The organism is Sinorhizobium sp. (assembly GCF_059070375.1).
The window spans coordinates 1,772,994-1,883,930 of sequence record NZ_JCACWC010000003.1 but is presented as its reverse complement, the minus strand read 5'-3'; the positions used below and the strand labels follow the sequence as shown (position 1 = coordinate 1,883,930).

106 protein-coding genes, 7 tRNA genes and 3 pseudogenes (2 of these 116 running past the window's edge) are annotated in these 110,937 nt (G+C 62.1%); 61 read left to right on the top strand and 55 right to left on the bottom strand.

Features of this window, described 5'->3' with window-relative positions; translation table 11 throughout:
* From AC5J09_RS21210 to AC5J09_RS21180, 7 genes and pseudogenes are all read right to left on the bottom strand, one after another.
* Positions 1-176, bottom strand: partial view of a 4-oxalomesaconate tautomerase gene (locus AC5J09_RS21210; RefSeq protein ID WP_494298430.1) — the 5' end (the start) only. 883 nt of this gene lie to the left of the window's left edge; 176 of the gene's 1,059 nt are visible here — the first part of the coding sequence; it begins with the start codon at positions 174-176; its stop codon lies off the left edge, out of view.
* Positions 177-199: 23 nt separating this feature from the next.
* The gene (locus tag AC5J09_RS21205; protein ID WP_127710039.1) at positions 200-706 is read right to left on the bottom strand and encodes a tripartite tricarboxylate transporter TctB family protein; all 507 of its coding nucleotides are present in this window, start codon (positions 704-706) and stop codon (positions 200-202) included.
* The gene (locus AC5J09_RS21200) at positions 703-1,692 is read right to left on the bottom strand and encodes a tripartite tricarboxylate transporter substrate binding protein (protein ID WP_494298429.1); all 990 of its coding nucleotides are present in this window, start codon (positions 1,690-1,692) and stop codon (positions 703-705) included. Before AC5J09_RS21200 ends, AC5J09_RS21205 begins: the two co-directional genes overlap by 4 nt.
* Before the next feature lie 24 nt (positions 1,693-1,716).
* Positions 1,717-3,235: pseudogene (locus AC5J09_RS21195) on the bottom strand (tripartite tricarboxylate transporter permease).
* A gap of 1 nt (position 3,236) precedes the next feature.
* The gene (locus AC5J09_RS21190) at positions 3,237-4,121 is read right to left on the bottom strand and encodes an NAD(P)-dependent oxidoreductase (RefSeq protein ID WP_494298428.1); all 885 of its coding nucleotides are present in this window, start codon (positions 4,119-4,121) and stop codon (positions 3,237-3,239) included.
* 41 nt (positions 4,122-4,162) lie between these two features.
* Complete coding sequence (locus AC5J09_RS21185; RefSeq protein ID WP_494298427.1) at positions 4,163-4,837, bottom strand: 4-carboxy-4-hydroxy-2-oxoadipate aldolase/oxaloacetate decarboxylase; 675 nt, start codon at positions 4,835-4,837, stop codon at positions 4,163-4,165.
* Positions 4,834-5,568: a PIG-L deacetylase family protein gene (locus tag AC5J09_RS21180; protein WP_494298426.1), complete on the bottom strand. Its 735-nt coding sequence runs from the start codon at positions 5,566-5,568 to the stop codon at positions 4,834-4,836. The genes AC5J09_RS21185 and AC5J09_RS21180 overlap by 4 nt, the downstream gene beginning before the upstream one ends.
* Positions 5,569-5,680: 112 nt before the next feature.
* On the opposite strand from AC5J09_RS21180, the gene AC5J09_RS21175 reads away from it, so the two are divergent.
* Positions 5,681-6,919 (top strand): LysR substrate-binding domain-containing protein, encoded by a 1,239-nt coding sequence (locus AC5J09_RS21175; RefSeq protein WP_494298425.1) that lies wholly within the window; start codon positions 5,681-5,683, stop codon positions 6,917-6,919.
* Positions 6,920-6,944: 25 nt separating this feature from the next.
* Here AC5J09_RS21175 and AC5J09_RS21170 read toward each other — a convergent pair whose 3' ends face one another.
* Positions 6,945-7,499, bottom strand: a complete 555-nt coding sequence (locus AC5J09_RS21170; protein WP_100673153.1) for an RBBP9/YdeN family alpha/beta hydrolase — start codon at positions 7,497-7,499, stop codon at positions 6,945-6,947.
* A 164-nt stretch (positions 7,500-7,663) separates the two neighbouring features.
* Between AC5J09_RS21170 and AC5J09_RS21165 the strand changes: the two genes are divergently transcribed.
* Positions 7,664-8,476, top strand: a complete 813-nt coding sequence (locus AC5J09_RS21165) for a DUF2189 domain-containing protein (RefSeq protein WP_018095069.1) — start codon at positions 7,664-7,666, stop codon at positions 8,474-8,476.
* A 63-nt stretch (positions 8,477-8,539) separates the two neighbouring features.
* Here AC5J09_RS21165 and AC5J09_RS21160 read toward each other — a convergent pair whose 3' ends face one another.
* The 7 genes from AC5J09_RS21160 to AC5J09_RS21130 all read right to left on the bottom strand — a co-directional run bounded on the left by AC5J09_RS21160 (position 8,540) and on the right by AC5J09_RS21130 (position 14,485).
* On the bottom strand, positions 8,540-8,845 hold the full coding sequence (locus AC5J09_RS21160; RefSeq protein ID WP_018095068.1) for a PilZ domain-containing protein: 306 nt from the start codon (positions 8,843-8,845) through the stop codon (positions 8,540-8,542).
* Between the two features lie 142 nt (positions 8,846-8,987).
* Positions 8,988-10,295, bottom strand: coding sequence for an adenylosuccinate lyase (gene purB, locus AC5J09_RS21155; RefSeq protein ID WP_494298424.1), 1,308 nt, complete (start codon positions 10,293-10,295; stop codon positions 8,988-8,990).
* A 63-nt stretch (positions 10,296-10,358) separates the two neighbouring features.
* Positions 10,359-10,916, bottom strand: a complete 558-nt coding sequence (locus AC5J09_RS21150) for a hypothetical protein (RefSeq protein WP_494298423.1) — start codon at positions 10,914-10,916, stop codon at positions 10,359-10,361.
* The gene (locus AC5J09_RS21145; RefSeq protein WP_324761815.1) at positions 10,916-11,653 is read right to left on the bottom strand and encodes a DUF2259 domain-containing protein; all 738 of its coding nucleotides are present in this window, start codon (positions 11,651-11,653) and stop codon (positions 10,916-10,918) included. The genes AC5J09_RS21150 and AC5J09_RS21145 overlap by 1 nt, the downstream gene beginning before the upstream one ends.
* Complete coding sequence (gene rpe, locus AC5J09_RS21140; RefSeq protein ID WP_324761814.1) at positions 11,650-12,330, bottom strand: ribulose-phosphate 3-epimerase; 681 nt, start codon at positions 12,328-12,330, stop codon at positions 11,650-11,652. The genes AC5J09_RS21145 and rpe overlap by 4 nt, the downstream gene beginning before the upstream one ends.
* 62 nt (positions 12,331-12,392) lie before the next feature.
* Positions 12,393-13,400 carry a P1 family peptidase gene (locus tag AC5J09_RS21135; protein ID WP_494298422.1) on the bottom strand — a complete coding sequence of 336 codons (1,008 nt, stop codon included), beginning with the start codon at positions 13,398-13,400 and terminating at the stop codon, positions 12,393-12,395.
* The gene (locus AC5J09_RS21130; protein WP_494298421.1) at positions 13,397-14,485 is read right to left on the bottom strand and encodes a branched-chain amino acid ABC transporter substrate-binding protein; all 1,089 of its coding nucleotides are present in this window, start codon (positions 14,483-14,485) and stop codon (positions 13,397-13,399) included. The genes AC5J09_RS21135 and AC5J09_RS21130 overlap by 4 nt, the downstream gene beginning before the upstream one ends.
* A 159-nt stretch (positions 14,486-14,644) precedes the next feature.
* Between AC5J09_RS21130 and AC5J09_RS21125 the strand changes: the two genes are divergently transcribed.
* The 7 genes from AC5J09_RS21125 to AC5J09_RS21095 are packed head-to-tail and all read left to right on the top strand — an operon-like array spanning position 14,645 to position 20,427.
* Positions 14,645-15,172 (top strand): flavin reductase family protein, encoded by a 528-nt coding sequence (locus AC5J09_RS21125; protein ID WP_324761811.1) that lies wholly within the window; start codon positions 14,645-14,647, stop codon positions 15,170-15,172.
* A gap of 24 nt (positions 15,173-15,196) precedes the next feature.
* Positions 15,197-16,126 (top strand): AAA family ATPase, encoded by a 930-nt coding sequence (locus AC5J09_RS21120; RefSeq protein WP_494298420.1) that lies wholly within the window; start codon positions 15,197-15,199, stop codon positions 16,124-16,126.
* Between the two features lie 5 nt (positions 16,127-16,131).
* A complete protein-coding gene (locus tag AC5J09_RS21115) occupies positions 16,132-17,394 on the top strand; it encodes a vWA domain-containing protein (protein ID WP_494298419.1) in 1,263 nt (420 codons plus the stop codon).
* A gap of 55 nt (positions 17,395-17,449) precedes the next feature.
* On the top strand, positions 17,450-17,782 hold the full coding sequence (locus AC5J09_RS21110; RefSeq protein ID WP_494298418.1) for an XdhC family protein: 333 nt from the start codon (positions 17,450-17,452) through the stop codon (positions 17,780-17,782).
* A 3-nt stretch (positions 17,783-17,785) separates the two neighbouring features.
* Entirely contained in the window at positions 17,786-18,493 is a 708-nt protein-coding gene (locus AC5J09_RS21105; RefSeq protein ID WP_494298417.1) for an XdhC family protein, read from the top strand.
* The gene (locus tag AC5J09_RS21100) at positions 18,490-20,106 is read left to right on the top strand and encodes an NTP transferase domain-containing protein (protein WP_494298416.1); all 1,617 of its coding nucleotides are present in this window, start codon (positions 18,490-18,492) and stop codon (positions 20,104-20,106) included. Before AC5J09_RS21105 ends, AC5J09_RS21100 begins: the two co-directional genes overlap by 4 nt.
* A gap of 3 nt (positions 20,107-20,109) precedes the next feature.
* Positions 20,110-20,427 (top strand): TfoX/Sxy family protein, encoded by a 318-nt coding sequence (locus tag AC5J09_RS21095; protein ID WP_100673164.1) that lies wholly within the window; start codon positions 20,110-20,112, stop codon positions 20,425-20,427.
* Positions 20,428-20,442: 15 nt separating this feature from the next.
* Here the strand turns inward: AC5J09_RS21095 and AC5J09_RS21090 are convergent, their stop codons facing one another.
* The 5 genes from AC5J09_RS21090 to AC5J09_RS21070 all read right to left on the bottom strand — a co-directional run bounded on the left by AC5J09_RS21090 (position 20,443) and on the right by AC5J09_RS21070 (position 25,321).
* Positions 20,443-20,850, bottom strand: a complete 408-nt coding sequence (locus AC5J09_RS21090; RefSeq protein WP_494298415.1) for an NUDIX hydrolase — start codon at positions 20,848-20,850, stop codon at positions 20,443-20,445.
* A gap of 10 nt (positions 20,851-20,860) precedes the next feature.
* Positions 20,861-22,360, bottom strand: a complete 1,500-nt coding sequence (locus AC5J09_RS21085; RefSeq protein WP_494298414.1) for a DEAD/DEAH box helicase — start codon at positions 22,358-22,360, stop codon at positions 20,861-20,863.
* Between the two features lie 199 nt (positions 22,361-22,559).
* Positions 22,560-23,963, bottom strand: coding sequence for a M23 family metallopeptidase (locus AC5J09_RS21080; RefSeq protein WP_494298413.1), 1,404 nt, complete (start codon positions 23,961-23,963; stop codon positions 22,560-22,562).
* Positions 23,964-24,008: 45 nt separating this feature from the next.
* Positions 24,009-24,836 carry a ferritin-like domain-containing protein gene (locus AC5J09_RS21075; RefSeq protein WP_494298412.1) on the bottom strand — a complete coding sequence of 276 codons (828 nt, stop codon included), beginning with the start codon at positions 24,834-24,836 and terminating at the stop codon, positions 24,009-24,011.
* Positions 24,837-24,853: 17 nt separating this feature from the next.
* Positions 24,854-25,321, bottom strand: a complete 468-nt coding sequence (locus tag AC5J09_RS21070; protein WP_379941209.1) for a peroxiredoxin — start codon at positions 25,319-25,321, stop codon at positions 24,854-24,856.
* Between the two features lie 385 nt (positions 25,322-25,706).
* Between AC5J09_RS21070 and AC5J09_RS21065 the strand changes: the two genes are divergently transcribed.
* On the top strand, positions 25,707-29,123 hold the full coding sequence (locus AC5J09_RS21065) for a YhdP family protein (protein WP_494298411.1): 3,417 nt from the start codon (positions 25,707-25,709) through the stop codon (positions 29,121-29,123).
* A gap of 50 nt (positions 29,124-29,173) precedes the next feature.
* On the opposite strand, the gene tyrS is transcribed toward AC5J09_RS21065, so the two are convergent.
* A complete protein-coding gene (gene tyrS / locus AC5J09_RS21060; protein WP_275597870.1) occupies positions 29,174-30,427 on the bottom strand; it encodes a tyrosine--tRNA ligase in 1,254 nt (417 codons plus the stop codon).
* A 144-nt stretch (positions 30,428-30,571) separates the two neighbouring features.
* Here tyrS and AC5J09_RS21055 point away from each other — a divergent pair, with 144 nt between their 5' ends.
* Both AC5J09_RS21055 and AC5J09_RS21050 read left to right on the top strand, forming a co-directional pair.
* Entirely contained in the window at positions 30,572-31,720 is a 1,149-nt protein-coding gene (locus AC5J09_RS21055) for an anhydro-N-acetylmuramic acid kinase (protein WP_494298410.1), read from the top strand.
* A gap of 87 nt (positions 31,721-31,807) precedes the next feature.
* Positions 31,808-33,005: pseudogene (locus AC5J09_RS21050) on the top strand (GGDEF domain-containing protein).
* Between the two features lie 778 nt (positions 33,006-33,783).
* Here the strand turns inward: AC5J09_RS21050 and AC5J09_RS21045 are convergent.
* Entirely contained in the window at positions 33,784-34,461 is a 678-nt protein-coding gene (locus AC5J09_RS21045; RefSeq protein WP_018095045.1) for an alpha/beta hydrolase, read from the bottom strand.
* Between the two features lie 218 nt (positions 34,462-34,679).
* Between AC5J09_RS21045 and AC5J09_RS21040 the strand changes: the two genes are divergently transcribed.
* The 7 genes from AC5J09_RS21040 (at position 34,680) to sufA (ending at position 41,738) form a co-directional block, all read left to right on the top strand.
* Positions 34,680-35,846 carry a cysteine desulfurase family protein gene (locus tag AC5J09_RS21040; RefSeq protein ID WP_494298409.1) on the top strand — a complete coding sequence of 389 codons (1,167 nt, stop codon included), beginning with the start codon at positions 34,680-34,682 and terminating at the stop codon, positions 35,844-35,846.
* Between the two features lie 154 nt (positions 35,847-36,000).
* Positions 36,001-37,470, top strand: coding sequence for a Fe-S cluster assembly protein SufB (sufB, locus tag AC5J09_RS21035; protein ID WP_003531481.1), 1,470 nt, complete (start codon positions 36,001-36,003; stop codon positions 37,468-37,470).
* A 77-nt stretch (positions 37,471-37,547) separates the two neighbouring features.
* A complete protein-coding gene (gene sufC, locus AC5J09_RS21030) occupies positions 37,548-38,303 on the top strand; it encodes a Fe-S cluster assembly ATPase SufC (protein WP_003531483.1) in 756 nt (251 codons plus the stop codon).
* 22 nt (positions 38,304-38,325) lie between these two features.
* Positions 38,326-39,603: a Fe-S cluster assembly protein SufD gene (sufD, locus tag AC5J09_RS21025; RefSeq protein ID WP_494298408.1), complete on the top strand. Its 1,278-nt coding sequence runs from the start codon at positions 38,326-38,328 to the stop codon at positions 39,601-39,603.
* Positions 39,604-39,615: 12 nt separating this feature from the next.
* Entirely contained in the window at positions 39,616-40,860 is a 1,245-nt protein-coding gene (locus AC5J09_RS21020; protein ID WP_494298407.1) for a cysteine desulfurase, read from the top strand.
* 10 nt (positions 40,861-40,870) lie between these two features.
* Positions 40,871-41,251 carry an SUF system Fe-S cluster assembly protein gene (locus tag AC5J09_RS21015; protein WP_018095041.1) on the top strand — a complete coding sequence of 127 codons (381 nt, stop codon included), beginning with the start codon at positions 40,871-40,873 and terminating at the stop codon, positions 41,249-41,251.
* A gap of 94 nt (positions 41,252-41,345) precedes the next feature.
* Positions 41,346-41,738 (top strand): Fe-S cluster assembly scaffold SufA, encoded by a 393-nt coding sequence (sufA, locus tag AC5J09_RS21010; protein WP_018095040.1) that lies wholly within the window; start codon positions 41,346-41,348, stop codon positions 41,736-41,738.
* Positions 41,739-41,819: 81 nt separating this feature from the next.
* Here sufA and sthA read toward each other — a convergent pair whose 3' ends face one another.
* The 5 genes from sthA to phaC form a co-directional block, all read right to left on the bottom strand.
* Positions 41,820-43,223 carry a Si-specific NAD(P)(+) transhydrogenase gene (sthA, locus tag AC5J09_RS21005; protein ID WP_494298406.1) on the bottom strand — a complete coding sequence of 468 codons (1,404 nt, stop codon included), beginning with the start codon at positions 43,221-43,223 and terminating at the stop codon, positions 41,820-41,822.
* A 141-nt stretch (positions 43,224-43,364) separates the two neighbouring features.
* Positions 43,365-44,147: a RadC family protein gene (gene radC / locus AC5J09_RS21000; RefSeq protein ID WP_494298405.1), complete on the bottom strand. Its 783-nt coding sequence runs from the start codon at positions 44,145-44,147 to the stop codon at positions 43,365-43,367.
* On the bottom strand, positions 44,144-44,983 hold the full coding sequence (gene map / locus AC5J09_RS20995) for a type I methionyl aminopeptidase (RefSeq protein ID WP_003537051.1): 840 nt from the start codon (positions 44,981-44,983) through the stop codon (positions 44,144-44,146). Before map ends, radC begins: the two co-directional genes overlap by 4 nt.
* Positions 44,984-45,011: 28 nt before the next feature.
* Positions 45,012-45,731, bottom strand: a complete 720-nt coding sequence (gene sfsA, locus AC5J09_RS20990; protein ID WP_494298404.1) for a DNA/RNA nuclease SfsA — start codon at positions 45,729-45,731, stop codon at positions 45,012-45,014.
* Between the two features lie 20 nt (positions 45,732-45,751).
* Complete coding sequence (gene phaC / locus AC5J09_RS20985; protein WP_494298403.1) at positions 45,752-47,587, bottom strand: poly(3-hydroxyalkanoate) polymerase subunit PhaC; 1,836 nt, start codon at positions 47,585-47,587, stop codon at positions 45,752-45,754.
* Between the two features lie 211 nt (positions 47,588-47,798).
* Between phaC and AC5J09_RS20980 the strand changes: the two genes are divergently transcribed.
* The 4 genes from AC5J09_RS20980 to recJ all read left to right on the top strand — a co-directional run bounded on the left by AC5J09_RS20980 (position 47,799) and on the right by recJ (position 52,780).
* Complete coding sequence (locus AC5J09_RS20980; RefSeq protein ID WP_018095035.1) at positions 47,799-48,104, top strand: hypothetical protein; 306 nt, start codon at positions 47,799-47,801, stop codon at positions 48,102-48,104.
* Between the two features lie 123 nt (positions 48,105-48,227).
* Complete coding sequence (locus AC5J09_RS20975; RefSeq protein WP_010969423.1) at positions 48,228-49,445, top strand: LL-diaminopimelate aminotransferase; 1,218 nt, start codon at positions 48,228-48,230, stop codon at positions 49,443-49,445.
* 80 nt (positions 49,446-49,525) lie between these two features.
* Positions 49,526-50,848: a homoserine dehydrogenase gene (locus AC5J09_RS20970; protein WP_494298402.1), complete on the top strand. Its 1,323-nt coding sequence runs from the start codon at positions 49,526-49,528 to the stop codon at positions 50,846-50,848.
* 129 nt (positions 50,849-50,977) lie between these two features.
* The gene (recJ, locus tag AC5J09_RS20965) at positions 50,978-52,780 is read left to right on the top strand and encodes a single-stranded-DNA-specific exonuclease RecJ (RefSeq protein ID WP_494298401.1); all 1,803 of its coding nucleotides are present in this window, start codon (positions 50,978-50,980) and stop codon (positions 52,778-52,780) included.
* A 73-nt stretch (positions 52,781-52,853) separates the two neighbouring features.
* On the opposite strand, the gene AC5J09_RS20960 is transcribed toward recJ, so the two are convergent.
* From AC5J09_RS20960 to AC5J09_RS20935, 6 genes are all read right to left on the bottom strand, one after another.
* Positions 52,854-52,929, bottom strand: a tRNA-Glu gene (locus AC5J09_RS20960).
* A 183-nt stretch (positions 52,930-53,112) separates the two neighbouring features.
* Positions 53,113-53,187 (bottom strand) — tRNA-Glu (locus AC5J09_RS20955).
* Positions 53,188-53,244: 57 nt separating this feature from the next.
* A tRNA-Glu gene (locus AC5J09_RS20950) sits at positions 53,245-53,320 on the bottom strand.
* 216 nt (positions 53,321-53,536) lie between these two features.
* Positions 53,537-53,612, bottom strand: a tRNA-Glu gene (locus AC5J09_RS20945).
* Positions 53,613-53,772: 160 nt separating this feature from the next.
* Positions 53,773-55,086, bottom strand: coding sequence for a D-Ala-D-Ala carboxypeptidase family metallohydrolase (locus AC5J09_RS20940; RefSeq protein WP_494298400.1), 1,314 nt, complete (start codon positions 55,084-55,086; stop codon positions 53,773-53,775).
* A gap of 392 nt (positions 55,087-55,478) precedes the next feature.
* On the bottom strand, positions 55,479-55,919 hold the full coding sequence (locus tag AC5J09_RS20935; protein WP_494298399.1) for a VOC family protein: 441 nt from the start codon (positions 55,917-55,919) through the stop codon (positions 55,479-55,481).
* 196 nt (positions 55,920-56,115) lie between these two features.
* Between AC5J09_RS20935 and AC5J09_RS20930 the strand changes: the two genes are divergently transcribed.
* From AC5J09_RS20930 to AC5J09_RS20905, 6 genes are all read left to right on the top strand, one after another.
* Positions 56,116-56,694 (top strand): cold-shock protein, encoded by a 579-nt coding sequence (locus tag AC5J09_RS20930; protein ID WP_003530922.1) that lies wholly within the window; start codon positions 56,116-56,118, stop codon positions 56,692-56,694.
* Positions 56,694-57,185: a DUF192 domain-containing protein gene (locus AC5J09_RS20925; RefSeq protein WP_494298398.1), complete on the top strand. Its 492-nt coding sequence runs from the start codon at positions 56,694-56,696 to the stop codon at positions 57,183-57,185. The genes AC5J09_RS20930 and AC5J09_RS20925 overlap by 1 nt, the downstream gene beginning before the upstream one ends.
* Before the next feature lie 80 nt (positions 57,186-57,265).
* Positions 57,266-57,342 (top strand) — tRNA-Pro (locus tag AC5J09_RS20920).
* A gap of 52 nt (positions 57,343-57,394) precedes the next feature.
* Entirely contained in the window at positions 57,395-57,700 is a 306-nt protein-coding gene (locus tag AC5J09_RS20915; protein ID WP_003530925.1) for an ETC complex I subunit, read from the top strand.
* 17 nt (positions 57,701-57,717) lie between these two features.
* Positions 57,718-57,794: transfer RNA gene (locus AC5J09_RS20910), tRNA-Arg, on the top strand.
* A gap of 363 nt (positions 57,795-58,157) precedes the next feature.
* Positions 58,158-59,402 carry a calcium-binding protein gene (locus tag AC5J09_RS20905; protein ID WP_494298397.1) on the top strand — a complete coding sequence of 415 codons (1,245 nt, stop codon included), beginning with the start codon at positions 58,158-58,160 and terminating at the stop codon, positions 59,400-59,402.
* A 171-nt stretch (positions 59,403-59,573) separates the two neighbouring features.
* Here the strand turns inward: AC5J09_RS20905 and AC5J09_RS20900 are convergent, their stop codons facing one another.
* A complete protein-coding gene (locus AC5J09_RS20900) occupies positions 59,574-60,368 on the bottom strand; it encodes a class I SAM-dependent methyltransferase (RefSeq protein ID WP_494298930.1) in 795 nt (264 codons plus the stop codon).
* A 95-nt stretch (positions 60,369-60,463) separates the two neighbouring features.
* Here AC5J09_RS20900 and AC5J09_RS20895 point away from each other — a divergent pair, with 95 nt between their 5' ends.
* Both AC5J09_RS20895 and AC5J09_RS20890 read left to right on the top strand, forming a co-directional pair.
* Positions 60,464-60,628 (top strand): hypothetical protein, encoded by a 165-nt coding sequence (locus AC5J09_RS20895; RefSeq protein WP_018095026.1) that lies wholly within the window; start codon positions 60,464-60,466, stop codon positions 60,626-60,628.
* Between the two features lie 187 nt (positions 60,629-60,815).
* Positions 60,816-61,256, top strand: coding sequence for a YybH family protein (locus AC5J09_RS20890; protein ID WP_018095025.1), 441 nt, complete (start codon positions 60,816-60,818; stop codon positions 61,254-61,256).
* Positions 61,257-61,802: 546 nt separating this feature from the next.
* Here the strand turns inward: AC5J09_RS20890 and AC5J09_RS20885 are convergent.
* Positions 61,803-62,969, bottom strand: a complete 1,167-nt coding sequence (locus AC5J09_RS20885; protein ID WP_018095024.1) for a choline transporter — start codon at positions 62,967-62,969, stop codon at positions 61,803-61,805.
* Positions 62,970-63,150: 181 nt separating this feature from the next.
* Positions 63,151-63,633, bottom strand: a complete 483-nt coding sequence (locus AC5J09_RS20880) for an Lrp/AsnC family transcriptional regulator (protein ID WP_018095023.1) — start codon at positions 63,631-63,633, stop codon at positions 63,151-63,153.
* Between the two features lie 99 nt (positions 63,634-63,732).
* Between AC5J09_RS20880 and AC5J09_RS20875 the strand changes: the two genes are divergently transcribed.
* The 10 genes from AC5J09_RS20875 (at position 63,733) to AC5J09_RS20830 (ending at position 75,633) form a co-directional block, all read left to right on the top strand.
* Complete coding sequence (locus AC5J09_RS20875) at positions 63,733-65,232, top strand: aminotransferase class V-fold PLP-dependent enzyme (RefSeq protein WP_494298929.1); 1,500 nt, start codon at positions 63,733-63,735, stop codon at positions 65,230-65,232.
* Positions 65,219-66,094: an MBL fold metallo-hydrolase gene (locus AC5J09_RS20870; protein WP_494298396.1), complete on the top strand. Its 876-nt coding sequence runs from the start codon at positions 65,219-65,221 to the stop codon at positions 66,092-66,094. Before AC5J09_RS20875 ends, AC5J09_RS20870 begins: the two co-directional genes overlap by 14 nt.
* 423 nt (positions 66,095-66,517) lie before the next feature.
* Entirely contained in the window at positions 66,518-68,386 is a 1,869-nt protein-coding gene (locus AC5J09_RS20865) for a TRAP transporter large permease (protein WP_018095020.1), read from the top strand.
* Positions 68,387-68,434: 48 nt separating this feature from the next.
* Positions 68,435-69,445 (top strand): TRAP transporter substrate-binding protein, encoded by a 1,011-nt coding sequence (locus AC5J09_RS20860; RefSeq protein WP_127709972.1) that lies wholly within the window; start codon positions 68,435-68,437, stop codon positions 69,443-69,445.
* Between the two features lie 108 nt (positions 69,446-69,553).
* Positions 69,554-70,357 carry an SDR family NAD(P)-dependent oxidoreductase gene (locus AC5J09_RS20855; protein WP_275597888.1) on the top strand — a complete coding sequence of 268 codons (804 nt, stop codon included), beginning with the start codon at positions 69,554-69,556 and terminating at the stop codon, positions 70,355-70,357.
* A gap of 3 nt (positions 70,358-70,360) precedes the next feature.
* Positions 70,361-71,209, top strand: coding sequence for an IclR family transcriptional regulator (locus AC5J09_RS20850; protein ID WP_275597889.1), 849 nt, complete (start codon positions 70,361-70,363; stop codon positions 71,207-71,209).
* Positions 71,206-72,375, top strand: coding sequence for an acetyl-CoA acetyltransferase (locus tag AC5J09_RS20845; RefSeq protein WP_494298395.1), 1,170 nt, complete (start codon positions 71,206-71,208; stop codon positions 72,373-72,375). Before AC5J09_RS20850 ends, AC5J09_RS20845 begins: the two co-directional genes overlap by 4 nt.
* Positions 72,372-74,021, top strand: coding sequence for an acyl-CoA synthetase (locus tag AC5J09_RS20840; RefSeq protein ID WP_494298394.1), 1,650 nt, complete (start codon positions 72,372-72,374; stop codon positions 74,019-74,021). The genes AC5J09_RS20845 and AC5J09_RS20840 overlap by 4 nt, the downstream gene beginning before the upstream one ends.
* A complete protein-coding gene (locus AC5J09_RS20835) occupies positions 74,018-74,779 on the top strand; it encodes an SDR family NAD(P)-dependent oxidoreductase (protein WP_494298393.1) in 762 nt (253 codons plus the stop codon). Before AC5J09_RS20840 ends, AC5J09_RS20835 begins: the two co-directional genes overlap by 4 nt.
* Positions 74,776-75,633: a PCC domain-containing protein gene (locus tag AC5J09_RS20830; protein WP_494298392.1), complete on the top strand. Its 858-nt coding sequence runs from the start codon at positions 74,776-74,778 to the stop codon at positions 75,631-75,633. The genes AC5J09_RS20835 and AC5J09_RS20830 overlap by 4 nt, the downstream gene beginning before the upstream one ends.
* A 16-nt stretch (positions 75,634-75,649) precedes the next feature.
* Here AC5J09_RS20830 and AC5J09_RS20825 read toward each other — a convergent pair whose 3' ends face one another.
* On the bottom strand, positions 75,650-75,913 hold the full coding sequence (locus AC5J09_RS20825) for a hypothetical protein (RefSeq protein WP_018095012.1): 264 nt from the start codon (positions 75,911-75,913) through the stop codon (positions 75,650-75,652).
* Positions 75,914-76,067: 154 nt separating this feature from the next.
* Positions 76,068-76,715, bottom strand: coding sequence for an outer membrane protein (locus AC5J09_RS20820; protein WP_494298391.1), 648 nt, complete (start codon positions 76,713-76,715; stop codon positions 76,068-76,070).
* A 268-nt stretch (positions 76,716-76,983) separates the two neighbouring features.
* Between AC5J09_RS20820 and AC5J09_RS20815 the strand changes: the two genes are divergently transcribed.
* Entirely contained in the window at positions 76,984-77,979 is a 996-nt protein-coding gene (locus AC5J09_RS20815; protein WP_494298390.1) for a GlxA family transcriptional regulator, read from the top strand.
* Positions 77,980-78,193: 214 nt separating this feature from the next.
* Here AC5J09_RS20815 and AC5J09_RS20810 read toward each other — a convergent pair whose 3' ends face one another.
* The 3 genes from AC5J09_RS20810 to AC5J09_RS20800 form a co-directional block, all read right to left on the bottom strand.
* A complete protein-coding gene (locus AC5J09_RS20810) occupies positions 78,194-78,505 on the bottom strand; it encodes a hypothetical protein (RefSeq protein WP_018095009.1) in 312 nt (103 codons plus the stop codon).
* Positions 78,506-78,831: 326 nt separating this feature from the next.
* Positions 78,832-79,239, bottom strand: coding sequence for a DUF1236 domain-containing protein (locus tag AC5J09_RS20805; RefSeq protein ID WP_003530981.1), 408 nt, complete (start codon positions 79,237-79,239; stop codon positions 78,832-78,834).
* 904 nt (positions 79,240-80,143) lie between these two features.
* Positions 80,144-80,545 carry a DUF1236 domain-containing protein gene (locus AC5J09_RS20800; protein WP_100673203.1) on the bottom strand — a complete coding sequence of 134 codons (402 nt, stop codon included), beginning with the start codon at positions 80,543-80,545 and terminating at the stop codon, positions 80,144-80,146.
* A gap of 217 nt (positions 80,546-80,762) precedes the next feature.
* On the opposite strand from AC5J09_RS20800, the pseudogene AC5J09_RS20795 reads away from it, so the two are divergent.
* Positions 80,763-81,063: pseudogene (locus AC5J09_RS20795) on the top strand (hypothetical protein).
* Positions 81,064-81,136: 73 nt separating this feature from the next.
* Here AC5J09_RS20795 and AC5J09_RS20790 read toward each other — a convergent pair.
* The 5 genes from AC5J09_RS20790 to AC5J09_RS20770 all read right to left on the bottom strand — a co-directional run bounded on the left by AC5J09_RS20790 (position 81,137) and on the right by AC5J09_RS20770 (position 82,959).
* Positions 81,137-81,376: a hypothetical protein gene (locus AC5J09_RS20790; protein ID WP_018095003.1), complete on the bottom strand. Its 240-nt coding sequence runs from the start codon at positions 81,374-81,376 to the stop codon at positions 81,137-81,139.
* A gap of 452 nt (positions 81,377-81,828) precedes the next feature.
* Complete coding sequence (locus AC5J09_RS20785) at positions 81,829-82,092, bottom strand: hypothetical protein (protein WP_018095002.1); 264 nt, start codon at positions 82,090-82,092, stop codon at positions 81,829-81,831.
* Between the two features lie 39 nt (positions 82,093-82,131).
* A complete protein-coding gene (locus AC5J09_RS20780; RefSeq protein WP_164866908.1) occupies positions 82,132-82,275 on the bottom strand; it encodes a hypothetical protein in 144 nt (47 codons plus the stop codon).
* 179 nt (positions 82,276-82,454) lie between these two features.
* Positions 82,455-82,634: a hypothetical protein gene (locus AC5J09_RS20775; protein ID WP_494298389.1), complete on the bottom strand. Its 180-nt coding sequence runs from the start codon at positions 82,632-82,634 to the stop codon at positions 82,455-82,457.
* A 19-nt stretch (positions 82,635-82,653) separates the two neighbouring features.
* Positions 82,654-82,959, bottom strand: a complete 306-nt coding sequence (locus AC5J09_RS20770) for a hypothetical protein (RefSeq protein WP_494298388.1) — start codon at positions 82,957-82,959, stop codon at positions 82,654-82,656.
* A 156-nt stretch (positions 82,960-83,115) separates the two neighbouring features.
* Here AC5J09_RS20770 and AC5J09_RS20765 point away from each other — a divergent pair, with 156 nt between their 5' ends.
* Positions 83,116-83,262 carry a hypothetical protein gene (locus tag AC5J09_RS20765; protein ID WP_494298387.1) on the top strand — a complete coding sequence of 49 codons (147 nt, stop codon included), beginning with the start codon at positions 83,116-83,118 and terminating at the stop codon, positions 83,260-83,262.
* A gap of 76 nt (positions 83,263-83,338) precedes the next feature.
* On the opposite strand, the gene AC5J09_RS20760 is transcribed toward AC5J09_RS20765, so the two are convergent.
* Positions 83,339-83,584: a membrane protein gene (locus AC5J09_RS20760; RefSeq protein WP_018094998.1), complete on the bottom strand. Its 246-nt coding sequence runs from the start codon at positions 83,582-83,584 to the stop codon at positions 83,339-83,341.
* Between the two features lie 180 nt (positions 83,585-83,764).
* Here AC5J09_RS20760 and AC5J09_RS20755 point away from each other — a divergent pair, with 180 nt between their 5' ends.
* Positions 83,765-84,061, top strand: a complete 297-nt coding sequence (locus tag AC5J09_RS20755; protein WP_100673208.1) for a hypothetical protein — start codon at positions 83,765-83,767, stop codon at positions 84,059-84,061.
* Between the two features lie 122 nt (positions 84,062-84,183).
* On the opposite strand, the gene AC5J09_RS20750 is transcribed toward AC5J09_RS20755, so the two are convergent.
* Positions 84,184-84,259: transfer RNA gene (locus AC5J09_RS20750), tRNA-Lys, on the bottom strand.
* A 240-nt stretch (positions 84,260-84,499) separates the two neighbouring features.
* On the opposite strand from AC5J09_RS20750, the gene AC5J09_RS20745 reads away from it, so the two are divergent.
* Positions 84,500-85,243, top strand: a complete 744-nt coding sequence (locus tag AC5J09_RS20745) for a cytochrome c biogenesis CcdA family protein (RefSeq protein ID WP_026168597.1) — start codon at positions 84,500-84,502, stop codon at positions 85,241-85,243.
* 198 nt (positions 85,244-85,441) lie between these two features.
* Positions 85,442-86,404, top strand: coding sequence for an AEC family transporter (locus AC5J09_RS20740; protein WP_494298386.1), 963 nt, complete (start codon positions 85,442-85,444; stop codon positions 86,402-86,404).
* On the opposite strand, the gene AC5J09_RS20735 is transcribed toward AC5J09_RS20740, so the two are convergent.
* A complete protein-coding gene (locus tag AC5J09_RS20735) occupies positions 86,372-87,583 on the bottom strand; it encodes a UbiH/UbiF family hydroxylase (RefSeq protein ID WP_494298385.1) in 1,212 nt (403 codons plus the stop codon). The genes AC5J09_RS20740 and AC5J09_RS20735 overlap by 33 nt on opposite strands.
* 344 nt (positions 87,584-87,927) lie before the next feature.
* On the opposite strand from AC5J09_RS20735, the gene pcsA reads away from it, so the two are divergent.
* The 9 genes from pcsA (at position 87,928) to AC5J09_RS20690 (ending at position 98,088) form a co-directional block, all read left to right on the top strand.
* Entirely contained in the window at positions 87,928-88,653 is a 726-nt protein-coding gene (pcsA, locus tag AC5J09_RS20730) for a phosphatidylcholine synthase (protein WP_100673211.1), read from the top strand.
* 53 nt (positions 88,654-88,706) lie between these two features.
* The gene (locus tag AC5J09_RS20725) at positions 88,707-89,684 is read left to right on the top strand and encodes a quinone oxidoreductase family protein (protein ID WP_100673212.1); all 978 of its coding nucleotides are present in this window, start codon (positions 88,707-88,709) and stop codon (positions 89,682-89,684) included.
* Positions 89,685-89,828: 144 nt separating this feature from the next.
* Entirely contained in the window at positions 89,829-91,415 is a 1,587-nt protein-coding gene (locus AC5J09_RS20720; protein ID WP_494298384.1) for an ABC transporter ATP-binding protein, read from the top strand.
* Positions 91,405-92,499, top strand: a complete 1,095-nt coding sequence (locus tag AC5J09_RS20715; protein ID WP_494298383.1) for an ABC transporter permease — start codon at positions 91,405-91,407, stop codon at positions 92,497-92,499. Before AC5J09_RS20720 ends, AC5J09_RS20715 begins: the two co-directional genes overlap by 11 nt.
* Positions 92,499-93,419, top strand: coding sequence for an ABC transporter permease (locus AC5J09_RS20710; protein ID WP_018094990.1), 921 nt, complete (start codon positions 92,499-92,501; stop codon positions 93,417-93,419). Before AC5J09_RS20715 ends, AC5J09_RS20710 begins: the two co-directional genes overlap by 1 nt.
* Positions 93,420-93,465: 46 nt before the next feature.
* Positions 93,466-94,536 (top strand): BMP family ABC transporter substrate-binding protein, encoded by a 1,071-nt coding sequence (locus AC5J09_RS20705; RefSeq protein WP_494298382.1) that lies wholly within the window; start codon positions 93,466-93,468, stop codon positions 94,534-94,536.
* 176 nt (positions 94,537-94,712) lie between these two features.
* On the top strand, positions 94,713-95,462 hold the full coding sequence (locus AC5J09_RS20700) for a FadR/GntR family transcriptional regulator (RefSeq protein WP_018094988.1): 750 nt from the start codon (positions 94,713-94,715) through the stop codon (positions 95,460-95,462).
* Positions 95,463-96,079: 617 nt separating this feature from the next.
* Positions 96,080-97,372 carry a hemolysin family protein gene (locus AC5J09_RS20695; RefSeq protein WP_100673217.1) on the top strand — a complete coding sequence of 431 codons (1,293 nt, stop codon included), beginning with the start codon at positions 96,080-96,082 and terminating at the stop codon, positions 97,370-97,372.
* 125 nt (positions 97,373-97,497) lie between these two features.
* On the top strand, positions 97,498-98,088 hold the full coding sequence (locus tag AC5J09_RS20690) for a hypothetical protein (RefSeq protein ID WP_324763420.1): 591 nt from the start codon (positions 97,498-97,500) through the stop codon (positions 98,086-98,088).
* A gap of 59 nt (positions 98,089-98,147) precedes the next feature.
* Here the strand turns inward: AC5J09_RS20690 and AC5J09_RS20685 are convergent, their stop codons facing one another.
* Genes AC5J09_RS20685 through AC5J09_RS20665 form a run of 5 tightly spaced genes read right to left on the bottom strand, consistent with a single transcriptional unit; the run spans position 98,148 to position 103,611 of the window.
* Positions 98,148-99,368, bottom strand: coding sequence for a molybdopterin molybdotransferase MoeA (locus AC5J09_RS20685; protein ID WP_494298381.1), 1,221 nt, complete (start codon positions 99,366-99,368; stop codon positions 98,148-98,150).
* The gene (gene moaC, locus AC5J09_RS20680; RefSeq protein ID WP_494298380.1) at positions 99,368-99,862 is read right to left on the bottom strand and encodes a cyclic pyranopterin monophosphate synthase MoaC; all 495 of its coding nucleotides are present in this window, start codon (positions 99,860-99,862) and stop codon (positions 99,368-99,370) included. Before moaC ends, AC5J09_RS20685 begins: the two co-directional genes overlap by 1 nt.
* Positions 99,862-100,677 carry an indole-3-glycerol phosphate synthase TrpC gene (gene trpC / locus AC5J09_RS20675; protein ID WP_324763417.1) on the bottom strand — a complete coding sequence of 272 codons (816 nt, stop codon included), beginning with the start codon at positions 100,675-100,677 and terminating at the stop codon, positions 99,862-99,864. Before trpC ends, moaC begins: the two co-directional genes overlap by 1 nt.
* Positions 100,678-100,686: 9 nt before the next feature.
* Entirely contained in the window at positions 100,687-101,700 is a 1,014-nt protein-coding gene (gene trpD, locus AC5J09_RS20670; protein WP_324763416.1) for an anthranilate phosphoribosyltransferase, read from the bottom strand.
* Between the two features lie 18 nt (positions 101,701-101,718).
* Complete coding sequence (locus AC5J09_RS20665) at positions 101,719-103,611, bottom strand: peptidylprolyl isomerase (RefSeq protein ID WP_494298379.1); 1,893 nt, start codon at positions 103,609-103,611, stop codon at positions 101,719-101,721.
* Between the two features lie 351 nt (positions 103,612-103,962).
* Here AC5J09_RS20665 and AC5J09_RS20660 point away from each other — a divergent pair, with 351 nt between their 5' ends.
* The 5 genes from AC5J09_RS20660 to AC5J09_RS20640 all read left to right on the top strand — a co-directional run bounded on the left by AC5J09_RS20660 (position 103,963) and on the right by AC5J09_RS20640 (position 110,405).
* Positions 103,963-105,609: a Na/Pi cotransporter family protein gene (locus AC5J09_RS20660; protein WP_100673224.1), complete on the top strand. Its 1,647-nt coding sequence runs from the start codon at positions 103,963-103,965 to the stop codon at positions 105,607-105,609.
* Positions 105,610-105,760: 151 nt separating this feature from the next.
* The gene (glmU, locus tag AC5J09_RS20655) at positions 105,761-107,131 is read left to right on the top strand and encodes a bifunctional UDP-N-acetylglucosamine diphosphorylase/glucosamine-1-phosphate N-acetyltransferase GlmU (RefSeq protein WP_018094979.1); all 1,371 of its coding nucleotides are present in this window, start codon (positions 105,761-105,763) and stop codon (positions 107,129-107,131) included.
* Positions 107,132-107,373: 242 nt separating this feature from the next.
* On the top strand, positions 107,374-109,200 hold the full coding sequence (glmS, locus tag AC5J09_RS20650; protein WP_494298378.1) for a glutamine--fructose-6-phosphate transaminase (isomerizing): 1,827 nt from the start codon (positions 107,374-107,376) through the stop codon (positions 109,198-109,200).
* Positions 109,197-109,694 (top strand): GNAT family N-acetyltransferase, encoded by a 498-nt coding sequence (locus tag AC5J09_RS20645; protein ID WP_100673227.1) that lies wholly within the window; start codon positions 109,197-109,199, stop codon positions 109,692-109,694. Before glmS ends, AC5J09_RS20645 begins: the two co-directional genes overlap by 4 nt.
* A gap of 18 nt (positions 109,695-109,712) precedes the next feature.
* Positions 109,713-110,405: a DUF502 domain-containing protein gene (locus AC5J09_RS20640; protein WP_003537698.1), complete on the top strand. Its 693-nt coding sequence runs from the start codon at positions 109,713-109,715 to the stop codon at positions 110,403-110,405.
* A gap of 15 nt (positions 110,406-110,420) precedes the next feature.
* Here AC5J09_RS20640 and recG read toward each other — a convergent pair whose 3' ends face one another.
* Positions 110,421-110,937 carry the 3' end of an ATP-dependent DNA helicase RecG gene (recG, locus tag AC5J09_RS20635; protein ID WP_494298377.1) on the bottom strand. Its footprint extends 1,589 nt past the window's final position, so only the last 517 of its 2,106 coding nucleotides appear in the window; the start codon falls outside the window, past its right edge — the gene reads right to left on this strand; its stop codon occupies positions 110,421-110,423.

The window sequence follows — 110,937 nt, the reverse complement described above, 5'->3', positions numbered from 1 at the left end:
GTCAGCGGATCGGCCCCTCCTATGCCGTCGATCTGACGCTGGTCGGGCGACCCCATGATGCGCAGCAGGAGCCGGTTGCGCTCCCCAGCGTCGGTCGGAAGATCGTCCGCGAGAAAATAGGCGCCTTTCGACGTGCCGCCTCTCATCATCATGCACGCAATACCGTCTGGCGTCATGTGTTCACTCCTGTCAGGCCGTTTCAAGGAAGAGGAAGCGCGAGCAGCTTGCCGAATACCAGATAGGCGATCGCCCAGAAGCCGGCCCCGGTTGCTGCGGCTCGGACGAGCGGCTTCTCGCCCGGAAAGAGCAGCGTCGCCACGCCCGCGCCGATTCCGAGGCAAAGGGCCAGCCCGATCCAGTTCGCGCCGAGACACACGGCGACGAAGAGGGCCATCAGGCCGCTGACGCGCGCAATGTCGACCCTGCCGTGCGTTCCGCCGAGATCGACGCCCCTCAGGACCTGAACGAGATAGACAGCCGACACCGCCGTACCGAAGACAGCAACCTGAATGGGCAGCGAACCCGGCCCGACATCGCCTCGTGAATGTCCAGCCGGCAGCCCGAGGCTCAACAGCAGGAAGCCCGCATTCCAGCCGATGCACACAAGAGCCGCGACGAGGTTTTGCCAATAGTGCCCGTGAGGTGCCTCCCCGCCGTGCCCGGCGGAGAGGTCATGTTCCGGAGCACCCGATGCGTGACCGCTCATTCGACGTATCCGTTGGCCTTGAGGAATTCGAGCTGGTTGGCGAGATCGCTCTGCGCCCGTTTGGTGAAATCCTCTTCCTTCCAGTCGGGGCTATCCTGGAACTGCTCGGTCTGGAACTTCTTCCAGTCCTCGGATGCAGTCACTTTGTCCACTGCAGCCTGGATGGCGCCGACGGCGTCGTCGGGTGTTCCCGCCTTTACCGCGATACCGCGCCAGACCGCCCCCTCGATGTCGTAACCCTGCTCTTTGAACGTCGGTACGTCGGGCAGGAATGCGCTACGCTCGTCGGTCGAAACGCCAAGCAGCTTAATTTCGCCGCTTTTGACCTGCGCAAGGCCGGTCGATGGCGTCATCATGGCAGCATCGAGGTGCTTGCCGAGGAGGCCGAGCGTCACCTTGCCCGACGCGTCATGCGGGATCCAGCCGCTTTCGAAGCCGCCCTTCTTCATGAGCTGGTACAGCATGTACTGATGAAAGCCTCCGGGCGCATGGCCGCCGACTTTCAGGCCGTTCGGATTGTCCTTCATGTATCCGATGAAATCGTCGACGGTCTTGAATTGGCTGTCGGAAAGCACTGCAAGCGAAGACGGCTCCGACTGCATGGCCCGAAGCAGGCGGAAATCCTCGAGTTCGAAGGGAATGAGGCCTTGGGCGATGCCGAAGGTCAGTGTCCCGGTGAGGACGAGGATGTTGTAGCCGTCGGCCGGCTGCGTCATGATCTGCGAGACGCCGACGGCGCCGCTGCCGCCCGGCCTGTTGTCCACTTTCACCGTCCACCCTGCCTCCTTTTCCAGGAGCTCGGCGAGCTTGCGGCCGTAAGTGTCGAGCGCTCCCCCGGCACCCGCCCAAACCACCAGCGTCACCGGCTTTTCCGGAAATTCCGCGGCGAGGGAGTTCGCCGGTGCTGCAAATCCCGACAGGACGAGGGCCAGCCCCACAGCCGCGCCTGCCATGCGCGCGCCGAACGTTCTTCTTGTAATACTCATGTCTTCTCCTCCAGTTGGATGCTTTCAACGGACAGTGCAGTCCGCCGTTTCTTCGGTCCGCGCACTGGCGCGGCGCGCCTGGATCCGTCGCCAAAGCGGCGTCAGCAGGCTGACGAGGCTCAGGATGAGGAAGATCAGGCTGATCGGATCGGTGACGAAGATCGTGTAGTCGCCTTGCGAGGACACGAGCGCGGTACGATAGTTCGACTCCACCAGATAGCCGAGTACCATAGCCAGAATGACGGGGGCGACCGGGAAGCGGAGCTTCTTCATGAGATAGCCGACGACTCCGAAGCCGAGCATCAGGTAGACGTCGAACATCAGGTTGCGGATGGCGAAGGCGCCGAGAACGGCAAAGGCCATGATGCCGACGGCGATCACCGCGTCGGGCAACCGCATCACCCGGGCCATGAGCGGCAGGAAAAGAGAGCCCGCGGCATATTGCACCAGCGACGCGATGATTGTCCCGAAAAGGATCGCATAGACCAGCGACGGCGCCTCGTTGAAGAGCTGCGGACCGGGATGCAGGCCGTGCATGATGAGTGCGCCGACCATGATCGCGGTCGTCGGGGAACCGGGGACACCGAGCGCAAGGAGGGGCACGAGTGCGCCGCCGACCGTGGCGTTGTTGGCGGCTTCAGGTGCCGCGATGCCGTTTGCGGAGCCATTGCCGAACTCTTCGGGATGACGGTCGCGGGCGCGGGCATAATCGCGGGCGACCCAGCAGGCGATGTTGCCGCCGACACCGGGAAGAATTCCGAGCAGGGTGCCTATGACCGAACCGGAGAGCATGGAGCGCCAGGTTTCCTTCCACAGGGCCGCTGACATGAACACGTGGCCGACCTTGTCCTTGATGGACGGCGCAGACACCAAGCGGCTCTCGACCATCGCGAGCGCTTCCGACACGGCGAAGAGGCCGATGAGTGCCGCCAAAAACGGTACGCCCTCATAGAGCTGGAAAAGTCCGAAGGTGAAGCGCGGCGTGCCGGCGATCGGATCTATGCCCACCGTCGCCAGCGCAAGACCGAAGGCGGCACAGGCAAGACCCTTGACCAGCGAACCACCGGACAGTGCCGCGACCGAGCTCAGGCCGAACACGCCCACGGCGAAGTACCCGGCCGGTCCGAACTTCAACGCCAGCGAGGCGAGCGGCATGGCCAGCAACAGCAACGCAAGCCCGCCGAGAACCCCGCCGACGGTGGAGGCAGTCAGCGAAATCGGAGATCGCCTCGTTCGCCTTGCCCTGTCGAGCCATGGAATAGCCGTCGATCGCGGTCGCCGCAGCGGCGGCCGTGCCCGGGGTCGACAGGAGGATCGCGCTGATAGAGCCGCCATATTCGGCTGAGGTATAGAGCGAGATCATCAGCAGCATGCTGAGCTCGGGGCCGAGATTGTAGGTGAACGGGATGAGCAGGCTCAATCCGATCGATGGACCAAGTCCGGGCAGGGCGCCGATGACGATCCCGAGCAGAGCCCCGGTGACGAGTACGGCAACGCCGGAAAGGCTGAAGATGACGCCGAGCGACTGTAAGATACCGTCCATCTCAACTGTCCTTCGCCAGGCGGCGTGCGAGCACCGGTACGAAACCGCGATAGCCGTCATTTACGGAGAGCCCCTGATCCTTCATCGCCGCATGAGCGGCGGCGATCGTCTCACAGGCAGCCCGCGACATGGGGGCGTTCAGTCCGAACGATTCGATCGTCTCGGCCGCTTCGGTCATCTCTGTCACGCGACGGGCGCCGTGCTCGAAGGTTCGGGACAGGTAATAGTCGGCCACATTCCGCCAGTCGAGGCCGGGAAATGTCTCCTGGACCGAATCAAGAATGCGCTCGGTAACGCCGGCCCGCTCCGCCGAGGACAGAGCTTCGATCAGCAGGGCCTCGACACCTTTGATCATCACCGAACGGATCATCTTCAGCGACGAAGCCTGGCCCGGAGTATCGCCGACCGCTTCGAGGTTCATGCCGAGCGCGTTCAGGCGCCCCGCCACCTCGACGGCACGCTTGCCCGCGACGAGGATCGGAACCTTCTCGGCATAGGGTGGCACGCGCGCCATGACGGCGCCTTCCACGAAGCTGCCCTTCCCGGTAGCGATCGCGCCGGCTGCGAGGGCCTTGGTGTCCGGCCCGACGGAGTTGAGGTCGATAAAGACCGCCTCGCCGGAAAGATGCGGCGCCGCCGAGGCGGCGACGGCCTTCGTCGCGGCACCGACGACGAGCGACAGCACGACATCCGCGGAAGCAATGCCGGCCACGTCGTCGAGCGGTTCGACACCGAGTTCGGCCGCTCTTGCCCGCAGGGCGTCGGAAGCAGCCGGGTCGTTGAAGCGCAAATCGTAAGCGGCGAGCCGTGCGGCGTTCCGGCCGCCAAGCCCACCGGCGATGGACTGCGCAGCCTCGCCGAAGCCGATGAATGCAATCGTGGTCATTCGTCCTCCCTGCGGAAATGGCTCCTGCGCCATCTCCCGCTTCAATCGATGTATTTCAATCCTTTGGCTGCGAGTGCGCCGCGCATGTCGTAGATGTCCAGTCCCAGTTCGCCGGCAGCCAGCCGCTCACGCGTCTTGCGCTCCTTCTCAAGCCTCGCGCGCGAGGCCGCGACGGCTTGTTCTGCCTGCGCTTTCGGCACGACCATGACCCCGTCGTCGTCGGCGATGACGACATCGCCGGGGGCCACGGTGGCGCCTGCACAGACGATCGGCACGTTGACCGAACCAAGCGTCGCCTTCACCGTTCCCTGTGCCGAGACGAACCGTGACCAGACGGGAAAGCCGATTTCCTCCAATTCACTGACATCCCGTACCCCGGCCTCGATGATCAGACCGCGCACGCCACGCACCATAAGTGAGGTTGCAAGCAATTCGCCGAAATAGCCGGCGTCGCACAGCGAGGTCGGTGCGACCACGAGAATGTCGCCTTCGCGGCACTGCTCGACCGCCACATGGATCATCCAGTTGTCGGCAGGCGGTATCGAGACCGTCACCGCCGTACCCGCCACGCGCGCCCCGCGCCAGATGGGGCGCATATAGGACTGCATCAGGCCGGTGCGGCCCATCGCCTCGTGGACCGTCGCAACGCCGCACTCCGCCAGGGCGTCGACAAGGCTCTGACCGGTCCGCTCGATATTCCGGTGAACGACGCTCATGCCAGCGCTCCATGTCCGAGTGTACCGGTGACATGCGGAAACACGGCCTCGTAGGCCTCTCCATAGGTGATCTTGTAGTCGGAATTGCGCGAGGCCTGGACGCCTCGCTGGAGGGCGACACGGGTATAATATTCCCAGAGATGCTCTTGTCCCTCCATGCACTTGATCGCCGCCAGTTTCTTCTCCCAGACATCGGTGATGTCGAGCAGGAAGTTCGGCTTCCAATTGCATTGTTCCGGCTGGTGCGGCTCGAAGAGATAGACAGGCGGGGCGCCGAGTACGGGCGTGCCGGGCTTGTGCCCATGCGCCTGGGCTATGACACGCGCATGCTGCGCGAACTCGGTCGCCATCGGGTGATCGAAGTTATAAGGGTCCTGCCGCGAGTGCGTCAGCATGAACTCCGGGCGTATTTCGCGGTAGAGGTCCACCAGCCGATCGAAGGCTTCCGGCGTCACCTGCATGGGGTAGTCGCCGAGATCGTAGAACAGGATATCGCGAACGCCGAGCGCCTTCGCGGCGTTTTCCGCCTCGCGCCGACGGTCCGCCTTCACGGCCTCGAGGGTCATTCCCGACTTTTTCCAGAGCTTCGCCGACTCGCCGCGCTCGCCGAAGGACAGGCAAACGACTGTGACTGCATAACCCTGTCTTGCGTGGGCGGCGATCGCGCCGCCAGCCCTCCAGACGAAGTCGGCCGAATGCGCGCTGACGACGAGTCCGGTCTTTTGATGCATATCCATGCTCCTTCATTCTTCGGAGTGGACACTGGCATCCGACAGGGCCCGGGTGCTAATACGAAAGCCGAGCCGAGCTATAGTTTTTTTCGAATCTGCCTCTGGAGCACAGATGATCGCAATGGATATCAACATCCGGCATCTGCGGGTCTTCATGCAGGTCTGCGAGACGGGCAGCCTCAACCGGGCGGCCGCCGAGCTGCACATTTCACAACCCGCCGTCTCGGTGGCGCTCGCGGGGATCGAGCGCCGCTTCGGCGCGAATCTCCTGTCGCGCTATGCTGCCGGCAGTCAGCCGACGGCGGCCGGCGAGGTTCTCTTGACGCGGATACGCCGCATGGAGAACCAGATCGCATTGGCGCTGGCCGAGCTCTTCGGCATGAGTTCGCAGCGCGATCCGACGCTGGTCGCCAAATGTATCGCGCGAATAACCTTTCGGCAGATAGAGGCGCTGATCGCCCTTGCCGGCAACGGTTCCATCACCGAGGCGGCGCGCGGCGGCGGCGGCTCGCCGGCGGCGCTGCACCGGGCATTGCATGACCTGCAGACCAATATCGGCAGGGCCATCCTCATGCGCAGCCCGGCCGGCGTGGCGCCGAATACACTAGGCCGCCGCCTCGCGATGCGCTGGCAGGTGGCCCTCACCGAACTGGAGCAGGCGCTGGATGAAATCCGCGAAATCGAAGGGCGCATGGAAGGGCGGATCAAGATTGCAAGTCTTCCGCTTGCGCGCACCCTGTTGATTGCGCGCGCCGTCAACCCCCTTATGGCGGAGCACCCGAATGCCCGGGTGGAAGTCGTGGATGGCTCCTACGAGGCTCTGTCGCAGCAGTTGCGCACCGGCGCGAGCGACATTCTGATCGGAGCGCTGCGTTCGGGCAGCGACCTCGAGGGGCTGCGGGCGGAGCCCCTTTTCGAGGACCCCTACGCGGTGGTCGGACGATCCGGGCACCCGCTTCTCAACAGCAGCGGAAAGGGGGCATCACTTGACCAGCTCGCCGCCCAGCAATGGGTCGCCCAGCGTCCCGGCACGCCTATCCGGGCCGCATTCGATGCGCTTTTTGCTGGTTGCGGGGACGCGCCAAGGGCGAGTATCGAGACGAGCTCGCTCGTTCTCACGCGTGCCATCATTCTGGAAAGCGACCGGCTGTCGATGCTCTCTCGCCGCCAGATCGCCATCGAGGAAAGAGAAAATCTCCTTGGTTGCATTCCGGTCGCCGATGAGGTGCGCAGCCGGCTCCGGACGCGGACGATCGGTGTCACCGTTCGGGAGAACTGGCTGCCGAGCAGGCTTCAGAAAACTTTTCTCGAATACCTGCGGGTGGCGGCAGCGGGTCTCGGCCAGGCGTGAGTTGCGGTGCCAACACTGACGTGCCTTACGCCCGCAGGCGGCTCAGGAACTGGGCGAAGACCATCGAACCTTCCGGCCAGGGGCCGTGGCCGGATTCCGTGTTGATGTGGCCGGCGTCGCCGGCATCGACGAGCAGCGATCCCCAGGCGTTGGCGATATCGCCGGCGTGCTCGTAGGAGCCGAAGGAATCGTTGCGGCTGGCCACCATGATCGACGGGAAGGGCAGGGGATCGCGCGGATAGGGGCCGAAGGTCATCAGGTGCTTCGGCCGGATATTCGGGTTGGCGACGTCCGGCGGGGCAACCAGGAATGCGCCGGCAATCTGCCGCGTGCAGTGAGGCAGTGCGTGGATCGCCGTGGCAACGCCGAGCGAATGCGCGACGATGACGACCGGCTTCTCTGCGGCATTGACCTCCTCGATCATGCGCGCCACCCAATCCTCCCGCACCGGCTTCGACCATTCTGCCTGCTCGACGCGGCGCGCGGTCGACAGTTTACGCTCCCATCGGGTCTGCCAATGGTTCGGGCCCGAGTTGGTGTAGCCGGGAACGATGAGGATATGTGTTTCGGAAACCTTCATGATCGTCGCGATTTGAAGTCGAAAAGGGCCGAAGTCAAGGCGGAGGCGACAGAGGCGGCATTTTCTGTATAATCACACTCACAGTCGCGGTTCGACAGCGGCCCATCTTTTAACACCACTGTCGCGGGTCCGTGGCTGCTCTGGTTCGTTGAGGAGTGTGAGCCATGACAACCTTCCATGTTCTGTCGGGGGCAGATCCGACCGTCGCGCATCCCGGCATACGAAAGATTGGCATTGCGGATGTGTTCGACGCGTTGCGTCTCGGGCTGGATGACTTCCGGGAAAAGCCGTCGCATTATGTTTTTCTGTGCCTCATATATCCAATCGCCGGCGTCGTGCTGATGACGTGGAGTGCGGGAGCGAACATGTTGCCGCTGCTCTATCCGCTCGCTTCCGGCTTTGCCCTCATCGGGCCTGTGGCTGCCATCGCCCTCTACGAGGTCAGCAGGCGTCGCGAACTCGGCATGGACGCGCGGTGGCCGCACGCAATGCGGCTGCATCGCCATCCGGCAATCCCGTCGATCCTCGCGGTTGCCGCTGTCCTCTTCGTCATCTTCGTCGTCTGGCTGCTGGTCGCCCAGGGTCTTTATCTAACCATCTTCGGTTCGACGCCTCCGGCTTCGATCTCGGAGTTCTGGACCAGTGTGACCACCACCGAGCAGGGGTGGAACCTGATCCTGGTCGGCAATCTTGTCGGCTTCGTCTTTGCCGTCGTCGTGCTGTCGATAAGCGTCGTCACCTTCCCGCTGCTCCTCGATCGCGACGTCGGTGCGCTGACGGCGATGGAAACATCGGTCAGAGCGACGCTCGCCAATCCGGTGCCGGTGGCCCTGTGGGGCTTGATCATCGCAGCCGGACTGGTGATCGGCTCCATCCCGGTCTTCGTCGGTCTTGCCGTCATCATGCCGATCTTCGGCCACGCGACGTGGCATCTCTACCGCAAGCTGGTGGAACAACCGGCCGGTCCGGCGCGATAGGTCTCCCGCTCGAGCGGGGAGTTGGGAGCGACCGCCTCAACATCCCGCTCGGATCGCCACTGATCAGCGAAAGAACTTGTAATAGGATGAGATCTGGGCTGCCGTGTTCGAGGACAGGTTCAGCTTGATGCCGATCCTGTCGCCGCGGACCCAGCGCACCATGCCGGAGAGAAAGCCGAGCTCCTCGCTCCTGATCGTCACTTCCTGACCGGTCCGCGCGCCGATATCGAAGAGCAGCCTGAAGCAGATGCCTTCGTCGGAAAGATCGACCACAATCCCGTTGGTCGAACCCGTCTTGCAGGTGACGGTCCCGGTTATCTTCGTCTTTTCGCGCGAAGAGGCGCGCTGAAGGCTGTCCTTGTAAACCATGGTTTTCTCGAAACCTGATTGCGACAGCTGCAAGCTTCACATGGAGCACCTAAAGGACCGCTAAAGACTTCGCCCGCATTTGAACGAAGGACGTCAAATGCGGGCATGGAAAAACGTGCGCCATTCCGGGCGGTTTCCGTTCCTAGACGGAACCGAAAACCCGCCGGAAGATCGTGTCGACGTGCTTGGTATGATAGCCGAGGTCGAATTTCTCCCGGATGTCCTCTTCGGAAAGCGCTGCACGGACTTCCGTGTCAGCGAGCAGTTCTTCGAGGAAGTCCTTGCCCTGTTCCCAGACCTTCATGGCATTGCGCTGTACGAGCCGGTAGGCATCCTCGCGCGAAACACCGGCCTGGGTGAGGGCGAGAAGAACACGCTGCGAGTGAACAAGTCCGCGGAACTTGTTCATATTCTTCAACATATTGTCCGGGTAGACGAGAAGCTTGTCGATGACGCCGGTCAGCCGGGCCAGCGCGAAATCGAGCGTGACCGTCGCATCCGGACCGATCATGCGCTCGACCGACGAATGCGAGATATCGCGTTCGTGCCACAGGGCGACGTTTTCCATGGCCGGAACGACGAAGGCGCGGACCATGCGGGAGAGTCCCGTCAGGTTCTCCGTCAGCACCGGATTGCGCTTGTGAGGCATGGCGGAAGAGCCCTTCTGGCCCGGAGAGAAATATTCCTCCGCCTCCAGGACCTCGGTGCGCTGCAAATGCCGGATCTCGGTTGCGAGACGCTCGATGGAGGAGGCGACGACGCCGAGCGTTGCGAAATACATCGCGTGGCGATCGCGCGGGATCACCTGAGTCGAGACGGGTTCAGCCTTGAGGCCGAGTGCTTCTGCCACATGTTCCTCGACGCGGGGATCGATATTGGCGAAGGTGCCGACCGCTCCGGAAATGGCGCAGGTCGCGATCTCCTCGCGTGCAGCGAGAAGGCGCTGCTTGCAGCGGTCGAACTCCGCATAGGCAAGCGCGAGCTTGACGCCGAAGGTCGTGGGCTCGGCGTGAATGCCGTGCGAACGGCCGATAGTCACCGTGTCCTTGTGCTCGAAGGCACGCCGTTTCAGCGCCTCGAGCAGGTTGTCGAGATCGGCGAGCAGGAGATCGGTCGCGCGGACGAGCTGAACGTTGAAGCAGGTGTCCAGCACGTCGGAAGAGGTCATGCCCTGATGGATGAAGCGGCTGTCGGGGCCGACGAATTCCGCAAGATGGGTGAGGAAGGCGATGACATCGTGCTTGGTGACGGCTTCGATCTCATCGATGCGGGCGACGTCGAAGGTTGCCGCGCCGCCCTTTTCCCATATGGTCTTTGCAGCTTCCTTGGGGATTACGCCGATTTCGGCCAAGGCGTCGCAGGCATGCGCCTCGATCTCGAACCAGATGCGGAACTTGGTTTCCGGCGACCAGATGGCCACCATTTCCGGCCGGGAGTAACGGGAGATCATGGGCTTCAAGCTTTCGTCGAGAGTGGAGGATGGCTGTGCCTCTATCAAAGATGGCGGTGAAGCTCAACGCCGTTGCCGCGCGTCCGATCGCGCGAGCAGCAGACTCGTTGCCACGAGCGCGACGGCACCGAGCGGCAGATAAAGGCGAACGCCGAGGACCAGAAACTGGTAGAAGGCGGCCAGCGACGTGAACGCGAACTGGAACATCCAGGTGGGAGTGCCGGTCGTCGCATGCCACTGCGCATAGAAAGCGCGGTAGTCGAGCGCGAACAGGAATGCCGTCGTTCCGATCGTGCCGGCGGTGAGACACAGGAAAAAGGCCGAAAAGCGTGTCTCGAACGGTCGGTTCTGCGACAGGCAACGGGCGGCAAATACCGAGAGCGGCCATGCAATGAGACCGCCCCACGCGTAAAGCGCGAGGATGCTTTTCAGGTGGAAGGTGGCGTCATTTTCCCGCCACCAAAGTGCAAGCCACGCCGAGAGCGCCATCGCGAAGCCCCAGCAGAGCGCGCCCAGGATCGCTTCCCGCAGGCTCGGAACCGAATGCGCGAGACGGAAGCGCTTCGGCCGGTCCGGGGCTGCGACGAGCACCTTTGCCCGGACCGCGGCCTTCCCCTCCATCAACCGGGAATCCGCACCGGTACCGCGATCCAGCGGCCGTCGGTGGTGCCCTCGAAGCCGAGCGACTCGACCAGGATCATCACTGCATGGACCTCGGAGCCATCGGCCTTGACATGGGTCACGACGCCGCCGATGCGGTAGCTCGTCGGGCAACGCCGGCTCAGTGGGATCCGCTGATCGTCTTCGAGTATTTCCGCTGCGGGTTTTCCGGCCTTCTCGGTCATCGTCAGACGGAAGCCTTTGACCTCTTTCAGAAAGCCCTCGCAAATCCCTTCCGGTTCGAAGACCTTCTCTTCGAGCTTCAGCGTATAAACCTTGCGGAACGATGCATCGGCGGGAAATGAGGAATAGGTCAGTGTGCGCGGCTCTGCATCGAGCTCGGTCACAGGATTATAGGCGGCGAGCACTCCCGGCGTGTGGTGGAGACGATAGGCATCGATGAGCGGCGCAGAGCGCCTGTGCGCTTCACCGCGCGCCGTGTGCAGATCGGCTCCGTCCGCTTCCGCAACGGCGCGCACGGGCGCGCCTGGCAGGAAGGCGTCGGTATTGGTGTCGAGAACGTAGATCGTCGAATAGGGAAAGCCGGAGCCGTCCTGGATACCGTATTCCTCAAAGGCGAAGACATCGCCATCCGATGAAAAGCCGATCGGTTGGAAGGCGGCATAGTCACCGGCCGCGGCACCGGACGCGGCAAGCATCGCCACCATGATGCCGGCAGTTGCTGCGCGCGCCTTCATCCGCGTGCCTTCTCCGCCTGTGTGCGGAGCACTTCGATGGCGCTTCGATACGCATCGACGGAATCGCCCTTGAAGATGGCGGAGCCGGCGACCAGCACATTGGCGCCCGCTTTCGCTGCGACGCCGGCCGTATCCGGCGCGATACCGCCATCCACCTCGATCTCGATCGGGCGACTGCCGATCATTGCCTTGATCCGCCGGATCTTCTCCTCCGTCGCGCCGATGAACTTCTGGCCGCCGAAGCCAGGATTGACCGTCATCACGAGAACGAGATCGACGGTGTCGAGGACATATTCGATGGCGCTTTCCGGCGTCGCCGGATTGATGGAGACGCCGGCTTTCTTTCCGAGCGACTTCACAGTCTGCAGTGAGCGGTGCAAATGCGGGCCTGCTTCGGCATGGACAGTTATGATGTCGCAACCGGCCTTCGCGAAGGCTTCGAGGAAGGGATCGGCCGGCGCGATCATCAGGTGGCAGTCGAAGGTTGCCCGGGTGTGCGGGCGCAGCGACTTGATGACGTCGGGCCCGAAGGTGATGTTCGGTACGAAATGTCCATCCATGACATCGAGATGGATCCAGTCTGCGCCGGCCTCGGCGACGTCGCGAACCTCCTGGCCGAGTTTGGAGAAGTCGGCCGCCAGGATCGACGGGGCAATGCGAATTGGGTGGGTCATCATCGGGCTCCGGCTCTTTCCCGCGCCATAGCATTCTCGGGCCTCCCGAACAACCGGCGCGAAGATCAGGAGCGTGAGGACCAGGCAGGTATCAGATCGTCTCCGGCATCTCGTGCATCATGGACGCCGCGCGCGATCGCACGGGCCATCGTGGCAGCTGCCGCGGCGCTGAGATCGATGAAATCCTGAAGCAGCGGCGTCTTTCCGCCCGTGCCCGTCGAAAGCGCGAAGACCAGATCGCCGTCAAGAGGCGTATGAGAGGGCCACAGGGCACGCGAAAAGCCGTCATGGGCCGCGATCGCCAGACGCTTGGCCTCCGCCTTGGTGAGCAGCGCATCCGTGGCTATGACTGCGATGGTCGTGTTCGTCGCCGGCGCTGGCCGCTCCCGAAATTTGAAGCGCGGGGTAGCGGCGTCCTGCGGCCAGGGCGTGGGCTGGCCCAGCCCGCCGAACTCGTCGTCCATCTCGAAGGGTGCAGCCCAGAAATGAGGTGTGTCGCCGACGGTCGCGGAGCCGACGGCATTCACGGCCACGAGGGCGCCGACAGTGATCCCATTGGCCAGCACCGTCGACGCGGAGCCGAGACCGCCCTTGAAGGTCGCGGTAAGCGCGCCCGTGCCTGCGCCGGTGCTGCCGGTGCCGAAGTCCGCCGATACCGCTCGCGCCGCTTCGTAGCCGAGATCGCGATAGGGAGCGTAGCGTCCCCAATCCTTGTCGCCGCCATTTGCCAGATCGAAGAGGATCGCCGCGGGCACGATCGGCACACGATGCGGGCCGACGGCGAAACCGCGCCCCATCTCGCGCAGCGCCGCCTGAACGCCCGAGGCGGCATCGAGGCCGAAGGCCGAGCCACCCGAGAGCACGATCGCGTCGACCACCTGGACCGTATTGTGGGGCGCAAGCAGCTCGGTCTCGCGCGTACCGGGAGCGCCACCGAGAACCTGAACGGCGGCCGTCGCCGGCGGATCGCAAAGCACGGCCGTAACCCCGGATTTCAGCCTGACATCCTCAGCATTGCCGACCAGCAATCCGGGCACGTCCGTGATGAGATTTCTGGCCCCTTTCCGCATCATTCCGTATTGTCCGTAGCGGTTGCATCGACGAAACGCCCGTCCTGCCATCGCATCAGCCTGTAAGGGGTTTCGGCAAGCTCGTGCGCATTGTTGAACCCGATCGGCCCGAGCACCGTCGGATAGGGTCCTTTCGTCAGGGCATCGGCAAGCGAGCTGCCGTCTTTTGCCGCCTGGTCCTTTGCCTGCTCGAGGAGCGACACTGCGGCAAAGGCGGGCAGAACATATCCCTCGGGCTCGATCTTGGCGGCGCGCATGGCCTTTGCCACCGCCGCAGCCTCCGACGATCGTGCGGGGTCGGGTATCGTCATGGCAAGGACGCCGTTCTCGAGCGGCACGTCGAGATCGGCAGCGTTCAGCGTGTCGCCGCCAAAGAGGGTTATCGGGACGTTTTCCGCTTTCGCGTCACGCGCAATCACCGCCGTATCGTTGCGGTCGCCTCCGGTGAAGACATGCGTTGCACCGCTCTTCGCCAGTCGCCGAACGAGGCTCACCTGCTGCTCCTGCGAGGGGCGGTAGGTGTCGGTGAAAACCGGCGTTATGCCGATCTCGGCCAACCCGTTCCGCACGCTCTCGACAAGCTCGCGGCTGTGGATCGTCCCGTCGTCGATCAGAGCGAGCGGCCTGCCTTTCCAGTTCGCGACGATGGCATCGGTGATCGCCGCCGCTTCCGCCTTGCCGCCCGGCGCCAGGCGATAGAACGGCCACTCCTTCTTGAGTGCGTCCTCCATGAGGATGTCGGAACGGACGCTGACGGTGATCGCCGGAATGCCGGCTTCGGCCAGGGCCGGCAGCGCCGCCTCAAGGCTCTCGGTGCACAGAAAGCCGATCGCCGCTTCCGCGCCGCTTGCAAGCAGGGCCTTCGTCAGCGCCTCGCCGCCGGCAGGATCGCAGGTTTCGCTGATCGGGATCACCTGGCTTCCGCGGTCGTCGGCCTGGAATGCTGCCCCGGCAGAAATCTGCCTGCCGAGGGAGGCGAAAGGTCCTTCCTCGGGAGCCACGACCGCGACCTTAACGCCGGCAGCGAAAGCAGGACCGGTCAGCGCAAGTGCAGCGACAAAGAGGCTCGTGGCGATTGATCTAGGCATGTCATTTCCCGCTATCGACCGCCATGTTTTAAGGATGTGGGCGCGCCGGTCAAAGGAAAAGATCGAGGCATAACGAGGCTTTGTCGCCGCATCGATTGCAAGCGCCGCTGATCCGCAAGATTCTCGCATCGCCGGGTTTCATATTTTCCGCGAGAGTCTATGTATGTGCGAGATATCGTTCCGGAGCGAGATGTGTTGGAGAAGACCCGGCTGGACCCGATAACCTACCGTGATGCGATGAGCCGCATGTCGTCGCATGTGCAGCTGATCACGGCGGCCGATGGCAAGGAGCGGCGTGGCGTCACGATCACCGCGTCCTGCTCGGTATCGGACGATCCGCCGACAGTGCTCGCTTGCCTCAACGCAGCCAACCGGCGCAATGACATCTTTTCGCGTGGCGGCAATTTCGCGCTGAACCTGCTCGGCTCCCAGCATCACGCCCTGGCTCACGCCTTTTCTGGCCGCGACCAGCTCGACATGGAACGACGTTTTGCCCTCGGCCGGTGGACGCAGCGCACGACCGGCGCGCCCATCCTCGTCGAGGCGATCGCTGCCTTCGACTGCCGCCTGATCGAAGTCAAGGAGGTGGCCACACATCTCATCCTTATCGGCGAAGTCGTGGATGTGCAGCTCGGCCCGAAGCAGCCACCGCTCATTTATGTAGACCGCGGATATCACACGCTATAGGTTTTCGTCCACGCGGGAGGAAGCATGGCGAGACAGGTGACAGGAAAGCTGCCTCAGTCCATCGACGAGACGAGGGCGATGCTGGAGGCGCAGGATTATCTCGCCGGAACCGCGCTTGCGACCGTTCTCTTCCTGGCCCTCAGGATGAAGCGCCCGCTATTCCTCGAAGGCGAGGCCGGCGTCGGCAAGACCGAGATCGCCAAGGTGCTGGCGCGCGCCCTCGACCGGCCCCTTATCCGGCTTCAGTGCTACGAGGGACTTGACGTCGCCTCGGCCGTCTACGAGTGGAACTATCCCGCCCAAATGCTGGAAATCCGCCTGTCGGAAGCGGCGGGCACCGTCGACCGCCAGAGAGTGGAAAGCGACATCTTTTCCGAGCGGTTCCTCATAAGACGGCCGGTGCTGCAGGCGATATCAACGACGGCCGGGCGGGCGCCGGTGTTCCTGATCGACGAGCTCGACCGCACCGACGAAGCTTTCGAGGCCTTTCTCCTGGAGGTGCTTTCCGATTTCCAGGTCACAATCCCCGAACTCGGGACGATCAGGGCCGACGAGCCGCCGATCGTCATCATCACCACCAACCGGACGCGCGAAATCCACGACGCCTTGAAGAGGCGCTGTCTCTATCACTGGGTCGACTACCCCGGGGCGGCGCAGGAACTGGAGATCATCCGCCGCAAGGTCCCGGGCTGCAACGCGGCGCTTTCGCGCGAGATCGTTGCCTATGTTCAGAGGTTGAGGGCGCTCGACCTCTTCAAGAACCCCGGCGTCGCGGAAACGATCGACTGGGCCACGGCACTCACGGAGCTCGACGCCCTGGCGCTCGATCACGAGACGGTGGCCGATACGCTCGGGACGCTTCTCAAATATCAGGACGACATCGCCCGGATCGAAGGTGCCGAAGGCCGCCGCCTGCTTGCCGAGGTGAAGGCCGAATTGCTGGCGCAGGGCTGAGCAGGATGACCGCCGGAGCCCATGCGAATGACGGAAGGCTCGCCGATAATATCGTCTTCTTCGCCCGTGCCCTCAGGCGGGCGGGACTGCGGATCGGTCCGGCCGCCATCGCCGATGCGATCGGTGCCGTGAAGCTGATCGGCATCGGCTCCCGCGGCGAATTCTATGCAGCGCTCCAATGCACCTTCGTCAAGCGGCATGAAGATCAGGCCGTATTCGACGAGGCGTTCCGGCTGTTCTGGCGCTCGCCGGATCTGGTGAACAAGATGATCGCGCTCATGTCGCCCATTGCCATGCCCCGCTCCAGGGAGGATCGGCGTCGGCGCGCCGGCGAAGAACGCGTCCGTGATGCGCTTCTTGCCGGCCGGGACGGCGCGCAGCAGCCAAGCGAAGCGCCGGAGGTGGAGGTCGACGCACGCTACACGGTCTCGGGCCGCGAACTCTTCCGCAAGGCGGATTTCGGCCAGATGACGGCCGCGGAGATCGCGGAGGCAAGAAAGGCATTGTCCGCAGTCCTGCTGCCGCTCGACCGGGTACGCACGCGCCGCTATCGACGGTCCCACCGCCCGGTGCGGATCGATCCGCGCTCCACCATGAGAGATGCCATGCGGTTCGGCGGGGACTTCATCCTGCCGCGCTTTCGCGAGCCGCGGCTCGTCCATCCGCCATTGGTCGTGCTCGCGGACATTTCCGGATCAATGAGCAAGTATACCCGGATATTCCTGCATTTTCTGCACGCCCTGACCGAACAGCGCCATCGTGTCCATACTTTCCTTTTCGGGACGCGGTTGACGAATGTCACGAGGCAGATGCGCAACCGCGACCCCGACGAGGCGCTGGACGACTGCATCGCGGCAGTCAAGGACTGGTCGGGCGGCACCCGTATCGGAGAGACGCTTCACGAGTTCAACCGCCGTTGGTCGCGCCGGGTGCTCGGGCAGGGGGCCGTTGTCCTCTTGATGACCGATGGGCTCGAGCGCGACGATACGGCCGAACTGGAGATCGAGATCGATCGACTGCACCGTTCCTGCCGCCGTCTCGTCTGGCTCAATCCGTTGCTGCGTTTCGACGGTTTCGAGGCGCGCGCCCGAGGTGTCAGGGCCATGCTTCCGCATGTCGACGAGTTCCGCCCGATCCACAACCTCGAATCCGTCGCCGATCTGGTGAAATCTCTGTCCGGGCGCGGAGCGCGCGATGCCGATCCGCGGCGCTTCCTGAACCATGGACGGCCGGCCGTTGACCGCGCGCCGGCGAATGCGTCACAGTGATGTGACTTGATCCGATGCAGGATCATCGCCTGAGTGCAATTTTCGGAGTTGCAGCATGCAGAACGAGCCGAACATCCTCGATCCTCTGAAGGTGGCCGAGACCTGGCACGGCCAAGGTCGCTCCGTGGCTCTCGCGACCGTGATCGAAACCTGGGGTTCCGCGCCCCGTCCCGTCGGCAGCCATCTGGTGATCGACGGCGAAGGCAATTTTCAGGGTTCCGTTTCCGGCGGCTGCGTCGAGGGCGCGGTTATTGCGGAGGCTGCCGAGGTGATTGCGTCCGGTACGCCGCGGGTTCTCGAATTCGGAGTGGCCGATGAGACGGCTTGGCGCGTCGGCCTTTCCTGTGGTGGCCGGATCCGCGTCTATGTCGAACGAATTGACGGCTGAACGATGGAACTGAGCACACTGCAGACACTCAATCTCGCCCGTGCGTCGCGGCGCGCCGCCGTCGTCGTCGGGGATCTTTCGGACGGCAGCAGTCAGGCTTTTGTTGAAGGCGATCGCATTCCCCCCGAATGGGCCGCGCCCGTCTCCGAAGCGCTGCACTCGGGCCGGCCCCGTCTTCTGAAGGTCGAGGAAAGGGCGTTTTTCATCAACGTTCATCTGCCGCCCCCACGTATCGTCGCGATCGGTGCGGTTCACATTTCGCAGGCATTGGCGCGTCTGGCGCCGGTCGCAGGTTTCGACATGGCGGTCATCGATCCGCGTACCGCCTTTGCAACGGCCGAGCGTTTCCATGGCGTCGAGCTAATTGCAGACTGGCCCGAAGACGTTCTGCCCGCTCGACCGCTCGACCGCTATACGGCACTCGCCGCTCTCACGCATGATCCGAAGATCGATGACTATCCGATCAGGGCGGCGCTGGAAGCGGGATGCTTCTATGTCGGCGCGCTTGGCAGCCGCAAAACCCATGCGGCTCGGACCGAACGCCTGCAGGCGCAAGGGGTGCAGGGGGAGGCGATCGCACGTATCAAGGCCCCGATAGGCCTCGATATAGGTGCCGCGAGCCCGGCCGAGATTGCGGTTGCCGTGCTGGCGGAAATCATCGGGGCGTTGCGGCGTCGCGACGTGAACCTGCCGGTGGAGGGGCCCAAGTGAGGTTCGGACCCGTGCGGCTTGCCGATGCCGAAGGCGCTCTCCTGGGCCATTCGGTAAAGATCGGCACAATGAAACTGGCGAAGGGGCATCGCCTGAGCGCCGACGATGTCGCGGCACTTGCCGAAGCGGATCTTACGGAGGTCATTGTCGCGAGGCTCGAGCCGGACGATCTGGCGGAGGACGAAGCCGCGGCGCGCATAGCTGCGGCGATCGCCCCGGATCATCTGCGATTCTCGCGGGCTGCCACGGGCCGGGTCAACGTCTATGCTACCGTTGCCGGTCTTTTCGTTGCCAATCGCGCCGTCGTCGATGAGCTGAACCGTATAGATCCGGCGATCACACTCGCCTGTCTTGCCGATCATGTTGCCGTCGACGCAGGCGACATGGTGGCTACGATCAAGATCATCCCGCTGGCCGTACAGCAAGCGCTCGTGGAGCGAGCGCAGGCGCTGCTTCGGGCGGATCTGGCCTTCGAAGTCAAGCCGTTCACGCCCCGGCGCGCGGCCCTGGTGGCGACCGAGCTGCCTTCGTTAAAGGGCCAGGTGATGGACAAGACGCGCGCCGTTCTCACCGCGAGGCTCCTGCAATCTGGCAGCCGCCTCGATAGCGAGCAACGCGTGGCTCATACCACCGAAGCGGTCGCCGCCGCGATCTCGGACGCTGCCGTTTCGCACGACCTGATCATCGTCTTCGGCGCTTCGGCCGTGGCTGATCCGGACGATGTGATCCCTGCCGCCATCCGGCGCGCGGGCGGCGTCGTAGAACACGTCGGAATGCCGGTCGATCCGGGCAATCTGCTCGTGCTCGGACGGCTAGGGGATATTCCGGTCCTGGGTGCTCCCGGATGTGCACGAAGCCCACGAGAAAACGGCTTCGACTGGATTCTCGATCGATTGATCGCGGGCGAGTGGCCGAGCAATGCCGATATTACCGGGCTCGGCGTCGGCGGGTTGCTCAAGGAAATCCCGACGCGTCCGCAGCCCCGGGAAGGCACCGGCGGCAAGCGGCCGGGTCCCGTCGGGATCGTGGTGCTCGCAGCCGGCCAGGCGAGCCGAATGGGGCCGGACGGCCGCCACAAACTGCTTGCGGAGTTCGAAGGCATGCCGCTCGTGCGCCGGTCGGTGGAAACCGCCATCGCCGCGGTTCCGGGCAGAGTGATCGTGGTAACAGGGCATCGGGAGGCGGAGATCCGGGCGGCACTCGCGGGGCTGCAGCCCACATTCGTCTCGAACCCCGATTACCGGAGCGGGATGGCCGCTTCGCTGATTGCCGGTCTCTCCGCCCTCGACGCCGACGCCGGCGGGATGCTCGTCATGCTTGCCGACATGCCGGGCATCACTTCGGCACACCTGGCGAAGTTGATCGCTGCCTTTGAAGCCGAATCCGGCCGTGCCGTGGTGCGTGCCGTCGCCGACGGGCAGCGCGGCAACCCGGTCATTCTGCCGAAGGAGACCTTCCATGCCGTCCGGCAGCTCGTCGGCGACGTCGGGGCGAGGCACATCGTCGAGCGCTGCGGCTTGCCGGTGATCGACGTCGAACTCGGTGCTGCGGCGCGTCTTGATCTCGACACGCCGGAGGCGATCGTGGCTGCCGGCGGGCTATTGAGGGATTGAGCGATGGACAATGCGGCAATCGAGGAGATTTTCGAAACACTCGGCCCGGTCAAGATTCGCCGCATGTTCGGCGGCAAGGGCATCTATTTCGACGGCATCATTCTTGCGTTGGAAGTGAACGGCGAAATTCTTTTGAAGGGCGATGCCGAATCGGCGCCGGCGCTCGAGGAAGCAGGCGCGCGGCAGTGGACCTATGAAGGCAAGGGCAAGCCGGTGAAAATGCCCTATTGGAGCATCCCCGAGCCGGCTTGGGACGACCCGGATGAAATGGCGCGCTGGGTTGGACTTGCCTATGCGGCCGCGCTTAGGGCGAAAAAGTAGGGTGAGTGGCGGGGTTCAGGCGATCGCCCGCACCGCATCAGCCGCAAAGCGGGATAGAGGCTGGGGCAGGGCACTCAGGTCGAACCAGCGGATGTCGGAGAGTTTGTCCGGCTCGGTGAGACGCGGCTCGCCGGAAAAATTTTCCGTCACATAGATCAGCGAGATCCAATGTTGCCGATCGGCTTCGATCATCTGTTCGCTGATGCATAGAAAGCGGGTCGAATGGATGGAAAGGCCACTTTCCTCCTCCGCCTCGCGTCGGGCCGCATCCTGCGCGAGCTCCATATGATCGACTTTGCCGCCGACGATGCTCCAGTGACCGGCTTCCGGCGCCTTCAGGCGTCGGCAAAGGAGGATCTTTCCATCCCGCAGGATTGCCAGACCGCAGCCGAGACCGGGGAAATCGATACCGGGCAGTGCCATCAGCGGAGAATCAGGCCTTGCCCATGATCAGCATGAAGGCCGGAATGTCGTCACCGAAACCGACCGGCGTCGGACCGTCGTCATGATCGCGGCGGTTGCGCTGGCGACGGTCGCGATTGTCGTCATTGGCTGCATTCTGCGCGCGGCCGGGACGGTCGCTACGGCCGTTATGACGATCCTTGCTGTCGGCATTGCGTTCGATCTTCACCGCGTCGACCCTTTCCGGGACTGTTTCGAGTTCTTCTGTATCATTGCCTGAAGCCGTGACAGGCTTGCGATCGGCGTGAGCCTTGCCGGGACGCTCCCTCTTCCGATCCTTGCGCCCGTCGCTGCTGCGGTCGCGACGGCTGTCGTGGCTCTCCATCGGCTCGGGCAATTCCGAAAGGTCGCCGTTGTACCATTCGACCTTCTGGCCGATCAGTTTCTCGATGGCATCGGAAAACTTCGTCTCGCGCTTCGTGATGATCGTGAAAGCGGCGCCGGAGCGGCCAGCACGGCCCGTTCGGCCGATGCGGTGGACATAGTCTTCAGCGTGGATCGGCACGTCGAAATTGAAGACATGGCTGACGTCGGGAATGTCGAGCCCTCGCGCCGCGACGTCTGAGGCGACCAGCAGCTTGATGTTGCCATCCTTGAAATTGGCGAGCATGGCCATGCGTGAACGCTGATCCATGTCGCCGTGCAGCGCGCCGACCGAAAAGCCATGGCGATCGAGCGAGCGGAAGAGTTCGGCGACATCCTTCTTGCGATTGCAGAAGATGATCGCGTTCTTCAGGTCCTCCTGGGACCGAATGAGTTCACGAAGCACCGCGCGCTTCTCGTAGTCCTTGCCGTGTGCGGCTACGAAACGCTGCGTAACGGTTATGGCCGTCGAGGACCGGCGCGCCACCTCGAGCCGCTCCGGATTCTGCAGGAAGCGATCCGCAAGCTTCTGGATTTCGGGCGGCATGGTCGCGGAGAAGAACAAGGTCTGGCGCGTGAAGGGAATGAGCTTCGCGATTCGCTCGATGTCGGGAATGAAGCCCATGTCGAGCATGCGGTCGGCTTCGTCGATGACGAGGATCTCGACTCCTGTCATCAGGAGCTTGCCGCGCTCGCAATGGTCGAGCAGGCGGCCGGGCGTGCAGATCAGCACATCGGCGCCACGCTCGAGCTTGCGGTCCTGCTCGTCGAAGGAAACTCCACCGATCAGAAGCGCGATGTTGAGCTTGTGATTCTTGCCGTATTTGTCGAAGTTCTCTGCAACCTGCGCAGCGAGTTCGCGCGTCGGCTCGAGGATCAGCGTACGCGGCATGCGTGCGCGTGCCCGTCCCTTTTCCAGAAGGGTCAGCATCGGCAGCACGAAGGATGCGGTCTTGCCGGTTCCGGTCTGGGCTATGCCGAGAATGTCGCGGCGCTGAAGCGCCGGCGGGATGGCACCAACCTGAATCGGTGTCGGTATCGTGTAGCCCGCATCGGTAACTGCGGAGAGAACTTTCTGGCTCAGGCCAAGGTCAGCGAAATTGGTCAAAGGGGAAACTGTTTCCGTTCCGGTTCTGATGAACTCTGATCGATCGTTGGAAAATGCAACAGCATGTGGCGGCGCTCATACGACCAAAGGCGCCGAAAGTCAAGAAATCCAGCACCTTGAAACACTGGAAGTTGAATCCGCCCGATTCTCATGCTTTTCGCGTCAGGCGCGGGAGAGGTAGCGGCCCGCACGCCCGTTGTCAATCGAGATAGCCGGCGAGCTCCGTTCCGGCCCTCAGGAAGCGCGCCGGATCGACGGCGTGCCCGTTCAGGCGAACCTCGTAGTGAAGATGCGGTCCCGTCGACCGTCCGGTACTTCCCGACTTGGCAATGACCGCGTCTGCCTTCACCACATCTCCGACATCGACCAGAATTGCCGACAGATGTGCGTAGCGGGTCGAGACGCCGTTGCCGTGATCGATTTCGATCATGTTTCCATAGCCGCCCGCAGAACCCGCGGCCGTTACGGTGCCATCGGCGGTCGCGCGGACTCGCGTGCCGGTCGGTGCGCGAAAGTCCGTCCCCGCGTGCAGCGCCGGACGGCCGAGAAACGGATCCAGCCGATTTCCGAAGCCGCTGGAGACATCGGCTGCCGGTGCCGGGCTGGCGAGAGGAAGTCTTTTTGCTGCGTCACGGGTCTGCTCGAGCTCCAGGAGAGCAGTGTCGAGACCGACCAGGAACCGATCGAATACGTCTCCGTCCTGCGGTTCGACGAAGGGACCGCCAACACCGGCTTCCGCGGCCGTATCCGTGGCGAGCGCTTCGTCGGCTGCGGGAAGCGTGAAGCCGGTATCCTCCACGATAGCCCTGATCGTCGCGGACGTCCTTAGTGCGCTGTCCGTCATCTGCCGCAGATGCGCCATCTGTTCGCGCTCCACACCCTTAAGCGAAAGCGTAACATTGGAAAACACCCTGTCGGCCCGGTCGGAAGCGCTTTCGCCATCCACATTCGCGGAAGAGACGGGTGCATAGCCGAGGACGGCGGAGCGGGGAGGCCGATCATCATCCTTGCCGGCAATACCCATGATCGTCTCGATGGCCTTGACGCCGCTCCGAGCTTCTGCGCGCCCGTCATAGGCTAGCGGTTCCGTCGCCGGCAGAGTGTTTTGCTGTCCGGCATGATCAAGGGCCGTACCGTTTTCCGGGAGTGCGCCGAACTGGCCGCTTCTCGAGGTCAGTGCCAGCTGCCGCTGCAGAAGCTTCTCGACCTTCTGCTCGACAACCTGCTGATCCAGCAATTGCCGGCTCGTGACACGGTCAACCTGCGCTCGCAGTGCAGCGATCCGGTCCTCGTATTCATGCTGCATGCGCGCCTGCCGTGCGATCGTTCCGCCGATCAGGTCGTCGCGAAGCACCAGATATGTGGTTGCGGCAAGATATCCTGTGCCGAACATTCCCAGGAAACAGATGGCCAGGGTCGCCATCCATGGGCGGACAGTCATGTGCCGGACCCGGTCGCCGCTCGCCAGGATCAGGACGTGACTTTGCCTGCGTTTCCCGAAGGCGTTTACCGAACCAACAGACACCACATCACCCCCGCCGATGCGCCCCAGTTTGCGCGTCAGTAGACGCGCTGCGCCGTAGTTCGCGTTGCTCGACGGCAATTACACTTTGTTAGGGTTAATAAAGCGTGTGTGCGAGGCGCTATCTCAGATGTTGGTGGAGGCGGTCATCGATCGGTAGAAGGAGGGGGTCAATCCCGCCTCCGCCCGGGCAATGTCGTTGAACGGGGGTTTGAGCGGCCCGCGGAAATTCGCCCGCACGAGCGTTTGAAAGGTGGCCGCGGGGTCCTTCTTCTGCCGGGCGCAGAGAAAGCGGAACCATTTCGCTCCGACCGCGACGTGGCCCTTCTCGTCTTCGTAGATGACGTCGAGGACGGCAGCGCTCTCATCGTCGCCGGTCTCCCGCATCTTCGCACGCAGTGCCGGAGTCACATCAAGGCCGCGGGCTTCGAGAATCAGCGGAACGACGGCCAGGCGGGCGGTCAGGTCGTTGCGCGTGTCGTGCGCCGCCTGCCAGAGGCCGTCATGGGCGGGAAGGTCGCCATAATCTGCGCCGAGGTCGTTCAGCCTTTGCCGTACCATGCGAAAATGCTTGGCCTCTTCGAAGGCAACCTGCATCCAACCGTCGAAGAAGGAATTCGGCACCGGCTCGGATGCAAAGCGGGCGATGATGTCGAGGGCTAGATCGACCGCGTTCAGTTCGATGTGGGCGATAGCGTGCAGCAGAGCGATGCGCCCTTTCAGCGAGCCGAGCGAGCGCCGCTTGACCTGGGTCGGTGGCGTCAGAACCGGTTTTTCCGGGCGGCCGGGCCGTTCGGGCGCGGCGCGGTCCAAAGGCGAGCGCAGGGACAGCGTTCGCGCCTGCCAACGCCGCGCCGCCTCCTGCGCAAGCTCGGTCTTCACGGCAAGATCGGCGGCACGGATCGCTTCGACGGCGGCGCCGCGCAGGCTGTGGAATTGCGGAAGTCGCGTCATGGTCTTGCCGTATCTGCTCAAAGCGCCTTTGCGGCGGCCAGAACCTCGTCGGCGTGGCCGGGGACTTTGACCTTTTCCCAGACGCGGCTGATCACGCCCTGCCGATCGATCAGGAAGGTGGTCCGCTCGACGCCCATGTATTTGCGGCCGTACATGCTCTTCTCGACCCACACGCCGTAGGCGTTTGCCACAGCCTTGTCCTCGTCGGCGCCAAGGGCGACCGTAAGGTCGTGTTTCTTGGTGAAACGATCGTGGCTCTTGGCCGAATCGGGCGATATGCCGACGAGCGCAATCCCCGCTTCCTGGAATTCCTTCTGCCGAGCCGAGAAGGCGATAGCCTCCTCCGTGCAGGCTTTGGTATCATCCTTCGGGTAGAAGAACAGAACGATCGGCTTTCCGCGCAGCGCAGCGAGCGAGATCGAACCGCCGCCATCACGAGGAAGTTCGAACTCCGGGGCGATATCGCCTTGTCCCAATCCTGCCATGATCAAACCTTTCTTACGTCACGTTTTGTGGGCATTCCGCGGTTAATGCATGTCCCAAAATCGTGCAGCGTCTTCGGGATCGAATGCAGTGCGCTTGAGGCATATCGGAGATCGCCGAAATCCGTCCAGAAGAGTTGTGATAGATTTGACAGGTGCCGGACGGCTTCGTAGCTACTGTATGATCCTTTAACTCGGATTCGAGTGGAGGTGAAATCGTGCTGGCTCAATGCCACAAGCGATCTTGCGCGAAAGGGGAAATGACTAGTCCTCTCGCTCCCGCGAGAGACGAAGCATGTTGATTTGGTTGGACGAGTATCGATCTAAATGGGGCGAATGAAAGACCCGGCCATCGCTCACGTGGCAGCGGCCCGATGGGAAACACGCAATGGGGCGATCAGGTCGGACGCTCGGGCCGATGACTGAAATCCGCGGCGAAAAAGTCGACTTTCGCAGAGAGGACATCGTCGCGCTGCACGCGTTGCCCTCGGCCCAGGCGCACGACCCGGTCATTGTGCACACACCCCGCCCGGGCGGGGCGTGGCGCTTCTGCGCACGGCTTTTCCTGTGCTGCTCCCTCCTTGTCTTCATCGCCGTTGCTTCGCTCGTCGCCATCATAGAAAGCGGGGTCGTCGACGGACCGTTGAATGCCCGGGCACGCAACGCGCTCAACGGCGCGCTCGGCCAGGGTTACCGCGCCGATGTCGAAAGCACGGTCATCCGCTTGACAGGCGGCGGCGCAATTGCGCTCAAGGCGCGCGGCGTGACTCTGAAGGAGAGCGGTTCGGGCCGGCACCTCGCCAAGCTCGGTGCGATCTCGATCGCCCTCGATCCCTTCGCGCTGGCGACCGGCCGCATCGACGTCTCGAGGCTCGAAGCGGAAGGAGGCGAACTCGACACCGGCCTCTTGCCGCGCGGCGAGCCGATCGATCTCACCGCCATCCGCATCGCCGATGTGGGTAACGCGCTGGAGGAGCTGTTCGCGCAGGGCGACCGGATGTCACGGTTGACCGCGGGGCGGGCGACGCAGACCGTCGTGCTCTCGGATTTCAGCCTGAAAGTCAGCGGCGTCCGGGGGCGCGTTGTTCCCGTCGAGATCAAGACGCTGGAATTCAGCCACGATCCGGACAGTTCGATGCGCGTTGACGGTACGATCGCAGTCGATGGGACAGAGTCGCTGCTGACGGCAAAGGCTCTCGGCAACAATGGGCGCATTGCTGCCTTCGAGGCCCGCCTCGACGCGCTCTCGCTCTCGCCGTTCCTCTATCACGGGAAATCGGCCAGGGAGGAGGCCTTCGGCATCGAGACCACCGCCGATGTGACGCTCAAGGCGTCTCGCGCGACGGACGGCAGGAAGCCTGCACTTACGGCAACCGTCAAGACTTCCAAGGGCTCATTCCACGCCGGCGGTCTCGTCTCGACTCTCAATTCCTCTGACCTGAACCTCTCCTACGATTTCGAGCGGGCCTCCGTCGAAATTCTATCGTCGATGATCAGGATCGGCCGTTCGAGCTTCCCTTTTACCGGCGCCCTGATCGACCTCGACAAGATCGCCGGCGCCGATCGCAAGGGCTTTGCGGTCGATCTTCTGCTCAAGAACGCCAGTTCCGATCCCGAAGACATTCAGGAGCGGCCGCTTGCATTTGACGCCAAGGCGAGCGGCCGATTCGAGTCCGACGCGCACCGGCTGATCTTCGATCAGCTGGCAATATCGAGCCCGCTCGGTTCCATGGCGGGCTCGCTCTCGGTCGCCTTCGGCAAGACGTCGCCAAGGATCAGTTTCGCCGCACTCAGCGACAGGCTGCATGCCCGGGCGGTGAAGCAGCTGTGGCCATGGTGGCTCGCGAAGGGGGCTCGCCGCTGGGCGATCGGCAATCTCTTCGGCGGGACGGTGAGCGATGCACGCATCGAGGTCTCGATACCAGAGGGGCGCATCGCCAGCAGCGGCGGTGAGTTGAGGCTCGACGAAAAGGAGCTCAACATCAACTTCGCGATCGACGAGACGCGCATCAACATCGCCGGTGAGATCCCGCCGCTGCGCGACACGGCCGGGCGCTTCAGCCTGAGCGGCGAGCGCATGTCCGTTGCGGTCCGGAAGGGCGCCGCCTTTTTCCCGTCCGGGCGGTCCGTCGCCTTGAACGGCGGGGATTTCGTTATCGCCGACGTCTATGAGAAGCCGCTGATGGCGGAAATGAAGATCGAGGTCGCCGGACAGGCGGACGCCATAGCGGAGCTCGTTCGCTACAAGCCCATCCAGGCCCTTCAAAAGACGCCTTTCGCGCCGGAGGATTTCGCCGGGCCGATGACGGCACTGGTGGGCGCGCGGTTTGGCCTCATATCCGACCAGACGCCGCCGCCACCGCTGTGGCAGGTGGAAATGCAGCTTGAGGACGTCACGATAAAGCGGCCCATAGCGGGACGATCGATCGCCAATCTCGACGGTAAGATGCGGATCGACAACGAGCGTGCGGTGCTTCAGGCGAATGCCCTCATCGACGGTGCGAAGATGCGTGTCGCGCTCACCGAACCGGTGGACGGCTCGGCCGGTGTGACGAGAACGCGAGAAATCTCGGGGACGCTCGACGATGCGGCGCGGGCGAAAATCGCCCCCGCGCTGTCCGGCATCGTCAAGGGGCCCGTCGGCATCGACGTGTCGCTTGCGGAAGACGGCAGTCAGGCGGTGAAGGCCGACCTCGGCAAGGCCGTCCTGTCGCTTCCCTGGATCGGCTGGAGCAAGGGGGCGGGCATCGCCGCACAGGCGGCGTTCACAATCCGGCCCGTCGGCAGCACCACGGAAATAAACGACCTCCGGCTCACCGGTGAGGGTTTTGGCGGCACCGGCGAATTGCGCGTCGACGAATCGGGTCTTGCAGCGGCGCGGCTGCGCGGCGTGCGTCTCGCAAGCGGAGACGATTTCGCCGTCACGGTCGGGCGCAGCACTGGAGGCTATTCGGTGGACCTGACCGGCACTGCGGCTGACATCCGGCCGGCGCTCGCCCGCGTGAAGAGCGGATCGGGCTCGAAAGGGTCGGGCAATGTGAAGATCAATGCGCGGCTCGATCGGGTTACCGGCTTTAACGGCGAAGTGCTCTCGAATGTAAACCTGGCCTATTCGAGCCGCGGCCAGCAGATCGACGATGTCGATCTTTCTGCGTTGACTGCAAGCGGTCAGGCCGTCGTCGCCAGACTGGTGAAGGCCGGGGCGGACAACACACTGGAACTGACGACAAGCGATGCCGGGGCTTTCGCGCGCTTCATCGATATCTATCGCAATATGCGCGGCGGCCTCCTCAATCTGCGACTGCGTGATCGCGGGGCAAATTCCTGGCGTGGGACCGTGGATATCCGCAAGTTCTCGCTCGTCGGGGAGCAGAGGCTGCAATCGATGGTCTCGACGCGGGCGGGGCAGGACGGGCGCAGCCTCAATGAGGCGGTCCGGCGCGATATCGATGTGAGTACGGCTCAGTTCGAGCGTGGTTACGCGCAACTCCTGCTGGATCAGGGCGCGATCCGCGTCGGCAGCGGGGTCGTCCGCGGCGTCGACGTCGGCGCGACGTTCCAGGGTACCGTCCGCGACTCAAACGGCCGCATGGACATGACGGGAACGTTCATGCCGGCCTATGGATTGAACCGGCTCTTCGGCGAGCTGCCGCTGATCGGTGTCCTGCTCGGAAATGGCCGTGACCGCGGTCTGCTCGGCATCACGTTCAAACTCACCGGTCCGTTCAGCCAGCCGAATCTGACGATCAACCCGCTGTCGATCATAGCGCCGGGCGTCTTCCGCAACATTTTCGAGTTTCAATAAAAAGGCTGGCGCTGCGGCCGGCCTCAGGTTCCCATTGCCTTGTCACCCGCTCACACGGGCCGAACGAGCAGGTGCTTCTTCTTGCCGAGCGAGAGCTTGATGACGCCATCGCCGGTCACGTCGCCGCTTCCGATGATGCGGCGTTCGTCGCTGACCTGATCGTCATTGATCCGGACGGCGCCGCCCTGAACATGGCGGCGCGCCTCGCCATTCGAAGCGGCCAGACCGGCGCGGACGAGAAGCGTCAGCAGGCCAAGCCCCGATTCGAGTTCGGGAGCCGGGACCTCGACCGAGGGCAGGTTCTCGGCAAGCGCACCTTCCTCGAAGGTCTTGCGCGCCGTCTCGGCGGCCTGTTCCGCCGCCGCCCGCCCGTGCAGCATGGCGGTGACCTCGGTTGCCAGAACCTTTTTGACCTCGTTGATCTCGGAACCGCCGAGCTTCGACAGCCGGTCGATTTCGGCCATCGGCAGCGTCGTGTAGAGTTTGAGGAAGCGTGCGACGTCGGCGTCCTCGGTGTTTCGCCAGTACTGCCAGAACTCGTAGGGTCCGAGCATATCCGGATTGAGCCACACGGCACCGCTCAAGGACTTGCCCATCTTCGCGCCGGAGGCCGTGGTCAGCAGCGGCGAGGTGAGGGCGTAGAGCTGCGGCGTTCCCATCCGGTGGCCGAGATCGATGCCATTGACGATGTTGCCCCACTGATCCGAACCGCCCATCTGGAGCCGGCATCCGGTGCGCTCGTAAAGCTCGACGAAGTCGTAGGCCTGCAGGATCATGTAGTTGAATTCAAGGAAGGACAGCGACTGCTCGCGCTCGAGCCGCATCTTGACGCTGTCGAAAGACAGCATGCGGTTCACCGAGAAATGCCGGCCGACGTCGCGCAGAAATTCGAGGTAGTTGATGCCGAGCAGCCAGTCGGCATTGTTGATCATCAGCGCGTCCCTGGGGCCGTCGCCGTATCTCAGGTAGTTCGAAAAAACCGTCTTGATGCTCGCTATGTTGGCGGCGATCGTTTCGGGCGTCATCAATTGTCGCGCCTCGTCCTTGAAGGACGGGTCGCCGACCATGCCCGTGCCGCCGCCCATCAGCGAAATAGGACGGTGTCCGGTCGCCTGCAGCCAGTGCAGCATCATGATCTGAATGAGCCCGCCGGCGTGCAGGCTCGCAGCCGTGGGGTCGAAGCCGATATAGGCAGTCACGGTTTCCGTCCGGAACAGCTGGTCGAGGCCGGCATCATCCGATGTCTGATGGATGAAACCGCGTTCGCTGAGAGTATGAAGGAAATCGGACTTGAACTCGGACATAACCTGTCTCTTTCGGCTGGGTAGAACGTGTGCGCCGGGCCTTTATCACTGTTTCTTCGAAAGTGCACGTTTTTGCTTGGCGGGTGTTTTGCTATGAACGCAGACGCGGGTACGAAGCGGCGCGCGTTCGGCGGAGGATAATGCATGGGCAAGGTATTGGCGGCGATCGGCCTGATGAGCGGCACGAGCATGGACGGCATAGATATCGCAGTCGTGCGAACGGACGGTGACACCATCGTCGATCGCGGCCCGTCCGCCGGATATGCCTATGATCCGCAATTCCGGGAGCGCCTGAAACAGGGCCTCGAAGATGCCCGGTCGATTGTCAAACGAGAAGAGCGGCCGGGTACTCTCGCAAGCCTTGAGCGCGACCTGACGATGCGACACGCACTGGCCGTCCGGATGTTTCTGCAGGAAAACAATATTTTACCCGATAATGTTGATGTGATAGGTTTTCACGGTCAAACCGTCCTGCATCGCCCTGACCAAGCGTTGACGGTACAGCTTGGCGATGGCGATCTGCTGGCGCGGGAAACCGGGCTCGACGTGGTCTATGACATGCGGGCCAATGACATGGCCCATGGAGGCCAGGGCGCGCCACTCATTCCCGCCTATCACGCCGCCCTGGCGCGCGGTCTCTCCGAGATCGGGGTGTTCGCCACTCCCGTCGTCTTCGTCAATATCGGCGGCATCTCCAATCTCACCTACATAGGCGCAGGCGAAGAAATCGTCGCTTATGACAGCGGACCCGGCAATACGCTGATCGATCAGTGGGTAGAGGCTCACGCCGGCATTCCCTACGATCAGGGCGGCATGATCGCGAGCGAGGGCGGCGTCCTGCCGGAGCTCGCCGACCGTTATCTATCTCACCCGTTCTTCAGGGCTGAGAAACGCCGCTCGCTCGACCGTAACGACTTCGCGCCTCCGGCGGCAAGCGATGCCAGCCTCGAGGATGGCGCGCGTACCCTCGCTCATGTGACGGCTGCCGGCATCGTCCGGTCCGCACGCCATCTTCCGGCAAGTCCGGCAACCTACGTTGTCTGCGGCGGCGGCCGCCTGAATTCCGTAATCATGAGCGACCTTCGCGCGCTTGCGGAAGCGGAGGGCGCGCGCGTGCTTGCCGCGGAAGCGGCGGGTCTCAACGGGGATTCGATGGAAGCGGAGGCCTGGGCCTACCTCGCCGTGAGATCGCGATACGGATTGCCTTTGACCTATCCGGGGACGACCGGCGTCAGCCACCCCGTAAGCGGAGGTCGGCAGGCCGCAAAACCCGCACAAGCCGAGTCGGCTTAATGATTTCTTCGCGCGCCTTCGCTAACCTACGCCACGACAGCGGAGAGCCGTGGGCTCGTTGACCGCGGAAGGACTTTCGGAACTTCGATGGGTGGTGCACTTTCACTTCTGGCGGTGAATTTCGTCATTGCCCAGATATTCGCGGCGGCTTTTCTCGTCATCGCCGCGAAACGACGTCCGGGGCGGCCGGCAGCCTGGTGCGCCGCTGGATTTGCCATAGCCTCTCTGGCTGCGATTTGTGAAGCCGTTCTGCCGTTTACGCCTGTACCCAAGCTCTTCGCCGTCGGGGCTTTCGCAAGTGTCCTTGCCGGCTTTTGTCTCCTGCGTTTCGGCCTCGGACTCTTTTATGGCGTACCCTCAAAGCCGTGGGCGCTTGCCGTTTTCTTCGCCGCTTCGGTAATCCTCGATCTGCTTATCTACGATCTTCCGCGCGGAAACGTTGCAGCACGCCTTCTTCTACCAGGCGCCGTTCTTCCTCATCCAGGCCTGGACCGCAGCCGCGGTTATCCGTTCCCGGCGCCGCTCCTACGCGGACTGGATTCTAATTGGCTTCCTCTCGATGAATGCGCTCCATTTTCTCGTCAAGATCTATGCGGCCGTCGCCGCGGGGGCGGGCGCCACGGCTTCGGACTATCTTCAGAGCCCCTTCGCCTTGATTTCGCAGGCGTTCGGCGCCGCCCTGATCGTCGGGACCGGCGTCGCGATGTTGGGCGTCATGGTCAAGGACATCGTCGACAAGGCACGCGCCAGCTCCGAGACCGACGCCCTTTCGGGTCTCCTGAACCGGCGCGGCTTCATCGAGCGCGTTGCCCCTTTGCTGCCGACCCGCAACGCCGAGGGTCCGGGCGCGCTGATCCTTACGGATCTCGACCGGTTCAAGGGCGTCAACGACACCTATGGCCACCACACGGGCGACGAGGTAATCCGCCAGTTCGCGCGTGTGCTTCTCGAACTCATGCCCAGCCGTGCTGCGGCGGCACGCCTCGGCGGCGAGGAGTTCGCGGTGTTTCTTCCCGGCGTGGGCCTGAGCGATGCGCGTGTCGTTGCTCAGGGAATGCGTGCCGCCACCGCCTCAACGCCTATCCCCGGGCTCCCGGAGACGGCGACGATCACCGCAAGCTTCGGTGTGGCGGCGATCGAACCGGGAGAGCCGCTGGAAACGGCGCTACAGAGGGCGGATAAGGCGCTGTACGCTGCCAAAGCCGCGGGGCGCAATCGTGTCGAATCCGCAGAGCCGTCCGCGCGTGTCGTGACCCCCGCTGTTTCCCAGTGGATCAGGCATTAGATCGCCACTGCTTACGACGAAGCTTCGCCTAGGGGATAACGAAAGACTAAGGCCTGTTGAGATTCGGGCCGCCCGCCGCCGCTTGTTTGATTTCCTCATTCCTGTGCTTGTCAGAGGAATCCAGCCAGCCCAAGTCCTTGGGCTGAAAGAACGCTCCCCGCGCCGCAGACGCGGCGCTGCTGGATCCCTGTGACGAGCACAGGGATGAGGGTAGAGAGGGTGCGGCCCCTTGGCGTGTTTCCCTCAACCGTGAAAATAGCGAGGCGACACGGCAGGTCCCGGTCACGCCCGTGTATAGCGTCCCGCTTCGCTTCGAGGCGAGCATGTAGACGTAACCTTTCATTGCGTGACAGGTTGACGATTCCCCCGCGTATTCTCAAGCGAAAGTTGTAGGAGCCGCACATCCCCGTTCCCTCATTCCTGTGCTTGTCACAGGAATCCAGCCAGCCCAAGTCTTTGGGCTGAAAGAACGCTTTCCGCGCCGCAGACGCGGCGCTGCTCTCATCCCTGTGACAAGCACAGGAATGAGGCAAAAGGAGAGATTGCAGTCCTCCGATACGCCCCCACAGCGCCGCGCGTCTTATGAGAAGCGCACGCTCGGTACTCAGGGAATTCAAGCGCATTGCCATGCGTGCCGACAAAACCGACCCGAGCTTCAACGCCATTATCCATCTCGCAGCCTAAACTCAAAATGAATCTCAACAGGCACTAGACGCACGGCAAGCGACAGCCCGGGAAACGTGCAGGATTCCCGGGCTGCCTCATGGAATGGTGCGGTTCAGCGGATGCGCTTTGCCGCGGGCTCGGGTACCAGTTCGCCGTTGAGCCGGCGGTCGAGATAGTCTTCGCATTCGGCCATGAGGGTCTCGACCTGGCCGTTGAAGAAGTGGTTGGCGCCCGGTACCGTCTTATGCGTGATCAGGATACCCTTCTGCGTCTTGAGCTTCTCGACGAGCCCATTGACGTCCTTTTCCGGCGCGACCTTGTCGGAATCGCCGTTGATAATCAGACCGGAAGAGGGGCAGGGCGCCAGGAAGGAGAAATCGTAGATGTTCGGCTGCGGTGCCACCGCCATGAAGCCCTCGATTTCCGGACGCCGCATCAGCAGCTGCATGCCGATCCAGGCGCCGAACGAGTAGCCGGCGACCCAGCAGCTCTTGGAGTCGGGGTGCAGGCTCTGTACCCAGTCGAGCGCGGACGCGGCATCGGAAAGCTCACCGGCACCATGGTCGAATTCGCCCTGGCTGCGGCCGATGCCCCGGAAATTGAAGCGCAAGGTGGTGAAGCCGCGCTTCTGGAACATGTAGAAGAGCTGGTACACGATCTGATTGTTCATCGTGCCGCCGAACTGCGGGTGCGGATGCAGAATGATCGCAATCGGTGCGCTCTTCTGCTTCGAAGGCTGATAGCGGCCCTCAAGGCGACCGGCCGGTCCGTTGAAAATGATTTCGGGCATTGGCTCTCCGGGAGTGCTTTGGTTCAATTCCGTCGTTCTTGGTGCCGATCTGTCTTGACTAAACCAGTCAGCTTTTCTAGAACCTACTTTAGAACCGTTCAAAACTTTGGTGCGGACCTCCGCATAAGCTTCGTCTCTTAAGGCAAGCGGCGCGGAAAATTCAAGGAAAATGCAACGGGCCGTTCGAAGCGGTCGCAGCAGGCCTAGCGAAGGAATCGATGTCGGGATCGCGCATCTACATGGACTGGAACGCCACGGCGCCGCTTCTGCCGGAAGCGCGCGAGGCGCTCCTGTACGCGCTCGATCAGCTCGGCAATCCCTCTTCGGTCCACGGCGAAGGGCGTGCGGTGCGCGCCCTTGTCGAGAGCGCCCGACGCGATGTTGCCAATCTGTGCGGCGCGCAACCCGCAGCGGTCGTCTTTACCAGCGGCGCGACGGAAGCGGCGAACATGGTGCTGACGCCGCAGTTGCGCATGGGGCGCACGCCGCTCAAGGCAGGCAAGCTCTATGTTTCGGCCATCGAGCATCCGGCCGTGCGCGAGGGCGGGCGTTTCGCGCGCGAGGATGTTTGCGAGATACCGGTGACAAATGCCGGGATCGTCGACTGCGCAGCGCTCGAAGATCTGCTTCAGGCTCATGACCGTGAGGCCGGTCTGCCGATGGTGGCCGTGATGCTTGCCAATAACGAAACGGGCATCATTCAGCCGGTCGCCGAGGTTGCGGCGATCGTGCGCGCACATGGCGGTATCCTGGTCGCCGATGCGGTCCAGGCGGCCGGCCGTCTGCCGCTTTCGATCTCATCGCTCGGTGCGGACTTTCTGATCCTGTCGTCCCACAAGATCGGCGGCCCCAAGGGAGCGGGCGCACTCGTCGCCCGCGGCGAGATCATGATGCCTTCTCCACTGATTCGCGGCGGCGGACAGGAAAGGGGCCACCGTTCGGGGACCGAGAATGCAGCCGCGCTTGGGGGCTTTGCGGCTGCAGCACGCGCCGCGGCTGGGAATATCGACGGGCGCATGGCCGCCATAGCCGCGCTGCGCGACGGCCTCGAGGCGGAAATGCAGTCCTGCGCCCCCGATGTGGTGATCCACGGGCGCGACGGGCCCCGCCTGGCAAATACATGCTTCTTCACGCTTCCGGGGCTGAAAGCCGAGACCGGACAAATCGCTTTCGATCTCGAGGGCGTCGCCTTGTCGGCGGGCTCGGCCTGCTCGTCCGGAAAGGTCGGGCAAAGTCACGTCCTGACCGCCATGGGCTACGATCCCCGCCAGGGTGCGCTCAGGATTTCGATCGGCGAGGCGACGACGCAAGTGGAAATCGAGCGCTGCGCGGCAGCATTCGCGAAAGTGGCGGCGCGGCGCCGCTCGGCCGGACAGGCGGCGTGAAGCGGAGAGCATTGAATGAAATTGCGGAAAAGCAATTTTCCGCTTGGCAAATGGGGTGAAAAGCGCCTTTTAGCCATTACATAAGCGGTGCGCGAATACTTGCATCGTATTGACAAGCTGCCGGACCTTGGATCCGGCGAGATTGGAGAACGACATGCCTGCCGTGCAGGAAACCATTGATCAGGTCCGCCAGATCGACGTGGACCAGTATAAATACGGCTTCGAGACGACGATCGAGATGGACCTTGCTCCGAAGGGGCTGTCCGAGGACATCATCCGCCTGATCTCGTCCAAGAAGAACGAACCGGAATGGATGCTCGAATGGCGCCTCGAGGCTTATCGCCGCTGGCAGACCATGGAGGAGCCGACCTGGGCGCGCGTCCGCTATCCGAAGATCGACTTCAACGACATCCATTATTACGCGGCGCCGAAGGGCACGACCGGGCCGAAGTCGCTCGACGAGGTAGACCCGGAACTCCTCAAGGTCTACGAGAAGCTCGGCATTCCGCTGAAGGAACAGGAGATTCTCGCCGGGGTCGAGAAGTCGAAGATCGCCGTCGATGCGGTGTTCGATTCGGTCTCCGTCGTCACCACCTTCAAGGAAGAGCTGAAGAAGGCCGGCGTCATCTTCATGTCGATCTCCGAGGCGATGCGGGAGCATCCGGACCTCGTGCGGAAGTATCTCGGTACGGTGGTGCCGCAGTCGGATAATTTCTATGCGACGCTGAACTCCGCGGTCTTCACCGATGGCTCCTTCGTCTATGTGCCGAAGGGCGTTCGGTGCCCGATGGAGCTTTCGACCTATTTCCGCATCAACGAGAAGAATACGGGCCAGTTCGAGCGTACGCTCATCATCGCCGACGAAGGCGCCTATGTCTCCTATCTCGAAGGCTGCACGGCGCCGCAACGCGACGAGAATCAGCTTCATGCGGCAGTGGTCGAACTGATTGCGCTCGACGATGCCGAAATCAAGTACTCGACGGTGCAGAACTGGTATCCGGGCGACAAGCAGGGCAAGGGCGGCATCTATAATTTTGTGACCAAGCGTGGCGATTGCCGCGGCAAGAACTCGAAGATCTCCTGGACCCAGGTCGAGACCGGGTCGGCGATCACCTGGAAATATCCGTCCTGCATCCTACGCGGCGACGGTTCGCGTGGCGAGTTCTACTCGATCGCGGTTTCCAATGGTCACCAGCAGATCGACTCGGGCACGAAGATGATCCACCTCGGCAAGAACACGTCGAGCCGCATCATCTCCAAGGGCATTGCAGCCGGCGTTTCGGAAAACACCTATCGCGGTCAGGTCTCGGCGCACCGCAAGGCCGAGAACGCCCGCAACTTCACCCAGTGCGATTCGCTTCTGATCGGCGATCGGTGCGGTGCGCACACGGTGCCCTATATCGAGGCGAAGAATTCGACTGCGCAGTTCGAGCACGAGGCGACGACGTCCAAGATTTCCGAGGACCAGCTTTTCTACTGCCTGCAGCGCGGCATTCCGGAAGAGGCGGCGATCGCTCTGATCGTCAACGGCTTCGTCAAGGAAGTTATCCAGGAATTGCCGATGGAATTCGCCGTCGAGGCACAGAAGCTGATCGGCATCTCGCTCGAAGGCTCCGTGGGCTAAGGCCCGTCCGAATACCGAACCGGCGCACGGAATTTGTGCGCGATAGAAGATTTCGTTTCCCAAGAGGACGAACACACATGCTTGAAATCAAGAACCTGCACGCACGCATCGCCGAGGACGGCACAGAGATCATCCGCGGCCTGAACCTGACCGTGAAGGCCGGCGAAGTCGCGGCCATCATGGGGCCGAACGGTTCCGGCAAGTCGACGCTCTCCTACATCCTCTCGGGGCGCGAAGATTATGAAGTGACCGAAGGCGACATTCTTTATAACGGCGAAAGCATCCTGGAGCTCGACGCTTCGGAGCGAGCCGCCAAGGGTATCTTCCTCGCCTTCCAGTATCCGGTCGAGATCCCGGGTGTCGCTACCATGCAGTTCCTGAAGGTGGCGATGAACGAACAGCGCAAATACCGCGGCGAAGAGGAACTGACGACGCCGGAATTCATGCGCCGCGTCAAGGAAGCTGCCGCCGAGCTGAAGATCGCGCCCGAAATGCTGCGCCGTCCGCTCAATGTCGGCTTCTCGGGCGGCGAGAAGAAGCGCGCGGAAATCCTGCAGATGGCTCTGCTCGAGCCGAAGCTCTGCGTTCTCGACGAGACCGACTCCGGCCTCGACATCGATGCGCTGAAGATCGTTGCCGATGGCGTCAACGCACTGCGCTCGCCTGATCGCGCTGTCGTCGTCATTACGCACTACCAGCGCCTGCTCAACTACATCGTTCCGGACACCGTCCATGTGCTCTACAAGGGCCAGGTCATCAAGTCCGGCGACAAGACGCTGGCGCACGAACTCGAGGCCAACGGCTACGCGGATATCATCGAGGCGGCAGCCTGACGCCTGTCGAAGGAGTGTTCGAATGAATATGCAACAGGCCATCAAGATGACGGCGGCCGAAACGGCGCTCGTCGATGCCTATACGGCGCAGATCGGTGATCTGCCGGGCGACGGGGCCGTGCTGTCGCTTCGCGACACGCTGGTTCACGAGTTGAAGACGGCAGGTCTGCCGACGCGCCGCGTCGAAGCCTGGCACTATACCGACCTGCGTACGCTGCTGCGGGCGGTGCCGGCGGCCGATCCGGCCGCCTTTGCCGAGCGCGTCGAGCCGGTCGTCCCGGGCTCGTCTGTTCTGTCCGTGCGCAACGGCCAGGCGGATATCAAGAGCGTTCCCGAAGAGCTGACCACTCGCTCCTATACAGAGAGCCTGCTCGATGGCTCGGCGGTAGCCGGGCTCTCCGTGCTCGGCTCGGATGATGCGATCGGCCGGATCAATGGCGGCCTCGTGCGCGGCGGACTGGAAATCACCGTCGCCGCCGGCGCGCAGATCGAAGCTCCGATCGAAATCCAGGTGGTTCAGAGTCATGGTCAGGCGCATACGCGCTTTCCGGTCTCCTTCGGCGCCGGCGCGAAAGCGACCGTAATCGAACGCCATCTTTCGACGAATGCGGAGCCGAGCTTCATTTCCTCGGTAAGCGACGTGACGCTCGCAGACGGCGCCGACGTGATCTGGATCATCCTGCAGCAGCAGGGTCCGGCGGACACGCATCTCGGCCAGATCCGCTTCGATCTCGGCAAGGACGCGAAGCTGCACCTCTTCGTCATCAACGCCGGCGGCAAGCTGGTCCGTCAGGAACTGCATGGCCGTGCGAGCGGCGAGGGCTCCGACCTGACGCTGCGCGGCATCAACCTGCTCGGCGGGGACAGCCACACGGATCTGACGTTCACGCTGAGCCACAACGTGCCGCACACGACGTCGAGCGAGATCATCCGCAACGTCGTCTTCGATCGCGCGAAGGGCGTGTTTCAGGGCAAGATCCTGGTCGCACAGGACGCGCAGAAGACCGACGCCAAAATGTCGTGCAACACGCTGCTCTTGTCCGACGACGCGGATTTCTCTGCGAAGCCGGAACTCGAAATCTTTGCAGATGACGTGCAGTGCGGCCACGGTGCAACGGTCATCGACATCGATCACACGCAGCTCTTTTACCTTCTCGCTCGCGGCATTCCGGAAAACAAGGCGCGCGCCATGCTCGTCAATGCTTTCGTCGCCGAGATCGTCGAGGAACTGGAAGACGACGAGGCACTGGTCGAGGCGCTGGAAGGCATAGTCGCGGCCTGGCTCGAAAAGCACGCCTGATTGGATAGAGACATGGAACATCCTGCGCCGCCGGTAGCGGCATACGACGTCGAAGCGGTCAGGAAGGATTTCCCGATCCTTTCACGGACGGTCTATGGCAAGCCGCTCGTCTATCTGGACAACGGCGCGTCGGCGCAGAAGCCGCAACTCGTCATCGACGCCGTTGCCCATGCCTATTCCAACGAATACGCCAACGTCCATCGCGGCCTGCATTTCCTGTCGAATGCCGCGACGGAAGCCTACGAACAGGCGCGCGAAAAGGTTCGCCGTTTCCTGAATGCGCCGTCGGTCGACAACATCATCTTCACCAAGTCCTCGACGGAGGCGATCAACACGGTCGCCTACGGCTATGGAATGCCGCAGCTCGGCGAGGGGGATGAGATCGTCATCTCGATCATGGAGCATCACTCCAATATCGTTCCCTGGCACTTTATTCGCGAGCGGCAGGGCGCGAAGCTCGTCTGGGCGCCGATCGACGACGACGGCGCGTTCCACATCGAGGACTTCGTCAATTGCCTGACGGAGCGGACGAAGCTCATCGCCATCACGCACATGTCGAACGCGCTGGGCACCGTGGTCCCGGTCAAGGAGATCTGCCGCATTGCCCGCGAGCGCGGCATTCCGGTGCTTGTCGACGGCAGCCAGGGTGCGGTGCATATGCCCGTCGATGTCCAGGACATCGATTGCGACTGGTATGTGATGACCGGTCACAAGCTCTACGGTCCTTCCGGCATCGGCGTGCTCTATGGCAAGACCGAACGGTTGAAGGAAATGCGCCCCTTCATGGGTGGCGGCGAGATGATCGAGGAAGTGACGGAGGACCGCGTCACCTACAACGATCCGCCGCATCGCTTCGAGGCCGGTACGCCGCCGATCGTCCAGGCGATCGGGCTCGGCTATGCGCTCGATTACATGGAGAAGGTCGGCCGCGAGGCGATCAGGGCTCATGAGGCGAGCCTGACGGCCTATGCCCGCGAGCGCCTGTCCTCGATCAATTCGCTGAGGGTTTTCGGCGACGCACCCGGCAAGGGGAGTATCTTTTCCTTCGAGATCGCCGGCATCCATGCCCATGACGTGTCGATGGTCATCGACCGTGCCGGCATTGCCGTGCGGGCCGGAACGCATTGTGCGCAGCCGCTCTTGAAACGGTTCGGCGTCACCTCCACATGCCGGGCGTCCTTCGGTCTCTACAACACCACGGCCGAGGTCGATGCGCTGGCGGACGCGCTGGAACACGCACGCAAGTTTTTCGCTTAGGGAGACGGACATGGGTCTCGAGCAAACACAAGAAAAAGTCGACGTCCGCGAAGGCATCGTTCATTCGGCCATTCCGCCGGAGGAACTGGCGCGCCTCAGCGACGACATCATCGCGGCGCTCAAAACCGTCTATGACCCGGAAATACCGGCGGACATCTTCGAACTCGGCCTCATCTACAAGATCGACATCGAAGACGACCGTATGGTGAAGATCGACATGACGCTGACCGCGCCGGGCTGCCCCGTTGCCGGTGAGATGCCGGGCTGGGTCGAAAATGCCGTAGGCGCCGTCGAGGGCGTTTCGGGCGTCGAAGTGTCGATGACCTTCGATCCGCCGTGGACGCCTGACCGCATGTCGGAAGAGGCGCAGGTTGCGCTCGGCTGGTATTGAGCACCTGCCGATATTGATCCGTCGGCACGCGGGCATTACATTCAGTCTGGAAGCGCCGGGCCTTTAACCCGGCGATACGAAGGAGATGGAGCCTATGGGCTTTGCCGTTATGAGCCTGACCGATGCCGCCGCCAGCCGGGTCCGGTCGATCGTGGAAAATGCCGGAGGCGAGGCCAAAGGCATCCGCGTCAGCATCAAGAAGGGCGGTTGCGCCGGCATGGAATACGCCGTCGATCTCGTGAGCGAACCCAATTCGAAGGACGACCTGGTCGAGCACCAGGGGGCGAAGGTCTGGGTGGCCCCAGAGGCCGTGCTTTACCTTCTGGGCACGCAGATGGATTTCGAGACCACCACCCTGCGCTCGGGTTTCACCTTCAACAACCCTAATCAAACTTCTGCCTGCGGCTGCGGCGAGTCGGTGGAGCTGAAGCCGGCCGATCTCGCGGCACTTGCCGAGCGCGGCGACGCGGTGGTCCGCGCCAGCTGATTCCGTGGGCGTATCCGCCCCTCATCCAGCCTGCCGGCCCTTCTCCCCGTTTTGACGGGAAGAAGGGACTTAGTCCCGCCGTCATTCCGTCTTGATCTCTCCCATGCGGTTCCATGCATCGAGGCCCGCGATCTTGTAGGCTTCGGCCAGGGTAGGGTAGTTGAAGGTATTCTCGACGAAATATTCGACGGTGCCCTTCAGGTTGAGGACGGCTTGGCCGATATGGACGAGTTCGGTCGCACCTTCGCCGATGATGTGGACGCCGAGCAGCCGCCTCGTCCTGAGCGAGAAGATCATCTTCAAGAGTCCCGAATCCAGGCCCATGATGTGCCCGCGCGAAGTCTCGCGGAACCGGGCGATGCCGCATTCGTAGGGAATTCCGCGCTCTTTGACCTCTTCCTCGGATAGGCCGCAGGTGGATATTTCCGGCACGGCATAGATGCCGTAGGGGAAATACTTCTGCGGCTCCTTGGCGATTGCGCCGACCGCCACGCGGGCCGCGATGCGGCCCTGTTCCATCGAGGTCGAGGCGAGGCTCGGAAAGCCGACGACATCGCCGGCGGCGTAGATATTCGGAACGGTCGTCTGGAACGTTTCCGGATTGACCGTCAGCCGACCGCGGGCGTCGGCCTCGAGACCTGCCGCAGGAAGGTTGAGCGCATCCGTCGCGCCCATCCGGCCGGCGGCGAAAAGCACCATGTCCGTCGTGATCTTGCGGCCGTTGTCGAGGCTAAGCAACACCTTGCCGTTGTCGAGCCGCTCCACTTTCTGCGCCTTCTGGCCCAAGTTCAGTTTCATCGCGCGGTCGCGCAACTGATAGGTGAAGTCCTCGACAATCTCCCGGTCGATGAAATCGAGCATGGTGGCCTTCGGGTCGATGACCGTTACCTGGATGTCGAGGGCGCTGAAGATGGTGGCGTATTCGATGCCGATGACGCCGGCGCCGATCACCACAAGCGAGCGGGGCAGTTCACGGATGTCGAGCAATTCGTCACTGTCTACGACCGTCCTGCCGTCGAAAGGCATGTAGTCAGGCCGAAAGGGCTTCGTTCCCACGGCAAGCAGGATGCTGGTGCCGGAAACGAGCATGCTCTCGTCGTCATCCTTGGAGATCTCGAGCGTCGTCGGCCCGACGAAGCTCGCCCTGCCACGGATGTGCTGCACGCGGTTTCGCGCGAACTGGTGTTCGAGCACCTCCACCTCGTGGTTGAGCGTTATGATCAGACGACGGCGCAGATCTTCGGCGCTGATCTCCTGCTTGACCCGATAGGAGCGGCCGTAGAAGCCGCGCTCGCGCCAGCCGGTCAGGTTGAGCGCCGTTTCACGCAACGTTTTCGACGGAATGGTACCGGTGTGGACGGAAACGCCACCGACCCGTTTTCCCTGTTCGATGACGAGCACCTTCTTGCCAAGCTTCGCGGCCTGGATGGCGCCCCTGCGCCCGGCCGGACCACTGCCGACAACGATGAGATCGTACTGGTTCATGAACGCTTCCCCTGCTCGCGTGAGAATCGTTGTGCGATGCGGCATCTTTCGCGCAGGCACAGCTATATCGTCAATCGCACCGTTTGATGACGTGCAATGCCGCAGCGCCCTGTTCTGGATGCGTCTGCTGCATATTTTCCATCAGAACAATTGAAGCCCTTTGAGGCTGACGTGGCCGTCTTTGCCGATGATGACGTGATCGTGAAGCGCGATGCCGAGCGGCTTGGCGGCCTCGGCGATGAGCTTGGTCATGTCGATGTCGGCACGTGACGGCGTCGGGTCGCCGGAGGGATGGTTGTGCACTAAAATCAAGGCGGTAGCGGAAAGTTCTAAAGCGCGCCTGACCACCTCGCGGGGATATACGGGCGTGTGGTCGATCGTTCCTTGCTGCTGAACCTCGTCGGCGATCAGCGTGTTGCGCTTGTCGAGGAAAAGGATGCGGAACTGCTCCTTCGTCTCATGCGCCATCGCCGCGTGGCAATAGTCGATCACGGCGCTCCAGGAGGACAGAACCTGTTTGTTGCGCAATTCGCTCCTGAGCATGCGGTGGCTGGCGGTCGCGACGAGCTTGAGATCGAGCGCGACGGACTCTCCGACGCCTTTGACTTCCTGAAGGAGGTGCAAGGGAGCGCCGAAGACGGCTGCCAGCGTGCCGAAGCGGTCGAGCAGCGCCTTGGCGATCGGCTTGGTATCGCGGCGGGGTATGAGGCGGAAGAGGATGAGCTCGAGGAGTTCGTAATCCGCCAGCGCCGCATCCCCGTGTTCGCGGTAGCGGGCTCTCAGGCGGTCCCGATGGCCGTGATAGTGCGTATCGGTTGACGGCGCCGGTGCGGTTGCGTGGCTGTCGCGGGTCGGCTTCTGCGGGAAAAACCGGCGTTCGTCCGCGGCAAGGTCGTCGGGTTCGGCGGGCGGGGTCTTCGTCACGCGTCGCCCGCGACGTGAATGCCGGGCTTGAAGAGGCCGGCCGGTGAGAGCGTGAATATCTCGCAGCCGTCCGCCGTGACGCCCACCGTGTGTTCGTATTGGGCCGACAGGGATCGATCGCGCGTAACCGCCGTCCATCCGTCCGAGAGGACCTTCACATGCGGGCGGCCAAGATTGATCATCGGTTCGATCGTGAAGATCATGCCTTCCTTGAGCTCCGGCCCGTCATTGGCGCTGCCATAGTGAAGGATATTGGGCGCGTCGTGAAAGAGCCGGCCGACGCCGTGACCGCAGAAATCGCGAACCACCGAACAACGCTCGGCTTCCGCATAGGCCTGGATCGCCTCGCCGATTGCCCCCGTGCGCGCGCCCGGGCGGACCGCCGCTATGCCGCGCATCAGGCATTCATGCGTTACGTCCAGCAGGCGCTCGGCGGCACGCTTTATCTCTCCGACGGGATACATCCGGCTTGAATCGCCGTGCCACCCATCGACCACATAGGTCACGTCGATGTTGACGATGTCCCCTTCGCGCAGCGGCTTGTCGTTGGGGATGCCGTGACAGACCACGTGATTGATCGAGGTGCAGGAGGATTTCGTGTAGCCGCGATAGTTGAGGGTTGCGGGGAGCGCGCCGTGGTCCATGCCGAACTCGAAGACGAAGCGGTCGATCTCGTCCGTGGTCACGCCCGGGCTCACGCGCGCGACGAGCTCGTCGAGGCAGCGCGCGGTCACCTGACAGGCCTTGCGCATGCCTTCAAACCCCTCCGGCCCGTAGAGTCGAATGACACCGGTGTTCTTGTAGGGAGCCGCGTCGGCCTCGATGTAAGTTACCATTCCAGATTTCCGTTGTTTCAGGCGATTTTCATAAAACAGCAGGGACCGGTTCGTCCACTACGATCGGTCCTGCCGCCAGGATTTGCGCCGGCGATACCGCGCATTTGACCGCATAGGCCTCGACGCCGCGTGCGCTCGCCCTTTCGAACGCACGAGCATAGACCGGGTCGAGCTCACGGCATATGCGGAAGCGACTGCAATCGCCTCTCTGGATAAGATAGAGCATGATCGCGCGGTGTCCCGCCTCGACCATATCGCCCAGTTCCTCGAGATGTTTCGCACCGCGTTGGGTCGGGCTGTCCGGGAATTCGGCGAGACCGCGGACGCGGCTGAAATGGACGTTCTTCACCTCGACATAGGCGAGGCCCTTTTCCGCATCACTGAGCAGAATATCTATCCTGGAGTTGCGGCCGTATCTCTGCTCGCGCCGGAGCGTGCCGTAGGTGTGAAGATTGCCCACCTGTCCGGCCATGATCGCCTCTTCGGCGATCCGGTTCGGCAATCCGGTGTTGATGCCGACCAGCGTGCCGTCCGCCTCGACGATCTCCAGCATGTGGCGATACTTGCGCGTCGGACTGTCGTGTTCCGAGAGCCAGACCGGCGAGCCCGGTGTGGTCAGGCCATGCATCGAGCCGGTATTCGGGCATGAACCGGTGATTGCCGTTCCATCGGCCAGAATAGCGTCGAAGAGGAAGCGTTTGTAACGCTGCACAAGCGTCGCAGGGACGAGCGGGCGAGGGTAATTCAAGGGGATTGCACTCTCTGCGGTCAGGCGCGCACGCGCACGTAGGAGCCGGGCGCTTCCTCGATGGAATTGAGCGGACCTCCGGCCTTGCGCGCCGGGATCCTGCGTTTGTCGAGCCGTTCGACCCAGCCCTGCCAATGCGGCCACCACGACCCGGCCGTTTCCTTTGCCTTACCCATCCAGGTCTCGAAGTCGCCCTTCGGCGCGCCTCCCGTCCAGTATTGATACTTGCTTCGGGCGGGAGGGTTGACGACACCGGCGATGTGCCCGGAGCCGGAGAGCACGAAGGTCACCTTGCCGCCGAAGCTGCTGCTGCCGAGGAAAACCGACTTTGCCGGCGCGATGTGGTCCTCCTTCGTCGCGAGATTGTAGATCGGAATCTTTACGTCGCCGAGGGAGACGCGGCGGCCGGCAAGCACCATCTCGCCCTTGGAGAGCCTGTTCTCGAGATAGCAGTTGCGCAAATAGAAAGAGTGGTTGGCCGCGGGCATTCGCGTCGAATCGGAGTTCCAGTAAAGCAGGTCGAAGGGCAGGGGATCCTGGCCCTTGAGGTAATTGTTGACGAAATAGGGCCAGATCAGTTCCGAAGCCCGGAGCATGTTGAAGGCCGACGCCATCTTCGAGCCTTCGAGGTAGCCGGTGGCGCTCATATTGGCTTCGAGGTGGCGGATCTGGTCGTCGTCCACGAAGACCTTGAGATCGCCGGCGTAGGTGAAATCCACCTGCGTGGTGAAGAGCGTCGCGGAGCGAATGCGGTCGTCGCCTTCCGCGGCATGGAGCGCCAGGGTGGCGGCGAGCAGCGTCCCGCCGACGCAATAGCCGATAGAATTGACTTCGCGCTCGCCGGTTGCCTGCTCGATAATATCCAGCGCGAAACCGATCCCTTCGCGTGCATAGGCTTCCCAGTCCTTGGAGGCATGGCGTTCGTCCGGGTTTACCCAGGAGATGACGAAGACCGTGTGGCCCTGGTCGACCGCCCATTTGATGAAGGACTTCTCCGGGTTGAGGTCCAGCACGTAGAATTTGTTGATCCAGGGCGGGCAGATGAGCAACGGCCGCTTCAGCACGGTCTCGGTGCTCGCCTCGTATTGCAGCACCTGGCAGACATCGTTCTGCGCGATCACCTTGCCCGGAGTGATCGCGATGTTCTCTCCGATGGCGAACTTGCTGGTGTCCGTCTGGCGGAGCCGAAGCTCGCCGCGCCCGGCGGCTATGTCTTCCGCCAACATCTGCATGCCTTTCACGAGATTGGCGCCGCTCGAAGCCACCGTTTCGCGATAGAGCTGCGGGTTGGTCGTGATGAAGTTGGTCGGGGAAAGAGCGCTGGCAATCTGGCGAACGTAGAAGGCCGCCTTGTGGCGGGTATGATCGTCAAGGCCCTCGGCGTCCTTGACCATGCGCTCCGCCCAGTCGGAGGTGACGAAATAGGCCTGGCGGATGAAGTCGAAAAAGGGATTCTTCACCCAGTCTTCGTCGGCGAAGCGCTTGTCGTTGCGCTGAAGGTTGGTCGGGTCCTCCACGGCCTCGCCGGCCATGCGGTGGAGCGTCCGCGACCACATATCGAAGAAGCTGCCGAGAAGATGAGTCTGGGCTTCGAGTGTCCGCCGGGGGTCGGAGAGCCAGTATTCCGAGACCTTGGAAAGCGTCTTGACCATATCGGAGACGGGCTCGGCGAAACTATCGGTCTTCTCGCCCGCTTCGCGCGGGGCGAGCCATGCAGAAGCGGCTTTTCCGAGCTGCTCTGCCGCACGAGCCATGTTGATGGCCAGGCTTTCGGGATCCTTGACGATGTAGGGCTCGACAGATTTCGGGTCGAAGCCGGCAAAGCCCGTAGCGCCCTCAGCCTTCTCTGCTGTCACCCGGCGTCCTCCACAGCATCTTGTTTGTTTTGTATTTTTACATTCTGCCCGAAAATGATTACAAGGGCTACTGCATGTTCCCGTGATCGTAGCCGGTCGAAGGACAAAAACATGCAGCAGATCAAAGTGCTACAGCGACCTTTGTGCGTCCCGGGAGACGCGCGGCGCTGTAGCGCATCGTTGCGCCGCAGAAACAGAGGTCATCGCCAGCATGCTTGCCGTCGGAAAACAGCGTTCGCTTTCTTGGATGTCCGCACTGATTCTCGCAGGCGTGCTCGCGGGCTGCAATTCGACGGCGGACCTTGCCACCTATCCTTCGGTTTACGGTCAAAAGCCCGCCGCCATGCAGCAGATGACCAATGAGGAGGCGCTGAACATGCAGGGGCAGTTGACCGCACTTGCCGGGCAGCGCCGGTCCGGCGCGATCTCCGAAGCCGAGTACCGGCGTCGCCTGAAGGAATTGCAGCTTTTGGCCGAGCAGCACGGTGCCGACACGCTGAAACAGATCGAGAATTAGCGCTTGCCTTTCTCGTGTTTTGGCCGCAAAGCGTTGAATGGCCGCGATGGCGGCCGTTCACCCCGCGCATGTCGAGCGAAGAGCCCAAGGGCTGCAAAGACGCGCGCCAAATGAGGTCTGGAGATGGAAGAGTTTCATAAAGTCCGGCGTTTGCCGCCCTACGTTTTCGAACAGGTCAACCGTTTGAAAGCGAGCGCGCGAGCGGCCGGTGCTGACATCATCGACCTCGGCATGGGCAATCCGGATCTTCCGACCCCGCAGTCAATCGTGGACAAGCTGTGCGAAGTCGTCCAGGACCCGCGGACGCATCGTTATTCGTCATCGAAGGGCATTCCCGGGCTGCGCCGTGCGCAGGCCGCCTATTATGCGCGCCGCTTCGGCGTCAAGCTCAATCCCGAGACGCAGGTCGTCGCGACCCTCGGCTCCAAGGAAGGCTTCGCCAACATGGCGCAGGCCATCACCGCACCCGGCGACGTCGTCCTCTGCCCGAATCCGACCTATCCGATCCACGCCTTCGGGTTCCTGATGGCAGGCGGCGTCATCCGCTCGATTTCGGTCGAGCCGGACGAGAGCTTTTTCCCGCCGCTCGAGCGTGCGGTCCGGCACTCGATCCCGAAGCCGCTGGCGCTGATCCTCAACTACCCGTCCAATCCGACGGCGCAGGTCGCGACGCTCGATTTCTACAAGGATGTCATCGCGTTTGCGAAGAAGCACGACATCATCGTGTTGTCGGATCTCGCCTATTCGGAAATCTACTTCGACGACGCACCGCCGCCTTCGGTTCTGGAAGTGCCGGGTGCAACCGATGTGACCGTCGAATTCACCTCGATGTCGAAGACCTTCTCCATGCCCGGCTGGCGCATGGGCTTCGCCGTCGGCAACGAGCGACTGATCGCGGCGCTGACGCGCGTGAAGTCCTATCTGGACTATGGCGCATTCACCCCGATCCAGGTAGCTGCAACGCAGGCACTGAACGGTGACGGCAGCGATATCGCCGAGGTGCGCGCCATCTACAAGCGGCGCCGCGACGTCATGGTGGAAAGCTTCGGCAAGGCCGGTTTCGAGGTTCCGCCGCCGCCGGCGACGATGTTCGCCTGGGCGAAGATCCCCGAGAAGTTCCGCCATCTCGGCTCGCTCGAGTTCTCCAAGCTTCTCGTCGAGAAAGCGGATGTCGCCGTTGCTCCGGGTATCGGCTTCGGCGAGCAGGGCGACGACTATGTTCGTCTCGCTCTGGTGGAGAACGAACACCGGATCCGCCAGGCCGCGCGCAATATCAAGCGCTTCCTTTCTTCGGCGGACGAGACGATGCACAACGTCATCTCGCTCAACGCACATCGGTAAGGAGCCGGGCTGTGCCCGTTTCCGCACCCAAATTGCCCCGCCTGGTCTGGCGGGGCGCCTCTACGTGTTAGGAACTTGCTATGGCAGATGCCCTCAAAATCGGCATTGCGGGCTTGGGGACCGTCGGTGCCTCGCTCGTGCGGATTCTCCAGGATCGTCATGAGACGATGGCGACCACATGCGGCAGGGCGATCGAGATTACGGCCGTAGCGGCAAGAGACCGGGCGAAAGATCGGGGCGTGAAGCTTTCGGACATCGCCTGGTTCGACGACGCAGTTTCCCTGGCGTCTGAAGCAGGCATCGACGTCTTTGTCGAACTGATGGGCGGCGCCGGAGACCCGGCCTATTCTTGCGTGAAGGCGGCGCTCACGCGCGGCGTCCATGTGGTGACCGCCAATAAGGCGCTTCTGGCAGCACATGGTGTCGAACTGGCGGAAATTGCCGAGAAGCATGGCGCACTTCTGAATTACGAAGCTGCGGTCGCCGGCGGCATTCCTGTCATCAAGGCGCTTCGCGAGTCCATGACCGGCAACACGATCTCGCGCGTCTACGGCATCATGAACGGCACATGCAATTACATCCTGACGAAGATGGAGAGGGAGGGTCTCTCCTTCGAGGAATGCCTCAAGGAGGCTCAGCGGCTCGGCTATGCCGAGGCCGATCCGGCCTTCGACATCGAGGGCAACGACACGGCGCACAAACTCTCGATCCTGACGAGCCTTGCCTTCGGCACCGCGATTGCTGCCGACGACATCTATCTCGAGGGCATCACCAACATCTCGATCGAAGATATCCAGGCGGCTTCCGACCTCGGTTACCGCATCAAGCTTCTCGGAGTCGCCCAGCGGACCGATAGCGGCATAGAGCAGCGCGTCCATCCGACCATGGTACCTCACGACACCGTCATCGCGCAGGTCGACGGGGTGACCAATGCGGTTGCGATCGAATCCGACATTCTTGGCGAACTCCTGATGGTCGGCCCGGGCGCGGGCGGGGACGCGACCGCCTCGGCCGTGCTCGGCGATATCGCCGACATCGCCAAGAGCCGACCCGGCGCGCAGCACGTGCCGGCATTCGGCCGTCCGGCGAAGGCGCTGTTGCCCTATAAGCGCGCCCGGATGCAGAGCCATGAGGGCGGCTATTTCATCCGGTTGAAAGTGGTCGACCGCACGGGCGTCTTCGCCAATGTGGCGAAGCACATGGCGGAGAACGACATCTCGCTGGAATCGATTATGCAGCATTCCAAGCACTATGCCGACCCGGCCGAGCCGAAGACGATCATCCTCGTCACGCATGCGACATCAGAGGCTTCCGTGCGCAAGGCGATCGTCTCGATCAAGGGCGAGGGCTATCTCGTCGGCGAGCCGCAGGTTATCAGGATCGAGCGTCCGAAGGCCTGGTGACCGCGCGTCCTCATCAAATCTGTTGAGAAGCCGCTGCGACCGCCGACTTGCGGGCCGAACTGCACCCCCGCCGGTTTTTCAGTGCCGAAATCTTCGCTAAGAACGGAGGGACTTCGGGCGGGTAGACAGATGGACGTTTTGGCGGATCCGATCCAGCGGGCATTTCTCGGCGTTGAACGCTCGGTCAGCGGTCAGCGCTGGGTATCGCGCCTCGATCAGGCGGGCCAGAACCGTGCCCTGGCCATCAGTCAGATCCACGGCTATTCCGAACTCATCGCGCGCGTGCTTGCCGGGCGCGGCGTCGGACTGGACGACGCCTCGGCATTCCTCGAGCCGACGTTGCGCGCACTGATGCCTGACCCCGACACCCTGACCGACGGCCGCAAGGCGGCCGAGCGGCTCGCGGATGCCATTCGTCGCCGCGAGAAGGTGGTGATCTTCGGGGATTACGATGTCGATGGTGCGGCCTCGTCCGCGCTCATGGCGCGTTTCCTGCGGCATTTCGATATCACCGCCGAGATCTATATTCCCGACCGCATTTTCGAGGGCTACGGTCCGAACCCGCAGGCGATCGATCAATTGATCGATCGGGGCGCCGAACTGATCGTCACGGTCGACTGTGGTTCGACGAGCCATGAAGCCCTGGCGGTGGCGGCAGAGCGCAGGACCGATGTCGTGGTCATCGACCACCATCAGGTCGGCTCGGTGCTGCCGCCGTGTCACGCCCTGGTGAATCCCAACCGGGAGGACGACCTGTCGGGGCAGGGCCATCTCTGCGCTGCGGGCGTCGTCTATCTGGTACTGGTCAATACATTGCGCGTGCTCCGCCTCAGGGGCGACCCGCGCGCGGCATCCTTCGACCTCCTGTCGCTGCTCGACCTGGTGGCGCTTGCGACCGTCTGCGACGTGGTGCCGCTCAAAGGCCTGAACCGGGCCTATGTCGTCAAGGGCCTGCTTGCCGCGCGGCACATGGGCAATGCGGGTCTCGCCGCACTCTTGCGCAAGGCGGCGATCGGCGGACCCGTGACGCCCTATCATCTCGGCTTCCTGCTTGGCCCGCGGATCAATGCCGGCGGGCGAATCGGCGACGCTGCGCTCGGCAGTCGTCTGCTGACCCTCGACGATGCCGCGGCGGCGGAAATCATCGCCACCCAGCTCGATGAACTCAATCGCGATCGCCAGGCGATGGAGGCGGCGATGCTTGCGGAGGCGGAAGCCGAGGTACTGGCGGAATACGGAACGGGCGAGGGCGCGTCGGTGATCGTTACTGCCCGGCAGAACTGGCACCCTGGGATCGTCGGCCTCATCGCGGCACGCATCAAGGAGAAATTCCGCCGGCCGGCTTTTGCGATTGCGTTCGATCCGAACGGCCGCGGAACCGGATCCGGCCGTTCGATCAACGGTTTCGACATGGGGCGGCTCGTCCGTGCGGCCGTCGACAACGGCCTGCTGGTCAAAGGCGGGGGACATGCAATGGCCGCCGGGCTGACGGTCGAGCGCGGTAAGCTCGGCCAGCTTCGGCAATTCTTCGAAGAGCGCGCCGAAACTGCCGTTCGCGATCTCGTCGCCGTCCAAACGCTCAAGGTCGATGGCGCGCTGGCAGCGGCCGGGGCGACGCTCGACCTCGTCGATCTTCTCGACCAGGCGGGACCCTATGGCTCCGGCCATCCGCAGCCGCTCTTTGCCTTCCCGCAACATCGACTGCGCGATAGCCGTCAGGTCGGGGCCAACCACGTGAACGTGACGCTCGAGGGGCAGGACGGCAGCCGCATGGAAGGCATCGCCTTCCGCGCGACGGAGACGCCGCTCGGCGATTTCCTGCTCGGCAGCCGCGGCGCCACCGTTCATGTCGCGGGTTCCGTGTCAGCGGATCTGTGGCAGGGGACACGCAAGGTTCAACTGCGCGTGACGGACGCCGCGAAAGCAAATTAAACGCCGAGGCGGAGCGAACGGGTGTAGCCGACTCAGAGACTTACGGACTTTTCTTAAAGACTTTGAAGAGGAATGGCACGCCCAACGGGAATCGAACCCGTGTTTCCGCCGTGAAAGGGCGGCGTCCTAGACCGCTAGACGATGGGCGCCTGCTGCAGCGATTTTGTGCGTCTGAAAGGCGCACGCGCTGTAAGACAAGGCGGCTTATAGAGAGCGCTTCGGATTCTCGCAAGAGACCGCGGGCGGTAAATTTCGATTTTTCCTGGGAAAAGATCGGGAGCAGACGCAAGCGCTATTCGGAAGCGAAATGATGCGCGCGCAAGGTGAGGAAATGGTACGCCCAACGGGACTCGAACCCGTGTTACCGCCGTGAGAGGGCGGCGTCCTGACCGCTAGACGATGGGCGCCTGCTGGTGACGATCAGCACCATACTATGAAAAACATGAAATAGAAAAGAGGTGGAATGGCACGCCCAACGGGAATCGAACCCGTGTTTCCGCCGTGAAAGGGCGGCGTCCTAGACCGCTAGACGATGGGCGCCTGCTGCAGCAAGCCTGATGCCTCTGAAAAGACGCAAGCCGCTGTAAGACAAGGCGGCTTATAGAGAGGGCATCGGATTCATGCAAGTGATCAGAGGCGATTATTTTGCTTTTTCGGCAAGAGATCCGCACAGGTCAACTCGATCCTATGGTGACGCAAAGCAAAGACGTCCCTTCCACATACAAGGCGAAGTATCCACAAGTATAAGAGAGAAAATGGCACGCCCAACGGGAATCGAACCCGTGTTTCCGCCGTGAAAGGGCGGCGTCCTAGACCGCTAGACGATGGGCGCCTGCTGCAGCAACCTTTGAGCCTCTGAAAAGACGCAAGTCGCTGTAAGACGAGGCGGCTTATAGAGAGGGCTTCGGATTCCCGCAAGTGGCAGTTGTCATTTTTTCCGGGAAAAATCACTGCTGCTCACGATGGGCCTTGTTAACAGGAGCGATCGCCGATCAGCCTTTGCGACGGCGACAGCGCCAGTTCCAGTCGCGCTGGGGACCGATGTCGATATGGACGGAGTTGGTATGGCAGTAGGTGCCGACGCCGCCCCGGCCGGGAACGTTGCGCAGGAAATTCGCGAGCTCCCACTTGCTGACGCCCGCCACCTGGATGTCCGCCGCCTCGCAGCGCGTATGAAGGGACTGGCGCTTGCGGTTGACCTTGATGGCGCGAAGGCCCGAGGTGACCATGACTTTGCGGCCGTAATGACCTTCGACCGTCTTCAGGATGTCGAGAAGCTGCGGTTTGAAACAGCCTGTCTCCACCTTCTCCGTTTGCAGGATGAGGCCGCTCGGCGTTAGTCGGGCAAGGCCCGAGAGGTTCGCCACTTCCACGGGCGCGTCGTCCTCGTCAGCCTCGTGCGCTTCGTGTTCCATGCTGAAAAGCGGGTTCATATTGACGCCCGGCAGTGACGCATAGGCGAGGGAAGCGACCTGCGGCTGTCCCGCATTGCTTGCGGTAATCGTTTTCTTCTCGCGTGCCGGCACAGCGCGTGTCGATTCGGCCCGCTGTTTTTCCCTGCGCTTCGGCGCAAACAGGCTTGCGAGGGTCCAGGTCTTCTTCGTCTCTTGAGTCTCTTTCTCACCGTGGTCGGAGCCCGCCGGCTGGGCGGCATTCGCCGGCGTCCGCGAGGCGACTTCGACCGGCTGCAGGGCGGCCGCCGTAGCACCTGATAGTGCGGCCTGCGCGCTCAAAGGCAATGGAACGGCCGCGGGCGTATCGCTTTCGCCGGTGGCTGCCGGCGTTGCGGCAGCAATCGCTTCGTTTGTCGCGGGAGCTTCGCCTGCCGCGCCCTGTTGCGGTTGAATCACCGGTTGAGCCTCGGACTGTCCGTTGCTGAAGAGACTGTTGGCCTTGGCATTCATCGTCGGCGATGCGACGGCCGACGGTGCTGCCGTCGGCTGGCTGCTTGGGTCCGGCCGCGCCTCGGCGGACGGTCCTGCCGGCGATTGCCCGTAGATGCTCGATGTTGTCGCGCGCAGCGCAGTGCCCTGCATGGCCAGACCGGGCTGCATGGCGGCGCTGTTCTGGCCCGCTTCACCGTCGGGCACCTGCGCCGTCGCGCCGGCGCCAGCCTCTTGCTCGTCCCGCATCGTCTCCTCGGATGCGGCCGGCGCTGCTTCCGCCACCTGTTGGGAATTGAGCGGGCTGATCGTCTCATTGTCGGCGACTGCCGACACACAGCTAGCCAGTGCCAGAAGCGATACGGATAATGCTGCGGCGCGTCCGATCGTCAGGAGACTGTATCCTGGTTCCAGATGTTGCAACGCCTTTTCCCCGCTCTCCGTGCATGCGGGTTGCTTTGCACCGCGCACACAACACGTTCCGATTCCGGATACGCTCCGGAACGGCACAACAATTTCACGCGGAGGGCGCTAGGCTCCCCACGGGAAAGGTCAGGCAAGTATAGGGCTATCCCCGCAAGTGACGACGAAGCAGAGCCCCGTTTCAACGTCTGCGCGGCAAGGTAATGAACGCCGCGTGTTTTGTAAACCTGCACCAACCTATTTCAGCTTCGCAAAATATAAGCGAAAGCCCGGCAATAAGCCGGGCCTGAAGATCATCCGCTGTTCTATTGATCCTCTTGCGCCGGCCGGTGCCGCGCCGCTCGGCAGGGCCGGCGACGGCTGACGATTAGCCGGTGGCAATTGCGCGAGGCTTACCAGACACCCGTATTGGCCATGGAAGCCCAGGGTTCCTGAGCCGGCAGGTGTTCGCCTTTCTGCAGGATCTCGATCGAGATGCCGTCCGGCGACCGGACGAAGGCCATGTGGCCGTCGCGCGGCGGGCGATTGATCGTAACGCCGTTGTCCATCAGATCCCTGCAGAACGCGTAGATGTCGTCGACCTCATAGGCGAGGTGGCCGAAATTCCGCCCGCCGGCATATTCCTCGGAATCCCAATTATAGGTGAGCTCCAGGCAGGGCGCGGCTCCCCCCTTGGCGCGGTCGAGATCGCCGGGCGCCGCGAGAAAAACGAGCGTGAAGCGGCCTTTCTCGTTGTCGTATCGGCGAATCTCCTGGAGCCCGAAAAGCTTGCAATAGAAATGAAGAGCCTGGTCGAGGTCTTTGACGCGAACCATCGTATGCAGATACCGCATTGGAGAATGTCCCTGTTTCGTGGAAGATGGCGTATAGTGAGGCGACGGCAAGCCAGACGCAAGGCTGCATGCCTATAAACGTCTCAGGTCAAAATATGTCGAGGGGCTTGCACACGCGCAGCGGGACGATGTTATTCTGGCCCATAAGAATCAGTTAACCGTATCGAAGTGTTGCGCGTAACGAGGGGCTGCGAGAATGGCTGACAGGACATCTTCGAAAGACGTCATCCATAATGGCGAATTCGGTAACGACGCCCTTGATCTCATCGAAATTACCGGGGTCATAAAGTGGTTCGACGTTGCCAAGGGATTCGGCTTCATCGTTCCGGACAACGGCATGCAGGACGTTTTGCTGCATGTGACCTGCCTCAGACGCGACGGATATCAGACCGTTCTGGAAGGTGCCCGGGTCGTCGCTCTCATTCAGAAGCGGGATCGTGGCTACCAGGCCTTCCGCATCCTCTCTATGGACCAATCGACGGCCGTTCACCCCTCCCAGCTGCCACCGGTCAGAACGCATGTTCAAGTCACACCGACGAGCGGCCTCGAACGTGTGCTCGTGAAGTGGTTCAACCGAACCAAGGGATTCGGCTTCCTGACGCGCGGGGAGGGCACCGAAGACATTTTCGTGCATATGGAAACGCTGCGCCGCTTTGGCCTGACGGAGCTGAGGCCCGGCCAAGTGGTGCTCTGCCGCTTCGGGGACGGAGAAAAGGGCCTGATGGCTGCGGAAATCCATCCCGACGGGCCGACGCCGACCACGCGGTCGCACTGATGCCCGGAGTCGTCGGCATAGCTGCAAGAAGCGCCCTGACGGCGCTTTTTTTGTTGTCGCTGCTCGTCGCCTCGGCCATGGCCGAGGTTTCCTTTGCAAAGGAGCGGGTGCGGCTGATAACGGCGAGCGGACGCACGCACGACCTTACCGTCGAGCTCGCGACCCAGCCGGATCAGCGGGAGCAGGGGCTGATGTATCGCCGGCAGATGGCGCCGGATCACGGCATGCTGTTCGATTTCGGCGAGACGCGGCCGGTGATGATGTGGATGAAGAACACCTATCTGCCGCTCGACATGCTCTTCATCGCGCGTGACGGCATCATCCGTACCATCCACGAGAACGCGGTTCCGCATTCCGAAGCCATTATCGATTCCAGGGAACCGGTGGCCTACGTGCTCGAGCTTAACGCCGGAACCGTGAAGCGACTCGGCATCAGCCCCGGGGATAGGCTCGAAGGCGCGGGACTTCCGGCCGCGGAGCGTGCGAACTGAAGCATCCGCCGGCTCCGCGCCAGCCTCGAAATTTGCTGTTGCAGCCGCAGGGCGAAGCGTGTATCTCCGCCTTCGTGGTGCGGAGTGTAGCGCAGTCTGGTAGCGCATCTGGTTTGGGACCAGAGGGTCGGGAGTTCGAATCTCTCCACTCCGACCATCCAATCACGTGAAAACATTGATCTCTTGGTCAACGGGAGCTGTTAAGAACAATGTCCGCGAAGATCTATCGCCCCGCAAAGACAGCAATGCAGTCCGGCAAGGCCAAGACGCATCTGTGGGTGCTGGAGTTCGATCAGGAAAGACCGCGCACGATCGACCCGATCATGGGCTACACGAGTTCCGCCGACACCCGGCAGCAGGTTCGCCTGACCTTCGAGAGTGCTGAGCAGGCGATCGCCTATGCCGAGCGCAATGGCATCGAGTATCGCGTGATCGCGCCCAAGGATGCGGCTCGCAAGAATGTTTCCTATTCGGACAATTTCCGTTTCAACCGGATGCAGCCCTGGACCCATTGAGGCTCACGTGCTGAGACGGCCCCTTAGCTCAGCTGGATAGAGCACCTGCCTTCTAAGCAGGTTGTCGCAGGTTCGAGTCCTGCAGGGGTCGCCAAACCACCCTCTAAGTCATTGATTCTAGTTCAGGTGCGACCGGTCGGGGTCATAGGTGCGACCTACATTCTGTTCACAAGGCGTTCCGAGGCTGCCTTGGCGCTTTTTTTCCGCTTCTTTCGTGTAGATCTCGGCCATTGCGAGTCGAGCCCAGCCTTACATCGCCATCAACTCATGGGCCGTTGCGCTCTCGTCGGCGGCTATAGGACTCTGTCCGCAAATCAGGACTGGCCATATCAACCAAGTGGTCTAGTCCATCCGCCCGAATAGTCTCTTTCGGTTTGAGGCCTTAGAAACTTGGCAGGTAGCGCTATGCTTACTCACGTCATGAGCGCTCTGCCGTCGCCCACCCGGAGGGGATAGAATGCTTTTACGCGGAACAAGCTTGGCCGACATCATCCGTGGTCTTTTTGGCAACAACGAGATTTGGGGTTATGCAGGCGACGATTATCTCTACGGCGGGCAGGGCGATGACAAGCTCTATGGTGGCGATGGCAACGATAATGTCGAGGGCGGCGCCGGCAACGACTATCTCTACGGCGGTCTCGGCGACGATAAACTCTACGGTGGCGATGGCAACGACTATATCGAGGGCGGTGCCGGGAATGACTATGCCGAAGGTGGCGATGGCCACGATCGATTCAAAGGTGGGGCTGGGAACGACACGTTCTTTGGCGGACGAGGAAACGACATTGCCGATGGTGGAGATGGCGACGACACGTTGCATGGCGGTGAAGGCCATGACCACTTTTTGGGTGGCCGTGGTAACGATGTAATCTACGGTGGCAATGGCGAAGAGTATATCGATGCTGGTGATGGTGACGACGTCATCTTCGCTGGCGCGGGAAATGACGGCTTCAATAACCGCGTGAACCCTGCAACTGGGAAATTGACGCAGCAGGCGGTCAGCGGCGGCGCAGGCAATGATTTAATCCATGGCGAAGGCGGCGATGACGCCCTTAAGGGCCAGTCGGGGAACGACCGTATGTTCGGCGGGAGCGGAAACGACATCGTCGATGGCGGTAACGGTGACAATTACCTGGACGGCGGCGACGGCGATGACGTGTTGGATTCGGAAGGGGGGACCGATGAGGCGTATGGCGGTAAAGGCAATGACAGAATTTCCGTGGGGGCGGGCAACGATCGGGCGTTCGGGGATGACGGAGATGACATTCTCACAGGCGGCGCCGGCGACGATGATCTGAGTGGCGGCAACGGTCATGATCGCCTGGTCGGCGGGGCGGGAAATGACACCCTCTATGGCGACGCTGGCGAAGACACAATCTCTGGCGATGGGGGAAGGGACGTACTCTGGGGCGGAGCCGACGCCGACCGCTTTGTCTTTCGTGGGCCGACGGTACTGACTGATCGGGATTCGGTGATGGACTTTCAGGACGGTCTCGACATGTTTGTCATCGAGAAGCTTGGGGTTAAATTGTACTCCAATACTGGCGCGGCAGGTACGATCTACGCGTACGATACCGCTGGCGGTGACGTGCTGCTGAAGGGCTTTGATTCCGGTGGACGCGAGTTTTCAATTCTCGTTGACGATCAGAACGGCGCTATCACCGCTACCAGTTTCTCGAGGGCAGACTTCATCTTCGCGTAAGCACTCAAAGCGGTGCCGCCAAAGCGGCCCTCTTTCGATCCCGTCTGTGACGCATCCCGGATTTCTCAAGCATTGACAAAGGGTCCCCGCCGAAATTCGTTTACGGCAACGAGAATGGCTGGATAGTTGGGCTCTCTAACGGTCCGTCCGATTGCAAGGGCGCGTGACCTGTCACGCACTATGTTCGGCCCGAATCATGAGCAGGAATGCGGCCAGATCGCGCCATCTGATGAAACGAGGTGCGAGTTCGCATGCCTCAGCCGTCGGCTGCGGCTCGCGGACTTCGACGATACGAAACCCGGCATCAGCGACGCCGTTGAGATATTCGCCGATCGTGCGGGGAAAGCGTGGCACCTCAAACGGCACGACGTCATCGTTGCTCGGACGGTCGCCAAAGCGCCATTTTTCGACGAAATCGGTTCGGTCGAAATAGCGCGACACCACCAGCCCCGTCGTCCTCCCGTCGCCCTCCTTCTGCCATCGCAAGCCGGGAGTAATGAAGCAGGGGTGCAGGATGCTGAAGGCGATAAACCCACCGGGGCGCAGCAACCTGAATGCCTCCCGCATGGCGGCTGGGAAGTCCGGCCCATCCATCAATGCCATGGTTGAGACGACGGCATCGAAGGAGGCATCCTCGAAACCGGTGTTCTGGCTATAAGATTTAATCGCGTAGTGGATGCCGAGCGGCTGCTGCTCTTCAATAGCGCGAGCATGGTGGATCATCTGCTCCGAAAGATCGATGCCGGTCATGCGAGCGCCCATTGCGGCGAACCGTCTCGTATTGGAAGCTTCGCCGCAGCCGAAGTCGATCACGTCCAAGCCGCTTATTGAGGGAAGGAAGTCCAGGAATGCCGGGAGCGTGAATAGGTCTCGATAGGTATCGTAACCCTGTCGAACATCATGTGCCCATTGATCGGCATTGTCGTTCCATCGGGCCGCAACGTCCGCCTCCGATAACTGGGTCACGCTGTGCTCCTTTTTGGGGATACGATTTGTCCATGTTTGTTTCGAGAGAGCCGGCAACAGTATGATACTACGTCCACCGCTGAGAAGAGGACCAAATGAGCGACGACAAGATCATCAAATTTGAGCGCCGGAAATCGAAGCCGCAGCCGAGAGCGGTCGCTCCAGTGCGGCGAAAGGCGCTTACCTGGCTTGCCGTTATAGCCGGGCTGGTCCTGGTGTGGGCGTACTACCAATTCATCGCGCCGCCGAGCATGCCATAAGTGGCTCTTCGTTGGGGCAGGCTTCGACCTCATCCGGTCACAAGGAAGCCGACGGCCCGGCGACCCTGCTTCGAAATCAGGCCAATCATCGCTACCCGAATGGGTGGGTTAACACCCCGGCAATCGGAGCGTATTCTTTGTAAGACGGCATCTACATTCCATGCCGCCATCCTTTTGGGAGGATGCCATGGCTAGACTTCTGACTGCCATGTTCGTCGCGTTGGGCATTTGCCTCTTTTCGCTCGCCTCTGCCAAGGCCGACCCCGGCGACGACGTAAAGGCCGCCTACTCGGCGTGGGACGCAGCATTCAACAATGCGGACGCAAAAGCCATCGCGGCGTTCTACACGGACGACGCTATTTTCTTGCCTGCCACCCATGACGTGATCAAGGGGCCCGCCGGCGTCGAGAAATTTTTTGGCGGAATCTTCGGCATGGGCGTGACGGGTCACAAGCTTGAATTGATCGAGGCACAAGGCGAGGGCAACCTGCTGATCGGCACAGCGAAATGGTCGGCCAAGGGCAAAGACGCCAAAGGTGCCGATCAGCCATGGGCTGGGGTGGCAACCCATGTCTTTGAGAAACAGGCAGACGGCAGCCTGAAACTCAGAGTGCACACCTTCAACTGACAGATCCACGTCTCCCGGGAAGCCAAGAGGGATAGTGAACTATCTTGCAAATGGCCTTCGGCTTCTTTCGGGCCGCCGGCAGCCACGACGGGTTCCGACCGCCGGGGCGATGATCGACTCGGTGGGCGGCGCCTCCGGTTCCCGCTCGACGGCAAGTATGCTCATCACGATAGAGATGAGCACGAGTATGAGCACCAGAAAGGCGAGTCCCGCTTTATCCATCCCCCATCATGGCAAGCTGAATGCGAGCAAACCGGGGCAAACATCGACGAAGAAGGTCACCGATGCCTGTCACGGTTAATTTTATTTGAATCAGGCCTGTTCCCGCGCAACCGGGCATCTCGACACCGGACGGCACACAGTTTTCCCGCGAATGCTCCGGACGGCTGCGTTCCGTCCGGCCGATCGTGCCACCCGCGGCATTCAGGAATGCAGCTGCAGTTTTTTCAGTATCTCCGCCTGGTCGCCGCAGTTGGGTACCTGACGCTCTTCCAGCAGTTGCGCGAAAGCACGGCCGAGCAAATCTCTCCTGGCAGTGCCCTAGCCTTAGGCTGCCGCGCTCCGCGCCTCGTGCAATGCCGCCCGAACATGAACGTGGTGGCGCAAAATGAGCGCATAGATCGCCGCGTAAATGCCGATCACGATCACGCCCACCCATTCGATCCTGAACGGCGTGAACTGGTAGGCCATTACCAGGCCGAGCTGAAGAAGGAAGTGCAGCGGATAGTATGCTCTCGCGCCGAGCCGCGACTTCGTCCAGCCGAGATTAAGTCCGTAGAGACGGATCAGGGAGTCGAGCGAATTCACGACGAAGATGATGCCGACCGTGACCATGAACCAGTTCAACCAGGTCGGAATGACGATCTGCTGCTGGAAATAGATGTAAAGCACCGCGAACCACACTGCCAAGGGGATCGAAGGCAGGAGGACCATTGCAACCGCCAGCCGCCATGTCCTCAGCCCTCCGACGAACATGGAAACGAACTGGCCGATCATGATGCTCCAGGAGAACCACCAGAAGAGGTAGAACTCGTGATATTCTGTGATCGGACTGACGAAGCGGTTCAAGTTGGCAAAATAGTCCGACAGCAGGCCCACATTCGATACGAGCCCGCTGAGGCCTGTATTGCTGTAGAAAAAGGCGGCTGCCAAAAGGGCCGCGAGAGCCAGGGTCACGAACATCCATGTCGAGGTGACCGCCAGCCACTTCATGAAATTGACGTTGCTGCTGGAATAGACGGACGCCGCGATGACGGCGACGACGATAGCCCAGCGCGCCGGCATCGAGATCCCCTCGATATAGCTCGGCAAGGCCGTGAGGAAGAGATAGCAGGTGAACGCGCATGTCGCGATGACCGTGAGATTGTAGACCCATTTGACGGCCGCGATCTCGAAGATCTTGAGTCGCGGTTCGAGCACCACGAAATAGAAGGCCGAGAGGAAGTACATCATCCAGACCAATGGTCCCCACATGCCGAACTCGATGGCGAGCGGATTGGTGAAGCCATAGGCGCTATCGGCCGCATAGGCGGGAAACTCGGTCAGGGGGAGCATGACCAGGCCCATATCGAGACCAGCCGTGAACAGCAGCGCCACGAAGGTGTATATGCCGACGGGAGTTTGCCCGCGGCAGTAGACATTGCCCCAGCGGACGATCACGAAGACGGCGCTGAGAAGGACCGCCGCATAGGCGGTGCTGATGATGTAGCTCACGGCAGATCTCCCCCTCTTGTCGTCCCGCCGCATCCGATCGGCGGGAGCGGCATGAGGCCACAAGCATGGCGGTTTCAAATGTCCACGAACGACGCGGCGCTAATCGTGAACGACGCGCACCGTGGCCGTTTCGAGCCGCAAGCGATCAAAAATGGCCCTGAAAGTCCGCAATTCGAGAGGCTCACCGGAGACGTGTCAAATCCACAGGACGGTTGTTGATGATCGCTTCCATCGAAAAAAAGCCCGTCACCGTGGCGAGGTCGAAATTGGTGATGAGCTTCTGATAAAAGGCGTCATAGCCGGACATGCCTCTGGTGACGACTTTGATCAGGTAGTCCCATTCTCCGCCGATGCGGTAAAAGTCGATCACTTCGGGAAGTCTCTCGACATGTGCCCTGAAGCCGTCGCTCCACTCCTTGGAGTGATGTCGGGTGCGAATCATCACGAACACGATGAGATCGAGGCCCAACGCGCCGATATCTATATCGCTATGGGACCCGCGGATCATTCCGATCGAGTGAAGCCGCTGAAGACGGCGCCAACAGGCATTTTGCGACAGCCCTACCTTCTCCGCCAGCTCGCGCTGCGAGAGGTTCGAATCCTTTTGCAGAGCCGCGAGGATCTTCAGATCGAATCCATCGACTTTGGCTTGAGACTCGATCATGTGACACAAAATCCGGGAGGAACTGCAGAAAATAGGTGAACATTTCGACGGTGCGGCAGAATACAATCGATGTCAACATTCAAGCCTCGGGAGGTGATCGTGCAAGCTGTCCGCCATGAGCCGAAAGATGACGTCACGCCTCTCGAGCGGTTTCGCCGAGGGCTGGACCGCGGCGATCTTATAGACTTCCTGCGGGATGATCTGGTCGGGGCCACGTCGCGGATCGAAGGCCCCTACGGCATCAGGAACCTGATCTATGCCGACTATGTTGCATCCGGACGGGCGCTTGGAACGGTTGAACGCTTCATCCTCGAGGAAGTCCTGCCATTTTACGCCAATAGCCATACCGAGGCTTCCTACTGCGGCGGGTTCATGACCCGCATGCGAAGGGAGGCGCGGGCGTTGATCGCCGAGTGCTGCGGAGCGGACGAGAGACATGCGGTCATCTTTACCGGATCCGGGGCGACTTCGGGGCTGAACCGCCTCGTCAAACTGTTCGGCGTCACCGAAGCGATCACGGCAGGGAAGACCGTGCGGGTCATCATCGGTCCGTATGAGCACCACTCCAACATACTTCCCTGGCGCGAAAGCGGTGCGGAAATCGTCGAGCTGACCGAATCGCCCGAGGGCGGCCCGGACCTTTTCCTTCTGGATCAGGCTCTGCGAAGCGGATCTTGCGACCTGACCATCTGTACATTGTCCGCGGCCTCGAACATCACGGGAATCACCAGCGACGTCGCCGCGATTACCGACTTGGTGAAATCGGCCGGGGCCAAGATGATCTGGGATTATGCAGGTGCCGGGCCCTATGTACCAATTTCGGTGTCGCCGAGCGGTTCTGCGGAGATCGACGCCATCGTTCTCTCGCCGCACAAGTTCATTGGCGGCCCGGGCGCTTCCGGCATTTTGATCGTTCGGCGCGACGGTCTGGCCACGAGCAAACCTTCCTGGCCGGGCGGCGGGACGGTGAAATTCGTCTCGCCGGAGACGCACGACTACAGCGACAGCCTCGAAGCCCGCGAAGAGGCGGGGACACCGAACGTCGTCGGCGACATCCGGGCGGCCCTCGCCTTTGTCGTCAAGCACGCCATCGGATTGGAGGAAATGGCGCGGCGCAATCGCCAGCTTACAGTTCGTGCCTTTTCCGCATGGAAGGATGTCCCACAATTGGAGATACTTGGTCTTCCCGCGCTGGACCGGCTACCGATTTTTTCCTTCCGCATCCGCGACGGCAAAGGGGGGTATATGCACCAGCAACTCGTTACTCGCATGCTGAGCGACCGGTTCGGCATTCAGGCCCGTGGCGGTTGCGCCTGCGCCGGGCCCTATGTTCACAGGCTGCTGTCGATCGATGCGCAGCAGTCAGAGCAGATGCGCCAAGCCATTCTCGCCGGCGACGAAATAAAGAAGCCCGGCTTCACGCGGCTGAACTTCAGCGTTCTGCTCTCGGACGAAAAGGTGAAATTCATCCTCGATTCCGTCGCGAAACTGGCTGCCGACGCTCCCGCGTTCGAACGGGATTACGACTTCGATCCGGCACGTGCGATATTCTTCCCTCGTGTAGCGGCCGAGAAGGGAAGGGCACATGCACAGGCCTGATGTAGCCGCCTTTTACGACGCGGCCACGTGCAGCATTCAGTATGTCGTGGCCGACCCCGAAACGGGAAAATGCGCGATCATCGATCCGGTGCTCGACTTCGATCAGAAATCGGGTTCCACCGCGACGACGAACGCCGACGCCATTCTCGATCATGTGGCCAAGCAGGGTTTGAGTGTCGAATGGATACTGGACACCCATCCGCATGCGGATCATTTCTCGGCGGCACGCTACCTCAAGGATCGAACGGGGGCGCCCACTGCCATCGGCGAGCACGTGAAAAGCGTGCAGCAGATCTGGAAACAGATCTACAATTGGCCGGATTTCGTTTGTGACGGTTCGCAATGGGATCGGCTGTTTCGCGACGGCGATATGTTCAATCTGGGGAATCTCGAAGCCCGCGTACTGCACTCGCCTGGGCATACGCTGGCGTCGATCAGCTACATCATCGGCGATGCGGCCTTCATTCACGACACGTTGTTCATGCCTGACAGCGGGTCCGCCCGCGCGGATTTTCCCGGCGGCAGCGCCGAGAGCCTGTGGAACTCGATCGAGGCCATTCTTGCCCTTCCGGGCAAGACCCGCCTCTTCACCGGACATGACTATCGGCCAGGCGGCCGTGAAGCTCTGTGGGAAAGTACGGTGGCGGAACAGAAAGCCAATAATACGCATGTCGCCGGAAAAACACGGGCGGATTTCGTCAATCTGCGGGAGGCGCGCGACAGGACCTTACCGATGCCCAAGCTGATTCTGCATGCCCTGCAGGTCAATATTCGCGGCGGAGAACTGCCGGTCGCAGAGGATAATGGCCGCCGCTACCTCAAGATACCGCTGAACGCCTTTCCCGGTGCCGTCTGGGAATGACGAGGACAGGGACGGCCTTCGTCCGCCGCAAACCGGGCGAAGAGGACCCGCGGCAGGGCTCCACGCGCGGGTGCTCGATCCGTGCAAATGCGGTGGCGAGGCGATTCGCACCAGGCGACCACGGGGCTTACGCTTGTTCCGCGACGACACGATGAGGTTCACATTATGGACCTCACTGAACGAGGAATATCTCTCATATTCAACGGTTTAGTTCAGCGTGTTGCTTGATGATTTCCTTTCACCTACAAAATGGACCTGATCGAACGTTTGCTTTGGAGGGCGACGGACGATCTGGAATGTCGATCCGATGCACCCATTTTCTTCGGACGACACCTCCGGGAGGAGCTTTGACGTCGTTCATCCCGCCGCGATTCGCGCGGCTGGCGCGCAAGGCGATCGAACGGTTCGTAAGGGAGGAAGCCGATGACCACCACGACGGAGGGCGTGTCCGAATTCGCCGTGCTCGCCGAGACGATGGAGGCCCGGCCGGGTTCGCGGCTGATGCGCCCCGTCGAAGCGCTGTCCGCCGCTCTGCTTGTGGCGATCATCGCCATGCTGCTCTCCGGCGTAGCCTTTCGCTACGGCCTGTCGAGACCGATCGTCTGGATCGATGAAGCCGCATCCATCGCCTTCCTGTGGCTGGCCATGCTCGGTTCGGCGATTGCGATCGACCGTTGCGAGCATCTGCGGCTGACCATTCTTCTCAATGCCCTCGGCGAAAGGGCCCGGCAGTTCACCGAAACGCTCGGCATGGTCGCCATCATGGCGTTCCTTCTCGTCCTGCTGCCGGCAGCTTACACCTATGCCGCTGGCGAAATGGACATCACTTCGTCGGCCTTGAACATCCCGGCGGGCTATCGTGCCGCGGCCATTGCAGTCGGCATGGTCCTGATGGTGCTGCTGGCCGTCGCTCAACTGATCAGAACCGCCAAGCCGTTCGACGTGGTGCTGGCCGTGGCAGTCGTGCTCGCGGTCGCTTTGGTGCTCTGGTTGCTGACGCCTGCACTCAGCTCGTTCGGCAACGGCAACATTCTGATCTTTCTCGTCGGCGGTGCTGCCATCTGCCTCGCGATGGGCGTTCCGATCGCCTTCTGCTTCGGCATCGCGACGCTTCTGTTTCTCGCCTTCACGACGTCGATGCCGCTGGTCGTCATGATCGGCCGCATGGACGAGGGGATGTCCAGCCTCATTCTGCTGTCGGTCCCGGTCTTCGTGCTTCTCGGCTGCATTCTGGACGCGACCGGAATGGGCAAGGCGATCGTAGATTTCCTCGCCTCCATGCTCGGCCACGTCAAGGCCGGCATGTCCTACGTTCTGTTGGGCTCGCTCTTTCTCGTGTCCGGCATTTCCGGGTCGAAAGTCTCGGACATGGCGACGGTTGCCCCGGCGCTGTTTCCGGAAATGAAGCGCCGGGGTCACAAGCCGAAGGAGATGATAGCGCTGCTCGCGACCGGGGCCGCCATGGCCGACACCGTACCGCCGAGCATCGTGCTGATCGTTCTCGGCTCGGTGGCCGGCGTTTCGATCGCCGCTCTGTTTACCAGCGGTTTTGCCATCGCTCTCGTGTTGCTGGTCGCGCTTGCCGCGCTTGCACGCATCAAGGCCGCCCGAGAAAATGTCGACGGCGTCGTGCGCCCGTCGCTGAAACACATCGGCGGCACGGCGCTGATCGCGGCGCCGGCCCTGGTACTGCCGTTCATCATCCGCAGCGCGGTCGCGAGCGGCGCGGCGACCGCGACTGAGGTCTCCACCATCGCGGTCGTCTACGCCTTCATCATCGGCACTGTCCTTTATGGCGGCATCGGCATGCGCCGGACCTACAGGATGCTGGTCGAGACCGCCGCGATGAGCGGTGCGATCCTCCTGATCCTCGGTACCGCCGCGGCGATGGCCTGGGCGCTCACCCAGACCGGGTTCGCCTTCGAGCTCACCGATATGATGAGCGGCCTGCCGGGTGGATGGTTCACCTTCATGCTGGTCTCGATCGCCCTGTTCATGCTGCTCGGCTGCGTGCTCGAAGGCCTCCCTGCGATCGTGCTCCTGGCGCCGATCATGTTTCCGATCGCGCGTGCGATGGGGATCCATGACGTCCACTATTCCATGGTCATCGTCACCGCGATGAACGTCGGACTGATGGCACCGCCGATCGGCATCGGCTTCTACATCGCCTGCAAGATCGGCAACGTTTCGCCCGACGAAGCCATGGGAGCGATCTGGCCCTATATCGGCGCGATGGTGCTTGGCCTCTTGTTGATCGCCGCCGTGCCCTGGTTCTCGCTCGCATTGCTGTGAGCCCGCCATCCCATATTCATCATCGACGATCAGGAGGAGAACAGAGCGATGAAAATAACCCGTAGAACGATGCTGCTCGGTACTGGAGCAGTTGCGCTTGGGGCTTCGATCCGCACCAGGGCCCATGCCGCGGACTTCACCTATAAGCTGGCAAACAACCTGCCGGTCACCCATCCGCTCAACATTCGCCTGAAGGAAGCCGCCGACAAGATCCTGGAGGAGACGGGCGGCCGCCTGAAGATCAACATCTTCCCGAGCAGCCAGCTCGGCAACGACACCGAAACGCTTTCGCAGCTTCGTAACGGCGCAACCGAGTTCTTCTCGCTCTCGCCGCTGATCCTCTCGACCCTGGTGCCCAACGCCGCCATCAGCGGCATCGGCTTTGCCTTCCCCGACTACGACACCGTCTGGAAGGCGATGGACGGAGAGCTGGGCGCCTATGCGCGCGGCGAAATCGAGAAGAAGGGCCTCGTGCCCATGGAGAAGATCTGGGACAACGGCTTTCGCCAGATCACCAGTTCGACCAAGCCGATCAACACCCCGGAGGACCTCAAGGGGTTCAAGATCCGCGTTCCGCCGAGCCCGCTCTGGCAATCCATGTTCACCGCCTTCGGGGCTGCACCGACCACGATCAATTTCGCGGAAGTCTACACGGCGCTCAGCACCGGCACCGTGGACGGCCAGGAAAACCCGCTGGCAATCGCCTCGACCGCCAAGCTCTACGAGGTGCAGAAACATTGCGCCATGACCAACCATATGTGGGACGGTTTCTGGATGCTGGCGAACAAGCAGGCCTGGGAAACACTGCCGGAAGACATAAGGGAGATTGCGGCCAAACATCTCAACGAGTCGGCCATCGCACAGCGCACCGATACCGCCAAGGTGAACGACACGGTACGCGAGCAGCTCACCCAGAGTGGCATGACGTTCACCGACCCGGACAAGGCAGCTTTCCGGGAGACGCTGAGATCGGCGGGTTTCTACGCCGAATGGAAGGGAAAATTCGGCGACGACGCCTGGGCCATCCTCGAAAAGGCCGTAGGCACCAGCCTCGGCTGACCACCTGAGCACGACAAGGCGGGCGGCCGTTCACCCGGACGTTCGCCGACCGATGCAGCGACGCGGCGCGTTCTTCCACGAGCGCGTGGCGCCTTCCGAGGTTTCGAATTGGCAGACCGTCTCAAGGGAAAATCGGCAATCGTCTTCGGTGCGGGTTCCTCCGGCCCCGGCTGGGGCAACGGCAAGGCTGCCGCCGTGCTTTATGCGCGTGAGGGCGCCAAGGTTGTCTGTGTCGACGTCGACAGGGAGGCAGCCGAGGAAACGGCGGCAATCATCGCGGCGGAAGGCGGCCAGGCCCTAGCCGTCGCCGCAGACGTCACCGCTCTCGCATCTGTCGAAGCGGCCGTGGCGGCCGCACGGCAGGCATTCGGTACCATTTCCATTCTGCACAACAATGTCGGCGTCACGCATATGGGCGGACCGGTCGAGTTGTCGGAAGCGCAGTTCCAGCAATCCGTGGATCTCAATCTCGGCTCGGTGTTCCGCACCGCCAAGGCTGTCATCCCGCATATGATCGAAGCCGGCGGTGGCGCCGTCGTCAACATCTCGTCGCTCGCAGGCATCCGGTGGACCGGCTATCCCTACTTCGCCTATTACGCGACGAAGGCGGCGGTCAACCAGGCGACGGTCGCGATCGCGGCTCAATATGCGCCGCACGGAATCCGCGCGAACTGTGTCGTCCCCGGCCTGATCGACACGCCTCTGATCTACAAGCAGATCTCCTCGCAATACGCCTCCGCCGAGGAAATGGTGGCAGCCCGCAACGCGGCGCTTCCGGGCGGGCGTATGGGCGATGCCTGGGATGTCGCCAATGCAGCGCTTTTCCTTGCCTCCGACGAAGCGAAATTCATTACCGGCGTTTGTCTGCCGGTCGATGGCGGCCAGAGCTGCACGATCATGGGGGTACACTGAAACATGGGCGATGCGGCCGACAGGGACATGACCGGTTCGCAAAGCGTCGATCGTGCGGCCAAGCTCCTGTCGCTGGTCGGCCGCCAGATGGACGGCATGTCTCTGAGCGCCGTCGTGGAGCAGAGCGGCCTCAACAAACCAACGGTTCGCCGCCTCCTGCTTGCCCTGATCAGGGCCGGCCTCCTGGAGCAGGACGACCGCGACCGGCGCTATTATGTCGGTGAAGAAGCCTATGTGCTCGGCACCCTCGCATCGAGCCGGCACGGGCTCCTGCGCCTGTCGACGGAAAGCCTGCATCGCCTGGCGCAGAAGACCAGCGACTCCTGCTTTCTCTCCGTACGCCGCGGAGCGTCGTCGGTCTGTCTCCACCGGGAGGAGGGGAGCTTTCCGATCCGCACCCACGCACTCCAGGCGGGCTTCGTGCACCCGCTGGGCGTCGGCGCCGGCTCTCTGGCCATGCTGGCGGCTCTTTCGGACGAGGAGGTTTCGTCCGTTCTGGACCAGAATGCCGCCGTGCTCGAGGAGCAGTTTCCGATGCTTGGGCCGGACGAACTGCGCCGCCGCGTCGAGCTTGCCCGCGCTCAGGGCTATGCGGTCAATCCCGGCCTTATCCTCACCAACTCCTGGGGTGTGGGCGTCGCAATCCGCTATCCCGGCGGCGGCGTCGCCGGGGCCATCAGCATTGCCGCCATCGACAGCCGCATGCAGGAGCCGCGGCAGAGCGAATTGGCAGCTCTTCTCAGGCAGGAAGCGTCACGCATCGAGAGCAAGCTCGCCGAGCAGTTCCGTGACCGCGGGACGCGACACATAGCCTCCATTGCAAGACCTCTCAAAAGGAGATTGTCCAGATGACCAAGGCGCAGATCGTAGGCTGGGCCCATTCCCAGTTCGGCAAGACCGACTACGCGGACACAGAGGCGCTGATGGCCGCGGTCGCAGCGCCGGCACTTGCACATGCCGGTCTTGCCGCCTCGGATGTCGACGGCATCTTTGTCGGAGTCATGAATGGCGGCTTCTCGAAGCAGGAGTTTCAGGCCGCACTTGTCGGCATGACCGACGAGGCGCTTGCTCACGTCCCGTCCGTGCGGCTTGAAAATGCGTGCGCGACAGGCTCGGCGGCGATCTATACGGCGATGGACTTCATCGAGGCCGGCCGCGGCCGCATCGCGCTCGTCATCGGTGCCGAGAAGATGACCGCCGTTCCGACGGCAGCAGTCGGCGATATCCTTCTGGGCGGCAGCTACCGGAAAGAGGAAGGCGACGTGGAAGGGGGCTTTGCCGGCGTCTTCGGCCGCATAGCACAGCATTACTTCCAGCGTTACGGCGACCGTTCCGAGGAACTTGCGATGATCGCGGCCAAGAACCACGAAAACGGCGTAGCCAACCCTTACGCCCATATGCGAAGGGATTTCGGTTTCGCGTTCTGCAACACCGTTTCGGAGAAGAATCCGATCGTCGCGACCCCGTTGCGCCGCACCGACTGCTCGCTCGTCTCGGACGGGGCGGCCGCCCTCGTGCTCGCCGACGCGGACACGGCTGCGACGCTGCAGCGGGCAATCGCCTTCCGGGCCCGCAGCCACGTCAACGACGTGTTTGCGCTCAGCCGCCGGGACATGCTGGATTTCGACGGCCCACGGCGAGCCTGGAAAGCGGCACTTTCCATGGCCGGCGCCACGCTGGACGATCTCTCCTTCGTCGAGACGCATGACTGCTTCACCATAGCCGAGATGATCGAATACGAGGCGATGGGCCTGACCGCACCCGGCGAAGGCTACCGTGCGATCCGCGACGGAACCACCACCAGGAGCGGAAGCCTGCCGGTCAACCCCTCCGGCGGCTTGAAATCCAAGGGTCATCCGATCGGCGCGACGGGGGTCTCGATGCACGTCATCTCCGCCATGCAGCTTATGGAGGAGGCGGGCGAAATGCAGATCCCCGGCGCCGGTCTCGCCGGCATCTTCAACATGGGCGGCGCTGCCGTCGCAAACTATGTCTCCATCCTGGAACGGGCGAAATGACGAGCAACGAACCCCACGGCGGCGTCACCCCCGTTTCGACGCGAGTCATGAACCTCGGCAATTTCCTTTCGCAGGCAGCGAGACGGAATCCGGACGAGATCGCCCTCGTTCACGGCGATCACCGGTGGCGCTGGAACGAGCTGGAGGCGCGGGTCGACGCCATGGCATATGCGCTCGTCCATGAGTTCGGCGTGCGCAAAGGAGACCGGATTCTCGTCCACTCCGCCAACTGCAACCAGATGTTCGAGTCCATGTTTGCGGCGTTCAGAGCAGGTGCGGTCTGGGTTCCGACGAATTTCCGCCAACTGCCGGAGGAGGTCGCCTATCTGGCTCAATCGAGCGGTGCCAGGCTGGTGATATTTCAGGCCGCCTTCGAGGCCCATGCCGAAGCATGTCGGGCTGCGGGCGAGCAGATCGGATCATGCATCCCGATCGGCGCGTCACGGGTCGGCGAAGACTATGACGCGATCGTTGCGCGCAATCTTGGAAAGTCGATTTCGCCCGTTGCCGTCGATCGCGATGATCCATGCTGGTATTTCTATACGTCCGGCACCACCGGCCGACCCAAGGCTGCCGTGCTGACGCACGGGCAAATGGCCTTCGTCATCAACAACCATATCGGCGATCTCTTTCCGGCTACGACCCATCGCGACCGGTCGATCGTCGTTGCGCCGCTGTCGCACGGCGCCGGCATCCATCAGCTGTGCCAGGTCGCAAGGGGCGCAACCACGATCCTCTTGCCGTCCGAGAAGCTCGATATACCGCAGTTCTGGGCCCTCGTCGAAAAATGGAGGGTCAACAACCTCTTCGCCGTACCGACTATCGTAAAGCTGCTCATCGAGGATCCGTCCGTCGACCGGTACGACCACTCGTCGCTGCGCTATGTCATCTATGCCGGTGCGCCGATGTACCGTGCCGATCAGAAAAAGGCGCTGGAAAAGCTCGGCGCCGTCCTGGTGCAGTATTTCGGGCTCGGCGAAGTGACGGGAGCGATCACCGTCCTGCCTCCCGCCTTCCACAGCGCGGAGGATGGCCCGGATGCGCGTATCGGCACCTGCGGTTTCGAGCGGACGGGCATGCAGCTGCAGATCCAGGACGACGACGGCAACGAAGTCCCGGCGGGCGCGACCGGCGAGATCTGCGTGATCGGCCCGGCGGTTTTTGCCGGCTACTATCGGAACCCCGAAGCCAACGCCAAAGCGTTTCGCAACGGCTGGTTTCGTACCGGCGACCTTGGCCATGTCGATGCGCAAGGCTTCCTTTACATCACCGGCCGCGCCTCCGACATGTTCATTTCGGGCGGGTCCAACGTCTATCCGCGCGAGATCGAGGAAAAGCTCCTGATGCATCCGGATATCAGCGAGGCGGCGATCGTCGGCGTTCCCGATCCGGTCTGGGGAGAGGTCGGCATCGCGGTTTGCGTCGCACGTGACGCTGCGTCAGTCGACGCGGCGGCTCTGAGGGAATGGCTGGACGGGAAGATTGCCCGCTACAAGCTTCCGAAGAAGATCGTGTTCTGGTCCGAAATGCCAAAATCGGCCTATGGCAAGATCACCAAGAAGCTGATCCGCGAGGAACTCGAACGGCGCGGCGAACTGGACATCGGTTTCGTTGGCATCGGGGACCGCAGGAGTGCTGCCCCATGAGCGATGGAATGAAATCCGTACTCGTCACGGGAGGAGCATCCGGTATCGGCCTCGAAATAGCGAGACTTCTCAACGATCGCGGCTGGAGGGTCTATCTGGTGGATCGCAATGCCGATGCGCTGGCGGACGCATGTCGCGCGATCCCGATCGATCCCGCGCAGGCAATCGCCTGCAGCGTCACGGATGAAAAGGAGGTCGCATCGGCCATCGAGACCGCGGCGGCGAGGGCACCGCTGCGGGCGGTCATCAATTCGGCGGGCATCGCGATCGACAGGCCTGCCGTCGAGACCAGCGTCGACGATTTCCGCCGCATTCTGGACGTCAATCTGACCGGCACGTTCATCGTCTGCCGTGAGGCGGCGCGTCATTGGCTGGCGACGGCCACGCCCGGTGCAATCGTCAACATCTCCTCCGTATCGGGTCTTGTCGGCAACAAGGGACGCGCCGCCTACGGCGCCTCCAAAGGCGCGGTCAATCTGCTCACCTACATTCTCGCGACCGAGCTCGGACAGGATGGAATTCGCGTCAATGCCATCGCTCCCGGCGCCATCGACACGCCTTTGTCGCGTGCCGTCCATACGGATGACGTGCGTGCGCAATGGCACGAGCGCATCCCCCAGCGCCGCTACGGTTCTTCGGGCGAAGTCGCGGCCAGCGCGGCGTTCCTGATCTCGGAGGAGGCGAGCTATATCAACGGCCAGGTGCTGGCGGTCGATGGAGGATTCGTCAACGCCGGTCTGGCTTTGAAAGGACGATGATGCGGAGCCTCCGCCAACCCGGCGTGCCGTTCACGCCGAGGGTGATCTCTCTCGGGTGCCACGCCGAGAAGACGCGATTGACCTTCAAACCGGGCCGGAGCGTGCTCGAAGCCGTCCAGGAGGCGCTCGCTGAAAAAGGCTGCGACAGCGCGATCGTAGAGGTCAGGGGCGGTGCGTTTGCGCCGCTTGCCTATGTCGCACCGACTCTCTCGCATGACGGTCTTCATGCCGCCTGGTACAGCGACATACATGCGCCTAATGGCCGCGCGCCCATCGAAGATCTGGTCATGACATTCGGCCGGCGCGACGGGGAGCCGTTCCTGCACGGCCATGGTGTCTGGCGGCACGAGGACGGTTTCCGCGCGGCCGGGCACGTGATGCCGAAGGATTCGCAATTCGCCGAACCGGTGGAGGCGGAAGCCTGGATACTGTCGGGCGCCATCATGGATCAGCTGGAGGACAGCGAGACCCGATTCCGTCTGTTCACGCCTGTGCCTCATGCCGCCGCACCGGCCATCACTCCGCGGCGCGCCGTTCTCTGCCGGTTGAAGCCGAACGAACCGATCCATTCGGCGATCGAGCGCACGGCAGCCGAGCACGGAATCGAACGGGCGACGTTGCACGGCATCGGCAGCCTCGTCGGCTGCACGTTCGCCGACGGCCAGGTCATGGAATCGGCCGCTTCGGAATTGCTCATTCGCAAGGGGACGCTTTCACCCGAGCGGAGCGGACAGGCCAAAGCGAAGCTCGACATCGCGATCGTCGATACGGAATGCACCATTTTCGAGGGTGAGATAGCCTACGGCGTTGACGCCGTTTGCATAACGTTCGAGGTGCTGATCGTCGAAGAGTGACGGTCGAGGGCGAGCCTCACTCCTTCTTCGCTGTGTTTCGCCGCTCGAGCAATTGCTGGAAAATATCGGCCTGCCGGTCTGCCGCCGAGCGTATGGCGGCAAGGTGGTCGAGCATCGCGCCGAAGGCGACGAGGAGGAGGCCGCCGGCAATCGCCGGAAAGGCCCAGGGGAGGACGGCGACGAGGGTTCTCACGTCGGGAGAGGGAACCAGTGTCATCGCCAGCAAAACCAGCGTTCCGATGACGATCGCACCGCCCAAGAACTCCAGAAATCTTCCCATCCTTCCTCCCCGTATGTTTCGGCGTGCGCGGTTACATCCCGTCCCGGTTCCGCAACCCGTCTCCTGATGCCTGCTGCGTCCTCATGGCGGAGCCGATATGCCTTCAGAAAAAACCCGGCGATTGCCGGGTCATTGATCGAAACTCCTGCGGCGATCAGAATTTCACGCCGACGCCGACGGTAAACTGGTGTTGGTCGAGGTCGACATCGACGCCGCCCACATCCTTGTCTCCGAAATCGTTGTAACGATATTCCGCGCGTCCGAAGACGCTGTCGGTGAAGCCGTAGTCGACGCCTGCGCCGATGGTCCAGCCGTTGAAGGTTTCCTTTTCCTTGGACGCGCCGGCGACATCGACGAAGCCGCGCGTTACAGCCCAACCGCCAGTGCCGTAAATCAGCGTCCGGTCGTTTACGGTGTAGCCGAGGCGGGCGCGCACGGATCCGGAAACATCCGTCCCGGTTTCGTTGTTGGACCCGAAGACGGTGACGGTCTCATCGTTCCAGTTGTAGCTGACATCGCCCTCGACGCCGACGACCCAGTCGCCATGCTGATAGTTGTAGCCGGCGAAGGCGCCGAAGAGGCCGCCGCTGAATTTTTCGGAGGCGCTGCCGCCCGGGACGCTGAGGTCGCTGTTCAACCAGCCACCCCCGCCCTGCAGGCCGAGATAACCGCCCGTCCATACGAAGCTGGATACCGCCTCGACCGTCGGCGCCGGCTCCGGTGCCTGTGCCAAATCGGCTGCATGGGCCGCTCCCCCGAGCAGCGAAGCCCCGAAGACTGCAACAAGCACATTTCTGATCATCACAGATGCCTCCTGTTGTTGCGGCAGAGATTAGCAACATATCGGGAGCGAGTCTGCGAAAAACAACGCCCTCGAACCGCCCGTTCCAGGGGAAAGAAAGAGGGCCGGCGGTTCGTTCCGGCCGGCCCTTCCGAAAGTAGCGGAAAAAGGGGAACATCATCTCCGAGCGGGCCTGCAAATGCCCGCGAAGAGATCGATTGCCGGTCGATAATGCCCTAACGCTCGTTTGCCATTTGACATACTGCGCATAAAATTTGACGTTACGCGCATGATTGCGAACCGTTCTGCACAATCGCCGATTGAGGTCGTGGTGGTCGTCCTGCCCGAGTCGTCGATCATGTCCTTTGCCTCGGTCCTCGATCCGATGCGCGCGGCAAATCGAGTGGCGGGGCACGAGGTCTTCCGCTGGCGGCTGCTGTCCGCCGACGGCCAGGCGGTGATGCTGACCTGCGGCGTCCCGATTGCCGTGGACGGCAGTTTCACCTTGCCCGTCGTGGGAGATCTTCTTGTCATCATCGGCGGGTTCAATCTTCAAAGGCACGCCGGCAAGCGCTTTCTCGCGACCCTGCAGGAATGTGCGCGACATTTCGACATCGTCGCAGGTGTCGAATCCGGGTGCTGGCTGCTCGGCCGTTCCGGGCTCATCAATGGCCGCAAGGCTACGGCCCATTGGGAGGAGCTCGAAGATTTCAGCCAGGCTTTTCCGGAATTGGAGGTGATCGGCGACCGTTTCGTGATCGACGGAAAATACTGGACCTCAGGCGGCGCGTCGCCGACCTTCGACATGATGCTGCATCTCGTCGCGGAGAGGCTCGGGCCTGCACTGGCGCTCGATGTTGCGAGCATTTTCGTCTACGACCAGATGCACGGCCCGACGGATGTCCAGCCTTTTGTCTCGCTCGGCCGCATAGAGGCACGCGACCCGGAGCTTGCCGCGGCCATCAGGCTCATGGAGCGCACGCTCGAGCGTCCGATGACCGTCGCGGCGCTGGCGCGCCGGCTTTCCGTCTCGCAGCGCAAGCTCGAAACGCTCTTCGCCAAAGGCCTCTCGACGAGCCCCGGCGCCTATTACCTGCGCCTCAGGCTGCAGGTCGCCCACCGGCTTGTACGTGATACCGGAATTCCGATGCGTGACATCGCCCTGCGTTGCGGATTCGACAGTCTCTCCGCCTTTTCGCGCGCCTATCGCCGCGAATACCGGACGAGCGCATTGAAAATGCGCAGTGCACGTGGCGCAGGTGTTACACCGGACGCATCAGGCTGAGGTTTGTTGAAATTCGGATAGCCCCCGCGGCTTGTTTTCCTCATTCCTGTGCTTGTCACAGGAATCCAGCCAGACCAAGTCCTTGGGCTGAAAGAACCCTTCCCGCGCCGCCGACGCGGCGCTGCTCTCATCCCTGTACAGCGCCGCGCGTCTTACGAGACGCGCAACGGCCGCTGTAGTGATCGAGAGGGGCAATCGACTTGCGCCAAAACGGTCACCTTCGTGCGTGTCCGGTCGACCCGGCAAGTGAGCAGGCCTCTTCGAATTCCTTGACCGTCTCCGGTTCGTTGTCCTCCGGCAGCACGGCATCAGCCATGTCGGCGCGGTCAGCCGAAGCGGCTGCATCGCCTTCGTAGACATAGGACTGGATGTAATAGGCCAGTTCACCCTTCCATACGTTCCTGCCGTCTATCTGCCGGCAGGCCACGGCAGTTTCGAAGTCGGACTGGAGATCATCGACCGTCGCGGTGGCCGAGACGAGACTCGAAGGCGCCGCGAGTGAGGCAATCAACAAAGCGGTAAACATGGTGGCAGCCCTCCGGAAGCGAACCTATGGGGAAACGGCGGGATGATTCCTTGGTTCCCCTCGATAGAGGGCGATTCCGATTCGGAAGGAAGCAGCAATTTTACACGAATCAGTTTTTGCTGAAAAGCGATGTGTATGTGCCACACCATCTCGAAATGCGCGGAAACGAGAGCGTGAGCATTTCCGCGCACCGAAGAAGCGCGGAAATGCTCTGGATCACGATGATTTCAGGCCGTGTCGACCAGGATCATGAACATGATCTATAAGTGTGAGCGGGATGCGGTTGAAAAGCGCATAGGCTTTTCCTCATCCCGCTCCAATGCCTCTTACTGAACGACCTGGACGACCGTGTAGGTTCTTGGGTCGACGATCACGCGTTGGTTGTTGACCACGGCGAACGCGTAGGAGGGGTTCTCTGGAACGGGCGTCAGCGCCACGGTCCGCGGTAGCGGACGACCGACGGCGATCCGCTCCTGCAGCACAACGGTATCGGCGGGAACCGGCTGCTGTCGCACATAGGTTACGACCTGCTGCGGCGGAGGAGCGATAACCGCGCCGGCGACGAGGCCGACCGCGCCACCGATGGCAGCGCCGACGGGACCGCCAACAATAGCGCCGGTAACGGCTCCGCCAGCGGCACCCGTCACCGCACCTTGGTTGGTGTCGTTTGCAATAGCGGGCGCGGCAAAGATGCCCGTTGCGATCGCGGTAACAATAAAGATCTTGGCGTTCATCTATCGTACTCCCTTGATATACGATAATAGAACGACGTATCGCTCGATTTGTTCCTGATTTTACTGACGGTTGTGCATCGGCATATAGTAACGATACGTTACTTTGGTGAAATATACCGTGACGGCGGGCGAGTTGCAGGCACGACCCGGCGCCTTGGGAAAGCCCCAGAGCGACGCTGCCCGAAGGGACTACTGGGACACCGCTCTGGGGCCACTCGCGGGGTCCGCCGTCCAGCGGCGGCTGGCTTTGGACCTCCCGATCTCTCTGCAACAATCGCCGATGGATTAGTTGCAGCCTTCCATGCGAACAATATCGCAGCCGGCAGTCCAGCGTATCGGACCTTTGGCCGGCCAAGAGCCTTATGACCCAGGGACCAAAGTCCGGCAGCTCAGTGATTTGTCTGCGTCTACGGCCGCATCCGCCGCAAACCGCGCACGCATCGAAGCCGCGGCGGACGTGGAGTTACGGCGATAAAAAAGCCCCGCTCGATGGCGGGGCAGGGACGCATCCGCTTGGCAAACGAAATGCGGGGAAAGATGTAGCTCCAATGCAGCTACGACGCGGACGCTATCTCTGAGCCGAACGGGTGGGAAGGTCTGAATCTCGGTTTCCGGTACGCCGCTGCGAATAAATCCGCGGGAATCCCTGGTGAAGCTGCGAAAAGCCGGGATCGGCTGGCCGCGCCATGGAACGATCTTCTCAGTTCAGCTCAAGCCGAAGAACGACAAGATCGCTATCACGATCACAACGAGGCCGACGAGGTAGATAATCTGATTCATCGATCAACTCCTTTCTTCACGAGTGAACGGCCACGCCGCGGGTAAGTTCCAGGCCGGCGATAAACGCGGGGCCGGCCTGGGGCCTTAAACCGAGCCTGCGAGGGCCGCTCTCACCGCCGTCAGGTCAGTTGATGACCTGAACGACCGTGCGCGATTTCGGCTCTACGATGACACGCTGCTCATTGACCACCGCATATGCATAGGTCGGATTCTGCGGGACCGGCGTCAGCATAACCGTTTCGGGAACAGGCTTGCCGACCGCGATCGGCTGCTGAACGACGACCGATGGCGGTGCCGGCTGCTGCTGAACATAAGTGACCACTTCGGGGGGAGGCGGCGTGAGTGCGCCGCCGAGCGTGGCGCCAACCACCGCGCCGACCCCGGCCCCGATCGGGCCGCCGAGAATGGCGCCGGTGGCGGCACCGCCGACCATGCCGGTTGCCGCGTTGGTACCGTCGGCTTGCTGCGCGACAGCACCGCTGGCGATGAGCGCGACAGTCGCAGTAATAAATACGAGCTTCTTCATAGCATTTCCTCTCGTTGAACTCGTCACTCAACGGGGAAATAAGCAAGCGGTTCCACTCCTTGGACTTTAGTCCGACTCAATGTCGGACGATTTCCCGATTAATCGTGCGGACTTCGGGGATATATTTCCTTGATAGTGAATTTTCTTGAGTAAGGCTCGTTCATCAGCGGTTCAGGCATGATGGCCCAAGCTCATAGGCAGCGAGAAGGAGTCGATGATGAAAAAGCTCTTATCCGCCCTCACAGCCTTAGTCCTGACTGCGCCTTTTTCCCTTCCGGCAAGCGCCGCACCCGATATTCGTGCCTGCGCCGGAGCAGGTGAAGACCGACGCTGTCGAGCAGGTCAATCACCGCCGCCATCGCCATTGGCGCACGCAGCGCCACTGGAACAGACGCTACGCTTGGCGTTCCTGCCGCTACTACGGCAGGTGCTATCCCCGCCATTACAGGCACTATAGCTATCGAGACTATCACCGCTACCATCGGCGGCCGGGCGTGACGATCTATTTCAATTTCTAGCGACGGTTCACACGGATGCTAGTCCTTCCTCGAAGCGCATTCGGGGAGGGATTTCTTTTGCGGCGGATGGATGTCATCGGTGCCAACGCGCACCACGAGCATTCCTGCGAAACTTTGCAAGCGATCGTCTGAGTTTCGTCATGTTCTGAGCGACTTGCTCGATCGTGAGCAAGTGCTTTTCATTCTCCAACACGATGGCAGTCCCACATCTCCTGCAAGGGAGTTCGTCGTTCGCTTTCACCCAAGCGACGGGCTTACTGGTCTCATGGCCGCATTCGGGGCAGGGGATACCGATCTCTTCATTATCGAACATAGCAGCACTCCGGTTGAGTGCGAATCACAGCACAACCTATTTCGAGGCGCAATGCTTACTCTCTGACTAAAAAGGGCTAGAAACGGTGGTCGCGACCGCATCCTTATGGGGCATGAGGGAGAGCCAACAGTGCGGTGTGCGGGTGCGTCAATCGGCTGCCCGCGCAGTACCAATGGCCACGAAAAAGCCCCGCACGATGGCGGGGCAAGCCCTCATCCAGTTGCCTTCATTGGACTCGGGGACGCAGCCGGAATGCAGCTGCGCAGAGACGCTATCTGCGGTTTCATCAGCGAGAAAGGTCTGATTCCGCGATTCCGGTACGCCTCTTCAAAATACCTGGGCAGGTAAAGCGCTTTTGCACATTTACATCAAGCGCGATTTTCCGCCTACTGATCACATCAGCGGCATCGGCCCAATACCAATCAGAATATCCACGCGCGCGGAACGCAGTGTCAATGAACGGTGCGGATCGACTGATCGAGAAAGCTGCGTATTCCGTCGCGATGGACGGTCGCCAGAAATTCCTGGAAAGCATCGCGGTCGGTAGCGAACAGATCATCCCAGACGGTCGAATATCCCTCTTGATCGACGACCTCGAGCGTCCAGTCCGCGTTGGTGCCGGCCGGGCGATATATGCCGATGGTGACCATGATGTCGTCGTCGACAAATTCGCCGGAGAACTCGGAAAACTCGTACTGCTGTTCGTTTTCGGTCATCGATCTCTTATAGCATGTGGGAGTGCCGAGGGGCAGCCTTCATGACGTCACCCCCGTATGGATGCAGGTATATCTGTTCGGGTCCCAGGTGCCGTCCTGACAGGGGACATCGGCAATGCCGGATACGAGCAGGAACAGCAGCAGCACTGCGATCAGAGTGGCCGCCAGGGCGAGTAGTCTCATGGCGCGCACGTTACGCTTCAATATTGCTTACTCCAGACCACGCCATGCTGATCTTTTCAGCGTTCAACTGAAGACAAATAGCAGCCAAACGAGCACAAAGGCGGAGATGATGATCACTGCCACCGCAATCAGTTCAACTCTTCGTCCCATCTTCTACGGCCATTCGGAAAATCATGTTGCTAACTTGGGGCAAACAGCAGAACCACAGCGATAACGGTCAACAACGGCCCCATCCAGCGAAAATGCCCTGTGAGTTGAACGAGCCACGGCGCTTGAGTATTCGTCTGGACGAAGCCAAAACCTGCCGCTGTCATCCAGAGACCAGCGCCAAACATGATTATCTGATCGATATTGGCCATTGTCACAGGTTCGAACGTGTTACTTGGTCGGCTTCACAAGCGAGATGACCCGCGGCTTAGACGGCGCGTCCAGCCATTCGATCCACGTGTCACGTTCCTCGATCGTGTCGAAAAACCGCCAGAGCTTATACTCTTCTTCGGTGGTGTCCAGCATCTCGCCAACGGTCACGAGTTCCAGGGGCAATGTCACCTCGTTGCCGTCGAACCGAACGAAATAGAGCCCCTCGGCAGCGAGCCGGATCACTTGACCGGTGGAGTAACTCCCATCGGCGGCGTCGACCGTATAGTACATGCCGGTCAAGGTTTCGAAAATTTTGCTGCTCATCGGTTTCACATGCCAGTTCAGGAAATGGGAATCAGAGGTTCGCCCAGGCCGCCGGCAAACGCAAGAGATCACCACGATAGACTCGGCGCCGCGTCGACAGATCAAAGCGACGACCACGGAGGCAGCGATGGACGCGCGCGCTGGAAGGTACTTCAGGTGGCTTCTGTGGAACATCTGCATCGCCGCGTTGACGGCGGCACGAGCCATTGGTCAAACCTCGCCATGGCAGGCAAGCGCTTCAACAACAGCCGCCGCGAGCGCGACTGGCTGAGTTACGCGTCCTGGCGACGCAAAGCGTTTTAGGACCAATCAGAGCTACAGTTTCCAATGGCCAGCGCGGTCACCATCTGCGCCCGCACCAGGAGCGCCGGCCGGTAATCTACCGCCAGTAACTCCGCCCGTTGTCGATTGACGATCGGCCCATAACGTAGCCGATTGCGAAGGCGAGGGCGCCGACTGTGAGCGCCAGGCCGGTTGCTGTGTATGGGTGATCTGCGGCGCCGGCCACCACAGCGTTAGCCTCGCGGCTCACTGCGTCGGTGGCTGTCTTCGCTACCTTTCGGACACCAGTGGGCGGTTCGGTCGGTGTCCCGGTGAAGCCGGCGCTCAGTTCGTCTTTGGCCATGTTGTTTCTCCTGCTGGGGAAGGAGGAACCGACGACCGGCGGGGAGGTTCCGGATATCAGTGAACCGACCGGATCTGCGCATTGCGTAGATTCGATTTAGCAGGACACCATCAACGCACCCATTCATCAGCAGTTCAGCCTCCACGGTGCAATCTCATCCGCACCGAGGAGGATCCCTTCATGAGAAAGTTTTTGTCGGCCCTCACAGCCGCAGTTTTGGCTGCGTCCTTCGCCTTGCCCGCGAGAGCCGCGCCGATCTTCGTGCCTAGGCCAGAGCAGGTGAAGACGGGCGCGGTTGAGCAGGTCGACCACCGACGCAACTGGCGAGACAGCCATTGGAACAGGCGGCAGGCTTGGCGTTCATGCCGCTACTACGGCAGGTGCTTCCCACGCTATGACTACACCCAGAGCTACGGCTACCGTGACGATTACCGCTACAACCGTCGACCGAGCGTCAATATTTACTTGAATTTCTAGCGGCTCGCTGACGCGGGCTTAGTGCAAGGCTGTGATCTGATGCCGACGCCAAGCTGGCCGGTGGCGGAAGGCGAGGGTAAAGCTAGAAAGATCATGCAAAGCGTTGTTTGATTGTCTTTTTATGGTGAGCGCGCAGGGATTCGAACCCTGGACCTACTGATTAAAAGTCAGTTGCTCTACCGGCTGAGCTACGCGCTCCCATGCCGGGCCTGCAGGCCCGGCGGAGTGGCCGGACATATGCACGCAGGCTTTGCGCCGGTCAACCCAAAAATTGCACTAAACCATCATTATGGGTTCGAAGCGAGCGGCCCTGTGCGCGGCCGTCCCCGTCGGTGCGGCCATGGCTCGGTGCGTCAAAATGATCGCCAAAAGGTGATTGGTTTCGCTCCATACATGCGGGTAAGAAGGCGGCAAGTCGAGTGCCGGAGTTCTGATACCTTGTCGATTGCAGATATTTCCATCTGGACCGCCGTTCTGGCAGGTGCTCTGTCCTTTCTCTCGCCCTGCGTCCTGCCCCTGGTGCCGCCTTACCTGTGCTATATGGCAGGCGTTTCCGTCGACCAGTTCCGGGACGGAAATGCCGTGGCAACCGCAAGCACGCGCAGGGCCGTCCTGCCGGCGGCGCTGTTCTTCACGCTCGGCTTTGCGACGGTCTTCGTGGCGCTCGGGGCGGGCGCCTCTTCGATCGGTCTTTTGCTCAGGCAGCATCTCGATCTTCTTTCGCGCATAGGCGGGATCATCATCATCGTCATGGGATTGCATTTCCTCGGGGTCTTCCGGATCGGCCTGCTTGCCCGCGAGGCACGTTTCCAGGGTGGCAAGCCGGCAACCCTGTCTGGAGCCTATGTCATGGGTCTTGCCTTCGCCTTCGGCTGGACACCGTGTATCGGCCCGGTGCTGGGCACCATCCTGGGTGTTGCCGCCGCGCGCGATACGGTCGCCGACGGCGCTGCTCTGCTGGCGATCTATTCGCTCGGGCTCGCAGTGCCGTTCTGGATCGCGGCGGGCTTTTCCAGTGCCTTCATGCGTTTTCTTTCGCGTTTTCGCCGCCATCTGGGGCTCATCGAAAAGCTGATGGGCGCTCTGCTCGTCGCCGCCGGCCTTGCTTTCCTCTTCGGTTTCGTCAGTTCCGTCGCGATCTGGTTCCAGCAGACCTTCCCAATTCTCTCCCAAATCGGCTAAGCACGCCCAGCTACAGCTTCCGGGCGGAAAACGTCACCCACTTTTCCCGGACGCGCTGAGTCTTCGAACAACGCACTTCCGGACGGAAAACCGCTACGCACTTTTCCTGGAAGCGCTGAGTCTTTAAACAACGCACTTCCGGACGGAAAACCGCTACACACTTTTCCTGGAAGCGCTCCAGCAGCGGCGAGGGAGATCATGGCGGAAATCACGGGTCTGGTGCTGCCGTTCTTCGGCCTCATCTTTCTCGGCTACCTGACGGCGCGCCTCGTCGACCATCCGGGCGAGGCGATGGGCTGGCTGAACACGTTCATCGTCTACCTGGCGCTGCCGGCGCTCTTCTTCAAGCTGGTATCGCGCACGCCGGTGGAGGAGCTTACCCGTGCCGATTTCATCCTGACCAGCGTAGGCACGACCTATGTCGTCTTTGCTCTGATCTTCGCCATAGGGCTGTTCCTTCGCCGCAATACGGTTGCCGAGGCGACGATGCAGGGCTTCGCCGGTGCTTATGGCAATATCGGCTACATGGGCCCCGGCCTGGCGCTGCTGGCTCTCGGGGAGACGGCGGCCGTTCCGGTGGCGCTGATTTTCTGCTTCGAGAATGCAGCGCATTTCACCGTCGCTCCGGCGCTGATGGCGGCTGCGGGTGGCAGCAAGCATAAGCCTGCAGTCGTCGCGCTCGGCATTGCGCGCCGGATAGCCTTTCATCCATTCATCCTGTCGACCTTTGCCGGCGTCGCCGCGGCTTTTTTCTCATTCGAAGCCCCGCTGCCGCTGCAGCGGCTGATAGACTACCTGGCGCAAGCGGCGGCGCCTTGCGCCCTGTTTGCGATGGGGGTCACGCTTGCGCTGCGCCCGCTTAAGCGTATTCCCGCGGAGATCGGTTACATCGTTCCGGCAAAGCTCGTGCTTCATCCGGTGCTCATGTATCTGACGCTCAGCCTTGGCGGTGCCTACGATCCCATCTGGGTACAGACGGCAGTGCTGCTCGCTTCGCTGCCGACCGCAACCAATGTGTTCGTGATCGGCCAACAATACGGCGTCTGGCAGGAGCGGGCATCGGCGACGATCCTCATCACGACGCTGCTCTCCGTCGCGACGGTCACCGGGCTGCTATACCTCATACGCTCAGGCGCTCTTCCGGCGGATCTGTTCCCGTAAACCCTCCTTGAACGCCTGCAGCGCGCTGCCGGGGTGAATTCCCTCGCGCATCAAAAGTCCGCGCAACGGGCCTGCAGAGGAGAGGAGATGCAGGCCAGCCGCACGCAAGGCCTGCACCGGCAGGAAATTCGAGAGCAGCGAACGGTTGAGCAGGTCGACGCTCGCCGTGCGGCTGAGAATGTCGGCGCGCCGCCGGCCATCGAAGCGGTCGCCTGTGTCTGCCGGCAGGCGGCTGCCCGTTGGCCGGCCGACGAGATCGACAAGGGTCATGATGTCGCGAAGACTGAGGTTCAGCCCTTGGGCCCCGATCGGTGGAAAGGCATGGGCGGCTTCGCCGACGAGCAGGACGCGACCCTTGCCGAAACGACGGGCAGAAAGGCCGGAAAGCGGAAATGATTGCGGCATTCCCTCTGTCGTGACCTTGCCGAGAATCGACTGCATTCGATCCTCGATCGTGCGCGAGAGGATATCCGGTGCAAGCGTCAGCATCTCCTCGGCATCGCGAGGCTTCAGGACCCAGACGAGGCTCGAGCGATTGCCGGGAAGCGGCACCTGCGTAAACGGACCGCTTTCCGTATGGAACTCGGTCGAAACGTCCTGATGCGGCAGTTCATGGCTGAAATTCAGGACGATAGCAGCCTGGGGATAGGACCAGGTGCGAACGCCGATCCCGGCCGCCTTCCGCACGGCCGAGCGTCGCCCGTCGGCGCCGACCACCAGATCGGCAGTGATCGAGCGGCCATCGCCAAGGCCGATCCGAATCTCTGCGCCGTCGATGTCGATTCTCGTTGCCGCGGCGGTCGCACGCTCGAGCGTCGGCAGTTCCGCTTCGTGCCTTTCCAGAATCTCGAGGAAGGGCGCGTTCGGAATGTTGTAGCCGAAAGCCTCGAGGCCTACTTCGGAGGCGCGGAAATTGACCGGGGGCGCCCGAAAAAGCCGCCTAGTCCCGTCGAGGATGTGAATGGCGACCAGTGGTGCCGTCAGCGGCTCGACCTCATCCCAAAGATCGAGCTTCCTCAAATATTCGATCGACTGGTCCATGAGCGCGGTGGTGCGGCCGTCGGCGATGGCAGGCCGCGGGCCGACGAGCGCAACACGGTGACCATCGCGTGCAAGAGCGATGGCCGCCAGCGAGCCGGCAAGCCCCGCGCCGATTATTGCGATGTCATAGTGATCCATGGCCGACAGGCCCTCCCGTGCGGTTGCCCGCTTTCGTCTCGATATTGCAGCCTGAAGTGCCCGCGTTCATCCGAAGTCCTTCAGCGTGCTGTTCGTGCCCACAGCTTCGGGCGACATGCTTTAGTTCTAGCCGCTTACCCCATTGAAATAAATGGGCAGAATCACCGCAGCGGCATGCGCCGCATGTCCACAGGACAATACCGCCTCAAAGTGGCGAACGGTTGGAATTTGCTGGCGATGCTCGGCAAACGGTGCATATTACGGCCAAAGTGGTGCCGGTGCTGAAATTAGCGGCTGACTGGCGGCGCAGAGGGACCGGGACAAGGGACAGGGCGGCTTCGCACATGAAGTTCTTCAATTACAGACGCGTTCCTTACGCGGAAATCCGCGCCTTTTCCGTGCATATCCTTACAGCGTCCGGATCGTTCCTGGCCTTTCTCGGCGTCGTCGCTGCGGCAGAGCACCGCTTCGTCGACATGTTCTGGTGGCTCGGTCTGGCCTTGCTCGTCGACGGCATCGACGGGCCGATCGCCCGCAAGGTCCAGGTCAAGGAGGTGTTGCCCAACTGGTCGGGCGATACGCTCGACAACGTCATCGACTATGTGACCTATGTACTGCTGCCGGCCTTCGCGCTCTACCAAAGCGGCATGATCGGCGAACCCTGGTCGTTCGTTGCCGCCGGAGCGATCGTGGTCTCGAGCGCTATCTACTATGCGGATATGGGGATGAAGACGGATGAGTATTTCTTCTCCGGATTTCCGGTCGTCTGGAATATGGTCGTCTTCACCCTTTTTGTGATCCAGGCGAGCGAAGTCACTGCATCGATTGTCGTCTTCCTCTCCGTGATTTTGACGTTCCTGCCCATCAACTTCCTGCATCCGGTGCGTGTGAAAAGGCTGAGGCCGCTCAATCTCGGCGTCTTTCTCATCTGGTCGGTGCTCGGCATGTATGCCTTGCTCCTGCATTTCAAGACCCCGCCCTGGGTGGTGGTGGGCGTCGTGGCAACCGGGCTTTACCTCTACGTCATCGGTTTCATACTGCAGATATTCCCGAAACTCGGGCGTGCCTGAGCGCGATCGGTTAGGCTCGGCCCGAAATCATCGCAATCGATTAGGAGTTGGACATGGCACAGGCGATCGTCGTTCGCGAACTTGGCGGACCGGAAGTTCTGAAGATGGAGGGCGTGACGCTTGCGGCGCCCGGACCCGGCGAAGTGCAGATCCGGCAGGTGGCGATCGGCCTCAATTTCATCGACGTCTATTTTCGCACCGGCCTCTACAAGTCGGCGACCGGCCTCCCCTTCGTTCCGGGCAAGGAAGGCGCCGGAGTAGTGACTGCGGTGGGTGATGGGGTCAGCATGTTTTCGGTCGGCGACCGAGTCGCCTATGCATCCGCTGACGGCGCCTATGCCAGCGAGCGCAACGTAGACGCCTCGCAACTCTTGAAGGTGCCGGACGGAATCAGCCTGGAGACGGCGGCTGCGATGATGCTCAAGGGCATGACAGCGCAATACCTTCTCAACCAGACCTTCAAGGTAGGCCCGGAGACGACCTTGCTCTTTCACGCCGCCGCCGGCGGCGTCGGGCTCATTGCGGGGCAGTGGGCCAAGGCACTTGGTGCGACGGTGATCGGAACAGCCGGATCGCAGGAGAAGATCGATCTTGCTCTTGCCCATGGCTACGACCACGTCATCAACTACCGCACGGACAACTTCGTGGAGCGCGTCAAGGACTTGACCGGCGGGCGCGGCGTCGATGTTGTCTATGATTCCGTTGGGCGCGACACCTATCCGGCCTCGCTCGACTGCCTGAAGCCGCGCGGCCTCTGGGCCAGCTTCGGCAATTCCTCCGGGCCGGTGGATGCTTTCAACATCGGTATCCTGGCGCAGAAGGGCGCGCTCTATGCGACGCGCCCGACGCTCTTCACTTATGTCGCGACCCGGCCGGCCCTGGAGGCATGTGCAAATTCCCTCTTTGATGTTGTGCAAAGCAACAAAGTGCGTATCAATATCAATCAGACCTATCCGCTCGCCGAAGCCGGTCGGGCGCATACGGATCTCGAAACAAGAAAAACAAGTGGAACGACATTGCTGATTCCCTGACAGAAGCCTTAAGGCGCCGGCGTCTTATCGGACGCGAAGGTCGCCGTAGTCTTCACGTTGCTGCAGGTTCTTGTCGATTGATCGGGTACGATCAAAGGAACGTGCAGTATGGCGAGCGGGGATCGAAGAGGGGAAGAGGGCAGCGTGCCTGAAAAGGGACAAACCGCGAGCGGCCCGCTGCTGGCCGTTCGCAACCTTACGAAATTGTTCGGCTCGTTCGCGGCCTGCAATGCAATCGATCTGCAGATAGAACCCGGAGAAATCCACGCGCTGCTCGGCGAGAACGGCGCGGGAAAGTCGACGCTGGTGAAGATGCTGTTCGGCGTGCTCGCGCCGAGCGCCGGCGAGGTCATGTGGCAGGGGTCGAATGTTCGCATCGGCAGCCCGAGCGACGCCCGCCGGCTCGGCATAGGCATGGTCTTTCAGCATTTCTCTCTGTTCGAGGCACTGACGGTCGCCGAGAATATCGCCCTTTCGATGGACAGGTCGGTTTCGCTTGCCCGGGTTGCCGAGGAAGCGTCACGGCTGTCGCGCATCTATGGCCTGCCGCTCGATCCGAAGGCGCATGTCGCCGATCTCTCGGTCGGCGAAAGGCAGCGGATCGAAATCGTCCGGGCTCTCCTGCAGAACCCGCAGCTCATCATTCTCGACGAACCGACTTCGGTGCTGACGCCCCAGGAAGCCGACCGCCTTTTCGAGACGCTGCAGAAATTGCGATCGGAGGGGCGTTCCGTCCTTTATATCAGCCATCGTCTGGAGGAAGTGCAGCGCATCTGCGACCGCGCGACGGTGCTGAGACACGGCAAGGTAACCGGCGCCTGCGATCCGCGCACGGAAACGCCCGCCTCTCTTGCACGCATGATGGTAGGCAGCGACGTTGCCGTCGTGACGCCGGAGGGAACGAGCACCAGAGGCGACGTGCAGTTGGAGGCGCGGCATCTTTCCGTCGCGGCGCGCACGCCCTTTGCGGTCGCCTTGAAGAACATCTGTCTCAAGGTCAGGGCAGGCGAGGTGCTCGCGATCGCCGGTGTGGCCGGCAACGGGCAGAGCGAGCTCTTCGATGCGCTGTCGGGCGAATATCCGGTCGCCGACGACAATGCCATCCAGATCCGCCAGCGGCCGGTGGGGACCAGAAACATCAATGCCCGCCGTCTGATGGGCGCCGGTTTTGTGCCGGAGGAGCGCCATGGGCACGCCGCGGTCTCGGCGCTGTCGCTCTCCGACAATCTCGTGCTCGCGCGCAGCCAATCGGATCGCCGGGCTTTTCTCGGCGGCGGCGCACTGAAGATCATCCGCCACGGCGCCGTCCAGGCGGCGACGAAGCGGATTGCCGAGGCGATGGACGTGCGCAAGAGCGGCGAGGATCCGCCGGCCGGATCACTCTCCGGCGGCAATCTGCAGAAGTTTATCGTCGGACGGGAACTCGACCGTCAGCCGGCCGTGCTCGTCGTCAACCAGCCCACTTGGGGCGTCGACGCCGGAGCGGCGAGCCGTATCCGTCAGGCCTTGGTCGATCTCGCAAAAGCGGGATCCGCTGTCCTTGTCATCAGTCAGGACCTCGATGAAATATTCGAAGTGGCGACCGAGATTGCCGTCATAAGCGACGGGCGTCTCTCCGATCCCTATCCGGCCCGTGAACTTTCGCGCGAAAAGATCGGCCTGTTGATGGGTGGCATGCATGGCCGATCGGAAGGCGGGGCGGAAGGTACGGGAGCAGCGCATGCGGATTGAACTCGAAAAGCGCGCGAAGGCCTCGACGCTGTTTTCCATCCTCTCGCCGTTCATCGCTTTTGCGCTGACCATCATCTTCGGCGGCGTGATGTTCGCATTGCTCGGCAAGAATCCGGCGACCGCGCTCTACAGCTTCTTCGTGGAGCCGCTGAGCGAGGTCTGGTCGCTGCACGAACTCGCGATCAAGGCGGCGCCACTGATCCTGATCGGCGTCGGGCTCTCCGTCTGCTTCCGCTCCAACAACTGGAACATCGGCGCAGAAGGGCAGTTCATCATGGGCGCAATCGCCGGCTCGGCCCTCCCGGTACTCTTCTACGATTGGCAGTCGCCGTTGATACTGCCGCTGATGATGCTTCTCGGCATGCTCGGTGGAGCGCTCTTCGCCGCGATACCGGCCTTCCTGAAGGCGCATATGAATACGAACGAGATCTTGACGAGTCTGATGCTGGTCTATGTGGCCCAGCTCTTTCTCGACTGGCTCGTGCGTGGCCCTTGGCGCAACCCTCAAGGTATGAACTTCCCGGAAACGCGAACGTTCGGCGCGGACGCTATCCTTCCCGAAATGCTCGCCTCGGGGCGTACGCATTGGGGTTTTGCCTTTGCGATCATCGCGGCGGTGCTGGTGTGGTTCATGATGCGCTATACGTTGAAGGGATTCGAAATCACCGTTCTCGGCCAATCCGAGCGGGCAGGGCGCTTTGCCGGCTTTTCCTCGCGCAGGATGATCTGGTTCTCGATGCTGTTTTCCGGCGCGCTGGCGGGGCTCGCCGGCATTTCGGAAGTGAGCGGAGCCATGCAGCAGCTGCGTCCTGTGATCTCGCCCGGTTACGGCTTCACCGCCATCATCGTCGCGTTCCTCGGCCGGCTCAATCCGCTCGGTATCGTGGCCGCCGGTCTCATCCTGGCGTTGACTTATCTCGGCGGTGAGGCCGCGCAGCTTTCGATCGGCGTATCCGACAAGGTGACGCGCGTCTTCCAGGGGCTGCTGCTGTTCTTCGTGCTGTCGTGCGACGCGCTCATTCACTATCGCATCAGGCTGGTGTGGGATCGCTTCGCAGCGGTCAAGACGGAAGAGGCGCACTGATGGGCATAGTCGAAGCAATCCTCTTAAGCGTCATCACGGCTGCGACGCCACTGGTCCTCGCCGCCCTGGGCGAGCTCGTCGCCGAACGGTCCGGCGTGCTCAACCTCGGCGTCGAAGGCATGCTGATCATGGGAGCTGTCTGCGCCTTCGCGGCGACGCAGCTCAGCGGCTCGCCCTATGTAGGAATTCTTGCCGGCATCGCTGCCGGCGCCGTGTTTTCGCTGCTGTTCGGCTTCCTGACGCTGACGCTCGTTGCCAACCAGGTAGCGACCGGCCTGGCGCTCACGCTCCTCGGGCTCGGCGTTTCCGGAATGGTCGGAGAAAGTTTTCTCGGGATGCAGGGTATCAAGCTGCAGCCGATCGCAATTCCGCTCCTGTCGAAGATACCGGTCGTCGGACCGCTTTTGTTTCGGCAGGACGCGATATTCTATGCGTCGGTCGCGATCGTGGTGGGCGTCCATCTGTTTCTGTTCCGGAGCCGTGCGGGGTTGAAGTTGCGGGCGGTGGGCGACAGCCACGCCTCGGCCCACGCCCTCGGCGTGAACGTCATTCGCACCCGCTACCTGGCCGTTCTGTTCGGCGGCGCCTGCGCCGGACTTGCCGGCGCGCAATTGTCGCTCGTCTACACGCCTCAATGGGTGGAGAACATGTCGGCCGGCCGCGGCTGGATCGCGCTGGCATTGGTGGTTTTTGCCTCCTGGCGGCCCTGGCGCGTGGTCGCCGGAGGATATCTCTTCGGAGCCGTCTCGATAAGCCAGCTTCATGCGCAGGCTTTCGGCATCGGCATTCCGTCGCAGTTCCTCACTGCGCTTCCCTATCTCGCAACGATTGTCGTACTCATTCTCATATCGCATAACCGGCGTATGACCCTGATCAATACGCCGGCATCGCTCGGCAAGCCGTTTGTGCCGGACCGGTGAAGAACAACAGCCAGACGGACATTTCTCAAACCGACAGAGGTTAAAAATGAAAAAACTACTCGTCGCCCTCGCAACCACCGTCGCCGTGCTCGGTATCGCGCCGGCTGCAAGCGCTCAGGAGAAGGCAAAGATCTGCTTCATCTATGTCGGCTCGAAGACAGACGGCGGCTGGACCCAGGCCCACGACATCGGCCGCCAGGAGCTCGAAAAGGAACTCGGCGACAAGATCGAAACGCAGTTCCTGGAAAACGTGCCGGAAGGTCCGGACGCCGAACGCGCGATCGAGCGCCTGGCGCGTTCCGGCTGTGGTCTGATTTTCACCACGTCCTTCGGGTTCATGGATGCGACGATCAAGATCGCCGGCAAGTTCCCGGATGTGAAGTTCGAGCACGCGACCGGCTACAAGACCGCGCCGAACGTCGCCACCTATAACAGCCGTTTCTACGAAGGCCGTTACATCCAGGGCCAGATCGCCGCGAAAATGTCGGAAAAGGGCGTTGCCGGCTACATCGCCTCCTTCCCGATTCCCGAGGTGGTGATGGGCATCAACGCCTTCGTCGTCGGTGCCCGGGCGGTCAATCCGGACTTCAAGATCAAGGTCGTATGGGCGAACACCTGGTTCGATCCGGGCAAGGAAGCGGACGCCGCCAAGGCGCTCATCGACCAGGGCGTCGATATCATCACTCAGCATACCGACACAACCGCGCCGATGCAGGTCGCAGCCGAGCGTGGTATCAAAGCTTTCGGTCAGGCATCCGACATGATTGCCGCCGGCCCGCAGACGCAATTGACTGCGATCGTCGATACCTGGGGCGCCTACTATGTGAAGCGCACCAAGGCCTTCCTCGATGGAACATGGTCGACGACTTCGAGCTGGGACGGCCTGAAGGACGGCATCCTGACCATGGCGCCCTACACCAACATGCCCGATGACGTCAAGGCGATGGCGGAAGCGACGGAGGCGAAAATCAAGTCCGGCGAACTGAAGCCGTTTACCGGTCCGCTCAACAAGCAGGATGGCAGCCCGTGGCTGAAAGAGGGCGAGACCGCCGACGACGCGACGCTGCTCGGCATGAACTTCTATGTCGAAGGCGTAGACGACAAGCTGCCGCAATAATCGAACGCCCGAACACGGCAATTGCAACCCCGCGCCTCGTGCGCGGGGTTTTCTATAGTCCGACGGCCTACCTGCAACTCTCCGCAGGCCTTTCAGGAATCGTCTATTCGATCTAGTGTTGATCGTCGCCGGCAAGAATCACGCTGACGATGAGGAGTTTCCCTGGGGAGGAGTGGTTGAAGAGCGTGCTTGAGACCGTGATATCCGGCACGCCGAAGCGGACGAGCCATGCACAGGTCGTGGATCAGCTCGGCAAGGCGATCGTTTCGGGCGAGTTCCCGGTCGGCAGCATTCTCCCCGGAGATCCTGAACTGGCGCTCCGTTTCCGCGTCTCGCGGACGGTACTGCGCGAAGCGATGAAGACGCTTGCCGCCAAGGGCATGATCGTTCCGCGCGCCCGGATCGGCACGCGCGTCACGCCCCGAAAGGAATGGAATCTCTTCGACAGCGACATTCTCACCTGGCATTTCGCCTGCGGCGTCGATGAGGACTTTCTCTACCATCTGAGCGAGGTACGGCTTGCCTTCGAGACCCATGCTGCGGCACTGGCGGCAAGAAACGCGTCGGATGCGGAAATCGCGGGGATGATGCGGCTCGCCGTCGCCATGGGCGAGGCGAATCACACCCCCGAGAGTCTCGCCGTAGCGGACCTCAAGTTCCATCTCTCGGTCATCGAAGCATCCGGCAATCCCTTTCTGCGTACCGTCGGGGGCTTGATCGAGGCAGCTCTTGTGGGCGTGTTCAAGCTCAGTTCGCCGACAGCTGAGAAGGGCGGCATCGACGAAGTTGCGCGCAACCATATCCGCATCGTCGAGGCGATCGGCAAACGCGACGAAGCGGCTGCACGCCTGGCGATGGAGCACGTGATCAAGGTAGGGCGTGCGCGTATCCGTCAGGCGCTAAGCGGCGGCGGTGCAGAAGCCTGACCGAAGGCCCTCAAACACTTTGACAAGACAGCGGCCTTCCAAGGCCTGTTGAGATTCGGGACACCCGCCGCGCTTTTTTTGACTTCCTCATTCCTGTGCTCGTCACAGGCATCCAGCCAGACCAAGTCCTTGGGCTGAAAGAACGCTTCCCGCGCCGCGGACGCGGCGCTGCTGGATCCCTGTGACAAGCACAGGGGGCGGAGAGGGTGCGGCCCTCGGCGCGTTTCTCGCGTCGCAGGTCGACCATCCCTCGCATTCTTCGCAGCGAATGTTGCAGTAGGCGCACATCCCCGGTCCTCGTTCCTGTGCTTGTCACAGGAATCCAGCCAGACCAAGTCCTTGGGCTGAAAGAACGCTTCCCGCGCCGCGGACGCGGCGCTGCTGGATCCCTGTGACGAGCACAGGGATGAGGGGAGGAGAGGTTGCAGTCCTGAGACGCTTCCCGCTCTAACTTACGTTCATGCTTTTAGGTCGAGCCGACCTCAGAACATCGTGATCCAGGGACCGGCGCCCGGCCGTGAAATCCTGCTGGTGGCCTTGCCCGACCATGCGGCTTAGCCTATCTGGGAAGCGGGCAGTCGCGCGGCGGCCCTTTTTTCAACGGTGAACCGGAGACTATGTTCGAGCTTCTTGTCATTTTCATTCTGCTCTTGATCAACGCTTTCTTCGCGTTGTCGGAAATGGCAATCGTCTCGGCAAGCAAGCCGCTGCTTCGTCAGATGGTGAAGCAGGGAAACCGGCGCGCGGAGGCCGCGCTCACGCTGGCCGAGGATCCGGGCAAGTTCCTGTCGACGGTGCAGGTCGGCATCACCCTTGTCGGCATCCTCGCGGGCGCCTATGGCGGCGCGACGATCGCGGCAAAGATTGCTCCGTTCCTGAACGACATCGGTTGGATCAGCCCTTACGGCGACACCGTCGCGGTCGCACTCGTCGTCACGCTGATCACATTTTTGTCGGTGGTCATCGGCGAGCTCATCCCCAAGCAGCTGGCGCTGCGAAATCCGGAAGGGCTGGCCATGTTCGTCGCCGGTCCGATGGCGCTGCTTTCCCGTATCGCAGCGCCGGTCGTTTTTATTTTCGAAACGGCGGCCTCTATTGCGATGCGGCTCATGGGCATGAGGCCGGAGGATGCCGATCGCGTCACCGAAGAGGAAGTGCAGGCGATCATGGCGGAAGGCGTCGAAAGCGGCGCCATCGAGAAGAGCGAGCACGAGATGCTGCGGCGAATCATCCGCCTCGGCGATCGGAACGTCAAATCGATCATGACCCACCGCACAGAGGTCGGTTTCATCGACGTTCACGACAGCCTGGAGACGATCGGACAGAAGATCCGGCAATTCGGCCACTCGCGCTACCCGGTGATCGACGGCCCATCGGGTGATGTCATCGGCGCGGTCCTTACCAAGGAAATATTGAATGTTGCGCCGGCCGCGCCCTTCAACATCCGCGATTATGTCCGCGAAATTCTTACCCTGCCGGAGACGGCCTCCTGTCTGAAGGCTCTCGAAGCCTTCAAGTCGTCCAGCATCAATATGGCGATGATTGTCGACGAATACGGGAGCACGGAGGGGATCATCACCACCGCCGACATCCTGGAGGCAATCGTCGGCGTCATCCCGTCGAATTATGATAATTCCGAACACGCTCTCATTCGCCAGCGCGACGACGGCAGCTATATCGTAGACGGACGGACGCCGATCGATGAAATTCACCTCCAGATCGGCATCGATGGAATCGAAGCGGACGGCGATTTCGAAACCATAGCCGGCTTCCTGGTGCAGCAGTTGCGCAAGACTCCGGAGGAGGGCGACACCGCCGAGGCCCACGGCTACCGCTTCGAGGTGATCGACATGGACGGCCGACGCATCGACAAGATCCTCGTCAGCCGGGCCGGTGAAACACTTTCATGACGCGGTTTTCCGCGACATCCCGCGTCTCGACTCATCGGAATCGATCACATTCATGATTTCAGGTCGATCCGACCTAAAATCACCGCGATCCGCTTGGAAGTAGTCGAGGTGAATGCGCGCGGGCGATGCAGATGGCGGCGAAGGCGGAAAATCGTAAGGGACGCGGGAGACTCTGGAGGAGAGCGGCGTGGGGCGCGGCCGCGGCGCTTATGCTGCTGCCCTTGCTCGCAATGCAAGTCACGGAGGAAGTGGCCTGGGATGTCGCCGATTTCGCTGTCTTCGGAGCCATGCTGATCGCCGCAGGCGGCGTCTATGAGGCGTCGGCGAGGTTCTCTGCCGGCAACGCATACCGCGCAGCCATCGGCCTTGCGCTGGCGACAGCATTCCTCCTGGTGTGGGCGAATCTCGCCGTCGGCATCATCGGGACCGAGGATGACCCCGCCAACCTCCTCTATGGCGGGGTGCTGGCGTTCGGCATCATCAGCGCCTTCATTGCGCGCTTTCAGCCGGCCGGAATGGCACGCGCTTTCTTCGCAACCGCGCTCGCGCAGGCGCTGGTCGCCGCGGTCGCGGTAGCCGCAGGGATGGGTTACCCGGCAAGTCCGCCGCTGGAGATCCTTGGCGTCAATGCCTTGTTCGCAATGCTCTGGGTCGCATCGGCCTTGTTGTTTCGGAAAGCGGCGCAGGAAAAACCTCCCGCGGGCAGGGCGCCGTAGCTCAGCTCTCCAGCCTTCTTCGCCGATCTCGAGGGCATTTCAATTAGGTCCAACGCAAGTCAGGCGGGATCTCTGAGCCTGAAAACCCTGCATGCCTCTCCGCTTGCGGCTTCGGGAGCACCCGGTCGCCGCACGATCAACCCGTCGGACTGCGCGAAAACGCTGACCATGGACGAATCCTGCCGCGGGAAGGGATGCGCCACGAGCGAACCGTCCGCCTCGAGCGTGAGGCGGGCACGTATATAATCCTGGCGCCGGTCATTGGCCGGCAGCGCTGCGGCAAGCCGTGCATCGACCAGTCTCGAACGGGGCGGCAGATGCGAAAGCTTGCGCGTCAAAGGCTCGAGGAAGAGCAGGGCGCAGACGAGGCTCGAAACCGGGTTTCCGGGAAGGCCGAGTACCGTGACGCCGTCGAGATCGCCGACCATCAGCGGTTTTCCCGGCCGCATGGCGATGCGCCAAAAGTCCAGCGTCATGCCGCAGCCGAGAAGCGTCGACTGGACGAGATCGTGATCGCCGACCGAGGCTCCTCCGAGTGTTACCAGCACGTCCACCTGGGCTGCCTGTGCCTTGGCGACGGCGCTGGCGATCGCTGCCCGATCGTCGCCGACGATGCCGAGATCAAGAACTTCGGCCCCATTGTCGCGGGCAACCGCAGCGATTCCGAAACTGTTGGAAGCGATGATCTGGTCGGGGCCGAGGGAACTTCCCGGCGGCAACAACTCGTCGCCCGTGGCGATGATTGCAACCTTGGTTCGCGCGAAAACCGGCAGGTCCTGATGATTCATGCCGGCCGCGAGCGTCAGGCGGCCGGCATCGAGCGCGCTTCCGGCGGAGAGCGCGACGTCACCTGCCAGGAAGTCCTGGCCCGCCAAACGGATGTGGCGGCCCTTTGCCGGCGCAAACAGGGTGCGGATGCGGCCGTCCGGCAGTTTTTCCGTGTCTTCCTGAATAATGACGGTATCGGCGCCTGCAGGTACCGGCGCGCCGGTAAAGATGCGTACGGCCTCCCCGCCTTTCACCTCGCCGCGAAAACGGTGTCCTGCCGCCGACTGGCCGATAACGGAGAGCTCCGCTCCGACTTCGGAGATATCGTCGTGGCGGACGGCATAACCATCCATCGCGGAATTGTCGAAAGGGGGGTGGGTCAGCTTGGCCGCTACGTTCTCGGCGAGCACCCTTCCGAGGCATTCATGCAGCGAAACGCGCTCCGTCCGTTGCAGCGGATTGGCCCTGGCCAAAATCCTCTGAAGTGCTTCCTCGACCGAAAGAAGCGACATCAGCGCATCTCTCCCCCGCGGTGATAATCGCCGGAACGCCCGCCCGACTTGCTGACCAGCCGCACGCCGCAGATTTCCATTTCCCGGTCAGCGGCCTTGGCCATGTCGTATATCGTCAGGCAGGCTACGCTGACGGCAGTCAACGCCTCCATTTCGACACCCGTCCGTCCGGTCAGCTTCGCCATCGCTTCGACCCGCAAACCGGGAAGGGCGTCATCCGGCTTAATTTCGACGGACACTTTCGTCAGCATCAAGGGATGGCAGAGCGGAATGAGGCTGGATGTCTGCTTGGCGGCCATGATACCCGCGAGCCGGGCGGTCGCGATCACGTCGCCCTTCTTGGCGTTTCCTTCGCGAATGAGTGTCAGCGTCTCCGGCTTCATCCTGACGAAGCCCTCCGCGACAGCGATACGGACCGTCTCGGCCTTGTCGCCGACATCGACCATGCGGGCTTCGCCGGCGCTGTCTATATGGGTGAGGGCCGGCCCGCTCATCACTCTGCCGCCAGGATATTTGCCGAGCCGGTCAGCAGCGCGCGCGTCGCCGCCTCTACGTCGTCCTTCCTCATCAGGCTTTCACCGACCAGGAAGGTCGTAATCCCGCTCTTTTCCAGGCGCCGGCAGTCTTCGTGGGTGAAAACGCCGCTTTCGCCGACCAGGAGACGGTCTGAGGAAACCATTGCCGCAAGCCGTTCGGAGACGGCGAGGTCGACCTCGAACGTCCTGAGATTACGGTTGTTGATCCCGACGAGCGGCGATGACAGGCGAAGTGCTCGCTCCATCTCCTCCGCGTCGTGTACTTCGACGAGGACATCCATGCCGAGTGCAAACGCGGCTTCTTCCAGCCGGCGCGCATCATCGTCGCTAAGCGAAGCCATGATCAGCAGTATGCAATCGGCGCCCCAGGCGCGCGCTTCGAAAACCTGATAGCTGTCGAACATGAAGTCCTTGCGCAGAGCCGGGAGTAGGCAGGCCTCGCGTGCCCTCGTCAGGAACTCCGGCGCACCCTGGAAGCTCGGCGCGTCGGTAAGGACGGAGAGGCAGGCAGCGCCGCCCGCGGCATAGGCCTTCGCCAGTTCCGGAGGGTCGAAATCGGGCCGGATCAAACCCTTCGAGGGGCTCGCCTTCTTGATTTCGGCGATCAGCCCGAACTGGCCTTTTTCCCGCCGGGCCACAAGCGCGGCGTGGAAACCGCGCGGTGCCGACTGATCGGCGGCCCGCGCCTTCAACTCTTCGAGCGGAACGCGCGCTTTCGCGGCGGCGATCTCCTCTCGCTTATAGGCTTCGATGCGGCGCAGGATGTCCGTCATGTCTTCTCCTCAAGCCGCGTTCGAGACGGTGATCAACCGCTGCAAGGCGACCTTGGCACCGCCGCTCGAAAGCGATTGCCGGGCCAGCGCCATGCCTTCGGACAAGTCCCTGGCGCGCCCTGCTATCATCAACGAAGCGGCGGCATTCGCAAGGGAAATGTCCCGGTAGGCATTTTCCGCGCCGTCGAGAACGGCCTGCAACGCAGCGGCATTGTGGGCTCCGTCTCCGCCCTTCAAGGCATCGAGCGACACCCGTTCGAGGCCGAAATCGGCCGGCGTCAGCTCGAAGTTGGTGATCGTGCCGTCCTTGAGCGCCGCCACTTTGGTCACGCCGGTCGTGGTGATCTCGTCGAGCCCTTCGCCATGCACGACCCAGACGCTTTGCGAACCGAGATCGCGGAGCACTTCCGCGAGCGGGTCGACCCATTGCGGCGCATAGACGCCGACGAGCTGCTGCCTGACGCCGGCGGGATTGGCCAGGGGGCCGAGCAGGTTGAAGATGGTCCTCGTTCCAAGTTCCACCCGCGTCGGGCCGACGTGGCGCATGGCCGAATGGTGCTGCTGGGCGAACATGAAGCCGAGACCGGCCTCGGCAATGCAGCGCGAGATCGCCGCAGGTCCGATCTCGAGATTGACCCCAAGGCAGGAGAGCGCATCGGCCGTTCCGGACTTCGAACTGAGCGCGCGGTTGCCATGCTTGGCGACCGGTACACCGGCACCCGCGACGATCAGCGCGGCGAGTGTGGAAATGTTGTAGGTACCGGCACCGTCGCCGCCCGTGCCGACGATGTCGATCGCTCCGTCAGGCGCTTCCACGGGCAACATGCGTGCGCGCATCGCGCCGACCGCGCCCACGATCTCGTCGACCGTTTCGCCGCGCACCCGGAGCGCCATCAGAAAACCGCCGATCTGCGATGGGGTGGCGGCTCCGGACATGATGATCTCGAAGGCCGCGCGCGCATCCTCGCGACTCAGTGCCTCGCGCCCTGCGACCTTCGCGACGAACGGTTTCAAATCACTCATGGGTTCGCTTCTCCGTCGTCACCGTTGCGCTAGGGCCGTTTCGGCAAGCGACTGGTTGATCGAAACGCCGTAAGCAGTTTGCAAGGTGGAGACCATCTGATCCAGGATGTCGTCACCGCTCGCGCGCGCAATCGCTTCGATCTGGCTGCTGTCGTTGTCGAGGGCGTCGGCAGGTGCTTTCTCTTCGATCGATGTAACCTGCATGAGCACCTGGCCATCGCCGCCGATCCCCGGGGCATTGGCGACATGGCCGTTCGGGCCGCCGAAGGCCGCGATCACCGCGGCAGGGCTGAGGCTCGCATCGTTGGTCCCGCGGGTCAGCCCGGCCTTGGTCTCGACGACAAGGCCGAGTTCGGTTGCGATATCGGCGAGCTTGGCGCCCTTCTCGATACGTTCCTTGAGTTCCTTCGCCTTGGCGGCCAGTGCCGCGCGCTGCTGCTCCGCAGTCCAGTCGGCGGCCACTTCGTCGCGAACTTCGTCAAGCGTCCGGTCCCGGGCCGGAATGATTTCCTCGACATCGAACCATGCGGAGCCGTCGCGCCCGATATTGACGGCAAGGGTATCCGTTCCGACGTCAGCCTTGAAGACTTCCTGGAGAAGGGCGCGCGGTTCCGGAAGGTCCTTAACTTCGTCGCCGTTTTGATCCTTGCCGGAAGCGTCGACCGCGTCGACGGTGACGAGCTTGAGCTTCAGCTGTTCGGCGATCTCCTTGACGGTCACGCCGCCGGCGCGTTCATCTTCGATCTTGTCATGAAGGCCGACGAGCTGCTCGCGGGCGGCGTCGAGGGCGATTTCCTTGCGCAGTTCTTCCTTGACTTCGTCAAAGCTGCGAACCGCATCGGGCCGGATGTTGGTTACGCGCAGGATGACCGGGCCGAATGCACCTTCGACGACGGGCGTGGTGCCGCCATCCTGGGCAACGGCAAAGGCTGCGTCGGCAATCTTTGCGTCGGGCATGCGATCCTTGGTGAAGTCGCCGAGGAGTACATCTGCCGACGTCTTGCCCTCGGCCTTGACCAGATCGTCGAAGGACGTGCCGGCGGCAAGCTTGGCGGCCGCGGCGTCGGCGGCCTCGCGCGACGGGAAGGTGAGCTGCTCGACCGTCCTCGTTGCCGGCGTGCGGTAGCTCTCCTTGCGCTTCTCATAATCGGCGCGAAGCTCTTCCTCCGTTACCGCGTCGGGTGCGGCCAGGTCCTCGGGCTCCAGCTTGATGTAGCTGATCTTGCGGTATTCCGGAGCGCGATAGTTCGCCTTGCGGCTTTCGAACCAGGGCGCGAGCACGTCGTCGCCCGGCGTTTTGACCGCATCGATATTTGCGTTGGAAAGCAGCAGATAGTCGATCGTGCGCGTCTCATGGCGGTATTTGCCAATGGCGTCGACGAGTACCTTGGGCGCCGTGTAACCATCCGTGAGCGCATCGACGATCTGCGATCGAACCGCGACCTGGCTGCGGTTGTTGATGTAATCCTGCTCAGTCAGCCCGGCATTGCGCAGCACGCTCGAAAATGTCAGCCGGTCGAACTGCCCGTTGACGCCATGGAAGGCGGGGTCTTCGCCGATCAGCCGCGCAAGCCTGTCTTCCGAAAGACCGAGATTCATGTCGGTAGCGAGCTGGTCGAGGGCGGCACCGGCGACGAGCTGGGCGTAGACCTGGTTCTCGACGCCGAAAGCTTGTGCCTGCTGGCGCGACAAAGGCGTACCGAGCTGGCGCGAGAGCAGGGCGATCTGCCGTTCGTAAGCCAGGCGAAAGTCGCTCGCCGACACCTTGATGTCGCCGACGGTAACGACCGCATTGGGAGTGCTTGGCACCATCAACGTCTGACCACCCCACACCATGAATGAGAGGATGAGAAGGGCCAGCAGGCCTTTGACGACCCGGGTCTGGGCAGCGTTTCTCAGGGAGTCGAGCATGGGGGCAGAAAACCTCGTTGGGATGCGTCGGCATTACGCCGAATGAATTCGTTCCTTAGAACAAACCAGAGAGGAATTGAAGGCCGGTTCGTCGCAAATTGCCGCCGGCGGAGTTGAACCTGCCACCCTATCGCCATGACAGCGCGCATCAGGGCTGCCGGGGCATTCAAGAGCAAAGGCTGCAAAAGGCGCTAACGACGAAGGCAATGTCGGAATTTGTTAGCCGGCAACTTAAAGCGAGCTGCAAATTAGGCGTTGGAAGCGCGCCCCACTGTGGCAAACTGCTGGGAATCGTTTTTCGATACTCGACCGGGACTTTCGATCCGTCGGCCATTACGGGAAATCACCTCCATGCAGTCCACGATCGTGATGGTCAATCTCTTTGGTGCAGTTGCGCTGCTGCTCTTCGGCCTGTCGCTGGTCAAGGACGGGGTGACGCGTGCCTTCGGGGCGCGCCTGCGCGCAGGTCTTGCGCGCGGAACGAACGGTCCCTTCCGGGCTTTTGCGACGGGGCTCGTCGCAACGCTCGGGCTCCAGAGTTCGACGGCCACGGCACTCATGACGGCCTCTTTCGTCGAGAAGGGGCTCATCCGTTCGCAGATGGCGCAGATCGTGCTGCTGGGCGCCAATGTCGGCACCGCGATGACGGCCTGGATCGTCGCACTCGGCATCGGATGGCTTTCGCCGCTGCTCATCCTCGCAGGCGTGGCCACCCACCGCATGAGCCGGTCGAGCGCGCGCCAGGGCGCCGGCTACGCGCTCGTGGGCATCGGTCTGATGCTTCTGTCGCTCGAACTGCTCGGCACGGCGACCGAGCCGATGCGCCAATCCCAGGCTTTGGGAGCGTTTCTCGGCATGCTCGACAACGCCTTGCCCGTGGCGATGATCATTGCGGCCGGTCTTGCCTTTGCGTCATCGTCCAGCCTCGCCGTCGTCATGCTGGTGCTGTCGCTTTCATCCGCCGGCGTACTTTCTCCCGTATTGACGGTCGCTCTGGTGCTCGGTGCCAATCTCGGTGGCGCGATCCCGCCGGTCATCACCACGCTCGGCTCGCCGCCGGCCGCCCGCCGGGTCACGCTGGGCAACCTCGTGGTGCGCGGCATCGGCTGTCTCATCGCCCTTCCGGCGGTTGGCGCCAGCGCCGACTTCCTGCAGAGCCTGCCGTTGCCGCGGCAGAACCTGCCCGTCGACGTTCACCTGCTGTTCAATCTGGTCCTGGCGATGGTTGCCTGGCCCTTTGCGGGGTTGCTCGCCCGCACCATGAACCGGTTCTTCCCCGACGACGAAGCGGCCGAAACCGGGCCGCGCTACCTCGATGAGGCGGCGCTCGATACGCCGGTGATGGCTCTTTCCGGCGCTACGCGAGAGGTCCTGAGGGTAGGCGACCTGATCGAGGTCATGCTGATGCGGGCCTCAGAGGCGTTCAGCAAGAATGATGTGAACGAATTGGGCGATATCGAGAATATCGAGCGGCAGGTCGACCTCCTGCAGCAGGAAGTGAAGATCTTTCTGTCCCGGCTTGGCCGCGATGGCTTGAACGAGGAGGACGGGCGCCGTTCGATCGTGATCATCGACTATGCCATCAATCTCGAGCACATGGGCGACATCATCGAAAAGGGTCTCTGTGAACAGATCGCCAAGAAGGTGAGGGGCGGCTTGCGGTTCTCGGAGGATGGCTATCAGGAGCTGAAGGGCCTTTTTAACCTCACCATCGACAATCTGCGCATCGCGCAGACCATCTTCGTCACCCGCAATGCCGACCTGGCGCGTCATCTCATCGAGGTCAAGGTCGACGTGCGGCATATGGAGAAACGCTCCGCAGAGCGCCACCTGGAGCGGTTGCGTGATGGCCTTCTGGAAAGCCTGCAAACCAGTTCGCTGCACCTCGACATGCTGCGGGACCTGAAGCGCATCAACGCGCACATCGCCTCCGTCGCCTATCCCATTCTGGAGGAGAGCGGCCTGCTCACCGAAAGCCGCCTGCGGCCGCCGGGCTGATATCATACGGTTTGAACCGGATTAACGCGACGTGATTGTGCGAATTATGGTTCTCGCAATATGTTGCTGATAGGAACGCGCAAAAAGCGCGCGGGCAGGCGCGAGACGCCGCGTCGGAAAAATGTCCCGAGAGGGTATCAAGGAGATCAGTATGGAACGGACTTGCCTGGCGATCATCCTGGCGGCTGGCGAGAGCACGCGGATGAAATCGGCCATGTCGAAGGTGCTGCATCCGGTTGCCGGGCGACCGATGATCGCCCACGTCGTCGACGCCCTGGCGAGCGCATCGATCTCCGATGTGGCGCTGGTCGTCGGGCGCGATGCGGATGCCGTATCTGCAGCGGCGGCTACCGGCGAAGTGGCCGTCACGTCCTTTCTTCAGAAAGAGCGACTTGGGACCGCCCATGCCGTGCTTGCTGCCCGAGATGCGATCGCGAGAGGCTATGACGACGTTCTCGTTGTATTCGGAGACACGCCGCTTATCACCGCCGCACCCTTGAAGGCTGCCCGCGACGGGCTTGCGGCCGGAGATGACGTCGTGGTGATTGGCTTCCAGGCGGCGGACCCGACCGGATACGGGCGTCTCATCGTGAAGGATGGAGCACTGGTCGCCATCCGAGAACACCGGGACGCCTCCGACGAGGAGCGCCGCATCACCTATTGCAATGGCGGGCTGATGGCAATCGACGGCCGTAAGGCCCTCGATCTCCTGGACCGGATCGGCAACGCCAATGCAAAAGGTGAATACTACCTGACCGATCTCGTCGAGATCGTGCGCTCCCTCGGTGGCCGTGCAATCGCTGTCGAAGCGCCCGAAGAAGAACTCACCGGCTGCAACACCCGCGCCGAGCTTGCCTATATCGAGCGCCTCTGGCAACAGCGCCGTCGTCACGAATTGATGCTGGCGGGCGTGTCGATGATCGCACCCGAGACCGTCTTCCTCTCATGGGACACCACACTTGCCCAGGACGTTCTCCTCGAGCCGAACGTCGTCTTCGGGCCCGGCGTGCGCGTGGAAAGCGGTGCGGTCATCCACGCCTTCTCCCATCTGGAAGGCGCTCACGTCCGTGCCGGCGCTACGGTTGGACCTTTCGCGCGCCTGCGCCCGGGTGCCGACCTCGGAGCGAAGTCGAAGGTCGGCAATTTCTGCGAGGTGAAGAACGCGGAGATCGGTGCCGGAGCCAAGGTCAATCACCTCACCTATATCGGCGACGCCTTCGTCGGCGCCGGATCCAATATCGGCGCCGGAACGATTACCTGCAATTACGATGGCGTGAACAAGCATGTCACCCGCATCGGCGCGAACGCCTTCATAGGCTCCAATTCGTCGCTCGTCGCTCCGGTTTCGATCGGCGACGGGGCGCTCGTGGCGTCCGGAAGCGTGATCACGGAAGACGTGCCGGAGGATGCGGTCGCTTTCGGCCGTGCGCGCCAGGACATCAAGCCCGGCAGGGCGCCCGTATTGCGCGAGCGCTACGAGGCGGAAAAGGCAGCCAGGAAGCGGGCAAAGGCCGCGGAGTAGACGCATTAAATATTGAAACTGAAAGTGAAATCAAAACGGATTGCGTCGCGACGCAATTTCGCTACCAAGGCTTTTAACGGGCACCTGCGGCGCCGCGCGTTTGTCAGACGCGCAATGGTCGCTACGGCATTTAGAGCTGCTGCATATTCCTGTCCTTGAGCCGGTGCGACTCGAGGAAACATGCAGTGGTCGTTACTTTTGAGCTGATACGCCGCAGGGCGTGAAGAGACGCGGAGAGGGATATGTGCGGGATTGTTGGCATCGTCGGGAATCAGCCGGTATCGGAGCGGCTGGTCGAAGCATTGAAGCGCCTGGAGTATCGCGGCTATGATTCGGCCGGCGTCGCGACGATCGACGGGGGAAAGCTGCAGCGCCGGCGGGCCGAGGGCAAGCTGGTCAACCTCGAGAGCAGGTTGAGAGAGGAGCCTCTGGCCGGCACCATCGGCATCGCCCACACGCGCTGGGCAACCCATGGAGCACCCACGGAACGCAACGCCCACCCGCATTTCACCGAAGGCGTCGCCGTGGTTCACAACGGCATCATCGAGAATTTCGCCGAGCTCAAGGACGAGCTTGCGGCAGCAGGCGCCGAATTCCAGACGGAGACGGACACCGAGGTCGTCGCGCATCTTCTGGCAAAGTTTCGCCGGGACGGCCTTGGGCGGCGCGAGGCGATGCATGCCACGCTGAAGCGCGTCAAGGGCGCCTACGCACTGGCCGTCCTTTTCGAAGACGATCGGTCGACCATCATGGCGGCGCGCAACGGACCGCCGCTGGCGATCGGCCACGGCAACGGCGAGATGTTCCTGGGTTCGGACGCGATCGCGCTTGCGCCCTTTACCAATGAAATCACCTATCTCATCGATGGTGACTGGGCCGTCATCGGCAAGACCGGCGTCCATATCTTCGATTTCGACGGCAATGTCGTCGAGCGTCCGCGCCAGATTTCGACGGCTGCTGCCTTTCTGGTGGACAAGGGCAACCATCGCCACTTCATGGAGAAGGAGATCTATGAGCAGCCGGAGGTCATCGCCCATGCTCTCGGGCACTATGTCAATTTCATAGAGAATCGTGTCGTTCCGATTTCCGACGCCATCGATTTCGGCAAGATCCCGAGCCTGGCGATCTCTGCCTGCGGCACCGCTTATCTCGCCGGCCTGATCGGCAAATACTGGTTCGAGCGCTATGCCCGCCTGCCAGTCGAAATCGACGTCGCGTCCGAATTCCGCTACCGCGAGATACCGCTGTCGCCGCAGTCGGCGGCTCTTTTCATCTCGCAGTCGGGCGAGACCGCCGACACTCTGGCGTCCCTGAGATATTGCAAGGAGCACGGCCTCAAGATCGGCGCGGTCGTCAACGCCCGCGAGTCGAGCATCGCGCGGGAATCCGACGCGGTCTTTCCGATCCTTGCGGGCCCTGAGATCGGCGTCGCCTCGACCAAGGCCTTCACCTGCCAGCTTGCGGTTCTGGCCGCACTCGCCGTCGGCGCGGGCAAGGCCCGCGGGACGATCAGCGACGAAGAGGAGCAGGCGCTCGTAAAGAGCCTTGCCGAAATGCCGCGCATCATGGGTCAGGTGCTGAACAGCATCCAGCCGAAGATCGAGAGTCTGTCGCGCGAACTGTCCAAGTGCCACGACGTGCTCTATCTCGGCCGCGGCACCAGCTTCCCGCTGGCAATGGAAGGGGCGCTGAAACTCAAGGAGATTTCGTATATCCACGCCGAAGGTTACGCCGCGGGCGAGCTGAAGCACGGACCGATCGCCTTGATCGACGAAAACATGCCCGTCATCGTCATCGCGCCGCATGACCGCTTCTACGACAAGACGGTATCGAACATGCAGGAGGTGGCCGCGCGCGGCGGCCGCATCATCCTGATAACCGATGAGAAAGGTGCGGCCGCGTCGAAGCTCGATACGATGCACACGATCGTGCTGCCGGAAGTCGACGAGATCATCGCGCCGATGATCTTCTCATTGCCGGTCCAGCTTCTCGCCTACCATACGGCCGTTTTCATGGGGACCGACGTGGACCAGCCGCGCAACCTCGCCAAATCGGTGACGGTCGAATGATCATCCGACCGGAAACCGCGGGCGATGCCGAGACGATCCGGCAGATTACCGAGGCGGCTTTCGCCGGGCAGCCCTATAGCGACCAGACGGAGGCCCGGATCATCGACCGACTGCGCTCCGAGGACGCCATGACGCTTTCCCTCGTTGCCGAGGAAGAGGGCGAGGTGATCGGTCACATCGCATTTTCGCCTGTCACGATCACCCCGTTCGCGGTCGGCTGGTACGGGCTCGGCCCAGTGTCGGTGCGACCGGATCGGCAAGGACGCGGCACGGGGAGCGCACTTGTGCGCCGCGGGCTCGACATGCTGCGCAAAGCGGGGGCTTCAGGCTGCGTCCTCGCGGGCAATCCGGCCTTCTATGAGAGATTCGGGTTCCGCAACGAGCCTGCTCTTGTTTTTCCGGGTTGTGCGCCGCAATATTTCATGGCTTTACCCTTGTCGGGAGGGCTGGTTTCCGGCACCGTCACTTATCATCCCGCCTTCGGAGCGGACTGACGGATCGATGGCAACGGCATGACGGAAAGTTCCAAAAGCGGCATCATCGCGGCCCGGCTGCGCAACTACTTTCTCACCGGGCTTATCATCTGCGCGCCGCTGGCGATCACGGTGTGGCTGGTCCGCTCCTTTATCGAGTGGGCCGACGGATGGGTGAAACCGTATCTGCCGAGTTTTTATAACCCCGATAATTATCTGCCGATCGCGATCCCGGGTTTCGGGCTGCTCGTCGCCGTAGTAGTCATCACCCTGGTCGGTTTCCTGACCGCAAACCTCGTCGGACGTTCGATCATCAACTTCGGCGAGTCGCTCCTCAACCGGACGCCGCTCGTCCGCTCCATCTACAAGTCGCTGAAGCAGATCTTCCAGACCGTGCTGCAGGACCAGTCGTCCTCGTTCAAGAGGGCGGGGCTGATCGAATATCCAAGCCCCGGGCTGTGGTCGCTGGTCTTCATCGCCACCGATGTGAAGGGCGAGATCGCCGCCAGGTTCGACGAGCGCGGCATGGACATGGTGACGGTCTTCCTGCCTCCGACGCCGATCCCCACCGCCGGCTTCCTGCTCTTCGTGCCGCGCGACAAGATCATTCCTCTGCAGATGAGCGCCGAGGATGCTGCGAAACTGCTGATCTCCGGAGGCCTCGTCGCGCCGGATTACAACCCGCTGGCCAATGCGCCCCCGCGTGCGATCAAACAGCAGGAGAGCGTATGAGGTTCCGGGAGATAATCAGCCGGCCCGCAGGAACCGGATCGCCTCGTCGCGCCGGAAGAGATAGAGCAGCGTCCTGAGCGCCTGACCGCGTTCCGACGTCAGTTCCGGATCCCTGTCTATGACATAGGCGGCATCCTTGCGCGCCATCTCCAGGAGGTCGGCATGCGACTCGAGGCTTGCGATCAGGAAACCCGGCGTACCGGACTGCCGCGTGCCGAGAAGCTCGCCTTCGCCGCGCAGCTTCAGGTCCTCCTCGGCGATCAGGAAGCCGTCTTCGCTTTCACGCAGGACCGAAAGACGCGCGCGCCCTGCTTCGCTGAGCGGGCTCTTGTACAAAAGGATGCAGGTCGAAGCTTCGTCGCCGCGCCCTACGCGGCCGCGTAACTGGTGCAGCTGCGCAAGGCCGAAGCGTTCGGCGTGCTCGATGACCATGATAGTGGCATCCGGCACGTCCACGCCCACCTCGACGACCGTCGTGGCCACGAGCAAACGGATTTCACCGTTCTTGAAGGCGAGCATGACGGCGTCCTTG

Excerpts from the sequence above, each read along its gene's own strand:
- AC5J09_RS21205 (WP_127710039.1), bottom strand. The coding sequence starts at position 706 with ATGAGCGGTCACGCATCGGGTGCTCCGGAACATGACCTCTCCGCCGGG.
- AC5J09_RS21200 (WP_494298429.1), bottom strand. The coding sequence starts at position 1,692 with ATGAGTATTACAAGAAGAACGTTCGGCGCGCGCATGGCAGGCGCGGCT.
- AC5J09_RS21190 (WP_494298428.1), bottom strand. The coding sequence starts at position 4,121 with ATGACCACGATTGCATTCATCGGCTTCGGCGAGGCTGCGCAGTCCATC.
- AC5J09_RS21185 (WP_494298427.1), bottom strand. The coding sequence starts at position 4,837 with ATGAGCGTCGTTCACCGGAATATCGAGCGGACCGGTCAGAGCCTTGTC.
- AC5J09_RS21180 (WP_494298426.1), bottom strand. The coding sequence starts at position 5,568 with ATGCATCAAAAGACCGGACTCGTCGTCAGCGCGCATTCGGCCGACTTC.
- AC5J09_RS21175 (WP_494298425.1), top strand. The coding sequence starts at position 5,681 with ATGATCGCAATGGATATCAACATCCGGCATCTGCGGGTCTTCATGCAG.
- AC5J09_RS21170 (WP_100673153.1), bottom strand. The coding sequence starts at position 7,499 with ATGAAGGTTTCCGAAACACATATCCTCATCGTTCCCGGCTACACCAAC.
- AC5J09_RS21165 (WP_018095069.1), top strand. The coding sequence starts at position 7,664 with ATGACAACCTTCCATGTTCTGTCGGGGGCAGATCCGACCGTCGCGCAT.
- AC5J09_RS21160 (WP_018095068.1), bottom strand. The coding sequence starts at position 8,845 with ATGGTTTACAAGGACAGCCTTCAGCGCGCCTCTTCGCGCGAAAAGACG.
- purB (WP_494298424.1), bottom strand. The coding sequence starts at position 10,295 with ATGATCTCCCGTTACTCCCGGCCGGAAATGGTGGCCATCTGGTCGCCG.
- AC5J09_RS21150 (WP_494298423.1), bottom strand. The coding sequence starts at position 10,916 with ATGGAGGGGAAGGCCGCGGTCCGGGCAAAGGTGCTCGTCGCAGCCCCG.
- AC5J09_RS21145 (WP_324761815.1), bottom strand. The coding sequence starts at position 11,653 with ATGAAGGCGCGCGCAGCAACTGCCGGCATCATGGTGGCGATGCTTGCC.
- rpe (WP_324761814.1), bottom strand. The coding sequence starts at position 12,330 with ATGATGACCCACCCAATTCGCATTGCCCCGTCGATCCTGGCGGCCGAC.
- AC5J09_RS21135 (WP_494298422.1), bottom strand. The coding sequence starts at position 13,400 with ATGATGCGGAAAGGGGCCAGAAATCTCATCACGGACGTGCCCGGATTG.
- AC5J09_RS21130 (WP_494298421.1), bottom strand. The coding sequence starts at position 14,485 with ATGCCTAGATCAATCGCCACGAGCCTCTTTGTCGCTGCACTTGCGCTG.
- AC5J09_RS21125 (WP_324761811.1), top strand. The coding sequence starts at position 14,645 with ATGTATGTGCGAGATATCGTTCCGGAGCGAGATGTGTTGGAGAAGACC.
- AC5J09_RS21120 (WP_494298420.1), top strand. The coding sequence starts at position 15,197 with ATGGCGAGACAGGTGACAGGAAAGCTGCCTCAGTCCATCGACGAGACG.
- AC5J09_RS21115 (WP_494298419.1), top strand. The coding sequence starts at position 16,132 with ATGACCGCCGGAGCCCATGCGAATGACGGAAGGCTCGCCGATAATATC.
- AC5J09_RS21110 (WP_494298418.1), top strand. The coding sequence starts at position 17,450 with ATGCAGAACGAGCCGAACATCCTCGATCCTCTGAAGGTGGCCGAGACC.
- AC5J09_RS21105 (WP_494298417.1), top strand. The coding sequence starts at position 17,786 with ATGGAACTGAGCACACTGCAGACACTCAATCTCGCCCGTGCGTCGCGG.
- AC5J09_RS21095 (WP_100673164.1), top strand. The coding sequence starts at position 20,110 with ATGGACAATGCGGCAATCGAGGAGATTTTCGAAACACTCGGCCCGGTC.
- AC5J09_RS21090 (WP_494298415.1), bottom strand. The coding sequence starts at position 20,850 with ATGGCACTGCCCGGTATCGATTTCCCCGGTCTCGGCTGCGGTCTGGCA.
- AC5J09_RS21075 (WP_494298412.1), bottom strand. The coding sequence starts at position 24,836 with ATGACGCGACTTCCGCAATTCCACAGCCTGCGCGGCGCCGCCGTCGAA.
- AC5J09_RS21070 (WP_379941209.1), bottom strand. The coding sequence starts at position 25,321 with ATGGCAGGATTGGGACAAGGCGATATCGCCCCGGAGTTCGAACTTCCT.
- AC5J09_RS21065 (WP_494298411.1), top strand. The coding sequence starts at position 25,707 with ATGGGGCGATCAGGTCGGACGCTCGGGCCGATGACTGAAATCCGCGGC.
- tyrS (WP_275597870.1), bottom strand. The coding sequence starts at position 30,427 with ATGTCCGAGTTCAAGTCCGATTTCCTTCATACTCTCAGCGAACGCGGT.
- AC5J09_RS21055 (WP_494298410.1), top strand. The coding sequence starts at position 30,572 with ATGGGCAAGGTATTGGCGGCGATCGGCCTGATGAGCGGCACGAGCATG.
- AC5J09_RS21045 (WP_018095045.1), bottom strand. The coding sequence starts at position 34,461 with ATGCCCGAAATCATTTTCAACGGACCGGCCGGTCGCCTTGAGGGCCGC.
- AC5J09_RS21040 (WP_494298409.1), top strand. The coding sequence starts at position 34,680 with ATGTCGGGATCGCGCATCTACATGGACTGGAACGCCACGGCGCCGCTT.
- sufB (WP_003531481.1), top strand. The coding sequence starts at position 36,001 with ATGCCTGCCGTGCAGGAAACCATTGATCAGGTCCGCCAGATCGACGTG.
- sufC (WP_003531483.1), top strand. The coding sequence starts at position 37,548 with ATGCTTGAAATCAAGAACCTGCACGCACGCATCGCCGAGGACGGCACA.
- sufD (WP_494298408.1), top strand. The coding sequence starts at position 38,326 with ATGAATATGCAACAGGCCATCAAGATGACGGCGGCCGAAACGGCGCTC.
- AC5J09_RS21020 (WP_494298407.1), top strand. The coding sequence starts at position 39,616 with ATGGAACATCCTGCGCCGCCGGTAGCGGCATACGACGTCGAAGCGGTC.
- AC5J09_RS21015 (WP_018095041.1), top strand. The coding sequence starts at position 40,871 with ATGGGTCTCGAGCAAACACAAGAAAAAGTCGACGTCCGCGAAGGCATC.
- sufA (WP_018095040.1), top strand. The coding sequence starts at position 41,346 with ATGGGCTTTGCCGTTATGAGCCTGACCGATGCCGCCGCCAGCCGGGTC.
- sthA (WP_494298406.1), bottom strand. The coding sequence starts at position 43,223 with ATGAACCAGTACGATCTCATCGTTGTCGGCAGTGGTCCGGCCGGGCGC.
- map (WP_003537051.1), bottom strand. The coding sequence starts at position 44,983 with ATGGTAACTTACATCGAGGCCGACGCGGCTCCCTACAAGAACACCGGT.
- AC5J09_RS20980 (WP_018095035.1), top strand. The coding sequence starts at position 47,799 with ATGCTTGCCGTCGGAAAACAGCGTTCGCTTTCTTGGATGTCCGCACTG.
- AC5J09_RS20975 (WP_010969423.1), top strand. The coding sequence starts at position 48,228 with ATGGAAGAGTTTCATAAAGTCCGGCGTTTGCCGCCCTACGTTTTCGAA.
- AC5J09_RS20970 (WP_494298402.1), top strand. The coding sequence starts at position 49,526 with ATGGCAGATGCCCTCAAAATCGGCATTGCGGGCTTGGGGACCGTCGGT.
- recJ (WP_494298401.1), top strand. The coding sequence starts at position 50,978 with ATGGACGTTTTGGCGGATCCGATCCAGCGGGCATTTCTCGGCGTTGAA.
- AC5J09_RS20935 (WP_494298399.1), bottom strand. The coding sequence starts at position 55,919 with ATGCGGTATCTGCATACGATGGTTCGCGTCAAAGACCTCGACCAGGCT.
- AC5J09_RS20930 (WP_003530922.1), top strand. The coding sequence starts at position 56,116 with ATGGCTGACAGGACATCTTCGAAAGACGTCATCCATAATGGCGAATTC.
- AC5J09_RS20925 (WP_494298398.1), top strand. The coding sequence starts at position 56,694 with ATGCCCGGAGTCGTCGGCATAGCTGCAAGAAGCGCCCTGACGGCGCTT.
- AC5J09_RS20915 (WP_003530925.1), top strand. The coding sequence starts at position 57,395 with ATGTCCGCGAAGATCTATCGCCCCGCAAAGACAGCAATGCAGTCCGGC.
- AC5J09_RS20905 (WP_494298397.1), top strand. The coding sequence starts at position 58,158 with ATGCTTTTACGCGGAACAAGCTTGGCCGACATCATCCGTGGTCTTTTT.
- AC5J09_RS20895 (WP_018095026.1), top strand. The coding sequence starts at position 60,464 with ATGAGCGACGACAAGATCATCAAATTTGAGCGCCGGAAATCGAAGCCG.
- AC5J09_RS20890 (WP_018095025.1), top strand. The coding sequence starts at position 60,816 with ATGGCTAGACTTCTGACTGCCATGTTCGTCGCGTTGGGCATTTGCCTC.
- AC5J09_RS20880 (WP_018095023.1), bottom strand. The coding sequence starts at position 63,633 with ATGATCGAGTCTCAAGCCAAAGTCGATGGATTCGATCTGAAGATCCTC.
- AC5J09_RS20870 (WP_494298396.1), top strand. The coding sequence starts at position 65,219 with ATGCACAGGCCTGATGTAGCCGCCTTTTACGACGCGGCCACGTGCAGC.
- AC5J09_RS20865 (WP_018095020.1), top strand. The coding sequence starts at position 66,518 with ATGACCACCACGACGGAGGGCGTGTCCGAATTCGCCGTGCTCGCCGAG.
- AC5J09_RS20860 (WP_127709972.1), top strand. The coding sequence starts at position 68,435 with ATGAAAATAACCCGTAGAACGATGCTGCTCGGTACTGGAGCAGTTGCG.
- AC5J09_RS20850 (WP_275597889.1), top strand. The coding sequence starts at position 70,361 with ATGGGCGATGCGGCCGACAGGGACATGACCGGTTCGCAAAGCGTCGAT.
- AC5J09_RS20845 (WP_494298395.1), top strand. The coding sequence starts at position 71,206 with ATGACCAAGGCGCAGATCGTAGGCTGGGCCCATTCCCAGTTCGGCAAG.
- AC5J09_RS20840 (WP_494298394.1), top strand. The coding sequence starts at position 72,372 with ATGACGAGCAACGAACCCCACGGCGGCGTCACCCCCGTTTCGACGCGA.
- AC5J09_RS20835 (WP_494298393.1), top strand. The coding sequence starts at position 74,018 with ATGAGCGATGGAATGAAATCCGTACTCGTCACGGGAGGAGCATCCGGT.
- AC5J09_RS20830 (WP_494298392.1), top strand. The coding sequence starts at position 74,776 with ATGATGCGGAGCCTCCGCCAACCCGGCGTGCCGTTCACGCCGAGGGTG.
- AC5J09_RS20825 (WP_018095012.1), bottom strand. The coding sequence starts at position 75,913 with ATGGGAAGATTTCTGGAGTTCTTGGGCGGTGCGATCGTCATCGGAACG.
- AC5J09_RS20820 (WP_494298391.1), bottom strand. The coding sequence starts at position 76,715 with ATGATCAGAAATGTGCTTGTTGCAGTCTTCGGGGCTTCGCTGCTCGGG.
- AC5J09_RS20815 (WP_494298390.1), top strand. The coding sequence starts at position 76,984 with ATGATTGCGAACCGTTCTGCACAATCGCCGATTGAGGTCGTGGTGGTC.
- AC5J09_RS20810 (WP_018095009.1), bottom strand. The coding sequence starts at position 78,505 with ATGTTTACCGCTTTGTTGATTGCCTCACTCGCGGCGCCTTCGAGTCTC.
- AC5J09_RS20805 (WP_003530981.1), bottom strand. The coding sequence starts at position 79,239 with ATGAACGCCAAGATCTTTATTGTTACCGCGATCGCAACGGGCATCTTT.
- AC5J09_RS20800 (WP_100673203.1), bottom strand. The coding sequence starts at position 80,545 with ATGAAGAAGCTCGTATTTATTACTGCGACTGTCGCGCTCATCGCCAGC.
- AC5J09_RS20790 (WP_018095003.1), bottom strand. The coding sequence starts at position 81,376 with ATGTTCGATAATGAAGAGATCGGTATCCCCTGCCCCGAATGCGGCCAT.
- AC5J09_RS20785 (WP_018095002.1), bottom strand. The coding sequence starts at position 82,092 with ATGACCGAAAACGAACAGCAGTACGAGTTTTCCGAGTTCTCCGGCGAA.
- AC5J09_RS20780 (WP_164866908.1), bottom strand. The coding sequence starts at position 82,275 with ATGAGACTACTCGCCCTGGCGGCCACTCTGATCGCAGTGCTGCTGCTG.
- AC5J09_RS20775 (WP_494298389.1), bottom strand. The coding sequence starts at position 82,634 with ATGGCCAATATCGATCAGATAATCATGTTTGGCGCTGGTCTCTGGATG.
- AC5J09_RS20770 (WP_494298388.1), bottom strand. The coding sequence starts at position 82,959 with ATGAGCAGCAAAATTTTCGAAACCTTGACCGGCATGTACTATACGGTC.
- AC5J09_RS20760 (WP_018094998.1), bottom strand. The coding sequence starts at position 83,584 with ATGGCCAAAGACGAACTGAGCGCCGGCTTCACCGGGACACCGACCGAA.
- AC5J09_RS20755 (WP_100673208.1), top strand. The coding sequence starts at position 83,765 with ATGAGAAAGTTTTTGTCGGCCCTCACAGCCGCAGTTTTGGCTGCGTCC.
- AC5J09_RS20740 (WP_494298386.1), top strand. The coding sequence starts at position 85,442 with ATGGCGGAAATCACGGGTCTGGTGCTGCCGTTCTTCGGCCTCATCTTT.
- AC5J09_RS20735 (WP_494298385.1), bottom strand. The coding sequence starts at position 87,583 with ATGGATCACTATGACATCGCAATAATCGGCGCGGGGCTTGCCGGCTCG.
- pcsA (WP_100673211.1), top strand. The coding sequence starts at position 87,928 with ATGAAGTTCTTCAATTACAGACGCGTTCCTTACGCGGAAATCCGCGCC.
- AC5J09_RS20725 (WP_100673212.1), top strand. The coding sequence starts at position 88,707 with ATGGCACAGGCGATCGTCGTTCGCGAACTTGGCGGACCGGAAGTTCTG.
- AC5J09_RS20715 (WP_494298383.1), top strand. The coding sequence starts at position 91,405 with ATGCGGATTGAACTCGAAAAGCGCGCGAAGGCCTCGACGCTGTTTTCC.
- AC5J09_RS20710 (WP_018094990.1), top strand. The coding sequence starts at position 92,499 with ATGGGCATAGTCGAAGCAATCCTCTTAAGCGTCATCACGGCTGCGACG.
- AC5J09_RS20705 (WP_494298382.1), top strand. The coding sequence starts at position 93,466 with ATGAAAAAACTACTCGTCGCCCTCGCAACCACCGTCGCCGTGCTCGGT.
- AC5J09_RS20695 (WP_100673217.1), top strand. The coding sequence starts at position 96,080 with ATGTTCGAGCTTCTTGTCATTTTCATTCTGCTCTTGATCAACGCTTTC.
- AC5J09_RS20690 (WP_324763420.1), top strand. The coding sequence starts at position 97,498 with ATGCAGATGGCGGCGAAGGCGGAAAATCGTAAGGGACGCGGGAGACTC.
- AC5J09_RS20685 (WP_494298381.1), bottom strand. The coding sequence starts at position 99,368 with ATGTCGCTTCTTTCGGTCGAGGAAGCACTTCAGAGGATTTTGGCCAGG.
- moaC (WP_494298380.1), bottom strand. The coding sequence starts at position 99,862 with ATGAGCGGGCCGGCCCTCACCCATATAGACAGCGCCGGCGAAGCCCGC.
- trpC (WP_324763417.1), bottom strand. The coding sequence starts at position 100,677 with ATGACGGACATCCTGCGCCGCATCGAAGCCTATAAGCGAGAGGAGATC.
- trpD (WP_324763416.1), bottom strand. The coding sequence starts at position 101,700 with ATGAGTGATTTGAAACCGTTCGTCGCGAAGGTCGCAGGGCGCGAGGCA.
- AC5J09_RS20665 (WP_494298379.1), bottom strand. The coding sequence starts at position 103,611 with ATGCTCGACTCCCTGAGAAACGCTGCCCAGACCCGGGTCGTCAAAGGC.
- AC5J09_RS20660 (WP_100673224.1), top strand. The coding sequence starts at position 103,963 with ATGCAGTCCACGATCGTGATGGTCAATCTCTTTGGTGCAGTTGCGCTG.
- glmU (WP_018094979.1), top strand. The coding sequence starts at position 105,761 with ATGGAACGGACTTGCCTGGCGATCATCCTGGCGGCTGGCGAGAGCACG.
- glmS (WP_494298378.1), top strand. The coding sequence starts at position 107,374 with ATGTGCGGGATTGTTGGCATCGTCGGGAATCAGCCGGTATCGGAGCGG.
- AC5J09_RS20645 (WP_100673227.1), top strand. The coding sequence starts at position 109,197 with ATGATCATCCGACCGGAAACCGCGGGCGATGCCGAGACGATCCGGCAG.
- AC5J09_RS20640 (WP_003537698.1), top strand. The coding sequence starts at position 109,713 with ATGACGGAAAGTTCCAAAAGCGGCATCATCGCGGCCCGGCTGCGCAAC.